Raw genomic sequence first — 100,375 nt, forward strand, 5'->3', positions numbered from 1 at the left:
AAAGAAATTGCAGGCAACGCCGAAAACACAGCCTCTCGCACTCAGCAAGCTTACCAATTATCCATGGATGGCCATAAAGCCATTGATGACAACATTGCTCAGGTAAGCGAGCTAGTGAAAAATCTTGATCGCACCGCCGATGAAGTCACCAGCCTCAAGCAAGTAAGTGACAACATTGGCAGCGTATTAGATGTGATTAAAGGCATTGCCGAGCAAACTAACTTACTGGCCTTAAATGCCGCCATTGAAGCAGCCCGTGCTGGTGAGTCTGGCAGAGGGTTTGCGGTAGTTGCCGACGAAGTACGTGCTCTCGCCAGTAAAACTCACGAATCGACCTCTGAAATTGAGTCGATTATTGGTGATTTACAAAGCCAGGCAGAAACCTCTTACCAAGCTACCCAAGCCGGTAAAGAAATGGTCAGTCAAACCATCTCATCTGCCGAAGGCACTGGCGAATCGTTAGTGCAAATTAACCAAGAGATGAACTCGGTTAATGACATGATCACCATGATAGCTAGCGCCAGTGAAGAGCAATCTAATGTTACCAGCGCCGTTACTGCTGATATGGAATCCTTGAGTCTTGGTGCGCAATCTCTTAGTGAAGACAGCAAACAACTACAACAAGCCACCGAAGATTTATTAGAAGTGGGCCATCAGATGGTGACTCAAGTAAACCGCTTTAAGTATTAAGTTATTAGGGCCTGTTGATCTTTGGTGTTGAAATTTTATTCAAGATAAGCGGGCTTTAATCGCGGCGAGCACTTTGAAACCTAGTGGGCTAAGTGAAAAGTGTTCAACGAAGAGTAAAGTTCGCTTATCCGAACCCTTCGGGGCAGCATTTCTTAGCCATTTATTCGGCGTTAGCGAGTGATTATTAAGCCCACTTAACTTCACACTCACTGCCTTGCCTAAATGGCTAATAAATTGCTGTAAAAACCATCAGCAAAGATCAACAGGCCCTAGCTACACAACTTAAAAGCTTAAGCCTTTGCTTAAGCTTTTTATTTTCTCGATTAACGGGCTTATTTAGCTGACTAGTGTTTGGCGAGAATAGAATCTAAATGGCTAGCAAAAGCTTTGCGATCGGCTTGGCTAAGCGCAGCAGGCCCGCCGGTATGCACGCCGCTAGAGCGCATCGTGTCCATAAAGTCACGCATGTTTAGTCGCGACTTAATGTTGCTTTTTGTATAGAGTTCACCTCGGGGACTTAAGGCTTGAGCCTGCTTGGTGATCACTTCATCGGCTAGAGGAATATCTGAGGTAATCACTAAGTCACCAGCAGCCACCCTCGCCACAATCTCATTATCAGCCACATCAAAACCGGCGCTAACTTGTAGACTACTAATCACCTTAGAAGGTGGTGTTTTTATATATTGATTAGCCACTAACGTAAGCGGTATTTGGGTTCGTTCGGCGGCCCGGAACAAAATCTCTTTAATCACCACTGGACAGGCGTCGGCATCAACCCAAATTTTCATGGCATTCTCTCTTAAAACAATAATGCCGCTACTATGCCCAAGTGGCTGCTAATTACAAGCTAAGGCGCATATCAATGTTATACACATCGGTTTGAAAACCGCCATATTCAACAAAGCCGCAACGTTGATAAAAATGTCGCGCGCGATGATTACTCTGCTGCGTTCCTCCCATCAATACTAAGCTACGAGCCCCTTGCCGCTTAAACTCAGTCATCAAGGATTGCATCGCCGCCATAGCAAGCCCAGCGTTTTGATAGTCATCGGCAATGCAGGGGGCAAGTATCACATCAAGTTCTGCTTGTAAGCTAACTCCCTGCACATAATAGCGCTGGTATTCAGGCTCTAAAATTTTCCGCTCGAAGATGAAATAGCCGACAATTGCGGCACCATCGGCAATCACCCAACGCTGTGCGCTGTCATCGGCAAGCGCTTCACACAAATGCTGAGCATACTCACTGCTTAAAGGATGAGGCCCAAAGCGGCTGCGACTGGCTTCACTTAATTCGACAAAAAACGCTCCTAGTGCCACTGCATCTTGATCATTAAGCAGCCTGAGCAAAAAGTCTTGACCATCTTTAGCTTTTATTGGGAACTGCGACATATCATCTCTTGCTATTAAATTGCGTTGAATAAGATTACTTTGGCGGCAAACTGTGCACAAAGTTGAGGCAATATTGTAACCACTGCTCACGTTGCTTAGGCTCAAGCAAACCCTTTGGCGAAACGTAGATCATTCCTTTCATTGGTTTTCCAGTAAAGGTCATTTCGGAAGCAAATTCTAAGCGTAAGCAGTCTTGATATTGATTTGGTCCAACTCGCGCCATTAGTTGCATATCAACAATGCCACAACACATATGGCCAGCCACCATGAAGCACAAGCCACCAAACATCTTACGTTCACTAAACTCAACTTGGCTGGCTAGCGCTTGGCGAATTTTTTCAGCCAATTCCAAATCGTAGGCCATTATTCACTCACCTCAAAAATAGAATCAATCACCAACGGCAAGTTGGCGCGCAGCGACGTAGCACCAAATACTGAGCGAGCATGTAAACCCTTATCACCAAATACTTCCACCATCAATTTAGAGCAGCCATCTAGCACTGCTGGGTGTTGCTCAAATTGCTCGGTGGCATTGATGAAACCCTGTAACTTCACAACTTGGCTTACTCTATCTAATGAACCTAGATGTTGCTGCACTGCCGCTAAAATATCTAAGCCAGCCAAACGGGCAAACTGCGCCCCTTGCTGGTGAGTAAACTCTCTGCCAATTTTACCCTTTGGCGGCTCCTGTAAACCGGCAACCGGCCCCTTGCCCGAGACATAAAGTAAATTGCCTGTTTGTACACAATTACTATAACTGGCGGCAGGGCCTGTTGGTTTAGGTAAACTAATTCCTAGCTCTAACAAACGCTCGGCTATACTCATTAAGTGACTCCCTAACAAAATATCGTTAATACCCTTTATTGCCTTCAGACTAGCACGATTTCAGCAGCCCGCTTTTGCTAGCTCAATATTGGCGCTTAACCCTAACTTACTGTAAGCTGCACGCCCGCCACTTAGCGGCCATACTTACTATCACAAGAGACCAACTATGAGCTTTGACTCCCTGGGTTTATCTAAACCTTTATTAGACGCCGTAGCAGCACAAGGTTACGACACGCCCTCTCCTATTCAAGCCAAAGCCATTCCTGTGATTTTAGAAGGCAAAGACATCATGGCCGCCGCGCAAACCGGCACCGGTAAAACAGCAGGTTTTACCTTGCCATTGCTAGAATTGCTAAGTAAAGGACCTAAAGTGCGCGCCAATCAAGTTCGCGCCCTTGTGCTCACCCCAACACGTGAGCTAGCTGCGCAGGTTGGCGAAAGCGTGAGTACTTACGGCAAGAACATGGACCTAAGTTCTACGGTAGTATTTGGTGGAGTGAAGATTAACCCACAAATGCAAAAGCTGCGTCGTGGCGCAGATGTGCTGGTAGCAACTCCTGGCCGTTTATTAGATCTTTACCAGCAAAACGCGTTTCGTTTTCAGCAGTTAGAAGTGATTATATTTGACGAAGCTGACCGCATGTTAGACATGGGTTTTATTCACGACATTAGAAAGATTTTGGCCTTGCTGCCAAAACAGCGCCAAACCTTAATGTTCTCGGCTACCTTCTCAGAAGAAATTAGAACACTGGCCAAAAGCTTAGTTAAAGACCCCGTTGAAGTATCGGTAACACCACCAAACGCAACTGCCAAAACCGTAAAACAGTGGATTGTACCGGTAGATAAAAGTAAAAAGTCTGGCCTACTTACTCAGCTGATTAAAGATAATGATTGGCAGCAAGTATTGGTATTTAGCCGTACCAAACATGGCGCCAACCGCTTAGCCAAACATTTAGAACAACGCAAAATCTCAGCAGCTGCGATTCACGGCAATAAAAGCCAAGGCGCACGTACCCGTGCACTGGCCGAATTTAAAAGTGGTGATGTACGAGTATTAGTTGCCACCGATATTGCCGCACGTGGCTTAGATATCGATCAGTTGCCGCAAGTGGTGAACTTTGATTTACCTAATGTGGCCGAAGATTACGTGCACCGCATTGGCCGTACTGGCCGAGCGGGCTCAACAGGTCAGGCAGTGTCTTTGGTATGTGCTGATGAAGTGGGAGATTTAATTGGCATCGAGCGACTCACTGGCCAGTTATTAGAACGTAAAGAAGTAGCCGGTTTTGAACCAAGCACCCAGTTACCAGTAACCCGCGATACTCGCCCCTTAAAAGCTAAAAAGCCGAAGAAGCCTAAAAGTCCACGTAGCGAACATAAAGATGGTCAGCGCTCTAGCGAAAATGCTCGTGGTAACAAACCGGTCGGAAAAAATCGCCGCCATACTGGGGGTGGCACCAATAAGACCAGTCGCCGCTTTGCTAAGCCTAATACAAACAACTCGGGCAACAGATAACAAAAAGCCGGTGACATCACCGGCTTTTTTCTAGGCTAAAAACTCTCTTCTAGCCGATTTACTGGTTTTAAACTTGCCGCCGTAGGCCGAAGTTTGGGTGCTTGAGCTTGCGTCCATCACCCCGCGTGCTTTCACGCAGAAATGGGTTGCCTCGATGCTAATAGCTACGTCTTCGGTTCCCAATAAACTTTGTAAGGCCACCAGCACTTGTTGAGTTAAGCGCTCTTGTACCTGCGGACGCTGCGCAAAGAAGCGCACAATGCGGTTAATTTTTGACAAACCAATAATGTGGTCTTTAGGAATGTAAGCAACTTTCGCCAAGCCATCGATGGTAACAAAATGGTGCTCACAGGTGCTGGTAAAGGCGATATCTGACACCTTCACCATCTCTTCCACGGCCATTTTATTTTCAATGATGCTGATTTTCGGGAAGCGCGAATAATCTAAACCCGAGAACACCTCATCAACAAACATTTTTGCAATGCGGTGTGGGGTTTCAGCCAAGCTATCATCACTTAAATCTAAACCCAAGGTAGCCACTACATCAGTCAAAGAGGCTTTTATCTTATTGTACTTCTGCTCATTGCTTAATTGATTGTCCACTAAGGGAGTTTCTATCCCTTTCTCAATCAACGCTTGGCGTACTTGAATTGCCTCTGGTGACAAGCAAGCGTCTTTTCTAAATTGTTTTTCAGCTAACGCTACTTTCATAATCACTTCCTTTAGATAGTTTCTTGGTTCACCCGCTACGGTTTAGTTAACAACACTATTAACCCTAGACCAGATGGCGACCACCGTCTAAGCCGATGGTGCGACCGGTTATATATTTGCTAGCCAGCAAGTAGTTAACCGCTGCTACTGCTTCACTCGCGCCCGGCTCAAGCGCCATTAATGACTTTGCCAAGGCCTTTGTCCGATACTCCGGAGGATCATCTTGGTTAAACATTAACAACGAGGGCGCAATACTATTCACTTTTACCGCTGGTGCAAGCTTAGCGGCAAAAGAATGGGTTAAATTAGCTAAACCCGCTTTACTGGCCGCATAAGCAATATGCTTGCTGCTGCCTTTATCTGCGACATAATCCGTCATATGAATAATGTCGCTAGCTTGTTGATCTTGATGATTTTTTAGCAGCTCTTCAAAGGCGATATTGAGCTGATAAGGCGCACTCACATGCACACTCCACATGGCTTGCATTAATTGGTGCTGATTATCTAGCGCGGTATTGTTTAACCACTGCGAAGCATTATGGATAACAGCACGTAAGGCAGAGTAGTTTTCTAGTACGTAAGCAATAAACTGGCAAATGCCTTGCTCGTCGCTAAAATCGGCAATGATGCAGTCTGCGCCTTTATCTCGTAAGGCTTGTACCGCAGGTTTGTCACTACGATAGGTCACAATCACTGAGTAACCTTGCTGCAGTAAATCTTCTGCAATCGCTAAGCCTAAGCGCTGGGTACCGCCAGTAATTAACACTGGTGCACTGGCTTTAGTTAGCTTACTCGGCATCACGCGAGCCCGATAAAGTCACCGAAACCGAATCTGCAAATCGTAAGGCATGCGGTTTATCTACGGTGATGCTGGCGTTAATTACCCGCGGTTCATCCATTGCTAGAGTAAGCAAGTCGGCACACAGTTTTTCCAGTAGGCGAAAGTGGCCTTGCTCAACGTGGGCGATCATCGCTTTGGTAATCACTTTGTAGTTAAGCGCTAAATCCTCACTATCCGCTTCGCAGGCTTTACTCGCTTGGTAACGAATTTCGGCGTTTATCACCACGTCTTGCTGTTTGCTAAGCTCTTCTTCGTTAAAACCAATATATGTTCGCAAGCGCAAATTGGTAATGGTAATTAAAGCCGGTTCGAGCCGGAAACTATTAGCCAGTGGCGCCAAGTTAGAAACATTTGTTTTAGACACGTTGCTCATAGAGCTCTCTCTTTATATTTAAATTGCTTACTACATACCTAGCCCAGTTTGCAGGGCTTTAACAGCTGAAACGTTTTTTTGCTGTCGTTTGTGTGAAGGCAAGCTAAGACTGTTTTTGAATCACCAAACTTACCGAGCCCACTTTAAATCCAAATTTTCGCATCACCGACTCATTCACAATGGTGGTTGAGTTAACCAAATACATTTTGTCTTCAACCACTACATCTAGCGGTTTGCCTTTATATTGCAAAGTGAGCACATAGTCCATAAACAAGGCATTGCCTGCCAGGTGCATCTTGGCGGGTTGGCTAACATCGTTAGCACTGGCTAGGTAGCTACCATCTTCCTGCTTAACCAAAGTCCAAATGCGTTGCTGCTTCTCGCCATCGTCAAAAACAAAATGCTCATCAAGAGTGCCTACCCCTTGCTCGTCCCAGCTAGCATCGATGGTTACGTTAAAATAACGAATCAATTCTCCCGAACGGTTTTTAACAATGCCATGCGCGCTAAGTTGGCCATCAAAAAAGTTTTCCAAAACCAACGCAGGTTGGTTGTCTGCATAACTGGAAACATCGGCACTAGAACAGCCCCACAAACCTGCCAGTAGGCTAAGTAATAAGAGGTATTTTCGATGTACGCTAGAGGCTAGTTGCATATCTATCTACGCCAGTTTTAACAATTACTCTTAAAACGGCTAGTGAGTGGGAATAGATCTACAGGCTTGAATTATTTGTTAATTCCAATCGCGGGGGGCACTTTCTAGGCATTTTACACAGGAGAGTTCTTTGCCAAGCATGCTAAAACGCCCCTGGTAATTAAGCACCCACGGTCGGTTTTGCCATGGCGGCTGGTGACGAACGTGTTGATAGTGGCCACAAGCTAACCGAGCGACCCAATGGCGCTCTTCGTCTAACTGAAAGCCAATTATTATTTGTAGCATTGCCATCCTTAGCGGCTAAACATTTCCCTTAACACCATGTGCGTACGCACCATCACCATTTTTTCCATTTGCTCTAGCTGCAAACGAATGTCTTCTAGTCGAGCCATTGAGGCCACTTCAACGTACAGCAACATATCTACGTCACCTGAAATGGCCTGACAGCGTTTAATTTCCGGAATGCCGCGCATAATCTCGGCATAAGCTTCACAATTGTGCTCTTTGTAGCGCAGCTCTAAATGCGCAGCAATCGGCGCTTGCTCGCTATGGGTGCCCAAGCTAGCGTGATAGCCACTGATCTGCCCACTGCTCTCTAAATTGGCGATGCGCTCGGCGGTGGCCGAACGCGAAAGGTTTACCTGTCGAGCAATTTGACTCACCGGAGTACGCGCATTGGCCACTAACATAGCGACAATTTTTTGATCAAACTTATCCAAGCACTTACTTCCCTTTAATCACCCTATTTAACATGACCAAGCTTTTTTACGGATTAAGCTAAACCGACTCTGGCGCGAACCACGCCAGCTCTTTGTGCAACTCTGTAACGCTGCCTACAACAATTAAAGATGGGCTTTCGGCTTGCTGCGCCAACTTTGGTAGTTCAGCTAAGCTGCCAGTTAATACGCGCTGCTGCGGCGTAGCACCACGCTCAATTATGGCGCAAGAGGTGGTATCGGCTAAGCCATTTTTAATCAGATTTTCCTGAATGGTTGGACACTGCTTAAGGCCCATATAAAACACCAAGGTGTGATTAGAATGCGCTAAGGAAGGCCAATCAATATCTTCACCATGTTGTTTTAGATGGCCGGTAATAAATTGCACACTTTGCGCATGGTCGCGATGGGTAAGTGGAATACCCGCATAGGCAGTACAGCCCACCGCGGCAGTAATGCCAGGCACCACTTCAAAAGCTAAGTTTTCGGCTGCTAATGATTGCAACTCTTCACCGCCTCGGCCAAAAATAAACGGGTCACCGCCCTTTAACCTAACCACGTGTTTGCCTAACTTGGCTTGGTCTACCAAAATTTGGTTAATTTCATCTTGCGGTACAAAGTGATGATCAAGTTTTTTGCCAACGTACACCATCTCTGCGGTAGGCGAAGCTAAATCGAGGATCTCTTGCGACACCAAACGGTCAAATACAATGACATCGGCTGTGCGGATGCGCTTCACCGCCTTTACGGTAAGCAAGTCTGGATCACCAGGCCCTGCACCAACCAGCGAAACAAAACCCAGCTCGTTAATAGCGGTAGATGAAGAGTGGGGCATTGTCTGTTTCCTTATTACTTGGTAGAGCGAATATTATATTTAGTGTAGCGGGCCTTAGGGCCAAAACCGTAGAGTATCAGTTCATAAGCTTCAAATACAAAAAAAACCCTAGCAACAGCAAGGGGTTATCATTTTGAGGTAAAACTACTGTGTATTGTGCTTAAGCAGCGTTACGTTGTGGCAAGGTTTTACCGTGAGTAACGTAAAGGCTTAGGCCAGTTACCAATAAGCCACCAACCAAGTTACCAAGAGTAACTGGAATTTGGTTCCATACTAACCAATCGGTGATAGTAAATTCAGCACCTAACATCATGCCTAATGGGAATAGGTACATGTTTACTACGGCGTGTTCAAATACCAAACCAAAGAAGATGAAGATTGGGAACCACATCGCCAATACTTTACCGCCAACGGTTTTAGAGGTCATTGCGCCAACTACACCTAAACACACCATCCAGTTACACAAGATGCCTTTAACAAACACCGTAATCCAACCGTTTAAGCCATGCTCGGCAAAGCCTAAAGTACGGGCTGTTGAAGCTTTAACAAAGGCTTGGCCTACTGCGCCAGGCTCAACACTAAAGTTCATGGTAAAGGTTAAAGCAACCAAAAACGCTACCGATACCGCACCAATAAGGTTACCTAAACCCACTAATAGCCAGTTACGAAGCACACCTTTGGCGGTGACACCTTCACGCTTTTCAAACAGCGACAATGGCGCTAATGCAAATACACCAGTTAGTAGGTCAAAACCCATAAGGTTCAAAATACAAAAACCAACTGGGAATACTAAAGCGCCCACAATAGGCATACCAGTTTGCACTGCTGCGGTAATTGCTACAGCTACTGCAATCGCTAAAATTGCGCCAGCCATAATGCCGCGCACAATGGTATCGCGAGTAGACATAAATACTTTGCTTTCACCGGCATCGATCATGGTTTGAACGAATTCAGCGGGTTTTACGTAAGACATAATGCTTCCTTAATTTTCTAAAATAAAATCTGTTATGCACTCACCGCAACACTGTCGGCTTTAATCTGCACCTTATAGCTCGCTACCGAGACCGTTGGGTTCTCTAGGCAGATGCCGGTTTCAAGATTAAAACGTTGCTTTTTAAGTGGGCTTGCTACCCAAAGCTGACCTTGATGCTCACAAATCAATCCGCGCGACAATACGTTCGAATTAGCAAAAGGGTCCATGTTATTAATGGCAAATACTTGCTCATTGTTACGTGGGCGAAAAAGGGCTATTTGCTGGCCATTTACTAGCGCGCAAATACCGGTACCTGGGATAATATCGTTTAACTTACAAACGGTTTCGAAACTCATGATTATGCCTCCAACTCAACGTGTAGAATGTCGCCTTTTGCCTGTGGGTGTTTCTCGGCAAAAGTAGCCGGGCGATGCTGTTCGCGCTCGCTAACAAACACTACGTTTTCATCACGTTGGTCGCTATTAATGAAATGAGCAAAACGTTTAAGTTGCGCTTCGTCGTTTAGAGTGTCGCTCCACTCACAGCTATAGCTCGCAACCAATTTAGCCACGTCGGCTTCTAGTTGTTGGTTAATGCCAAGCTTGTCGTTTACAACTACTTCACGCAGGTAATCAACACCGCCTTCTAGGTTCTCTAACCAAACCGAAGTACGTTGTAATTTGTCGGCGGTGCGAATGTAGAACATCATGAAACGATCTACGTATTTAATCAGGGTTTCTTGGTCTAAGTCTGCAGCCAGTAAATCACCGTGGCGCGGTTTCATACCACCGTTACCGCCTACGTACATATTCCAGCCCGCATCGGTGGCGATAATGCCTAAATCTTTACCTTGGGCTTCAGCACATTCGCGGGTACAACCCGATACACCAAACTTCATTTTATGAGGAGTACGAATGCCTTTGTAGCGGTTTTCTAGCATTACGCCCAAACCAACACTGTCTTGCACACCAAAACGACACCAAGTGCTACCTACACAGGTTTTAGCCATGCGTAAGGCTTTACCGTAGGCTTGGCCGGTTTCGTAACCAGCAGCAATTAACTTGCGCCAAATATTTGGAAGGTCATCTTTTTGCGCACCAAACAAACCAATGCGCTGGGCACCAGTCACCTTGGTATAAAGGGCATATTCTTCAGCCACTTCAGCCAATACGCCAAGTGCTTTAGGGGTAACTTCGCCACCGGCCATGCGTGGAATCACCGAATAGGTGCCGTCTTTTTGCATGTTGCCAAGGAAGTTATCATTGGTATCTTGCAGGCTTACTAACTCTGGCGCCAATACGTGGTCGCCCCAGCAAGAAGCTAAAATAGAGCCAACGGCGGGTTTACATACTTCACAGCCGTAACCTTTACCGTGTTTGTTTAATACCTGTTCAAAGCTTTTATGGCCTTCAATTCGAACTAGGTGGAACAGCTCTTGGCGTGAGTATTCAAAATGTTCACAAAGGTGGTTATTAACTTCTACGCCAGCTTTAGCCAACTCGGCATTTAGTACTTGGCCAATTAGCGGTAAACAACCACCACAGCCAGTACCTGCATTAGTAGAGGCTTTAATCTCGGCCATAGTCGTTTGGCCATCGGCCACTGCTGCAGCTATCTTACCTTTGGTAACATCGAAGCAAGAACAAATAACCGCTGAATCAGGTAAAGAGTCTGCGCCCATTGCAGGTTTTTCTGCACCCGCATGAGCAGGCAAGATAAGCGTGTCTGGATGCTCAGGTAAATCAATGTCGTTAAGTTTAAGCTGTAGTAAGTTGCCGTAATCAGCGGTATCGCCCACTAACACTGCACCTAATAGTTTTTTGCCGTCTTCTGAAACGATCAGGCGCTTATACACACCCTCTTCGTCGTTTTGGTAAACAAAACTCTTACAGTTTGGTGTGCGACCATTGGCATCACCAATGCTGCCTACCTTTACTCCCAGTAACTTAAGCTTGGCACTCATGTCTGCGCCTTCAAAAGCACTGTTGTTACCTAACAGGTGGTCTACCGCTACCTGCGCCATTTTGTAACCAGGCGCCACTAAACCAAAGAAACTCTCATTCCAAGAGGCACACTCACCAATGGCGTAGATGTTTTCGTCTGAAGTTAAACATTGATCGTTAATCGCAATACCGCCGCGAGGTGCAATGCTTAGCTCAGATTGACGTGCTAGCTTGTCTTGCGGACGAATACCGGTAGAGAACACAATGAAATCAACTTCTAGCTTGGTTTCATCGGCAAATTGCATGGTATTACGAGCATGCTCACCTTGCGCTTGGATTTCTAAGGTGTTTTTGCTGGTGTGCACTTGCACACCCATGCGCTCAATTTTGTTGCGCAGTAATAAACCACCTTGCTGGTCGAGCTGCTCGGCCATTAATACTGGAGCAAACTCAATAACATGGGTTTCTACGCCTAGCGCTTTTAAAGCACCCGCCGCTTCTAGACCTAATAGACCACCACCTACAACGGCACCGCTCTTACTCTTTTTAGCAGATGCTTCAATGGCTTTTAAATCTTCAATGGTACGGTAAACAAAGCAGTCTTTGTTTTCGCTACCTTTAATCGGTGGAACCCAAGGGTAAGAACCCGTAGCCATTACTAGTTTGTCGTAAGCAATCTCACGGCCAGTGCTTGAATACACCACTTTTTGCTCACGGTTGATATTGATAGCACGTTCGCCAAGCAATACCTCAATGCCGTGTTTTTCATAGAAGCCATGTTTAACAAGAGACAGCTCTTCAGCGGTGTGATGAGAAAAATATGAAGACAAGTGAACACGATCGTAGGCAACTCGAGGCTCTTCACAGAAAACTGTTACGTCGAATTGGCTTAAGTCAGCCTTCTCGACCAAATCTTCTAAATAACGGTGCCCCACCATACCGTTACCAACAACTACTAGCTTCAGCTTGCTCATAGATTTTCCAGCGACAAAATAAGATTAATGCGCGGATAATAAGATGTAACAAAAATAAAAGAATGATGTAGATCAATAACAACTTTAAACTACCCTAAAGAGGTATATTGAATATTTAACCATCAAAATCTGTAATATAATTACATTTGGGTAATAAAGTGACGCTAAAATTCACGTACTCCGGCAATCTTGATTTTGTAAAATCGCGGAAATAATTTTTACAAAGCTACTCAAAATAGGTAGTTGGTTTGAAAATTAAGCACCGTTATTTAGCCCTCGACTACACTTGAAAAATACAAAGGTTAATAAACTAAAAAGATAATGATAAGAAAGTTAAGTAAATGTTATTTAGGTATATTTTGTTTACTGGTGAGTTTGCTAAGCGCATTTTCGCACCCAGCATTTGCTGTTAAAAACATCAATTTAACCAGTGGTGAATGGCCACCTTATCTTTCAATAGACTTGGCAAAAGGCGGCATAGCCGCACAAATTGTTAGCGAAGCTTTTGCTCAAAAAGGTATCAAAACGTATTACGGTTACTACCCATGGAAACGCTCATATGAATATGCTCGACGTGGCTATGGCGCAGCAAGCTTTAAGTGGCACGGCAGCTTAGCCTGGATTAAAACCGAACAGCGCGAACGACATTTTTGGTTTAGCGACCCCATCGTAAGTGGTAATGAAGTTTTGTTTTCCTTGAAGTCGAAACCAGTGCATTGGCAAAAAATAGAAGACTTAGAAGGCATTACAATAGGCGGAACATTATTCGCCGCTTACCCCACCTTAGAAATAGCAGCGCGCAGCAAACTGATTACCTTAGATAAAGTGGGAGATTACCAAAGCCTATTTGAACGCTTGTTGTATCAACGCATCGATGCAATAGCGCTAACCAAAACCGTTGCCTTGCACTACATGACCAATCATTTGAGCGAAGCAGAGATCCAGCAAATTACCTATTCCGAAACTCTTGTAGAGCAACGCCACTTTCGGCTTATGCTCTCTAAAAAACATTCGGAAAATCAGCACTATTTGCAGCAATTTAACCAAGGTTTACAAAAGCTCAAAACAAGCGGCCGCTACGCAGAGCTTTTAGAGCAGCTAGAGTCTAAGTTGGGCTCACCGTTAAATTAACGGCAAACACCGACTATTTAGCGTTAGTTTCCGCTATTTTTACAGCTTTCAAGTGAGTTGATTGGCGCTATGCTTTAGCTTTGTTATTCATCCTGTGAGCATTCATGAGCCGCTTAAATCAACAACTTGGCATCAGCCAAGGTATCGCATTACTTGCCACCTCTTTACTTGGCACTGGCATCTTTGTTGTTCCTGCTATTGCCGCCAGCATTGCCGGACACAGTTCTTTATTAGCCTGGCTATTACTCATTAGCTTGGTATTGCCAATTGCCTTTACCTTTGCGGCTTTAGGCAAGCGCTATCCTCACGCCGGCGGGGCCGCTCACTTTGTTGCCAAAGCCTTAGGGCCTCGAGCCGAAAAACTCACGGCCTTTTTATTCATTTCGGTGCTACCGGTTGGCTTGCCCGCTGCGCTAATGATGGCAACCGGATTTTGGCAGGCGATGTTTTCTATCACGCCAAATACCGCCTTAATCATTCAACTTGGTACGCTGCTCAGCATGTGGCTATTAGGCATGGGAGGCGCAAAACTCTCAGGCAATATTCAAGGTTTAATTGCGATTGCGATTGTATTACTTGTAGCGGCACTGTGGTGGCATGGCGATGTGCAAGCAGGCGATTATCAGCTTCCTGAACAGATCGATATTCCTAGCATTGCCCCTGCATTAGCCGTGATGTTTTGGTGTTTTGTAGGCATTGAAGCCTTTGCCCATATGGGCGAGGAGTTTCGTCGGCCAGAACGAGATTTCCCCATTGCCTTATTATTGGGTGTGTTTTTGGCAGGCGCCGTGTACTGGGCGGCGTCGGTGGTGGTGCTTAAATACGGCAGCTATGGAGACCAACTTGCCAATACCCAATCACTGCCTCATTTAGTTGCCATTATCTTTGATCAAAAAGCCAAGTGGTTAGCCGCCATTGTGGGCTATTTAGCTTGTTACGCTAGCATCAATATTTATATACAGGGCTTTTCGCGCTTGCTCTGGAGCATGGCCGATGAAGGTCAGCGGCTAAAACCCTTAGCCCGTTTATCTAAAAATAAAATTCCACAACATGCGCTTAGCACCATTGTTTTAGTTTGTGCGCTTAGCTGTGTTGCAGCTTGGCTATTTGAGTTACCGCTGGACGAGTTAATCCGTTATGCCAATGGCAATTTCATCATGGTTTATCTGTTGAGTATGCTAGCTGGCGCCATTTTATTGCGTGGGTTTTTTAAGGTACTCGCCATAGTAGGCGTGCTGCTTTGTTGCTTGCTGTTAGTTGCCTTAGGTCAGCAGAGCATTTATGTATTGCTTCTGTGTGCGGCTTTCTTGCTGTTGCAAGTTGCTTTTAAACAGCTACAAACGCGAATCAAGGTGGACGCCAATAGCTGATGAACAACTACAGCCCTAGTAGCGCGTTTGCCTCTGGGCTAAACCAGCCACATAGATTGAATCTAACAGCCGTCTATTTTGCTTAATCGCTTGCGGCTTCAACTCAATTACCGTAGGCTAAAAATTCATCATCAAGGAAATGATATGACCGCATTTTTAACCACAAATCAGCTAAGTCGCTTACTCGCACCCAGTGCAAGTATTTGCTTGGTTAAACTGTGGCTGCTGCTTATTTCTAGCAGCGGTGAAATGTAGATATTTTTTCACTGGCTGCGAAGTGCAGCCAGACCTTATTTGCCCTTCGTAGCCTTATCCAACTCCTAAAACAAGGCTCGCAAGGACATGACTATCAGTAAAACTAGCAACATCTTCACTTCCATTCCGCGCTTTTCTCAAGCAGCTAAAGGGCTCTGTTTGGCCTTGGTTGCCACCGCTTTGTTTTCTCTTAAGGGAATTTGGATCAAGCTGGCGTACCAATTTGGTATCGACCCCGCCAGCCTAATGACGCTGCGCATGGCCTTTAGTTTACCGATTTACCTAATGTTAGCATTGTACTGGTGGAGGTTAGGCCGCTTAGAGCATCAAAAACTGAAAGGTAACATTGTGCCGGCTGCGCTGGTTGGCATAGCAGGGTATTACCTAGCTAGCTTTTTAGATTTAAGTGGCCTGCAATTCATCTCGGCACCGCTTGAGCGCGTGGTATTGTATGCCTACCCTGGATTTACCATTTTGCTCGCTTGGTTAGTTTACCGCCAAAAGCCGCAGTTAATCGTGGTGCTTGCCCTGCCCCTTAGCTGGTTAGGCGTGGGGTTAATGATGTGGAGTGAAGCCGGCCAACAACTTGATCCCCAGCAACTAATCTGGGGAACCAGCTTGGTTATCGCTAGCGCCTTTAGTTTTGCTTTTTACTTGGTTTTTAGCAAAAACATTGTGGCCAAGATCGGCAGCCAAGCCTTTACTCTTATTGCAATGATTGCCGCCAGCATTGCTATCTTCATCCACTTTAGCTTGCACGGGGACTTTACCGCACTGCTCAACTATCCCCGTCAGGTTTATTGGTATGCGGCTTATATGGCGCTGTTTTCTACGGTCATTCCCTCATTTTTATTTAGTGAGGCTATCCATCGTATCGGCGCTCAACGCACTGCGATTAGTGGCAGTGCAGGCCCGGTTTTTACCTTAATAATGGCCGCTTGGATACTTGGCGACAGTATTGGTGTACTGCAAATTGCTGGTATTGGCCTAGTTGTGGTGGCCGTGGCGCTATTAAACAAGAACTAAGCAAACAAGACATAGCCTAAGGCTATGTCTTGTTTTATTCTCAGCTTACACTGCTGCATCTGGCCATTACCTTAAATACAATGACAACGCTTAAATATTTAGCCGCTTACCCCGAGGCACTCACTAGCAAAATCGAAGATCTGCTTAAACAACAACGTTTAGCTGAATTTCTATTAAATAAGTATCCTACAACGCATGACATATATAATGATAAGGCCCTGCGCGACTATTGTTTGTCACTTAAAAACCAATATATGCGTAAATCGGCACCGCTGAGTAAGGTTGTTTTTGATAAGAAAATTCATGTGGTAAACCATGCTTTAGGTTTACATACGTATGTATCGAGAGTTCAAGGAAGTAAATTAAAGAGTAAAAATGAAATAAGAGTGAGTAGCTTGTTTCAAAACGTACCTGAGCCATTTTTAAACATGATCGTGGTACACGAACTCGCTCATCTAAAAGAAAAACAACATAACAAAGCTTTTTACCAACTGTGCCAGCATATGCTGCCTAATTACCATCAGCTTGAGTTTGATACGCGGGTTTACCTCACTCAACTAGAAGAAGTTGGGCCAATTTACTAGCCCAACTATTTGTTTTTAACCTAAGCCACTGCACCAGCGCCTTTAGGATTAGCGCCATAGTTGTTGTCTTCGTGGCTATCTGACGCCAAGAAAATCAACAGTATAATCGCACCAATCAGCGGAATAAGCGCAATAAGCTGCCACCAACCGCTGCGACCAGTATCATGTAAACGCCTAGCGGCGATACTAATACTTGGAATTAATAAACCTAGCGTTAGCACTAACGAAAGCAACGGCAAGCCAATAATGGCATCGATAATGTTCGCTGCTATGCCAAAAATGAAGTAGAACAAGATGAACATCCAGTACTCTTTTCTACGAGCTCGTCCTGAAAAATCTGCGTATTTTTTTAACGCCCCAATAAAGTATTCCATTATGTTCCTTTTATATCTTTTACTAAACCAATCCAAAACTGGTGCTCGTAGCACCAGTTGAAAATAAAGTTAAGCCATTGTTATAAAAGAAACTATGATATAAGTCACTTGATCATCAATAAGCTATTTTAAGTACTGCTCAACTCAGCTATTTACCAACCTGCTATCACCTTTGGTGCGATAGCTTTTTAAGGTTGACGCTAACCCTGCAGATGCTTCACTCAATTGTTCAACCGCTTGTACTGACGAAATATTAGCTTGTTTAATCACCTCAGACTGCATGCGCCGATTGCGAAATAACATTTAGGTCTTGGCCTATTTCACCCATTAAACGCTCACTAGTTTCGGCCTGTTACACAGTGTGTTCAGTTAAGCCCGTTAGCTGCTTAGTCCCCGGTTGTAGATCTTCAATCAAGCTTTGAATTTCCACCGTAGCGTCTTGGGTTCGCTGGGTACTTCATCGGCTACAACAGCAAAATCATCTAGCTTTTATATGCAACTTGCAAAGCACCGCACAATTGGCTAATAGCACCGTTGGAAAAATGGCGGGCACCAGCTTCAACAGCTTGTTTCGCCAAGTAATTACTACGAAATAAAACATCTTACAGTAATCTGTCCTAGGCTTAACAAATAGCAAAAATGCTCGCTGCAAAGCACTTGTATAATGCACCTAGCATACTGTAGAGTATTTACTCTAATATCATAAGGACTGTGTTAAAGTGATAAGACACTTTTGGGGTTTAAACGTAGCTAGCCTTGGCTGCATAGTTAGCCTATTGCTGCCAGTAAATGCTAATGCCATTAGCTTCGAGCAAGCATGGCAAGATGTGCTAGAGAAGAACCAAAGCCTCGCGGCCAACAAGGAAAACGTAGCCCGCAGCGAAGCGCTGCGCGACGCTGCAAAAGATCTCTACTTCCCCAAAGTAGATTTAACCGGTAATTACACCCGTTTAGAAAAACCCGTTTCGCTTGATTTAAAAGACTTAGAGCCTTTGGCATCACTCGATTTAAGTGGTTTGGACCCCGCGCTAGGACAGATTTTAGCGCCGCTTTTAAACTTACCAACGGTAACTAACTTCACTGAGCAAGACATTACCACCAGCTCCATTCGGGCAATTTGGCCGCTGTATACTGGTGGCCGTCGCGGCGCCGCCATCGATATCGCACGTGAGCAAAATATTGAAGCTGGAAAAGTACTCGCCATGCAGCAGCAGGCTAAATTTGAAGACCTCGCCAAAGTTTACTTTGGGGTGGTGCTGGCTGCACAAGTGGCAGAAACCTATAAAGAGGTGGAAGACGGGCTTAAAAAACATCAACGTAATGCGGTAAAACTAGAGCAGCAAGGACAAATCGCCTTTGTGGAACGACTGCAAGCGGATGCCTCTTACGACAAGGCCAAAGTTGATACCAGAAAAGCCCTGCGAAATTATGAAATTGCCCAGTTAGCCTTAAAAGAATTGCTGCATGCCCAACAGGCTATTCAACCCACTACTAGCTTATTCACTCAAGCAGACATCCCTGAGCTAGAAAACTATATGTCGCAAACCCTAAACAGTTATCCGGGTTTAGCGATATTGGACAGTAAATCAGAACAAGCTAAAAAGATGGTGACCATAGCCAAAGGCGGTTACATGCCAGAGGTATACATGTTTGGTAACTATGACATCTACAAAGGCGACAGCTTAGCCGCTAAATACGCGCCCGACTGGATGGTGGGGGTTGGTGTGTCGGTGCCAATTATTGATAACTCTGGTCGCTCCGGCAAAGTAAATGCCGCCAATAGCACCGTGCTGCAGATTTCTTATATTCGCGCCCAAGCAGAGCGCGACCTGGGCTTGCTGGTAGAAAAAACCTATCGAGAAGCCGAGTTAGCATTAGAAGAATACCAAGGGCTAGAATCCACCTTGGCGCTAGCAAAAGAAAACTTACGTATTCGACTAAAAGCCTTTAGCCAAGGTTTAGCGACATCTCTCGACGTTGTGGATGCCGAAATGTACCAAGCAAGCGTGAAAACTCAGCGTCAATCGGCCGCTTATAGCCATGTAATTGCATTGGCTAAACTCACTGCCTTAAGTGGTGAAATGGCCAATTTTTCTCAATATTATCGATTTAACTAAGGTCTATTATGCGCAAATTTTCCGCGGTGTTACCCATTGTGCCCTTGCTGGCGATTATTGCTTGGGTTGCTTATTCGTTTTGGCAGGCTTACCAGCCGCAGCCCTATACGCTGCAAGGCCAGATTGAAGCTCAGCAGTACAATATTTCATCCAAAGTAGCTGGGCGGATCGACCAAGTATTAGTGAGAAAAGGCGACCAAGTAGAGCCTGGGCAACTAATTTTTTCCATCACTAGTCCTGAATTAGATGCTAAATTAGAGCAAGCCAAAGCTGGCCAACAAGCAGCATCAGCCATGGCTGAGCAAGCTGAAAACGGCGCTAGAGCACAAGAAATAGCCGCGGCTAAAGACCAATGGCAAAAAGCCTTAGCAGCCGCTAACTTGGCAGAAAAAACCTACCAGCGGGTTGATAACCTGTACAAAGATGGCGTGGTTGCCGAGCAAAAACGCGACGAAGCTTACACCCAATGGCAAGCAGCGCGTTATACCGAAAATGCCGCCTCACAGATGTATCAATTAGCCAAAGAAGGTGCCCGTGACGAAACTAAGCGCGCAGCCTTAGAGCAAGCCCGCGCAGCAGCAGGTGTAGTAGCAGAGGTAGAAGCCTTCACCAGCGACACCTTAGTGACAAGCTGGCACTCTGGCGAGGTAAGCCAACTGCTGCTGCAAAGTGGCGAGTTAGCGCCTACTGGCTTCCCGGTGGTATCTATTATTGATATGCAAGATGCTTGGTTGGTATTGCACGTTCGTGAAGATCAACTTAGCCAATTTCAAAAAGGCCAACAGTTTAGCGCCATGCTACCGGCCCTGGATAATCAAAGTTATAAGTTTGAAGTAGCCCATGTGGCAGTAATGGGTGATTTTGCCACGTGGCGCGCCACCGATAGCCGTACAGGCTTTGATTTACGCACCTTTGAAGTAGAAGCCCGCCCCTTGCAGCAGATAGAGCAATTACGTGTAGGCATGAGCGCTATTGTTAAGCTTGAGCAACCTTAAGATGAATGCCACTAGCGAACCTCCGCTTAGTCTGAGACAACTGTATCAACTACAGTGGCTTTTGCTGCGTGACAATCGCTGGCTAATGGCCATGCTCACCTGGCTGCCATTGTTCGCTTTTTTAGCCGTTTGGTGGGTCTTTTCATCGGGTTTAACCCGTGAGCTACCGATTGCCGTAGTTGACCACGATCATAGCCAGTTATCGCGCAGCCTAATTAATCACTATGATGCTAGCCCAACACTAAAAGTACACAGTGTTTACGGTGAACCACAAGCCCGTTCTATGTTACGCACCGGGGAAGTATCGGCGTTAGTAATAATTCCAGCCGATATGGAAAAGCATACCAAGCTGGCACAAACACCTAGCGTTGCGGCTTATTACAACAGCCAGTTCATGGTAATAGGCAAACAAATCAACTCTGCTTTGCAACAAGCTCACGGTACTTTTAGTGCCAAAGTTGCTGTGGCAAAAGCGCTAAGCCACGGCAATACCCAAACTTTACAAGCATTGGGTAGTGCTGTGCCTATTCGCAATCAAATCAGCGCTTTATATAACGGTAATAGCAACTATGCCCAATTTATTGTATCGGCAGCATTACCTGCATTTTGGCAAATTTTGATTATGACGGTAATGATTTTGGCACTGGGCTCAGAGCTAAAAAACAATAGCTTTAAAAGCTGGTTAGCCAAGCAAGCTTGGCAAAAGCTAACCATAAAACTTAGCTTTTTTGGCGCTTTGTTGTGGCTGCAAGGCATATTACTGTGCACCTTAATGTTTCACGGCTTTGACTGGCCAATGCGAGGCTCTTGGAGTGTATTACTACTGGCCTTACTGTTGTGTGTGGTTGCCTCTCAAGCCATCGCCTTAATTTTAATGCTGCTGTTTGAAGATGTAGCACGGGCACTTAGTTTTGCAGGCGCTCTTACAGCACCTAGCTTTGCTTTTATGGGGGTAACGTTTCCGGTGAGCGACATGCCTTGGTTCGCTCAATTTTGGCGACAACTTATTCCGATAACCCATTATATTGAAGTGCAAATAGCTCAAGCCAACTACGGCGCTAGCGCTTTACAAGCATTGCCTAACTTATCGGCTTTATTACTATTCGGCATCGCCTTTATCAGCGCTGCGTGGCTGGTAAAAATACGCTTTAGTAATCCACACAACGTGGAGCTAAACACATGAACACAGGCTTGTTATTGCGTATAGAACTGCGCAGAATTCTTAGTAATCGGGCACTTATACTCACGGTATTTGGCGGTTTACTGCTGTACGCTTTTTTGTATCCTCAACCCTACTTAAACCAAACGCCATTACAACAACCGATTGCGGTAATTAATGCTGATGGCAGCCAACTAAGTCGCCAGTTAATTCGTATGGTAGACGCCAGCCCTTTGCTAAAAGTGACCAGCCAAGTTGCTAGCATTGAAGAAGCTCAACAACAGTTGGTGGAGCGTGAAGTAGGTGGATTATTGGTGATTCCCGAGCATTTCTATAGAGATGTATTAATGGGCCGCTCACCCACTTTATCTTATGCTGGGGATGCGTCTTACTTTTTGGTTTATGGAACCATAGTGCAAGGCTTAGCCAGTACCTCTGGCACCTTAGCGGCACAAGTCAAAGTAGCCAAGATGGTAGCCGATGGCATCCCGCTAGCACTTGCCAGCACCTTACATTCACCCATTCAGCTAAATGCCAATGCAGCCTTTAATGCCCACCAAGGCTATCTGGATTATGTCATTCCTGCAGTGTTTATTGTGATTTTGCACCAAACGCTACTAATCGCAGTTGGGCTACATGCTGCGCCAGCCCCTACCTCACAATCAACATTATTAAGGCGAGCCAGCCCCTGGCAATTAGTGCTGGTTCGCAGCTTACTATTTAGCGTGATCTATAGTTTGATGAGCAGTTTTTATTTTGGTGTGGTATTAAATTTTTACGGGGTACATCACTGGGCGAACATTGCCCATATCTGCCAGCTGCTATTGCCTTTTTTAATCGCCACTGCAGGCTTAGCCCAATGTATTGCGGTGATGCTACCTAAACGAGACTACGCCACCATAGTTGGTTTAATGACCTCGCTACCAACAGTATTTGTATGTGGCTTTATCTGGCCGCTTAGCTCTATTCCACCTGCAATTAACATTATTGCCGATCTGATACCTGCTAAACCAATGGTGTTAGCGATGTTAAAACTCAACCAAATGGGCGCCAGCTTTAGCGAGATTCAAGGCCATTTTGCTAATCTATGGATACTGGCGATTACCTTTAGTAGCTTAGCGCTAGCCTTACTCCATATGCAAAAAGCGAAAGCGACTCCTTCTCTCAACAAGGTCGAAAAGCTACTTTGATAAACTGACATTTATCCTAAAAACTAAACATTCGTTAAATCATTAGCTTAATTAGCAAAAGGAAAAGTAATTTTCATAAACTCGAAGCGCTCACATCTTAACTACACAATTACAACAACTTATCAATATTTGTCACAGTTCTAGTTGTTCAATCTGTAAACAAATTTGTGCAGTGTTAAGTTTTAGATGTAGAGCAATTTGCTCGCACCTTGCAACCTTGGTTTAGGCCGGTTGTGCGTGTGATTAGGCCGTTTGCCTGACACATCAGTGATTAACATTGGATGGTGGGAATACTATGGAACAGTTTTATTTTACTTATTACGTAAACTACTTTGCTCGAAAAGCTAACAAGCTTAAAAAGGTAAAAGTACACTCATAAGTTGCTCTCGGTAACATAGGCCTTCTCTGTAGTATCTGGAAAGAATTGATAAGACCTAAAAGCCAGCTTTGCTTGCAAAGCTGGCTTTTTTTTATTTTTAGCTGCTTAAGTTAGCTTCACAACAACGTGTAAGCCTGGCTGTTGGTTCTGCAGTTTAATCTCGCCTCCATGCAAACGAACAATCGCTCTCACTAGTGGCAAACCCAGACCGTAACCAGGGCTATTGCGGCTACTTTCTAAGCGATATAAACGCTGAAATACTTTGTCTAATTCAGCCTCTGGAATACCAGGGCCATTGTCGCTCACTGCAAAGCCATTAGCCTTAACGCTTAATTGAATTTGCGCTTTCTCACCGGCATATTTGCTGGCGTTTTCTAGTAAGTTATAAACCGCTCGGAACAACAGAGTGGCATCGCCTTTTAAATAACACGCTTGCTCCACATGTAACGAAACAGTTTGCTGGCGCTCTGCACATAAGGGATGAATCAGCTCCACGGCATCTTCAGCAATCTGCTCCAACTCTACTTCACTAAAGCTAGATTGTTGCTGGTGTTCTAAACGGGTAAGCTCCAGCATCGAGCTAAACGTCGCCAATATGCCATCCAGCTCGTGCAGCATACTTCCTAATTGTTCAGGACTTATTGCTTGCTGTTCGCTATCGAGTAACGCTTGCTCTAGCCGCAAACGCAAACGGCCCAAAGGGGTACGTAAATCATGCGCAATGGCATCGGTTACCCCGGCAATGGCATCAAAGGAATGCTCGACCTGCGCCAACATTTTATTGATGTGTGTGGCCATATGATCAAACTCATCGTTACGCGGACTCAACGCAACTCGAGCACTTAACTCACCCGCTTCCACTTGTTGAACAATACGATTAATACTGTTTACCCGTCGCAATACTTGCGCCGAGAAAAACCACCCCGTCACAATGCCTAGAACCAAGGCCAAACTTAGTGCAACAATACTTGCCTGAATAAAGTGTTCACGTAAATCAAACAGCGCTTCGTCGTCGCTGGCTACCATCAGCCGCCCACCTTCCAGAGTTTGCACGCAGCCAGAATAAAGACGAATTTTGTTGTAGTTGTAGACGGGGAAACGCTTTAATGCCGGGCACTGAGCCAAGCGTTTGGGAATAGCATCTAAGCGCCCATAGGTTGTTTGGCCATTGTCAAAGGCCAATACAAATTGGCGAGATTGCTCAGCCTGTAATAAAAACTGGCTGATAAAGTCTTGCGAGTTTAACTCTTTAGCTAACAAGCTTTGTTGTTGAATCAACTGGCCAAGCTGCTGGTCTTGACTCCGACTTAGCTGGCCAATGCTTAGCTGATACAGTACCCACAACAAAATCCCCACTACTAGCATCAGCAGTGCGGTATACATTCGAGTTAATCGCCAAACTGAGCTAGTGCGGGTTAACCGCCACATATAGCCAGTTTGACGTTTACTTTTCCACCATGCGGTAACCCACGCCACGCACGGTTTCAAGTAAGGGGCTATGGCCATCCAACTCTACCTTTTTTCTTAAACGTGCCACATGCACATCAATAACATTGGTTTGTGGATCAAAATCGTAACTCCACACCGCTTCAAACAATAAAGTGCGGGTAACAACCTGGCCAGCGTGCTCCATTAAATAGCGCAATAACTTAAACTCTTTTGGCTGTAACTGGATCTCTTGCTGACCTCGCCATACCCGCCTTGCTAATAGATCCATGCTCAAGTCAGCAACCTGTAGCTTATTTAAACTCGGCTCCGTTTGACCACGTTGACGCTGCAGCAAAATCTCGATGCGCACCAGTAACTCAGCTAAGGCAAAAGGCTTAACTAAGTAATCATCACCACCCTCTCGCAAGCCTTTGACTCGTTCATCTACGCTGTCTAAGGCACTAAGTATTAGCACGGGTAAGTGCTTATTAGCATTACGCAAAGTAGACAACACCGTTAAACCATCAAGTTTAGGCAGCATGCGATCTAAAACAATTAGCTGATAGTTCTGCTCTAAGGCCAGAAATAAACCCTCTTGCCCATCACTGGCTGCATCTACTTGATAGCCCTGCTCACTAAGCGCACGCTGCAAAAACTGCTGAGTAGTGAGATCATCTTCTACGATTAGTATTCGCACATTGCTTACCTTAAAAATGCCAAGAGGCAACACATTGGCTGCCTCTACTTTTGCGCTTAATGTTTTAAAACCGGAATGGTTTCACCACTTGCCACATCAACAATCACTCGCTGCTTGCCTTGCTCACCCAGTAGTTTGAATTTGTAAAAGGTAATGCCTTTTTCATTCTCTAATTCAAACTCAATAACCTGCGCTTGGTATTTGCTGTTCAGCATGGCCACAGTTTGTTGCAGGGACAGCTCAGATTCTGCTAGCTGCTCAAGCGCTATACGCTCGTCTTCATCTAATTTGCTTACACCCAATATGCTTAGCTTGCTGCTTTCGTTTTTAAGCATTTCGCCATCGGCCAAGCTTAGCTTGAGTTTATGCTTTTGCTCTTGAGCAAGGTTTACTACATCTACCTCATAAACAGCTTGGCCGCGGTAATCATCTAACTCTAGCTCGGTAATTTGTCCTGGATAAGTGTTGTGCACTTTTTCAATTGCTTGCTCTAAGCTAAAACCCGCTTTTTTGATTGCTAAAGCAGAAAGCGCATCATCATCGGCCATCACCGCTGTAGACGTTAATGCAACCGCAGCAGCAACACAGATTTTTTTCGATAATTTAATTGGAAGTTTCATTTGGCTAATCCTCGTTGTGTAATCGACATGAGCAGATTACTAAAACCGCCCTTACCGCAAGGTGGCCACAACATTACATTTTGTTCATCTTAATAAAAACAGAGACTAGCTGCGCAATAAGTACCTAGCCATTGCCCAAATGATAGCGTTTATAAGAACAAAATAAACGATTAATCAAATAGTTCGGTGCTTGTTCTACTGGAATTTTTAGTACTGCGCCAAAGGCTCGGTAGTAAATTTTCGTAAGACCTCGGCTAAATGTGCCGCTTTGTCTTGATGTTTGTTGTGCAGGAAATGATAAAGCGGTACTTGGTCGAGCGCAGGACTCACCACAGTGATTTGTTTATGCCAATACTTTTTAATGACGTATTCGCCAAGTGACAGAGGCAATACCACTACATCAACGCGCTCTCGGCCTAACATAGTGAGCGCTTGATGGGCGGTATTAAAAAACTGAGTACTGTTGTGCTTACGCATCTTTTCTTCTAGAAACAAATGCCCTCGCACCCCTGCAACTCTGTATTGCTGCAAGCTTTGCCAACCGCTCACTAGCGCCTTATCTTTTTTTACAAAGGCAGCAATGGTGATATGGCCTACTGGCACCGGGATCAAAATATGATTAGGTAAGTAACTGCTGGCATAGCGGGTTCTGGCCAATTCGGCATCAATGTCATGATTGTCTCTGGCGTGATGTAAGGAGCGTTTGGCTGGCATAGGCACGATATCCACCTGATAACCGAGTTCTGCATAGGCAGCGCTTACCGTATCGCGCACCTCTGGAAAAGCAGCGATAGTTTCAATCGTAGAGATACGTAAACTAGGCTCAGCACTCAAATAACCACAACAGAGTGTTAGCATGATCAAACAAACAGTTCGCATGCTATTTCCTTAATCTCAAAAGAAAGTAATAACTGATAATCTACTTTTTAGTGTAGTTGATTACTTCTCAAATCAAGTCACAACACTGACAAATTTGTTTATTTATTGACCTAGCTTAATTAAGGCTCATTCAACCGCTGCTTAAACAGTTTAATTAACGGTTGATTGGCATTGCTCTCGGTTGGCAAGCTGCCATAGCCGTAATATAGAGCGAAGGCATCTTCATGGTAACTATGAAAATTAAAATGGGTTTGGTACTGATCAACAACGTCTAACACGTCACTCACCCATTGCAAACCACCGCGTTGCAGTTCAAAGCAACCGCGAATACAACCAAATTCACCAAGATAAAGCGGTACTTGGTGCTGCTCGCCCCAACGCTCCATGGGCTCAATCATTTTCTCAATGAGTTGTTTGTCCCAAGCAACAATATCTTTAAGCCCATTTTGAAAATCTAAACGCAACTGCACACGGCTAGCAGCACCGCTTCCACGGGTTTTCACCCAACCAGAGATTTGATAAAAATGACCAACTTTAGGCACAACAAATTGTTGCGAGCTGCCATTATTGGCATCGCTAGTTGTCTCGCTAATCTGCAATATATCTTCACCACCCTGGCGAAGGTGCTGCGAACGACCACGCCGATTAGCCGACCACAAGTACCAATCTGCGTGTTGGCTTAGGTCAATTTTCACTTCACGCAGAAGCTCCTTACCATCTGGTGCATATTCATTAATCACCACCTGCTTGAACAAGCTATCACCAGCATTATTTGCCGATACGAGGGCTGGATAAATCAAATCAACTTTTGGGTCTTGGAGCTGTAGTTTCTTTCCTTCTACAAATTGCCAGTCGCTGTCAGCGCTGATTATTGGGTTATCAAACTGGGCGCCATACCAACTGGGAGAGCCAATCAATTTTAACCTATCGGGGTCGGGGTAAGAGGCCGGAACTTGGTATTGGCGTAACCATGAGGCTTGCTGGTGGCTAAATGCCATTGGTTCATAAAAGTGATATTGGTAGACAACGTTGGGGTCGGCTAACTTAAAGAAGTTTTGCTGCTCATCGATTTGCCATTGGTTTTTCACAGCCAACAAACGCTCTACAAAAATCATTTGTTGCTGGTTAACTTGTCGAATCGCTGTTACTAACTCGTTAGCAAGATCTTCCCACTGCTGTTTACTTCGAGTAGTGACGGGTTCGTTAAGTAAATCTAAGGCTGCTACATTGGGGTGGCCTTGATAACGCTTGGCAATGGCTTGCCATAGGCTAATTAATCGCAGCTGATTTTCACGCTTATCCCACAAGGCATCGCCCGCACCATTAGATTGAAAACCGCCTTGAGGAACATGAATATTGAGCACAAGATAAATGCCATGCTTTTCTGCCCATTGCACATTTTTATCTAACCAATCCCAACCCGACTGGTGGTATTTATAGGGCGCGCTGTCACTTTCAAAGGTTTGATAATTTAAGTAGAAACGAATGCTATTAAAGCCCATTTCTTTAAGGCGAATATAGTCTTGCTCGTTGTGATGTTGGCTTGGAATACGAGTATTAGCCCATACCTCGTTGCCAAAGGCTACGCCTTTTAAACGTACTTTTTCACCTTTACCATTTACAATAAAACGGCCATCAACTCGGAGACGGTGCGCGTCATCATAATCAGCGGACTGACCAAACACTGTGACCAAATCTAAATTTGGCTTTGGTGTTTCTGCGACAGAACTACAAGCTTGCAGAGTCATTAATATCGTCGCAACAAACACTGAAAAAACAACCCTCATCACCTTATCCTTAATAAGCTATTTAGCTACTCACTCATTATAAATAGCCTCAAAATATAAACTTATGCCCAGTTCAACTAATTGAAATTGATGAAAAACCATTAGAGACAGCGATATTTCGCCACTCAATCAACAACACAAAACTGATAATCCATCACTCCACAACAAGAAAAGTACAAAGCGCTATTAATCAGTTAAAGATAAGCAAATAAAAACAAATAGTTAGAAGATAATGAAAGAAAAGTCTCATAACAGCTTCACGCAAGAAACCATCAACCTTTAGTCAATGTTGCATCAAACTTTCATTTATATGAATAATAACTAAGACTTTGAAACACAAAACAAAAAGAGAAAATAAATGAAAGCTCTACTTTTAAAAGCCGTTTTACTCAGCGCTACAATTGTTCCTTTCGCTGAAGCATCTGAAGCAATTCAAGAAGGTGAAATTAGTAACATCCATTATCGAAATGAGTACCTGAACTTTAAAGTTCAGCACACCAATAGTAATGGCGAGATTGTTAACAGCTGTGAAATGTGTGGTCCAGATATTTCTGGGCACGCTAATGGCGGCTTTTGCTACATCGATAAAACTGACCAAAATCTTATAACTCTATTCCTAGCTTCTTACATGAATAACAAACAGGTATCTGCACGCGTGGAATCTTGGAGTAACTGTAAGGTGTATGACTTCCGCATCGACAAGTAACTACACCAGGTCACTATAAAAAAGCCGACAATTAAGTCGGCTTTTATCTATCTACAAGGAACTAGGCTTTATCAAGCGCTTGGCTAACGTCATTGATGATGTCACCGATGTTTTCAATGCCTACTGAGATACGGATTAAATCGGCACTTACACCTGCTTTTGCTAGCTCTTCATCATTTAACTGACGGTGAGTGGTGGATGCTGGGTGACAAGCAAGCGATTTAGCGTCGCCAATATTCACCAAACGTAAAATCATTTCTAGGGCATCAATAAAGCGGCCACCAGCTTCTTTTCCACCTTTAATGCCAAAGCTCAAAATACCAGAGGCTTTACCACCAACAATCTTTTCGCACAGCTCATTATAAGGGCTGGTAGGCAAAGCAGCGTAGTTTACCCACTCCACTTTAGGGTGTTGCTTAAGGTAAGCCGCTAAGTTTTCAGCATTTTCACAGTGGCGCTCCATTCGTAAACCCAGCGTTTCCAAACCTTGTAAAATTTGGAAAGCATTCATCGGTGAAATAGCCGCGCCAGTGTTACGTAGTGGTACAACGCGACAGCGGCCAATATAGGCCGCAGGGCCTAGCGCTTCGGTATACACCACGCCATGATAAGACGGATCTGGCTCATTTAAGATTTTAAAGCGCTCTTTATTCGCCACCCAGTCAAACTTGCCGGAATCAACAATAATGCCGCCAATAGAGGTGCCATGCCCGCCAATGTATTTAGTTAATGAGTGAATAACGATGTCGGCACCCAGTTCAATCGGCCGACATAAAAACGGCGTAGCAACGGTATTGTCGACCATTAAAGGTAGACCGTGTTTATGGGCAATTTCGGCTAACTTAACCAAGTCCACTACGTTGCCTGCAGGGTTACCAATAGACTCACAGAAAATAGCGCGAGTTTTTTCATCAATAGCCGCTTCAAACCCAGCGTAATCGTCTGCCGATACCATGCGCACATCAATGCCTTGTTTAGGAAAGCTGTGGGCAAACAAATTATAGGTGCCACCATACAGCTGGCTAGTGCTTACGATATTAGTGCCCACTTCACAGATACACTGAATCGCGTAGGTAATTGCTGCCATGCCAGAGGCCAAAGCAAGGCCAGCAATGCCTCCTTCCATAGCTGCAACCCGCTGCTCTAGCACGTCGGTCGTTGGGTTCATAATACGGGTATAGATATTACCCGGAACCTTTAAATCAAACAGATCGGCACCATGCTGAGTATCATCAAAAGTGTAAGACGTCGTTTGATAGATAGGCACCGCGGCCGCTTTAGTGGTAGCTTCCGATTGATAACCATGATGAAGTGCTAAAGACTCTAATTTCATTACTGTTCTCGCTGCTAAAGGAATAAAACAACCCTGTCTGCCGCTTCAAGTATTGCGGCAATTCCATTTATTGCTGGCCACCAGCAATAAACCGAGGATCAACGTAAAGTGTTAGTTGTAGCCTAAACTACGCTACAAAAGATAATAGAAGTATCGCGCTTTGTGATCCATCACTAGGGGCTGTTTATCTTTCGAGCTAATTTTTGTCAGCGACTTAGGTTATTCCCATGTTGTGCCAACGGTAGGTTTTCCAGCGCCAGTGATTAATCAGGCCACGGATAACTTCATCTAAAGCAAAACAGGCCCAAGCACCAATAATGCCAAGCTGCCAGGAGATAGAACAAAGGTAAATAATGGGCACCACGCCCCAAATAAAAGCAACCCCAACGGTGGCGGCAAACCTGCCATCGCCCACCGCTTTTAAGCCCATTCCAGCAACGATATTGATCGCCCGAAACGGCTCCATCACGATACAAATAATCAGCAACCATTTGGCATAAAATGCAACTTGTGGGTCGTCACTAAACAAGCTAATCAAAGGCTGGTAACACCACGCAAACAAGCTCATGTTGGCAAAAGCAAACAGCATGGCCAGCTTAATACAGCGATTGTATGTGGCGTCTACTTCATCTAGTTTTCTCGCTCCCATGTGGTGAGCCATGATGATTTGCCCAGCGGCTGCCAAAGACCAACTCACCGCCATAGAAATAAACAAAAAGCGCAGAACAAAAGTATAAGAAGATACGGCAAGCACACCTAAACTCGCCAATATTCCCGCCACTACGATTTGTTGCAAAGTGTAGTTAGCAGGCTCGGCTGCTGAGGGAATAGCAATTTTCATCAATGGTTTTATCACCGCTCGCATGCGCGGCAATATCGCCCACGTAAACTCAAAGCTTACTTGCGCTTTTATGTGCACAATCAGCATCACAACCACACAAGCAAAGGCATAAGACAACACGGTACCCAAAGCGATACCTTTTAAGCCCATGGGCTCAAGCCCAAACCAACCAAAGAAGAACGTCGCATTTAGAAATATATTCATCACATTGGTGAGCAGCGAGGCCAACATGTTCCAGTTGGTCATTGCTTTAGCCGCTAGAATTGAGCCATAGGCACAACGCAACCCAAAGAAGCCAAAGGTGAAGGCCATAATGGCTAAGTACTCTTCCGCGTAAGTTTGCATCTGCACAGGGAAGTTAAGCCAAAGTGCTATATTGTCGAAATTAAGGTAGGTAAACAGACTAAATGCCAGACCAGCCAGGCCCAGCAACACCACATTAGTCATAAATACCGGCACGACTTTATCAAGCTTATTCGCCCCGTAATATTGAGAGGCCGCAGCCGTGCCGCCAGTAGAGAGCATGGGCAGTACAAAAAAGCCAATCCATAGGTAAGGCATCAATAAACCCGCTGTCGCGGCGGCCTCTTCTCCCAACAGGCTAAGAAAGTAAATATCGGCCATTACAACAATGCCGCCGGTAAGCTGCTCAATTAAAATAGGCCACGCCAAACTAAACAATTTGAGTTTATTTACTGCGGCTTGCGGCATACTTCGGCTCCGGTGTTGGGCAACACTACATTGTAACCAGCTAAAGCACTTATAAGCTTACGATTTTCACTTTAATTGTTATTTTTCTTAAATTTGCAGTGAAGCCTCAATAAACCTTAAAAGCTGTGCATGCTATTTCATTAACTTCGCTAACAAGCGATCACAACTGGCTTTAAGTGCTTGCAACTCTTCCAGGGGTAAATCAGCTTGGCATAACATGGCTTGAGGGATTGCTTCGGCTGGCTCACGCAGTGCTACACCTTGCGGTGTAAGGCTAATAACTCTTACTCGCTCGTCTTGCTCCGACCTGGCTCTAAGCACTAAACCTTTAGCCTCTAAGCGCTTTAGTAGCGGGGTTAAGGTGCCTGAATCCAAGTGAACGCGCTCACCCAAGCTCTTCACACTTACGCTGTCGTGCTCCCACAACACCATCATTACAATGTACTGCAAATAAGTAAGATCCAGCTTATCCAACAGTGGACGATAAGCCCGTCCCATTGCGTTCGAAGCACTGTACAGGGAGAAGCACAATTGCTTATCTAAACTCAGGCTAGCTACATGGTTTTGCTGTTTACTCATCACTGCGCTCTAATGTTTCACTAAAAATAAATTGTGCACAATATACTTGCATTTCGTTTTTGCCTCAACTAAAGTTGTAAACAATTAAATTGCACACAACTTAAAATAAAAGGTAACGATGATGACAACGCTATACACAACTTCAGCAACTGCACTAGCTGGTCGCAATGGACAAGTAAGTACCGACGATAAAAAACTAGATTTAGCTTTAAGCTATCCAAAAGAGATGGGCGGAAGCGGCGAAGCCACTAATCCAGAACAGCTTTTCGCCGCAGGTTATGCAGCGTGTTTTTCTAACGCCATTTTACATGTGGCTCGAGAAGGTAAAGTGGCGATTAAATCTGCTCCTACAACCGCTACTGTAGGCATTGGCCCTAACGACAACGGCGGCTTTGCGCTAACCGTTTCACTTGCGGTAGAGCTTGAATTAGAACAGGCTGCAGCAGAAGAGTTGGTAAAAGTAGCCCACCAAGTTTGCCCGTATTCAAACGCGACTCGCGGCAATATTGATGTAAAACTGTCAGTAAATGACGCTGCCTTATAAGCCGCTGCTCAATAAAAAAACCAAGCCTAGGCTTGGTTTTTTCACTATTTGTCTTTATCTAACAAAGCCTGTCGCTGCCGCTGATATTCTTCATAACTCACGTCGGCTTCATCCATACAGCTTAAATAATCTTGATGATTAGTTTGCTTGTCACACTGTCGTTGCTGGTTGCCCTGCATGGCATGATAGGCCTGCTGCTGGCTGCAAGCACTGGTTATCAGTAAACTAAGAATGATTAGGGTACTTCGCATTGCTAAATTCTCCCTCACACTGCGCTTAAGCAACTATATTAGGCAACTTTCTCAACAAACTCTTTATGAGAATTGTCAGCAAGTCTATTCCTCAATGCTTAGCTGGTTGCTTAAGAATAGAACCCCTTATACATACTAATATTTTGCAGCCTTATCCCCAGCCGAACCAGCTGATTATGCGACACAACAGCAAAGCCTTGTTTGACAAAAAAGTCTTTGGCCACCAATGAGGCATCTACCCGCAGCCCAGCAAGCTTTTGTTCTCGAGCAATGCTTTCAACATGTTGATAAAGCGCTTGGCCCACTGCTTTTCCTTGCTGCTCTGGCGCAACATAAAAGCAATCAATATAGTCTGCTGCTAATTCAATAAATCCTAGCAACTGCTTATCAGCCAAGGCTAAAAAGCAGTGTTTGCTTTTCAAGCGCTGTTGCCAGCGAGAGTAGTCTATATCTAGCGGCGCCCACGCAGCTTTTTGTTCCTTAGAGTAAAGCTCATCGTCAATGGCGTGCACAGCTTGGGTGAACAAATCTGCCACTGCTTGACAGTATTCAGCGGTGTAAGCCGTGATAGTGACCATCATGGCAATAAACTCGACAAAGTTTGATTAATATCTAGCAACATCGGCTCGCCATTGGGACTAAGCAAATAAGCTAAAGCCGCTATATTGAGTAGCACCGTACAATAATAACCCAAGCGAAAAGACTGCTTTTGAGTTTTGTGCCGTAACGTTTGTTGGGCGAGCATCGCACCTGGCCAGCCACCAATAAGCGCAAACACATGCAGCTTGATCTCTTGAACCCGCCAGCGACCCGCTTGCGCTGCCGATTTATCTAGGGCGTATAAAGCAAAAGTAACCACACTCATAACAACATAGAACACTAACAAAGCCAGTGGCAGTTTTTGCAATAACACCAAACTAAGCAATAAAACAAAAAAAGCCAAAGCAGCCATGCCTGCTCGCTTGGCTAAGCCATTTGGCTTATTAGAAAATGCTGGCTTACTACCCACTAAACGCAGCTGCTTAGCGCAGGGACGACCTTGTTTATCCTTCGCTAAGGTGTAATTAAACCAATGGCCAACTAACTTTTCTGGGTCGAGCTTTTTGTCCACAAAGCTGCTTATGTGCACAAACAACTGCTTAGACTCGCCATTCAAGCTGAGAAAGCCAAAACCCTTAGCCCGATTCCACGAGGCCAATTTTGCTTTAGCCATTTTCACCTCGGCTTTTACTCGCCAAGTTTTGGGCAAAGCGCTCAATCTGTTTTGCCATTAGTGGATTGGTATTAGCGAGTCCTTTTGCAACGCCAAGCTGATTTTCGACACTATGATTTTGGCTCTGTTTAAACTGCGCTTGCCAGCTATCAATGCTTATTTCAAAACCAACAATGGCTTTATTTAGCTGTTCAATAAATTTATCGGGTGCATCACTCACTTGCCAAGGCTGACTTTGGGCTTGCTCGTTTTGCTCTGTTAGCCTTTGCAACAAACTTAGCTTCCAAGCAAGATCATCTTGTTTAGTCATGGTCCCATTAATATGCACAGCTTGGTAATTCCAGGTAGGCACCACTTTAGGATTACTTAGTTTTGAGGGGTAATAATTAGGAGAAACATAAGCATCTTCCCCTTGAAACACCACCAAAGCAGCTAGGGGCTTAAGTAAACGCTTTGCTAAAGGATTAATACGAGCAATATGCCCCTGCAAACACCAGTTATCATCAGCATTTTTAGCCAGTAGTAGAGGTACGTGATCGGCCACTAAACCCGCTTCACTTCCGGTACTAATACAGGCTAGAGGATATTCGCTAATCAGCGTAGATACTTGATGCCAATCGTGTTGCTTAAAATGCGTTGGTATGTGCACGTAGTGTTGCTCCCTGTTGTTCTGCTAAATACTCTCACGGAACGGGAGCGTTACACTAGCCTTAGTTGGGCAATTATGGTGCGTACATTTCGGGCTCTTTCGATAAGGTCATGGCATAACCTGCGCTAGCCAAGCCCTCTACATCGGTAGCTTTTACCTGCATTTCTCCGCTTATCCAAACTACTTCCCATGGTTCTATCATATCTATTCCCTTGGGATGACTAACGTGAATAATTTGATTAGGTGGTGGCGGTGGTAAATGCAAACACGCGCCAAAAAATGGCACTAAAAAGAACTCGGTGATTTTGTTGCCATCACTTTCTAATGGCACAATAAAACCGGGCATACGCATGTTTTGCCCATCTAGAGCATGAACTAAGCCACCAGTTTTAATTTGCGGGGCTCGTTCATCTAACTGCACCTCATGATTGATGGGTGCCTGTACAATTTGGCCACGTTCCAACTCAGGAATGAGTGTTTGCCATGGGTTCGCCGCAGCCAACACACTCGTGCTAAGCAAAATCAGTAAACTTAAATATATAATACGCAACATAAAAAGACCTTTAAGCCCGACTTGCGCCGGGCTTAGCATAGAGATTTAGTTAGCGTCTAAAGCGCCACGCATAACATTGTAAATAGCGGTATTGTCTACCGTACGACCCACAAAGGCGTGTGAATTTAGGCCCCAAGATGCAATAGGTACATCTACGTTAGTGTGGCTTCCCCACTTCCAACTTACCTCTGGTACAACACCGATACCGTTGGTTTTCTCAAGCACCAAACCACCGGTTTCGTGGTCTGCGGTTACAACTACCATGCTGTCGCTGCGTAAATCAGACCAATTAACCACTTCTTCCACTGTCTTATCAAAAGCAATGGTTTCGTGAATTAAGCGCTCTTCATCGTTGAGGTGGCCAGCAAAGTCGATTTGTGAACCTTCTACCATCAATACAAAGCCATTTGGATTTTTCGATAAGATTTCAATCGCTACTTGAGTCATTTCATTCAACTGTGGAATGTCTTGCTCTTCGTAACTTTTTTGATCTCCCAAAGGCAATATGTAAGGAATTTCATCTTCACCAAAAATACCGGCAAATAGAATTTCTGCATTTGGGTCGTTAGCAGGTAAAGCCGCTACCGCAGGAATCATATCGGTTTTGTTTTTCACGATAGTGTAGCCACCTAAGTCAGCTTGCTGGCTAATCACATCTACGCCATCAACTTGCTTGCTACCACATAAGGCTACGTTAGGTTTGACATCGCCAAACATGCTCTTTGAAAGCGTCACAAAATCATTTCGATTTGGACCATGTGAAACAAAGGCCGCAGGCGTTGCGTGAACACAGTGTGACGTTGCCACAATACCTACCGATTTACCCTGTTTTTGCGCATATTCCATGATAGTTTCTAAATCAGAGCCATCGCCCGGACGAGCTTGCGCAATGGTGCCAGATATGGCTTTACGACCAGTTGAGATTGCCGTGGCTGCCGCCGCTGAATCGGTGTAATAGTTCATGCCTAGCTCTGCCAAGTTCTCGTAACCCAAGGTATCGGCACTGGCAGTTTTAATATCGCCGCGATGCTTACCAGATTCCAGGAATAAGGCTTCACCCATGTAGGCGCGAGTGATATCAATTTGCCCATAACCCATACCGTCACCAATCATCAACACAATATTGTTGGCTGATTCAAGATCAATGACATCAATCTCTTGGCTAGAACTGGTTTGAGTAGCTAAACCTTGATTGGTGGTTAAGTTTACTTGGTAACGGCCTGTCGCATCTGCACTGGCCAGTTTGCGAATGTCGCTAATGGTTTGGCTATCATCGTCAGTTAGGGTAACGCTCATGTCACCTTCTGTGTCCCAATGGTAACTTTGCGCAAAGGTGCTGCCGTCTGCCGTTAAGCTGGTAGGCAAGTTAGCCACAGTTACGGTGTCGTGACCAACCACTGCACGTACTTTTGCCAAGGTAAGTGGCACAGCTTGCTGACCATCACCCAAAGTGGACAGTGAAAATACGTAGCTGCCCGCTTCTACCTGTGCCGACATTTTGCCGCCTGGGTAAGTTGTCAGTGACGATTCACCTTCGGTTAAGCTAATTGGCTGATTATCTAAAGAGCCATAAACCAATGGTGAATCGATGCCTTGGTGTAAGTTAAAGCTAATGGTACCGGCTTCTGCGAAGTTCATTTGTAGCTGATAGTTACCTGCACCAGCATAGCTGAATTGGCTGCTTTCGTCGGCGGTCCAATCGTTGAAGGTGCCAACTAGGTACATAGCTTGGCTTAAATTATCAACGTCACTGTCGGTGATGTTTTCAATCAACAATGTTGGATTGTCGATGGTGGCTGAAGCATCAAGGGTAAAACGAAATACCTGATCTTCATCGTCGGCAACGGTGATATCCATGTTCTGGTTACCAAAGTCGTCGTACTTACGTTGCAGTTCCATTGGGATATCAAATACCACTTCAGCATCGGCGTCTTCACCAATCGCTAAGTCGCGCTCGGCACTCCAGCTTGGATCAGAGATTTTGAAGGAGTACTCACCTGGCTGCATGCTAAATAAGGCAATGTATTCACCGTCGCCTTGGTAGTGCAATTGAGCTTCTGGGCGCGAAGACCAGCTATTCATAGAGCCCTTGATATACAAGCGACAATCTTTGTTGGCGTCGGCAGCAATTTCTTCATCGCTACATTTAAACGGCCCTAAATCAATACTGTCGGCGATGGGTGGATCCAAATACAGATATTCGGTATCACTATTACAACCGACTACAGCAGATGCGATAGACACCCCTGCAACTACTTTTAATACTTTCCCTAAACGCATTACATTTCCTCAATAAGTACTGATTAACTTGTGGATACATCGAAATAAATACCGCGGGAAAGCTAGCTGCGATTAATGACACTTATATTAAGCCTATGAATCAAAAGCGGTTTACCATCAAAGTAAATGAGCAATTAAGCTCACTTAAAGATAAAAAAGAGAAAGATTAAACTAGCGAGAAGATCAGAAAAGGCTTTCAAAATGAATCGAAAACATTTTCATAAAGTAGGAAATAAAAAATAAGAAATAATTGTGACAGACCAGGTTAATAGTAAAAACCAAGGGAGACGCTAAACAAGCTTCCCTTGGTTTAAACCCTTACACTTTAAAGTTAGCAATACTGGCTTGAATGAGGCTACTTAGTTGGCCTACTTTTTTGGCTTGCTCTGCGGTTTGTTCGGTACCTTCTAAACTCATTTGAGCTGCCGATTCAATATCTTGCATTTCACTAACCACTGTTTCAGAGGTTGATAATTGCGCATCACAAGCCGCACTTACATCATCAAGCAAACGTGTGATGTCGCTTACCAATTGATGGGTTTTCTCTACTGAGAGCTGCATTTCTGACATCAGTTCGAAACTGGTGTTAGCTTGCACTTTGCCTTGTTGCATTTGCCCCTCGGTTTTCTCAGCACCCTTCACTAAGTCACTCATCATCTGTTCGATTTGATCGGTTGAACCACGGGTTTGCTTAGCTAAGTTGCGCACCTCATCGGCAACTACCGCAAAGCCACGGCCATGCTCACCAGCGCGCGCAGACTCGATCGCAGCATTAAGCGCCAGCAAGTTAGTTTGTTCGGCAATGCCGTTAATCACTTCTAAGATTTTGCTGGCGTCTTTACTGTTTTGCGCTAATTCACGCATATCTACCGAGGCTGTATCTACTTGACTCACCAAGTGCTTAATTTCATTGGTAGCCGATTGAGTCAGGGTATTTCCTTGCATCGACGCTTCATCAATCGCAATTGCCGACTGATCGGCATTACGTACATGATTGGCCACTTCATTAAAACCTTGCGACAAGCTGCCAATATGCTGGCTTACTTCGGCAACAACTTGTTGCTGTTGACCTACTTGCCCCTTAGATTGCTGGGCCAACTGGTTTAGCTGATTGGCCGCTTCATTCAAGGTGGCAACATGCTGGTTAATGCTTGTAACCGTGCCTTGCAGCAACTCAATAAATTGATTAAATGCCGCCGCCAGCTGCGCTAGTTCATCTTTACCTTTAACTTTTAAACGCTGGGTTAAATCCCCATCTCCTTGAGCAATCGCCTGCATAGCTTGCACCATCGTAACCACCGGTTGGCGAATGAGTCGGGTAATCACCCATGCAAGCAACAATGAAATAAATACAATTGATACACCAAAAGCCAAGCTTGTGCGCGCAGTTTGGTGCAGCAGCTGGGCAATGGCTTGGCTAGATTCTCCCAAAATCTGCCATTGTGTTTGCTGGCTATCTCCTGCCCCTTTTACTACTTGCTCTGCGGCGGGGTTAAGCAAATCGTCCATCAGTAGTTGTTGTTCTTCCAGCAATTCAAAAATGCTGTTAGCAGCAACAGAGAGCTGGCCCACATACTGTTCTACTTCAATAATCCACGCTTTGTGGTGCTCTCTGTTTAAGCCCTTTCTCAAATCGATAAGATCATTTTCTGCGCCAAACAACTCCAAGTAAAACTGATCTTTACTGCGGCTATCACGGCGATTTAAGTGACTCATTAATCCTATAGACGCTGCTTGAATATGATTCGCTAAACTCACGGTTAAGGCTGGTAAACGCCCCGAGTTAAGAAGATCTAAGGTGGCATGAATATCTGATGTTTTAGCTAATGCTTGCGGTACTAACTGGCGCAGCACGGTGTTCTCGAGGCTACTCACCTCGGCTAACAGCGGCACCAGTTCATCAGCAAAATGCTGATCCAACAATTGGCTGTTGCTAGTTATTTGCTCGGCATTATTAAAGGCTGCCAAATATGGGCTCTTAGCCAAAGCTTGGGCTTGCTCTGCCAACTGCTGGTATTGCTGCAACAAACGCGGGTCTTCTGTTTGGCTATAGCGCGATTGCAGAACCAGACGCTGCAAGGCATTCACCGACAGCTCGCCAGCTAAGCGGGCGCTAGGCTCTACAGTATTGGAGAATTCTACCGCTTGTTGCTCTACGCCACTAAGCGAGTAATGGCTATTCCACAACATCAGTGCAAGCAGCAACACTATGCCCGCAGGGATAAGCGCAATTTTTTGGCTTAGGTTTAATTTGTCCATCATAAGGCTGCCGCTCCTACCATTACCAACAAGCCACTGCGTAAGCTTACAAAGGCAGCATAAGCCTGATTAGCATCGGAATAGGCGTTTACTTGCTTCGGCGGGCTGTCTTTTTCTATTTGTAGAATGGTTTTAGCGCGATGCAGCTCGGCCAGTATATTCACGCTGGTATCCACAAGTTGATAAGCACTAGACTCGCCGGCAGGCAAACGCCCCGGTTTGCTAGGTTCAATAGCCAGTTGGCGAAACAGCCTTTCGAGCAAATACCAAGATTGCAAGGCAACAATGTTTACATCTGTTAGCTCTCTGCCGCTAACACTTAGCTCACTGGAAAACTGCAAAGGTAGCTCTCGGGCTTGGCTAATAAGTAGCAGTTCTGCTTGGGTTTGATTGACGTTGTTGGCTAAGTCTTGCAGTGAATCTCGCTCGACCAAACCTTCAAATAGGTACTCGATGAGCACCAACTGTTGATACACATCGTTAACCGATTTCCCCAAAGGTCGCTCCACTTCTGCCCCTGCAGGTACACCCAACTTAGTCATCACTTGACTCAATTGTTGCTCTAATTCCTCTAGATAAGGCATTACACTGCGTGGGCGAATTACACTATAAGCCACTGGCTTCGGCTCGATTGGGTTTAAACCTTGCGAACTTAATAAGCTAGCAGCCAAAGCACTTAGCTGACGAGTTTTAAACACCAAATGCACAGCCAGCTTATCAGCAAATATCTGTGGTTCGCTCTGTAATTCACTTAAATCATTGGCTGAGCGAATGGCCTGCAATTGCCCGCTAATAAACTGCGTTTTTTGAAATAAGTGGTTGTTATTTACAATCGCCGCGAAGCTACTAGGGCTTATCAATAACAAACACACCCATACACTACGCCACGGTTTAACAATAAGTGATAAAATCATCAAAGTTTTTTCTCTTCCCTGAACTGCTATTCATAGCCAAATTGATTAAAGCTTACGATGAGTTTCAGATTTATCTTTCAAGCATAGAAAGCTTTTAAGAATAAAGCCAAGCAAGAGCCAAACCAACAAATGATGTTAGTTATAAAAAGATGACAATTGAATGACTTATATCAGCTTAGAGATTGAATAAGCGTTTTATGTTCTGCTGAGTGTGCAGCTGTAAATCGGCCACCGTTTGCTCGCGCAAGCCAGCGACTTTTTGATAGATGTGGGGTAAATAGCAAGGTTCGTTACGACGGCTTTTCGGCTTTGGGCGCAAATCGCGAGGTAACAAATAAGGGGCGTCGGTTTCTAACAACAAGCGATCGTTAGGAATCTCTGTCACACGCTGTTGCAGGTCTTCACCGCGGCGTTCATCACATACCCAGCCTGTGATACCAATATATAAGTCTAAATCTAAACACGCTTTAAGTGCGGCTTTATCACTGGTAAAACAGTGCAACACTGCACCGGGAAGCTTATCTCGCCAAGGTGTGAGGATATCGATAAAGCGTTGATGGGCATCGCGTTCATGCATTACCACCGGCATGTTCAACTCGGCAGCTAAAGCTAGCTGGGCCTCAAAAATGGCTTCTTGCTGCGGGCGCGGAGAAAAGTCACGGTTAAAATCTAAGCCACATTCCCCCACTGCCAGCACCTGTGGTTGTGCAAGCAAAGGTTTAAGCTGTTGTAATTGCTCAATAGTTACCGACTTTGCATCATGAGGGTGCACGCCTGCCGTGGCATAACACAGGCCAGGCCACTGCAAAGCCAACTCGCTAACCGCGAGGCTTTCATCCATATCGCTAGCCAACAACAACATGCCGTTTACCCCGGCCTGTTGGGCGCGAGCGATCACTTCATCACGGTCTTTATCAAACTGCGAGCTTGTAAGGTTTAGTGCAATATCGAACATGGGTACGTTAAGCTTGCGCTTCTTCGTCATCTTTACGCACATAAAAGCGCGCAAAGAACAATCCCACTTCAAACAGCAACCACATTGGCAACGCCAACAAGGTTTGTGAAATAACATCTGGTGGGGTTAGCAACATGCCGACCACAAAGGCCCCCACAATTACGTAAGGGCGCTTGCTGCGCAGCTTTTCAGGCGTGGTGGCGCCAGACCAACATAACAACATGGTAGCGATGGGAATTTCAAAGGCTAAACCAAAAGCAAAAAACAGCTTAAGGACAAAGTCCAAATAGTTGGAAATATCGGTGGCAATGGTTACGCCTTCGGGCGCGACCGCAGTGAAAAAAGCAAATGCCAGTGGAAATACCACATAAAAGGCAAACGCCACGCCTGCATAAAACAACAAGCCTGAGCCAAACACTAAGGGGATTAGCAGCTTGCGCTCGTGTTGATACAAACCCGGCGCAATAAAGCCCCAAGCTTGCGCTAACAAATAAGGCATGGCCAAAAATACCGAGGCCACCAAAGTTAGTTTTATCGGGGTAAAAAACGGCGCAGCAACATCGGTAGCAATCATGCTGGCATTTTTTGGCATTACGCTTAACAAAGGCTCGGCGAGCAAAGCGTAAATGTCGTTAGCAAAATACACTAGGCAGAGAAAAATCAGCAAACAAGCCAATACTCCACGTAACAAGCGATTGCGTAACTCAACTAAATGCTCAATTAAGGGCTGCGCAGGGGCGTCACTCATAGCTTATTTTTTATCTTCTTGGCTGGATTCAGGTGGCGGATCACTGGGCATGGTTACCGTGTCGGCCTCGTGTTGATTTTGCTCTGGTGAACTCTTTTGATAAGGGCGAGTCACCGATTCGGCGCGGGCTTTTAAGGTTTCGAAAGATTCACTTAAATCACCATTAAGCGACTCAAGACCTTGCTGCTCGGCTTTTTTAAGGTTTTGGTGAAGCTCGTCTAGCTCAAGCTCCTGCTTAAGCTCGGTAGTTACCGAAGAGACTGACTGCTTTACCTTACGCACCACCGCCAACACACTACGAATAGCGCCTGGCAAGCGTTCAGGGCCTAGTATCACTAAGCCCATCACCGAGATAAGGATTAACTCCCAAAACCCAATATCAAACATGCTTAGCCTTGCTGTTGGTCTTTGCTTTTAGCGGTTTCTTCAGCTTGCTCTTTGTTTTGAGCAAGTTGTTCTGGTGTAGATTTTTCAGCCGTTTTGCTTTCATCGTCGTTCATGGCATTTTTAAAACCTTTTACTGCAGAACCTAGGTCTCCACCCATGTTACGCAGTTTTTTGGTTCCAAATAGCAACACCACAATTACCGCTACGATCAACAGTTGCCAAATACTAATTCCACCCATCTGTTTTTCCTTTTCCTGTTCTGCTTAGCCACAATGGCTATATATCTATTTTAGTTGTCGCCAACTCATTAACCCAACAAACCCACTACTTATTGCCAAGGCTATCGATACGGTCGGTAAACTTGGGTAAAGCAAAGCTGCCGAAATCAAACTTGAAGCGGCTGCCAAGGCTAAAATTAAACTACGCTGGCGCTGCTTTTGTTGCTGCAAATACTGTGCGGTAAATTGCTGAAACTTAAGCTGCTGTTGCTTTGCCAATTGCAGGTTATCATAAACCAACTCTGGTAAATGCGGCAGCGTTTCCAACCAGTAAGGCGCCTTTTCTTTAAAGGCGGTAAATACTGCCTCTGGCCCCACTTGTTTACGCATCCAACGTTCTAAAAAGGGTTTAGCGGTTGCCCACAAATCCAATTCTGGATAAAGCTGACGCCCTAAACCTTCTATGTATAACAAGGTTTTTTGTAACAATACTAACTGCGGCTGAACTTCCATATTGAAGCGACGCGCAGTATTAAACAAATTCAATAGTACGTGACCAAAGGAAATCTCTGATAGCGGCTTGGCAAAAATAGGCTCACACACGGTGCGAATTGCAGCCTCAAACTCTTCCACTTTGGTATCTGCTGGTACCCAACCAGAATCTACATGTAACTGGGCCACCTTGTGATAATCGCGATTAAAAAAAGCCAGAAAGTTTTCGGCTAAATAGCGCTGATCTTCTTTGTTCAAGGTGCCCACAATGCCACAATCAATACCTATGTATTGGGGGTCTTCTGGGTGCTCGCGTGATACAAAAATATTCCCTGGATGCATATCCGCATGGAAAAAGCTGTCTCTGAATACCTGAGTAAAGAACACTTCCACACCACGCTCAGCCAATAGCTTCATATTGGTGTTTTGCGCTACTAACTCATCAATGTTGGCAACAGGGATACCGTAAATGCGTTCCATAACCAACAAGGTCTTGCGGCAATGATCACTGTACACCTCTGGAACATACAGCTCTTTTGCGTCAGTAAAATTACGGCGTAGCTGAATGGCGTTAGAAGCTTCGCGCGCTAGGTCTAATTCATCAACAATGGTTTTTCGGTATTCTTCCACCACTTCTTTTGGACGCAAGCGGCGACCATCAGCAAAAAATAGGGCAAAAAAGCCAGCAACCCGCTGCATTAAAGCAATGTCTGAGAGTATGGTTTGCTCGATGCCAGGGCGAATAACTTTAAGTACCACCTCTTGGCCATTTTCTTTTAAGGTGGCGGTATGTACTTGGGCAATAGAGGCTGATGCCAAGGGCTGCATATCAAAGTCATCAAACAGCTCGTCGATGGGACGTTCTAAAGCCAACTCAATTTGTTGTTTAGCTAGCTCGCCAGAAAACGGAGACACTTGGTCTTGCAGCAAAGCTAGCTCATCGGCGATATCAGGCGGTAGCAAGTCGCGACGGGTCGACATCATTTGGCCAAATTTTATGAATACTGGCCCTAACTCTTCCATCGCCATGCGAATACGGGCGCCAGCAGAGTCATTTTTATGCTGATTACGCCACCAAAACACCATACTGCGCAGTAAACGTAGCGGCCAAGGCCAAAAACGCTTAGGTAACAGTTGGTCGATACCATAACGACAAAGGGTGCGGTTTATTTGACGAAAGCGCGCAAACTCCTTGGGCGTCATTTACTTAAACCCTCAATGCGCAAGGCTAGTTTATCGAGATCCTTACTCATGGCTTGAACTTGCTGCTGCCAGCTTTGATATTCCAATTGTCCCACCAGCAAACCCCATTCTTCACTGGCTATTTCATTTATCTTTGCTGGAGTTTTATTCAATACACTTTTAAGCGCTTGCGCCACCGTGCGACTTTTAGACACCACTTGGTAAGCGGCCACATCGCCAATGCGCTGCGATAGTTTCTCTTCAAAATCTGGATCTAGCTGCAAAAACAAATCGGCAAACTGTTGAGCAAGTTTAATGTCACCTTCCAGTTGCAACTTATCTTGTTTAATTAAACTAGGGATTTTGTCGGCTTGTTTTAACTCAGCCAAGGTAAACAACGACATGCTTAAACTGCAATCGGGCTCTGCCTCATATTGATTAAGCACATCCAGCTGCTGTTCGCTAATCACGAAGTAAAAACACGGTAGCGGCGTTATTTTAATCGCCAGCACTTTACCCGCTAATTGGCCACGGCGCGCTTCACTAGATTCATCCAGCGCCAATACTTGGTTGCTGAGAGCTTCTACACCAGCACTAATTAAAGACGATAAGGGCATAGCGGCCTCTTAAAACTTATAACCACGATGCAGCGCAACTACACCACCGGTTAAATTGTAATATTCCGCACCTTCAAAACCCGCTTGCTGCATCATCTCTTTCAGCGTGTCTTGGTCGGGATGCATACGAATAGATTCCGCCAAGTATTGATAGCTCTCGGCATCATTGGCAATCAGCTGGCCCATTTTAGGTAATAAATGGAAAGAATAAGCATCATAGACTTTGCTCACCGCTTCAAGCTCTGGCTTCGAAAACTCTAGCACCAGCAAGCGTCCGCCAGGTTTTAACACGCGATACATAGAACGCAATGCAGCGTCTTTATCGGTAACGTTACGCAGGCCAAAGCTAATGGTGATTGCGTCAAAAGTATTATCAGGAAATGGCAGGGCTTCGGCATTAGCTTGTACATAGCGCACATTGCCTACGATACCTTTGTCACGCAATTTGCTGCGGCCCATTTTTAGCATCGAGTCATTAATATCGGCTAATACCACCTCGCCTTTACTGCCCACAATACGTGAGAACTTAGCGGTTAAATCGCCGGTTCCACCAGCCAAATCTAAGACTTTTTGACCAGGGCGAACGCCGCTACAATCAATAGTGAAACGCTTCCATAAACGGTGAATACCACCCGACATAAGGTCATTCATTACGTCGTATTTAGCTGCAACCGAATGAAATACATCAGCGACAAGGTTTACCTTTTCATCGCGATTAACGGTTTTATAGCCAAAATGGGTAGTGTCTTGCTCAGCGCTCATGTTTGCTTCCTACTTATGCGGTGTGTCGCTAGTGTACTGTAGCTGAGCTAATGCTCCAACACTTGCGCTAGATTCCCCCTCGTTTTTTGTAAAAAGCGTGGACTTCTAGCAACTACTCATTAGGAACAGTAACCAAAGCTCTAAATAAATGCATCACAGCGTGCACCTTCTGAAGACTGTGTCAAAAAGCTCACTAGCATCGTAATTGTGTCAAACCATAAAGACTTAATAATCAATTAACTGATTTTTCGCTCAATTTACTGGTATATTCACGCTTCAGAGAATTAAGGAATTATATATGACTCAAGGAACGAGTTTAGCTTTCTGTATGCTGTTTATTACTGCCGCAACAACCTTTCTATTTGGTTGTGGGGGAAGCAGCTCTGATGTAATAGAGCCTCCCAAGCCAAATAGTCACTTATCAGACATATCACAAGAAAACTTAAACATAGTAGAACGGGTTAGTAGCATTAGCCTATATCCTACTGAGCTGAGTAAAATAGCCGTTAGTGGATTAAACACCTTAGGCTTGAAAGATAGTTTCAACGGTAAATGCGATGACCCTCATGGATATTTCGATATAACTGCTAAACGAAAGATAGAAGAGGAATTTAACGCAAACGATACAGTGACTATATCATGGTCCGACTGTTATTTACCTCAACTAGATTTAAGTGATACAGAAGGCGAGATAAGTATTCATATCGAAAGTGTCAATTATCAGCAACAAATCACTGAGTTGTCAGCTGTGATTAAGTATTCCAATATAGTCGGAAATAAATATATAAAACTTGATGAAGGGTGGATACCCGAATCACAATCAATAAGTGGTGAGCACTCTATAAAATATGTTTTTGAAAATGAAACACAACAAGTACATAGTTTTCATACACCTAAACAAACGACCCAAATTACTCCAAACTTTATTATAAATGATGTTTCAATCCATCAGTCTCATGACCTCTATAACAACTTAACGTCAATTGACATTGGCGCGTTAGTCAAATGGACGGATAAAGATACTCAACTGACATATGGCATCACAACTGAAAGTACTCTGGAAGGTATTTTAGGGCTAGGCTTTCAAAGTGGAGAGTTAGCGATTAATGGAAACGCCGAGCAATTTCTCAAATTGACCCCGAGCCTTGAAGAAACTGACTCTACGGTGATTGCAAATACTGAGAAGCACTTCGAAGGCATAGATATAGATAGCACCTTTATCGAAACAAAAGAATCTATCTTTAGAGATCTTGGGATCATCCAGCCCGTTTTGCTCAACAACCTATTTGATTTGCAACCATACTACTCATCTGGCTTACTCACGGGATTGCTCACTAGCGATCTACCTAGATCAGATTACTTTGATAGAAGCGGCTCAAATTATCGTCATTTACCTCACTTTACTGATTTTTCTTTAGGCGATAGCTTCAGTGTTTACACTTTCAATAAATCGCTAAGCAGCGAGCCTGAAGATATAGTACTTACCTTAACCCATTCTGAACCTCTTGTTAATGCAGTTGACATTGCAACTGAGGTTTCTCGTTTGAACCATAAACTAACGATTACACCAATAGAAACTCAGCCTGGACAAGGTTTTATGCCTGGAGAGACTTATATTCTATATGCTGGTGAATATGAACCTATTGCCTTTGTAACTATGGCCGGAAGTTTTAAAACATCTGATGTAACAATAGAAGATATTGACGATTTATTTATCGAGCCTAAAGCAACTGTTTATTTGTCACCTAAAATCACCGGAAATTTTAATCAATCATACTGGAATGTGCTAACAGACCCAGAAAATGAGCTATCAGTTGCAAACCCTAATTTTATAAACACTTCAATATCCATAGATTCTAGTCCTCAAACTATTTTTCAACTGGGTCTTACTTTATATATAACGAATATAAACGGCTCTCTTTATGATCCTTTAGCCACTTATAAGCCTGACCCTAAGTTCAAATGGACTGCAATTTACGTAGCAATGCAAGTCGCAAATAGTGACAAAGACAAAACTTATCTACAGATAAGCGAATACAGCAATGTTAAGCCGCAAACCAATAAACAGCGGTTTATAGGTAGGATAGTAGACAGTATTGATTCCGATCGGTTAAATAGCTACGAGGAAAGGAATATCTACTTAGGTAGAGACTTTATAACTGGCGAACTATGGCTAACACTTTCAGGCGGCAGGAAAATATCGGAGGCAATCACAGAATATACGGATGTTAATATGCACCGAAGACATGTTAATTTTCTAGAAGATTGCTTGGTAGATCGAGTTGAAGTAGTAAATACACAGGGAGATATTTCGGGTACACGTAGCGACTTCACCATCCACTGTAATCAAGAAACTGGTTATATAAAAGGTTTTATTCACAATCAGTTTGAATAAAGCTGTTCATTACATGTTAATTGAGCAACGCCCAAACAGTATTAGAAGCGATAACCAAAACCCCAGGTTATCGCATCACGGTGCTGGCCTTTTGAATACATCAGCACCGTTTCAAATTGGCTGCCAATCTCCTTATGTACACCCACCACACCAGCCCATTTTTCCGACTTAATGCCAATATCGTAGTTAAAATCACTGCTGAGAGAGCCAGAGATACTAGAGCTTAAATCTTGGTATTCAGCGCCCAACAAAACCCGCGCGCGGTAATCAGGGAACTGATAACCCACCATGGGCTGCATCACCCAGGTAGTAGTATTGGTGCCTGCTTCTTCAGTAACCGAAATAGCGTATGTGACATTTAAGGAAGCAAAGTAGTTTTTATAACCCACCGCACTTACTGCGCCCAAACCAGCCATGGTGTTGTTCAGCTCTAGCGGAATCACCAACTTACCCTGTGGGATGAGTATCTCGCCAAGTTTGGTGGTATCAATCACTAAGTCTGCTTTTGCTTTAATTTTTCCCACAACGCCATACACATTTAAAAAAGGCAGCACAAACATATCGGCGCGCAGGGTGAAAGCATCGGTATCAATATTGCCGTTAGAACCTTCGGGAGCAAAAATCGCCTCAAAAGCACGGCTTCCATTTATGGTAAAACTGGTGAAATCGAGAAAGTTAGATTGCCTTCTATAGGTGAGCATTACCCCAAATGGCATCGGTAAGTCGTAACCACGTTTGCGTACCTCTTTGCCCCAAATAGGGAAAGTTCGATCAAGTTTCACTCTTACTGTTTCAAAACGTTCATCATTGATGTCTACAGCAAGCTCAGGCCGCAACACCACCTCTTCACCACTGGCTAAACGGTAAGAAATGAACTCCCCCTCTAGGGTTACTTTAAAAGGCTTAGAAAAGTGGGTGCCTGAAAAGCTCAAACTACGGCGCGACATGATGTATTGATTGGATTCATTTTTGAAAAATTCCACAGACTGCCGGTATTCATTAATGCGGCGAAAACTGTGGTCGAAGGCTTGGCGATTATTTAGTTCGATACGTTTTAATTGCCCTTGTTCAATGGTGGCAACTGCATCCAAGTGACGCATAAAAGCAATATCTTGCGGCAAACCGTAGGATTCATAGCGATAACCAAGCTTAGTATGCTGCTCTGTTTGCTCAATAAGCTTTACTGAATTTGTGTCGTAACGATTACCTAAGGTAATTAAACGATGCTGTAATTTCATCGCCTCATTAAGCAGTTGCCGATAGCGTTTTTCTGAACTGATTTCACTGCGGGTTTTATCGTATTTAAGGTATAAATCTATGCCGTATTCGCTGTTTGGTTCAAACACCACATAGACCACATCATGAATATGTTCGTCACCCTCACTCGCATCCACATTAAGTATCATAGTGTAAGCGAGCCCCTGCTCCATAGAGCTCACTACATTGTCAGGAAGATCATCCGGGATGCCATAATCGCTTAAATGAACCTTGTCGCTTGACCAAGCCGCAACGCTAAATAATAGCAAGCTAAGTAACATCCATCTATTCATCAAACCATCCATAGTTGTGATTCACGCAGAAAATACAATTTAGGGAAATTATAGTTATGTTATTGCACAGCATCAGGTTTACGCTCAAGGCCTTTACTATAAAGCTAACTCAAACACTGGGTGAACGGTAAAAGGCATGAGCAACTTCATGCTACAAGCTGACCCTATTTCAGACTTACTGACCCAAGATATAAATCAATAATCATTGATTAGAAAGCCAACTATTTAATCCAGGAATGCACTGTTAACAAAAGAATCCATAACCAGCTAAGCATTTAAAATAATTACAAATTTGAATCTAATCAAATATCCCAGCCCTTCTTTTTGATATCTTACTTTTTTATTTTAGGGATGAATTATGACTCACGGAAAGAGTTTGACCTACTTCGGTCTATTTTTGCTTACTACAAGTTCACTTTTTGGCTGTGGAGGCGGGGGTGGAAGCGGAGATACAAAACCAACAACACCTACCGATGGTCGCTCTAACATTACACTCGAAAACCTAAGTATTGTTGGTGCGGCTAATAACATTAACTTATACCCTGCCGCATTAAGCCAACTTACCCTTAGCGCTATAAATAGTTTAGGAACAAGAGATTCTTTCTCTGTGGCATGTGGTCCAGAGCTTTCTGACACTGCCACTATAACCATACAAAGACAGACACCGGGTGAGTTCAGTAGCAACGATACTATTAATATCTCGCTGTTGAATTGTTATACCAGCCTAATGGACTCTACTGCTTTAAGTGGCAATATATCACTCAGCATATCTCATATTAGTTACGGCCCTATGCTAAACGAGCTCAACGCAACACTTAGCTACCCAAATTTTTTAAACCAACTAGACAGTGATTCAGGTCTAATTACGGTACCCATGAGTGGCGAACACTCTTTGGAGTACACCTTTGCAAATGAGGTTCAGCAAATTGATAGCTTTCATACCACCTCACAATATACAAATCTTGGAGATTTTTTCTTACTAACAGATGCTGAGATAAATCAAACTCACGACCTTATCAACAATACCACTGCAATGGACATGCAAGGGAAGATTAAGTGGAGCGGTGATGGCTCTACTCTCTCTTACGAAGTATCTACACCAGAAACCTTAGAAGGCGTATTAGGTTGGGGCTTTAATAGCGGAAAATTAGTAATTAACGGCACCGGCGAGCAAATGGTGGAGTTTTCAGCAAATGTCGAATCTGTTGAGCCTACAGGTTTAATGCCCATATTTGATACCTATATATTAGGCACTGATATTGATGAAACCATCGAATTAAGTTCTAAAGACACTTTTGGCGGAGATGCCATCAAACAGCCTGTGTTACACAACAATATTTTTTCCTACTGGCACATAAATGAGGATTTCAATGGGATTCACACAGGCATGGTATATGCTGAAGCGGAGCTAGAGCCATACCAACACAATACACAAGGTCTTTTTAGCTTGCCACACTATAGTGACTTTCCTTCTGATGGCAGTTTCACAATTTATGCCAAGGACTTAAGCTTAAATGCAGTGCCAGCAGAAATGAGTTTTGCAATTTCAGAGGAATATTCTGGAGGGAATTTAGCAGTAGATGTCACCCGTGTAGGGTATCGATATACCATCACTCCGGCTACCCAACTAATACCTGGGGAAAACTACACCCTAACTTCTGATATAGATGGATTAGGTGGTGCCTCAATTGCAACTTTCACTGTAGCTGGCAGCTATGACCCTGCAGACCTATCTATAACTATGCCAGAAGACCGATTCGTTAATTCAGGTGAAACCTTTTTACTGTCTCCAACAATTACAGGATTTCACAACGGCTTATATTGGGAAGGAGGTTATTCTGGTGCCGATTGGTGGACAACCGACATACTGATATCTGATCAAAACAGTATAAACGCAGAAGTAACAGTAACGGGTGAGCAAGGAAAGCTGGCAAGCATTTCGACCTCTTTAATGCCCATAGAAGGTGATAACAAATATGGCCATGTTACGGTTCAGATTGCTGACAGTGATAAAGATAAAAGCTATCTACAAATAAGCGAATACTTCAATGTTGAAGCCCCTACCAATAAGCACCTTTTTATTGGTTACATTAGAGAATTTGAAGACAACCACACAAATATTGAACGGCGTTTTACTATTGAAGGTGCAAGTAATACTAAAACACTTTCAATAGTCATGTCTGGTGGTGCAGTTATTGACTCGGAGAATACCACCTACTCTTTTATGTCAATGGATTACACCGAAATGGATACTGTATGGGCTGATATTGAGTACGACTTTTTAAACGATTGCACCGTCGACCGAGTTGAACTTAAAGACTCAATCGGTTCAGTATCCGGTAAACGTAGCGACTTTACTATTCACTGTAATCAAGAGTCAGGTTATATAAAAGGCTTCATTCATAACTTTTATGAATAGTGATTTTGCTTACCAATAAACAAAAAAGCGCCCCGCAGGGCGCTTATTTTACGTCTCTATTTTCACAGTTTTCTGTCGTGTGCGCCAAGCTTTGTGGCTAGTTTGCTGCTTAAGCTCTTTAGCTTTAGTGGCTGGCTCAGCTTGCTTAACTTTGGCTCTAAATCGACCATCGGGATCGGCGCCAATATCTTTAGCAATATGGGCGTTTATACCCTCTACTCGCCAGCTTTGTTGGCGTTGTTGCTTAAGCCATTGCTGGACCTCTAAATGTGCTTGGTAGCGCAATAACAACTCTACAGTAAAGCTTAGTACGCGAATTTTAAGTGACATCATGTCTCGTTCTCCTTGATAGAGAGCGAAGTGACACAGTTAAGATAGGGTTAAATTTGGAATTCCTTCACTGCGACACTTCGCAGCTCGGGTAAAATTGGTAGGTAACTCAATCTTAAATTAGCTGCATAGCCTTACATTTCGCATCGCGGGTTTATTGTGACCAACGCGAACCGAGATAAAAGACAGAAGTCGGGCTGAGCGATATGCTGAACATAAACTATGTTTCATTGTTGCCTCGACCTATGCAGTAATTGATTGAAGACATAACATAGCGTGAGCTTGCTCAAATAACAAGCTGCTTAATAAACATTTTTCAAGTTTTTTGTCAGCGCTTTAAGCAGCAGAATATCTACTAAAAACAAACGATTATTTCAGATTAAAACACTAAAAATTTTGTTTTGAATTACAATTAGTCTAGTGATTTGCAGTTAGTTTGATTTACTAGTTTAATAAGAGAAATGAAGGCAATACGCGTTAATTAACATCCTTACCGCTGTAAGCAATTAATTCGAGGTTTGAATGCATCCAGCCAGTCATGGTTACTATCAACTGCACGCTCAAGAAGGATTCTTGCTGGCACAGCTTTATGATAGCTGGAACGTCACCACCACTAAGGAATATCGCAAAGACGTTCAACAGGAAATGAGCCAATTTGGCCCAAAACCTTGGGCGGCTATTTTTGATATTCGCCACTGGCAATTTCTTACCCCAGAAAGCCTACCAATTATGCAACAGCAAATAAGTTGGTGTTTGCAAAATCAACTCAGCCACTGCATTTACCTAGCTCCTAACTCAGGCATACTAGAGTACTTAAAGCAGCAAGCCCATGCCGAGGTGCCTAAGCACAATTGCAAATTTGTACAACTAAGCACTATTGAACATAGTTTGCAGCAGTTTAAAGACTGGCAGGTAGAAGTTCCCTCATCAGTAATATCTCAATTACACATTAGTTAACTAAGCCCTCATTAAACTAACTCTAAAAGATTGTTAACAATCCGGCTTTCCGCTCACCTTTTGTAAACAAAACCCTGCTTGAACAGGCTTTTTAAGGCCATTAAACTAAAGTATAAGCACAAATTGTCGACAATAATTTGATCGAAACGCAACATCCGATCTACACTGTGCAACATTCAAGCAACCTGAGTGTAACCCGCATATGTCTCAACTTAGCCCCAGCAAATCGCTCAGCGACAAACAGAATCTACTCTCGCAGAACTTAAGCGACACCTTAATTGAAGCCATAGTGAGCGGCCAAATAGCTCAAGGACAAAAAATCTCTGAGCCAGAATTGGCAAGGTATTACGGTGTTAGCAGAGGCCCATTGCGCGAAGCAATCCTTAAATTACAAGGAATGGGATTGGTTGAACGAGTTCCGCACGTTGGCGCTCGAGTGGTGCAACTAAACCAGCAGCAACTGTTAGATATTTACTCGGTGCGCGAAGCGCTAGAGGGTATGGCTTGTCGTTTAGCTGCAGAGCAATTGTCGACAATTCAACTTGAAGAGTTAAAAACCTTGCTTGAGCACCATCAAAGTTACCTGCAACAACACCAAGGTAAAGCCTATTTTGAACAACAAGGTGATTTCGATTTTCACTATCTGATCATTAAAGGCAGCGCGAACCAACGCTTAGTGAATCTGCTATGTGATGAGCTCTATCATTTACTGCGCATGTATCGCTATCAAGCTGCTAAACAAGTTTCGCGCCCAGAGCGCGCATTAAAGGAACACTGGGCGATTTGGCAAGCACTGGCCGATCGTGATGGTGAACTCGCCGAATTACTAATGCGTCGCCACATTGCTCGCGCACGCAAGGCCATAGAACAACAACACCAAAATACTCAGACCGACCAAAGCTTAGAAACCACCGCTTCGGCAAATCAAATTCAAGGAGTGAACTAATGAGCAGCTCAAAACTCTCGCCCGGCGCACGCTTTCGCCAAGCAGTAAGCCAACAAAACCCATTACAAATTGTTGGCACCATTAACCCTTACTGCGCCATGATGGCACAGCGCGAAGGCCACCAAGCTATTTACCTCTCAGGTGGCGGAATTGCCAATGCCTCATACGGTTTACCCGATCTTGGCATTACTACCATGAATGACGTACTAGAAGATGTTCGCCGAATTACCGCCGCCTGTGATTTACCTTTGCTGGTAGACATAGATGTAGGTTTTGGCGGCGCATTTAATATTGCTCGCACCGTAAAAGAAATGATCCGCTCCGATGCCGCCGCCGTGCACATGGAAGACCAAGTCGCGCAAAAACGTTGTGGCCACCGCCCCAATAAAGCCATTGTTTCTAGCCAAGAAATGGTAGACCGCATCAAGGCTGCAGTGGATGCCCGCGTAGATCCAGACTTTGTGGTAATGGCCCGCACCGACGCCCTGCAAATAGAAGGCATGGGAGGCGCTATTGAACGTGCTTGCCAATATGTTGAAGCTGGCGCCGACATGATTTTCCCCGAAGCCATGCTCACGCTTGAGCAATACCAACAATTTGCCGACGCAGTAAAAGTGCCGATTTTGGCCAATATTACTGAGTTTGGCCAAACCCCATTATTTAGTGGCGAAGAGCTAGCGAGTGTAGGTGTAGATATGGTGCTTTACCCACTATCGGCCTTTAGAGCAATGAACCAAGCCGCAGTAAATGTATATCGCAGCTTGCGTGAAAATGGCCACCAGCGTGATGTTGTTGACAGCATGCAAACCCGCGCTGAGCTCTATGACTACTTGGGCTACCACGACTACGAACAAAAACTAGACCAATTATTTAAGCAGGATTAATTAACCCCAACTACGTGAACGGACTTAGCTAGCCAAACCAAGATTTAGCAGCTAAGCCACTATTAACAAGCCAAAAATACGCGCACCAGACGTCACGCTTGTTAACCAAAGGAATGAAGGAGAACATCATGGTACAAAAAGCTTTAGGAGGCGCTGGCTTACGAGGCCAAAGCGCAGGCGAAACCAAATTATGTACAGTTGGCCAAAGTGGTTCTGGGCTTACCTATTGTGGTTACGATATTAGTGAGTTGGCCGAGCAAGCGACCTTTGAAGAAGTGGCTTATTTGTTATTTCATGGCGAGCTACCTAATCGCGACCAACTAGCTGCGTATCACGACACCTTGCACAATCTACGTGAATTGCCCGATGCGCTTAAAGCGACATTAGAGCTTATTCCCGCAGATGCTCACCCAATGGATGTTATGCGTACTGGGGTTTCTATGCTGGGTAACTTGGAAACCGAAGCCAGCTTTGCAGAGCAACAGCAACACGCTGACCGTTTATTAGCGACCTTGCCGGGCATTATCTGTTACTGGTATCGCTTTAGCCACGACGGCGTGCGTATCTCCACCCAAAGTTCGGCTAAGTCTATTGCTGGGCATTTCTTAGAATTATTGCATGGCCAACCTGCCGATCCGCTACACGAACAAGTAATGCAATGTTCACTGATTCTATACGCTGAGCATGAATTTAACGCCTCCACTTTTACTGGCCGAGTGATTGCCTCAACCCTTTCCGATATTCACTCTGCTGTTTCGGGTGCGATTGGTGCATTACGTGGGCCGTTACATGGTGGCGCCAACGAAGCCGCCATGGCGATGATTGAAAATTGGACCAGCGCAGAGCAAGCCGAAACTGAAATCATGGCCATGTTAGCCCGCAAAGACAAAATCATGGGTTTTGGTCATGCCATTTATCGCACCAGCGATCCACGCAACGCGCTGATTAAAGCCTGGTCGAAAAAGTTAAGCGAAGCCACTGGCGATCAGCACCTATACGCCGTATCCGAGCGAGTAGAAGCGGTAATGTGGCGCGAAAAAGAGCTGTTTTGTAACGCAGACTTTTTCCATGCCAGCGCTTACCACTTCATGAATATTCCCACACCACTATTTACGCCAATTTTTGTTTGCTCGCGGGTAAGTGGCTGGGCAGCACACATTATGGAACAGCGTGCTAATAACCGGATTATTCGCCCCAGCGCCGACTACACCGGTAGCGAGCCTCGCAGCTATGTACCGCTTGAGCAGCGCGACTAGTTTTTGCCAGTGAGTGGAGCCTGGTGCTCCACTGCCTTCCCTTTTTGCTGTGGAAACGCTTATGAATACCGAATACCGCAAACCTCTAGCCAATAGCCAACTCGACTATTTTGACACTCGCGCGGCAGTAGAAGCCATTCAAGCTGGTGCCTACGCTGGCCTGCCTTACACCTCGCGGGTGCTGGCCGAAAACCTGGTACGCCGCTGCCCCCCAGAGCAACTCAATGCTGCGCTTAGCCAAATCATTAAGCGCAAACGCGACTTAGATTTTCCTTGGTACCCTGCTCGCGTAGTCTGCCACGACATTCTTGGCCAAACCGCCTTGGTCGATTTAGCTGGCTTGCGAGATGCCATTGCCGATAAAGGCGGCGATCCCGCCAAGGTAAACCCTGTGGTGCCTACCCAGCTAATTGTTGACCACTCCTTAGCTGTAGAGCATGCCGGCTTTGAAGCTGATGCCTTTGAAAAAAACCGCGCCATTGAAGATCGCCGCAATGACGACCGCTTCCACTTTATCAACTGGTGTAAAACCGCCTTTGAAAATGTAGATGTTATTCCGCCAGGTAACGGCATCATGCACCAAATCAACCTCGAGAAAATGTCGCCGGTGATTCAAGCGCGTGATGGTGTGGCCTTTCCCGATACATTAGTGGGCACCGACAGCCATACTCCGCACGTAGATGCCTTAGGGGTAATTGCGATTGGTGTGGGCGGCTTAGAAGCCGAAAACGTAATGCTTGGGCGCGCCTCTTATATGCGTTTACCCGACATAATTGGCGTTGAACTAACTGGCCAGCGCCAAACTGGCATTACTGCTACCGACATTGTACTGGCCATTACCGAGTTCTTGCGTGAGCAAGGGGTAGTGTCTAGCTACTTAGAGTTTTATGGTGAGGGGGCTGCGCAGCTAAGCTTGGGCGACCGAGCCACGATCTCCAACATGACTCCAGAATTTGGCGCAACCGCAGCCATGTTTTACATCGACAACAATACTCTCGACTACCTTAAACTCACAGGGCGAGAGGCCGAGCAAGTAGCCTTAGTAGAAAACTACGCCAAAACCACTGGCCTGTGGGCCGATGATTTACAACAGGCCGAATACGAACGCGTGTTACACTTCGATCTATCCAGCGTTGGCCGCAATATCGCAGGGCCGTCTAATCCACATCGTCGGGTAGCCACCAGCGATTTAGCTAGCCAAGGCATTGCTTCACCAGTACCACAGCTTGACGGCATAATGCCCGACGGCGCCTGTATTATTGCTGCTATCACCAGCTGTACCAATACCTCTAACCCACGCAACGTTATTGCCGCAGGTTTATTAGCGCGTAAAGCCAATCAATTAGGTTTAAGCCGCAAACCTTGGGTAAAAACCTCCCTCGCACCTGGCTCAAAAGCAGTACAACTTTACCTAGAAGATGCCAATTTATTGACCGAACTAGAGCAACTGGGTTTTGGCATTGTAGGATTTGCCTGTACTACCTGTAACGGCATGAGCGGTGCGCTCGATCCAAAGATTCAGCAAGAAGTGATTGAACGAGACCTTTACGCCACCGCGGTGCTATCGGGCAATCGTAACTTCGACGGCCGTATTCACCCCTACGCAAAGCAAGCCTTTTTGGCATCGCCACCTTTGGTTGTGGCTTATGCCATTGCCGGCACTATTCGTTTTGATATTGAAAAAGACGCATTAGGCCACGACAGCCAAGGTAAGCCGATTACCCTAAAAGATATTTGGCCAAGTGACGAAGAAATAGATGCAGTGGTTAAACAAAGCGTTAAACCCGAGCAATTTCGCCAAGTGTACCAACCAATGTTCGACCTAAAAGTCGATTATGGCAGTGCCAGTTCTCCTCTCTATGAATGGCGGCCACAAAGCACCTATATTCGCCGCCCTCCCTACTGGGAAGGAGCCTTGGCTGGCGAGCGAAGCTTACAAGGCATGCGCCCGTTGGCGGTATTGGGGGATAACATCACCACCGACCATTTATCCCCGTCGAACGCGATTATGCTAGACAGCGCCGCTGGCGCTTATCTCGATAAGATGGGTTTACCGGAAGAAGATTTTAACTCCTACGCCACTCACCGCGGTGACCATTTAACTGCACAACGCGCCACCTTTGCCAACCCTAAGCTGTTCAACGAAATGGTGAAAGAAAGCGGCAAGGTTAAGCAAGGTTCTCTAGCGAGAGTAGAGCCCGAAGGCAAAGTAATGCGCATGTGGGAGGCCATAGAAACCTACATGCAGCGTAAGCAACCATTAATCATTGTGGCAGGTGCTGACTATGGCCAAGGCTCGTCTCGCGACTGGGCTGCCAAAGGGGTTCGCCTTGCAGGCGTTGAGGCAATTGTGGCCGAAGGCTTCGAGCGAATTCACCGTACCAATTTAGTGGGCATGGGTGTATTACCGCTGGAATTTACCAAGGGTAACAACCGCCATAGCTACCGCATAGATGGCAGCGAAACCTTCGATGTAATTGGTACACCTGCACCGGGCGAATTGCTTACTTTAGTGATTACTCGCACCAGCGGCGAACGCATCGACTTACCGGTAGTTTGTCGCTTAGACACCGCCGAAGAAGTCTCGGTTTATCAAGCCGGTGGAGTATTACAGCGCTTCGCTCAAGACTTTCTTGAAAATAGCCAATAGGAGGCAGCATGAGCCAAATTAAGCAACAACGCATTGCTGCCACCTATATGCGTGGCGGCACCAGTAAAGGGGTGTTTTTTAAGCTTGATGACTTACCCAAAGCTGCGCAGCAAGCGGGTGAGGCACGTGACAACTTGTTGTTACGAGTAATTGGCAGCCCAGACCCTTACGCCAAGCAAATTGATGGCATGGGCGGTGCTACGTCAAGCACCAGCAAAACGGTAATTCTAGCGAAAAGCCAGCAGCCTAATCACCATGTCGATTACCTGTTTGGCCAAGTTGCTATCGACAAGGCCTTTGTAGATTGGAGTGGCAACTGCGGCAACTTAACCGCTGCAGTGGGCGCTTTTGCAATAAACGCAGGCTTGGTAGATGCCGCTACTCTGCCACAGAATGGCCTTGCCAGCGTCCGCATTTGGCAAGCCAATATTCAAAAAACCATTGTTGCTCATGTACCTATGCTTAATGGCGAGGTGCAAGAGTGTGGTGATTTTGAATTAGATGGCGTGACCTTCCCAGCCGCCGAAGTGCAAATTGACTTCATTGACCCAGCCGATGGCGAAGGGGCCTTATTTCCTACTGGTAACTTATGCGAACAATTAGAGGTTCCGGGAGTTGGTAGCCTGCAAGCCACCATGATTAACGCCGGCATCCCTACGGTTTTTGTTGATGCCAAGCAGCTTGGTTACAGCGGCGTAGAGCTACAAGAAGATATAAATAATGATGAAAAAGCCTTAGCTATGTTTGAAAGCATTCGCGCCCATGGCGCACTCAAAATGGGCTTAATAGACTCACTGGAACAAGCCGCTCAACGCCAACATACACCCAAAGTCGCCTTCGTTGCCAAGTCGCAAAACTATCAGAGTTCCAGCGGCAAACAGATTAAAGCCGAAGACAATGATTTATGTGTACGCGCTTTATCTATGGGTAAGTTACACCACGCCATGATGGGTACCGCAGCAGTAGCCATTGGCACAGCGGCAGCTATTCCCGGTACTTTGGTAAATCAAGCTACTGGCGGCGGCGAACGCGAGGTAGTACGTTTTGGCCACCCCTCAGGCAGCCTTAAAGTTGGCGCACAAGCTCAACAAGTAAACCAGCAATGGCAAGTGACCAAAGTAAGCATGAGTCGCAGCGCCAGAATATTAATGGAAGGTTGGGTACGCGTGCCCAGCAACAGCTTTTAAGTTACCTATGGTAACTGAAGTAAAGCCTAATAAAAAATTCCCCTTGCCAAGTGGTAAACAGCTTAGGGACGAGGAGCATATTATGAGTTATCAGCAACAAGCAGACCACGCCAAACAGCAACCCGAACAGTTTTGGTTAGAGCAAGCCCAACAACTGGCTTGGTATAGCCCACCAGAACAGGCACTTAGCCAAGATGAACACGGCAATTATCGCTGGTTTAAAGGCGGCAGCATGAACACCGCGTATTTAGCACTGGATTACCATTGTGAAAATGGCCGAGCGGAACAAACCGCGCTTATTTATGACTCGCCAGTAGCCGAGCAAAAACAACAATTCACTTACGCACAATTGCGTGATGAAGTAGCCAGTACCGCTGGTATGTTAGCGGCCCAAGGCGTCACTAAAGGCGACCGAGTGGTGCTGTATATGCCAATGATCCCTCAAGCTGCCATCGCCATGCTAGCTTGTGCACGCCTTGGAGCGATTCACTCGGTAGTTTTTGGTGGCTTTGCTGCGCAAGAGTTGGCGGTTCGCATAGACGACGCCCAACCTAAAGTAATTCTTACCGCCAGCTGCGGGCTGGAAGGCGCCAAAGTCATTAACTACATGCCCATGGTAAGCCTAGCTTTAGAGCAAAGCCAACAGATGACTACCCCAGTATTAGTATGGCAACGCCCTCAGCAAACGGTTGAATTTAATCAGCAATATCTAGATTGGCAAGCACTGCAACAGCAAGCTGAGCCGGCTGATTGCGTGCCAGTAGACGCCACCGATCCGCTATACATTTTGTATACCTCTGGCACCACCGGCAAACCCAAAGGTGTAGTGCGCGACAACGGCGGCCACGCCGTTGCCATGAACTACTCGATGCAAGCGGTGTACAACGTAAAACCCGGTGATGTATTTTGGGCCGCCTCCGATGTAGGCTGGGTAGTGGGTCACTCATACATCGTTTACGCTCCGCTAATTTACGGCTGCACCACTATCTTGTACGAAGGCAAACCAGTGCGCACTCCCGATGCTGGTGCATTTTGGCGGGTTGCTAGCGAGCACAAAGTAAAAGTATTGTTTGCCGCCCCCACTGCCTTTCGCGCGATTAAAAAAGAAGATCCCGATGGCGTGTTGGTTAAAGATTACGACCTAAGCCAGCTGCAAGACATCTTCATGGCGGGCGAACGTTTAGACCCACCAACATTGGAATGGACCATCAACAAAACCGACAAACCAGTGACCGATCACTGGTGGCAAACCGAAACCGGCTGGGCCATTGCAGGTAACCCTCTTGGCTTAGAGCGTATGCCAGTAAAAGCCGGCAGCGCCACCAAAGCCCTACCCGGCTACCAAGTTACTATCTTAGATGAAATGGGCGACGAGTGTGGCCCAATGGCACAAGGCTTTATCGCCATAAAACTGCCGCTACCGCCCGGCTGTTTGCCTACTGTTTGGGGAGACCAAGCGAGGTTTGAATCGGCCTATTTAAAACAATTCCCCGGTTACTATGTCTCTGGGGATGGCGGATACATTGATGAAGATGATTACCTGTTTGTAATGGGCCGGATCGACGATGTAATTAACGTAGCTGGTCACCGCTTATCAACCGGTGAAATGGAAGAAGTAGTTGGCGCCCACCCCGCGGTAGCCGAGTGCGCGGTTATTGGCAGCCACGACGACCTAAAAGGCCAAGTGCCCTTTGGCTTAGTAGTGCTTAAAGACGGCGTGCAACAAAGTGAGCAAGAAGTATCCAAAGAACTGGTACAAAAAGTGCGTAATGAAATTGGCCCTTTAGCCTGCTTTAAACAAGCCATTATAGTGCAGCGTTTGCCTAAAACCCGCTCCGGAAAAATCCTCCGCCGAACGTTGCGTCAACTGGCCGACGGCGAAGAATACGCCATCCCGTCCACCATCGACGACCCAGCCAGCTTAGGCGAAATTGAAGAGCTGATGCGCCAAGGTAGAACGATGATTTAACATTGTTGACATACACAAGCCGTAAAATATTAAGCGACACCTAGTCGCTTAATTATCTTGTACTATCAAATATTTAATGATAGTAATGTCAGTTGATTTCTACCTACACAACAAGGACGATCATGAAGAAATTATTTGTAGCCTGCTGCTTGCCTTTTGCTCTTAGCTCATTACCTGTGAAAGCAGACATTACTTCCCTTGAGTTAAAAACGGGTTGGCCAAGTGAAATTTTATGTAGGGACGTAAATAATCAACGAGAATGGTTGTTTCAGCTTACACACCCTAGAAATAGCAGCGGTGGGGTTACTTATTCAGCTTTTTCAAATAAAAATGGTTTAGCCGCTCTATCTTGGTTGGCATTTAATTCTGACAGAACTTTTGCAGGACTTAGCAGTGGAGCAGGAACTTGGGATTGTGGTACCAATCAATGGTCGATAGAAGACCTTGAAACCAATGGCCGCGCTTTCTACCAATTTTATTACCAACCAAAAGTTGAAGTTAAATAAGTTCCAGCTTAGTGAAAATGCTACACAGCCGAAAGGCTGTTTTTTTATCCCTCATCACCGCCGAGTAGCGTAAGTCATCTAGCGATAAAGCTAAGGCCTGTTTGAGCGAAGCGAGTTGCCGCGGCGCGCTGGATGATGCGCAACGCAGGGTGAAGGTGATGCGGGGCGGGCTTTCTTTTGCTTACTGTTCTTTGCCCGTCAAAGAAAAGTAAGTCGCCGCAGGCGAAAGCAAAAAGCTAAATAATAAAAGCCAATTGAAAACAATGAAGCTACCAATCCAGTAGTTGTATATTGACGGCAAACTTATTTTCAGCCGGTGAGACTGTACAAACCCCAACTGTAGGTAAATATTTCTGAATAACTTTACGTATATATTTTTGCTCAGATTTCGGCATAAGTGCACCAATGAAGACTGTTTTTATAGCCTTTCTTGAAAAGCGCTTTACACCAGGTTTCCCGCAAAGAACCCTGTATTCATCTTCGTATTCCCAAACTGGGTGCTTCACTTGCATCTGACGCAAAGTATCCCCCGGGTTACGATATATGTAATCATTAGCTAAAATGGGTGGTATATCGGTGTAGTTGACAAAAGAGTGAGCAAACTTATCTTCCGAATTGAGAGCTTTCAGTGAGTCTAGTAACTCTCGAGTATTGAACTCTATACAAAAACCGCGCATACCGTCAGCATAATGCCCCCATAAATGTGGAACACTTATATTATTGTTAGCCCCGTCGAAGCTAGGTATATGAGCAGTGGCAGAGAATACTCCGTAACTCCTAAATTCTTCAAGACGAGCATTTGCTCCATCATTCGTGATCTTCACCCATTCCAAGGCTTTCATGGAAGCAGTTTGATTGTCATTTTCCCATAACTTTATAGCTCTAGCTTCAGCGGCCTTTACTGAAGCAACTGGAGTAACTTTAGCACTAGTAATAGCTGATTGAATAAAGAGTTTACGTAACTCACACTCACTATATACAGATCTCTGCGCAACCATAAACTCAAAAGGGTCGTTCAACTGAGTTATTGGTGAAAAAAATAGCTCACGCTTTCGGATAATATCCAGTGAAAAATCGTTATAAAACCTGAACTTTAGTATGTTGAATTTATCATCAGCGACTTCTTTGATAAGAGTGTTTTTTTGACTCAACTGAAACTCCAACAACTAACTTGAAACTAAAAAGCAGCCCTAAGGCTGCTTTGTCCACCTAACTTCCATCAAAGCAAGTTACTTCTCTGCGCGACTCATAAATTTCTTCTCGGCAGTGCTTACCTTAATCTTCTCGCCGCTGGCGATGTATTCAGGCACCTGTACCGACAAGCCGGTGCTTAAGATAGCAGGCTTGGTGCGGGCACTAGCTGAAGCACCTTTAATTGAAGGGTCAGTTTCTACGATAACCAACTCAACACTGGCAGGTAGTTCTACAGCTACTGGGGCTCCGTCTACGGTAACCACTTGCATACCCGCGGTATCTTCGGTGATGAAAGGAATCTCATCGGCGATGGTTTCGCTGTTTAGGTTGTAAGGGGTGTAATCCTCGTTATCCATAAACACATACTCGTCACCATCAATGTAAGAAAACATCACTTGATGGCGGCTCACATCAGCAAGGTTAATCATTTCGTCGGCTTTAAAGCTTTCGTCAGCTTTTGCGCCGGTGGCTACATCGTATAAGCGCATACGGTACAGGCTAGCACCAGCACGTCCGCTAGGGGTTAACTTAGCGATGTCTTTTACAAAATACACTTTGCCGTTATGTTCGATGGCGGCATTCTTTTTTATTTCACTGGCCTTTGGCATGGCTGAAGTCCTTAACTAAATCGTGCAACGAAAATATCATGTACAGATTTTTAGGCAACCGTTGACGGACCTAGAGCTAAGCAATTAGTAAGCTTTGTGTTATTAATCTCGCAAAAACTAAAATAATTACCGATAGTTAGCCAACAATTAAAAGTTTCACTTGCACCGCTTAACAGCTTTCTGTAAAAAGCTCGGTAATTACTCAGGGACGATAATAGCTAACAGGAAAGTTAGCCTTGTTGCTTATTTAGGAGTTTAAATGTTGTCCCCGCGTATTGCTGTTGTTGCGCTACTGTCTGCTTTATTGATGGCTTGTTCTGTTGAAGATGACCAACCCAGAAGCCAAATTGCTGTCACTTTTTACCCCCCTGCAACGTCTTTCCCTGGTGCTGCCGGCGACACTGAAACGATTACTCAAAAACGTCACTTTAGAGCTGATGGCGGGTCGCCCGCGCAAAGCATCACCATTAACCAACGTCGTGATGGTGAGCAGCCAAGAATTAACGGCGAAGACGCCAGCCAAAACGCTACTTTCTTAATTGATTTTTTAGGCAGCACGACCTTAGATGTTTACTCTGAGAGTGGTGAGTTTTTATATAACATAGATATCTTCGCAGATATGACCCAGCGCCACCTTTGCTTACCCAGTATCTACATGAGCAAATTTGAGCTAGTAGTGGACTCGCCCGTTAAAATTGCCGAAACCAAAAAAGAAGCCCACGAGTTCATTTTAGCCTGCCGAACAATTAATGAAGGCGTGGAAGAAAAAGCCGAATAAAACTGAATATGACGCTTCAAGCTTTTTGAAGCGTCTCTTAAGGAAGCCAGCCCACAGGATGTGAAAAACAATAAATAGGAAAGCACATGACCTGTCGATTACTAAGCGCACTGCTATTAACCTTGGGCTTAACGGCCTGTAATGATTCATCTGAAACCGATGATCTAAACCGCGTATTTCTAACATTTTACCCTTCACAACAATCTTTCCCTGATGATGTGGCAAACAACGATACGGTCAACTTTAAGCGCTTGTTAATAGCGAACGGCGTTGAACAGGTGAACGTTACATTAAATCAACGCCTTGATGGTGAAGAACCTTTAGATGACGCGAACAATCCAGCTTATCAATATGCAGTATTTCGTGTGAGTTATGGGGCAAGCAATACCTTCGACTTATACGATGAGGACCAAGACTTTCTTTATACGCATACCATTTTTGAAGAAGATAGCGATAAGCACTACTGCATAGCGATTGATGAACAAGAGCCACAGCTCATCGAGGCAGTTCTAGAGATGCGCTTCCCATCAGATAATGCAGAAGCCCACGAGTTTATTAGCCACTGTAGAACCTTAAATAACCAACAATAAGCGGCCTTCATAAGGTGTGGTTGCTATTTACTGTGACACTCACAAAGCTGATAACTTAAAGGCCAAGAAATTCTTTTGCTTGGCTTTTAAGTTGCTTATAGGTATTTGAGGCTTGCTCATTTAGGCTACAAATACTCAGCATGTCTTCGATAAAAAATGCTAATGCGCGTTGCTCTACGCGCATTAGTTTTGCTTGTACTGCTTGCGGTAAAAATTCGTAATGCGAAGCAGCACCAAAATCTCCCAGTACAATGTTGTAATTGTCATCCACCAGCACATTATGTGCGTACAAATCTCCGTGGCACATGTGGTGCTCAACCAAGTGTTGCAGTAGGCTTTGCATTTGCTCCACAATCTTAGCAATTGCCGCAATGCCAAGTTGCTGTTCCGGTAAAAAAGTATCCCGCGTACAAGTCGCTAAGCTAGGTGGCTGGCCTAAATTGCTAAAATGCTCTGGAATCAGCTTCATTACCACCGCAGAGCAATCGGGCTCACTAATTTGACCAATAAAATTAATCAAGGCTGGATGTTGGTCTACATGTAAGCAGGCGTCTAGCTCATCACTTGGATAACCGTCGCTGGTAAGTTCTCCCTTAAACACTTTAATCGCCACGCTGCTGGGTAGCGCTATACCGGGTTTAGGGTGGGCTAGAGAAATAACGCCCGAGGCACCTTGTCCCAGAACTTTATCAAACACAAAATCGTCAAGTGAATATTTTGCTAAACCAGATCCATGCTCAAAACCTTGGCAAAAAGGGTTTCCGGCAAACGCCAGCCACGCCAAGCGTGGAAGCGCTAATAATTGAGTGGGAAAACTAGCCAGTTGGTTGGCGGATACACGCAGTAGTTCTAATTTTTGGCAGTGCTGCATTGATTGTGGCAAGGCAGTAAGGCGGTTGCCCGCCAAGGCACACTTTTGCAGCTCGCTACACTCACCCAGTTGTTCGGGCAAGCTTTCAATTTGATTGTCGGTAAGAATTAGCCAACGCAACTTTGTCGGCAATGCCCCTGCAGATACGTGACGAATGCTATTTGATTTAAAACCTATCATATCTAGCTTAGCGCAGCGCCCCAGCACTTCTGGCAGTACTTCAAACTGATTATTTGAGGCAAACACTATTCGCAAGTTTTGCAATTGGCTAAGTGATTCAGGTAAGGCGCTCAATTGATTGTCACTTAAGTCCAGCACTTCGACTTGTGGGCAATACTCTGCAAACTCTTCTGGCAGTTGCTCTAGGTTATCTTTGATATTAATGCGAGTGTGTTGGCGTAGTTGGCCAGAACGAAGTTGCTCTAAAGTATGCATGCTAGGAAAACTAAATAATAAAAGTGCGACATAATAGCCTGTTGAAAAACCGATAGTGAACTATTTAACAATAGAAGCGCAATTACACCTCAAATAACTGCCCGTTCCCCCAACCCCACCAGCAACACATAAAACTGAATATTAATCGAAAATAGGTATATATGATTACTTTATAGCTTTTATGCAGTACAATTCGCGACCATCAATTGCACTGATAACACTATTCACAACAGGAAACTTGATGGACACAGCACAACCACTCTATAAAAATGTTGGCGTACAAGTAGTCATAGCAATGATTATTGGTACGGTAGTTGGCGCAGTAATGGGTGAGCAAGCTGCTATATTTGCCCCACTTGGCGCGATCTTCATCCATTTAATTAAAATGCTGGTTATTCCACTCATTGGCGTGTCGATTATTTCTGGCGCAGCCAACCTTGGTAACAGCCCTGCTGCAGGTAAAATTGGCATTTCTACCTTTGGCTTCTTTATGGCAACCTCTGCGGTTGCAGTGGCTCTCGCCTTAGTTATGGGTTCTCTATTCCAGCCTGGTACCGGTTTAGACTTAAGCCAAGCTAGCGATATGTTTTCTAACGAATACGCCGATAAAGGTGGCGTACCAGGTGTAATGGAAACCGTTATCGGCATGATCCCAGAAAACATTTTTGCCTCGTTAATGGATGCAAATATTCTGCAGATCATGGTGTTTTGTTTGTTCTTCGGTATCGCCTTATCTAAGCAACCTAGCGATAAAACAGCTCCTATCATGAGCGGCTTAGACACTGTTATTCGTGCCTTTATTTGGATGATCAACGTAGTAATGCTAATTGCGCCACTTGGTGTATTTGGTCTTATGGCTGAATCGGTGGGCACCTTTGGTTTTGCCATGCTAGGTTTAGTCGCTAAGCTGTTTGGCGTGTATGTAGCAGCTATTCTTATTTATGGTTTTGTCTTCTACCCACTCACCATTAAGCTGTTCTCTAACATGTCGGTGCGTGAGTTTATGAGTGCTATGAAAAAGCCTCAAGCAGTGGCGTTATCAACTTCATCATCTATGGCAACCCTGCCGGTTACCATGGAAGTAGTAGAAGAAGAACTAAAAGTATCTAAAGCGACAGCCTCTTTTGTACTGCCTTTAGGGGCAACCATTAACATGAGTGGTAATGCTATTTACTACGGTTTAGTGGCGGTATTTTTTGCGCAAATGTTCCAAGTAGACTTAGGCTTAGCGGCTTATGCGGCAATTATTTTTACCGCTACTTTGGGGGCAATTGGTCAAGCAGGTGTTCCAGGCCCATCGTTCTTGGTAGTCGCGGTATTGCTAGCGGCAGGCATTCCTATTGAAGGCCTACCACTATTGTTTGCATTGGACCGTATTTTCGACATGATCCGTACTTCGTTAAACATCACTGGCGATGCAGCTTGTGCCGTGATTGTTGATCGTTTTAACGAAAAGCACCTTTAAGCACGGAACGATTCGGGGCGCAGATGATGGCGCTCCAGTAACTTATAAAACTCGGTGCGATTACGCATCGCTAAGCGCGCTGCCTGACTCACGTTACCTTGAGTTAGGCGCAATAACCGCGCTAAATAACCTCGCTCAAACTCATCCCTAGCCTGAGAAAAACTCACCAACTCGGCCTTTTCTCGCAAGGCTTGTTGAACCAGCTGCGCCGGAATCAACGGCCCAGTAGATAAGGCATTGGTTTGCTCAACCACATTCATTAGCTGCCTAACATTGCCTGGCCAACGCGCCGATACCAAGCTAGACATGGCTTCTGGAGAATAGGTTTTTAGCGCACTGCCTTGGCGATCGGCAATTTGCTGGCTGAAATGATGCACCAATAAAGGAATATCCTCTCGGCGCTTGGCTAATGGCGGCAAGCCCAACTCAACCACATTAAGGCGATAATAAAGATCTTCCCTGAACTCTTGTTGCTGCACTGCTTGATATAGATCTTGGTGGGTGGCCGAAACAATTCGCACATCAACTGGAATGTTCTTGGTTGAACCCACCGGACGGACTTCCCGCTCCTGCAGAGCACGCAGTAATTTAACTTGCACACTTAAGGGCGTATCAGCGATTTCATCTAAAAATAAGGTTCCACCGTTAGCTGCTTGAAATAAACCGGGATGCGCATTGGCTGCACCACTAAACGCGCCTTTGGCGTGACCAAATAGCTCGGACTCAAACAAGCCTTCGGGAATAGCTGCACAGTTCACCGCAACAAATGGGCCTTGGTGACGCTGGCTAGCCTGATGAATCGCCTTAGCCAACAACTCTTTACCCGAGCCACTTTCACCCTGAATCATGATATTTACATCACTGGGTGCAACTTGTTGAATTTGCTTGATCAGCACATCCATTATTGGGCTACGACTAATAATGTCACTGCGCCAGCTAGCCTGAGGTTGTTGGCTTTCGCCTTCCGCAATATTTGGCTGAAGCTGTAAAGCATCAGCTACTTTTGCCAGCAACTCTTGGCTATCGAAAGGTTTAGTTAAATAGCCAAATACACCTTGTTGAGTGGCCGCAATAGCATCGGGAATATTACCGTGAGCGGTAAGTAGCATCACCGGCAAGCTGGGGTACAACTGCTTTATTGCATTAAACAAAGCAAGGCCGTCCATACCGTCCATGCGTACATCACTAATAACCAGCTGGGCCGGGTAGCTTTCCAACTCTGCCAAAGCTTCTTTGGCGCTGGCAACAGCGTGCACTTCATATCCGGCTGATTGTAATCGCAGGCTTATCAGACGTAGTAGGCTGGGGTCGTCATCGACAACCAGTAGCTTTCCGCCTTGATGATTAATTTCGTTCATTTAGTTGTTGCTCAATTCGCGTGAGTTCATCTAGCTGCATTTTTAATGCCCCAATTTGCTGCTGCAGTAAATCTTCTTGCTGCTGCTGGGTAGAAGCGAGATCTTCGTATTTATGTAACCAACGCAAGCTATCCGCAATTTGGTCGTTTAAGGCCACCAGCATGCCACGTTGGGCAAATACTTGCTCGCTAGCTAAAGCCTTATTAAACAGCGCATGAGCGCGGTGCGGATTCTTCACTGGTGACTTCTTATAGGCATATATTAGGCCAAGTTTAATACCATTATTACCCTGCTGCGGATCCAGTAATAACAGCTCTAACTCGTTGAATATTTGATCTTCACTGAGGCTTTCAAGATTTAAATAATAGGCCGCTGGGTCAAACTTACCCAACTCAAGTTGCTGAGCGTCGCTAACAGGCACCACTGGTTGATTGGGGCGTGTTAACTCACAACCGCTAAGCATTAGCGTTACCATACTAAGCAGCATTACGTACAATTTAACTTTCATCTAACTCGCTTCCCTGTAAACCTTCTACGACAAATCGACTGCCTTGTTCTAAGCGTTGATAACGCAAACTGGCGTGTTGCCGTTCAACTAACTCTTTGGCAATGGTTAAACCTAAACCGCTGCCTTTTAAACGCGGATCTTTAGCGGTTTTTCCTTGAACGAAGGGTTGGAAGATCCGTTGCTGTAGCTCATCTTCAATGCCTTCACCTTCGTCATCAATATATAAACTTACCCCGTTTACCGTGGCAAACGAGCCCAGTTTTATCACCCCAGCTTGTGGCGAGAACTTAATCGCGTTCGACAATAGGTTATCGACGATCACCCGGAGCTGCTCTTGGTTGGCCATCACACAGCTCTCTCCCAACTCTATCTTAGGGTTTAAGCCCCGGCTAGACAGGCTCAAGCGATGGCTTGCTAACACTTTTTCAATAAGTGGCTTTAAGTCCACTGGGTGATGCACTTGTTCACCTGGGGTATCCAACAGCAAATTAAAATCCAGCAAGGCTTCAATCAACTGCTGCAAGCGCAAACTGCTATCACGCAGTATTTCGGTAATTTCCTGCTGCTGAGCGTTAAGTGGCCCTGCACTGTTGTCATAGAGCAGTTCGTTACCTTCACGAATAGCCGCCAACGGAGTTTTTAGCTCATGCGAAATATGTCGAATAAAAGCAGTTTTTTGCTGCTCTAAACTCAATAGCCTTAAACGCATATCATCCAATGCATCGGCAATCGCCATCACTTCGGTAGCCCCACTTACCTTAATGGCTTGCTCAAACTCGCCCGACTTTAAACGGGCTATTTGTGGCCGTAACTGTTGCAAGGGCCGAGTAATAACCAATACCAGCAATACCGCTGCGGCCAAGGCAAAAGGCAGGCTTATCATGCTAAACAACAAACGTTGCTGAGCCTGTTGCGTGGTATGTTGCAAAGCCATAGCCAGTTCATTAATTAAACTTTGACTACGTTGGTCGAAGCGATGACTTAAGCTAGCAAAGCGCTTAAATTGTATATTTAGAGCCACTCTTTGTAAGGCTTGAGGGCTCTCCATTAGCTCACTTAAAGATTGCAGTTGCTGCTCTAATTCATAAACAATCTGCAATAGCTCTTTATCTTCAGTGCCAGTACGCAGCTCAAACAAACCCTTAGATACCCGTTGCCACTGGCGTTGATAAAGCTTTAAACGATTTTCATCGGCAAGTACTCTAAATTGCCGCGCACTGCGTTCTAAATCTAATAAAGACTCATCTAAACGTTTACTTGCCGACACCACTTGCGCCGACAAAAACGCGGTTTGCTGGCCTTGCATAGACACTTGTTGCAAATAATATGAGGCAAGCAATAAACTAAGTAATAAGGGCAATCCCAAGGTGGCTAAGGCCCAAAAGCTAAGCCGGCGAATAGAGGCCAGCACGCGAAAATTAATCAAACAACTATCCCTAGCGAGGAACAACAATCCAAACAGCGGACTATAATGCCAGAGATGCACAAAAATCCCACTGTCGCCAATCAGAGACAGTCATTACATATGATGAATAACCAAGCTAAGTCTCTGATTTAAGGTACAAGTGTAAACTTTTGTTGCTAGTAGGCTAGATTTAAACCGCAAATTTTCCCACCACTGTCGCCAATCAGCGACACTTTTTGTCACCCCTATAACTAAGGCTTTGATTTTTAAGTGCTAAATTTTTGGCTTAATTTGTGCTGTAGCTCACAGGGTTTAGGGTGAGCGGCTTCTTATTATCTCGCCAAATTATTTAGCTAAAGGAATCAAAATGGAACAGTTTGATCAACGTTGTTTAAGAATTGGCGATTGGATTTTCGAAATAAAAATGGTGCGCGCTATCCGAGTAAGTGAATATGGGCAACCCTATGATGCCTGCGCTAATATCAACTTTAACGGCACCCAAGCCTACATCGACAGCCAACTCACCCGCAGTGACAACGCCTTTAGCGGTAAGGACTTTGCCAGCTTCGTACAATTTTGCCAAGAAATGGGCATTACCGATGCTTGCTACGACCGCTATTCCCAAGGAAAGCGCCGCAGCCGCAACATAAACATTAGCGAAGATCAGCGCCAATCTCCCAAAGTGGTTAACTTTCCAACTAGCCCACGCTAAATCGCGCTGCAATCATCTTCGCAAATAGTGGTTGAAAAGCGCTCAATTTTCTTTGATAAGCGCTAGTGTTAAAGGCTTGCCAATGGTAATCTCAAAGATTGGCTAAACGCACTTGTTTAGCCAAACAGCAAACACAAAGATCATAAAATAAAGGATGTAAAACGGACCATGAAAGTAGGTTTGGTTGGTTGGCGCGGCATGGTGGGTTCCGTGTTAATGCAGCGTATGCGCGAAGAGAGCGATTTTGCCCACATAGCTCCGGTTTTTTTTAGTACTTCTCAAGTAGGTATTGCAGGTCCAGATGTTGGCACCGGCGAAACCATCTTGCAAGATGCCTTCGATATCGACAGCCTAAAAACCATGGACACCATTATCACCTGTCAGGGTGGTGATTACACCAAAGACGTTTACCCTAAACTACGCGAAAGTGGTTGGGACGGGTACTGGATTGATGCAGCATCAGCACTTCGTATGGAAGATGATGCAGTTATTGTATTAGACCCAGTAAACCGTGACGTGATTGACCAAGCCTTAAGCAAGGGTGTAAAAACTTATGTAGGCGGTAACTGTACCGTTTCATTGTTATTAATGGCCATTGGCGGATTGTTCGAAAAAGACCTTATCGAATGGGTTAGCCCAATGACCTACCAAGCTGCTTCTGGCGCTGGTGCGCGTAACATGCGTGAATTAATCAGCCAAATGGGCGAGATTCGTGACGATGTAGCCACAGAGTTAGCCGATCCAGCATCTGCCATTCTTGATATCGACCGCAAAGTGGCCGATAAAATGCGTAGTGACGATTTCCCTACCGATCAATTTGGCGTACCGTTAGCTGGCAGCTTAATCCCTTGGATTGACGTGCCACTAGCCAGTGGTCAAAGTAAAGAAGAATGGAAAGCGCAAGTTGAAGCGAACAAAATTCTTGGCACCAGCGATCAACAAACCCCTATCGACGGGATATGTGTGCGCATTGGCGCTATGCGTTGTCACAGCCAAGCGCTTACCATTAAGCTGAAAAAAGACATTCCAGTTGCCGAGATTGAAGAAATTTTAGCCGCTCACAATGATTGGGTAAAAGTAATTCCAAACGATCGCGAATTATCAGCTCAAGAACTTACTCCAACCAAAGTAACTGGCACACTTAGTGTTCCGGTTGGTCGTATTCGTAAGCTCACCATGGGCCCCGAATACATTTCGGCCTTCACAGTGGGTGACCAATTGCTATGGGGCGCAGCAGAACCGCTACGCCGTATGTTGCGCATCTTAATTGGCAAGTAAGCAAGTTTAAAATCGATAAAGCCCAGTTAATCAACTGGGCTTTTTTTTGCTTTTCATTAGCTCAGCAAGTTACAAATTGGGATTTTAAACTGGGCCATTTTCTCCCTTGAACAACACAAACAACAATTAAGCAGCAAATTGTTTTCATAGCTGAGCAAAATTTACTAAGCTATTGATAAGAAAAATATCCTTTATTTACTAATTCGTTGAAATTGTAGGAATCGCGATGAAAAAAACTCTCATTGTTGCCAGCGCCATTGCCTTACTGGGAGCTTGTTCAAGCTCTGCTCCTGAACAAAACCAAGGTGTGATGATTACCGAGAAATCAACCGATGTGGTTGATTGTAATATTCTAGGGGTATTTAACGTAGACCCGCAAAGTTTAGACAGCGATAGCGGCAAACAAGAGTTAAGCCAGCGGGTTATTAGCCTTAAAGGTAATGCAGTGCAACTGATTCCTTTAACTACAGCCGAGCCTGAGTTAGTTAGCGCACATGTTTACCAGTGTCCCGAGGCTTCATAGTAAGTTTGATAACCTCGAATGAAGGAGCTTACTCGGCTCCTGTTGGTTCATTATTGATTAACAAAAGCCGTATTGTTTACAACGCCAAATAAGCAGGCTGCGAATGGCGTTAAGCAACGAGTATCGATGGAGCTCATATGAGCGATAAAATTTTAAAGAAAGCGACCCTAAATTTAAAAAAAGCTGTGCCTTTGATGATGAAGCATCAAATTCCTGCCACTCCTAGCAACTATGCCTTATGGTATTTGTACGTTGATGATCAAAACCCTGAGCTAAATGCAGCCATTGACGAAATCATTAGCGAATACGACACCGTTCCCACTACTAGCAGCCAAATCCTTTATCAAAATCATATTGCTAGCCAAGAAGAATTAGATGTGAAAAGCATGCGCCATAGCCTAGAAGCCATGGCCACCGAGCTGTCACAAACCATGACCGATACTGGCTCAGATACCAACGCCTTCCAATCCAGCATAGATAAGAACTTCGCCAAATTAAATCGCATTGAAGAAGACGGCATTCCACTAGAACAAGTGCTTGGCTTAGTCCGTAACCTGATTGACGATGCCGCCAGCATTCGACAAAGCACCGACTTTTTCAACTCTCAATTAGGCAAAGCCCAAGCTGAAATCGAGAACCTAAAGAATCAACTTAAAGAAACCGAGAAAGAAGCTCTCTACGATGCGCTTACTGGCGCGTTGAATAGACGCGCCTTTGACGCAGATTTTAAAGACTTGTTCGATTCAAGCCCGGAAGGTTTGTGCATTATTCTGGCCGATATCGATCACTTTAAAGCCTTTAACGACAATTACGGCCACGTTCTCGGTGACCAAGTACTAAAAATTGTGGCTAAGCGGATTAACGAAGCATGTCGCGATGGCGCAAAAGCCTATCGAATTGGCGGTGAAGAGTTTGCCATTATCTGCCCTAAATCTAACCTACGCTCAGCGCGCCATTTAGCTGAGTCGGTTCGCCGAGCCATTGAGAAGCTCAGTCTTAAAGATCGTCGCTCCAACCAACGTATCGACAACATCACAAGCTCCTTTGGTGTGGCCGAATACAACGTGGTGAGTAAGTCTCGGGCGATTGTTGATGCAGCAGATACCCAGCTTTACGAAGCCAAAAGGCTAGGTCGCAATCGAGTAATGCCTATCGTTAGCTAAATGTGACCGGCATGCTTCTTTGCCAAAAGAAGCATGCCGGTAAGCCGCAAAAATACAATTTATTAACAATTCTCCTAGCTAAATCACAGCAATCTCAGTTTCACTTGTTACATTGAAAGGTATTAACACCAAAACTATTGTTCTAAATGAAAAAACGCATTGCGATTATATTGCCAACCTTGTCTCAAACCATCGATCAGCAGGTGATTCGAGGCATTCAAACGAGTCTTGATCCGCAATTATATAGCTGCCTATTCATGCCTGTTGGCTACCTCCCTGATGAGCAAGATTTTCAAGACAAAGATCTATGGCTTATAAAACAATTAAGCAAACTAGATATAGACGGGGTGGTCTTATACGGCGGCGGTGTAGGCTACAAGACCTCAGATAAGGTAATGCGCAAAGTAGTTGAAGCGATTGGTGAGCTACCCATCGTGAATGTTGGATCGGTGATAGAAGGCATTCCATCGGTACTGGTCGATAACTACAGCGGCATGTATCAACTCACCCAGCATATGCTAGAGATTGGCTGCAAAGACATTCTGTATATCGACGGCCCAGAAAACAATTTTGACTCCCAGCAACGTTATAAAGCCTTTAGAGATGTACTCGCAGAACATGGTTTAAGTCACGCTCCTGAACAACACCTGCATGGCGATATGACACCGGTTGGTGCAGGCAAACTCTGCCATCAATGGCTAGCCAAGCAGCAGCGTCTGCCCGATGCCATTATGTGTGTTAATGACCTAAGCGCCAAAGGTGTAATCGAAGAACTCGATAAGCAACAGGTGGCTATTCCAGAGCAAGTAAAAGTAAGTGGCTTTGATGATTTTGAATATGCCGATGCCATTCGCCCTAGCCTCACCACCGCAATTTATCCCGCTCAGCGCACTGGTTCTCTTGCGGCGCAATTAGTGGTCGAAAGCATTAATGGAGCAACTCTCGACGCCCAATATCAATTAGAAACCATGTCGATACTCCGAGCGAGCACCGGAGCTCCAGCAAAAGATGTAGAGCTACGCAGCAACGACGAGCAAAACCGTTTGCTTATCCAACAGCGCGACAGCAATGCCCAGCGTCTAGCAGTAACTCGCTTGCTGCACCAACGACAAACCTTAGATGCAATTTTAACCCAAGCGCAACCCACCCTAGACGAGCTAGGTATACCTGAGCTGTATATCTATCAGCAAGGCTTTAGTGAACAAGGAAAAAGCCACACTTATTTGGCTCACCGCTTACAACCTGGCAGCCTAGCCTTAGCAGAATCGGTAACGCCCTTGCCAGCCGCCTTTGAGGAAGTCATTGGCGACAAAGCGCATCAAGGCTTATGGGTGATAAGCGAACTTAAAAGTGGTAACCAGCACTTTGGCTACATGGTAGCGCTTACTGAAGGTGTGCATGCTGAATTCATCGAATTTATGGCACCACAAATCGCCGATATTATTGACCACCAGCGGCTACTCGAAGAAACCAAACAATACCAAGCTCAAGTTGAGTTAAGTGAAAAAATGGCCGCCTTAGGCGGCTTGGTCAGTGGCGTTGCTCATGAAATAAATACCCCTTTGGGCAACAGTTTACTAGCAGCAAGCCACCTTAAAGAACAAATAGCGCTGTTGGCTTCTCAAATGAAAAACCAGCAGCTTACCAAAGCCAATTTTGAAAAGTTTGTTGATGATGCCTCCAATACCAGCGACATTATCATTAGCAGTGCGCAACGCGCTGCAGAACTTATCACCAGCTTTAAGCAAGTTGCAGTAGACCAAAGCTACGAAGAGCAGCGCAGTATTAACCTTGCCGACTACATCAACAAAGTTCTCCGTAGCTTACAACATCAACTTAAGGGCACTAAGGTTAGCCTCGATACTCAGCTAGAGCCAAACCTGCATGTATTTACCTATCCGGGAGCGATCGCCCAAGTAATTACCAATTTGTTTGGCAATGCGCTTATTCACGGTCTCGACCATGGAAAAGCCGAAGGCAAAATCAGTATTACCCTAGAAAAAGCTGGCCAAGGCGCGCAACTCATCGTAGCCGATACAGGAAAAGGTGCCAGCCAAGAAACCGTAAGCCACATTTTCGAGCCCTTCTATACTACAGCCCGAGGCCAAGGGGGCTGCGGCTTAGGTATGCATATCGTGTATAACCTCATCACCCAAAAACTGCAGTGGCAGCTACACGTTGATACTCAACCAGAAAAAGGCTTTCGCTTTATTATCTCGATTCCACAGCAGGCGCTAAACCAAACTGAAGCGGCCAACTAAGTAACAAATAATACTGGCGTAAACTGGGAGGTAAACCGCTTAGTTTTTTACTAATATCACTTCGCTCATAAGGTGGGTATTGCCACTCTCGCTCTAACACAGTGTCTTGGTTCATCTTGAAAGCCCATGCTCAATTCTCCTTCCCAGTGTGGCTGTTATTGCGAACCTGCAGGTGACATTTCAATGAACAATCAGCGGCAATTTGTTAGCCCATGCATTTACTAAATTTGTTAGAATCAGACAACAGCAATTCCGCTTAAATTAATTTTTCCTGAACAATGACTCTTAGCCAAAAAAAACGCGCTCAAATAATCAATGCAGCTATCGCTGAATTTAAGGCTAGTGGCTATGCCGCCACCAGCATGGATCGCGTTGCTCAAACGGCTCAAGTAAGTAAACGCACTGTTTATAACCACTTTCCCAGTAAACAGGCTTTGTTTATTGGCATTGTTAGCATGATGCTAGATTTGATTTCTGCAGCCACTAAAATGGACTATTCCAGTCAACTGAGTTTGGCAGAACAACTGCAGCAACTGGCGCAAAAAGAATTAAGGTTATTTGCCGATCCCGAGTTTATCGACCTTGCTCGATTAGTGATTGCCGAAGCGATTCATATGCCAGAGCAAATGGTTGCAACCATGCAACATATGGCTACCTTAGAAAACAGCATCAATTATTGGTTTGAATGTGCCATTAAAGATGGACGCATCCAAAGTGAAAACCCTAGCTTGGTAAGTAGTCAGTTTTTGTCCATGTTAAAAGGCCGCTGTTTTTGGCCACAAATTATCAACCGCATGCCAATGCCAAGCGCTGACGAACAAGCAGAACTTGTAGAAAGCTGCATTGCCATGTTCTTAAGTTATTACCAGCCTAAGCCATAAAAGCTACGGGTTTTTATCGATGTCGCCAAGGTGGGCACAGCATGTTTAAAGTTATTGGTTTAATCGCCCTTTTAATGATTGGCACCCTGGTCGGCTTGGTGATGTTTCCACCGCCAAGTAGTGAGTTTCAAGATAGTCCTTTAGCAGAGCACAGCGTAAAACCGCAGTTAGTCGCGCAACTAAACGGCATACCAAATGCGGCCAGCCTTTTGTGGCTGCCAAAACAACAGCACTGGTTAATTGGCACTCTGGCACCACAAACCGTGTTAGTCACTGGTTCTGCAAAACTGGCTTACCTTAACCCGCCGCTCACCGAAGCCAGACTAGAAGAGTTACCCGCCAGTGGCGATATCGCCGATTTAGTCTTGTTAGATGATCATCTAGTGGGTATTTCCAGCGATGCACGCTTATTGTATTTTGAGCTAGCCGAGCAAAGCTGGAAGTTTGTAGATAAGCGCAAATGGTTACGTGACGGCTTACATCATAAAACAGCAGGTTTGATCTGGGATCCACAAGCTCAACTTCTTTATACCTGCGAACGCGAAGGCCTAAAACGCTGTTATCGCGGCAACCGCGACGGTCAACAACAACAAAGCTTTGAGCTGAGCCGCACAGGCCAGCAAGATCAGCTCTCTCAATATCAATTAGGCAGCATGACTTTGCATCAAGGTAGTTGGTTTGTGCTCAGCTCTCGATACAGTAGCCTATTGGAAATTGAGCCACAATCTGGGGAAGTGCTGCAGGTAATAGCATTGGAACAAGCCGATACCGCGCAAGCCATTGCTAGCGACGGCGAGCAACTTTGGTTACTTTCGGTCATACGCCAGCAACCTGAGGCGGCTAAGCTAGCAACAATTCCTTTGCCTTAAGCCCATTATAGGAGCACGCATGTTAAACGTTGGTATTATTGGATTTGGTTTATCTGGTCGAGTATTTCACGGCCCATTGATTAGCGCCCATCAGCAGCTGAACGTATTTGCCATAGCAAGCTCTCGCAAGCAAGAGATTGCCGACGCTTACCCCAAGGCATTATGTTTGGACAGCGATACACTGATCAATCACCCCAACATCGATATTGTCGTTATCGCCAGCCCCAACTCGCTGCATGCAGAGCAAGCCGAACAAGCCATGCTAGCCGGCAAACATGTAATCGTTGAAAAACCCTTGGCCATAACCAGCGAACAATGTCTGCAACTGCAACAAATCGCAGACCAAACCGGTAAGTGTTTAAGCGTGTTTCATAATCGCCGCTGGGACAGTGATTTTTTAACCATCTCTCAGCTGCTTGCTAGCCAAAGCCTTGGTCGTATTCATAGTTATTCCGCCCATTTTCACCGCTATCGCCCAGTAGTGAAACAACGCTGGAAGGAGCTCGACCCTCAAGGCGGCGGAGTGCTCTACGATTTGGGCGCTCACCTTATCGACCAAGTACTTAGCTTATTTGGTAAACCAGACAAACTATGGGCTCATCTGGATACTCAGCGTGACGGGGCGGTAACACCTGACAGCTTTGACCTACAGCTGATTTATCCCGACAAAAAAATACAGCTTAGCTGTAATTCCTTAATGGTTGAGCCAGGCCCACGCTTTCAGGTACATGGTAGCAAAGGCTCCTACGCTAAATGGGGCATGGATCCTCAAGAGCAGCAACTTGCAGCTGGCTTGTCGGCCAATGCAGCGATATTTGGCCAAGACAATAATCGCAGCGAAATTCACTTAGCAGGCCAAGCCTTGTTGCATAAGTCATTAATTAAAGGTAATTATTTGGCATTTTATGATAACTTTGTAAATGCAGTGACTAAGGGTGAACCGCTTGCCGTAAGTGCTCAGCAAGCCAGCGAAGTAATTGCCTTAATCGAACTAGCTACTCTTAGCCACCAGCAACAAACGATATGTTCGCTTAATTAGGCGAATAGCTTTTATCAACGACCCACTTTGCTTAGCCAAGGCTTGGGTGAGTGAGGTGGCAAAGTGATTACACTGTTAGCCTGTTTACTGGTGTTAAGCGGTGCATTTGTGCAATACACCATAGGTTTTGGCCTAGCGGTAATTGCTGCGCCATTATTGTTCCAGCTCTCCCCTGTTTATGTACCAGGCCCCATGGTTGTGGTTGCACTGGTAGTGGCAAGCTTAAGTGCCATTGAATACCGACACAGCATTGCATTTGGCGGCTTAAAAGCAGCGATAATCGGCCGTATCCCTGGCTCTGTTGCAGGCGGACTTTTATTGCTGTGGGCCGACCTAGCAAGTTTGTCTTTTTGGTTAGGTTTGTCGGTAATTATCGCCGTAACCATTAGCTTGTTTCCTATTCGTATCGCTCCCACACCTAGGCGCATGGCAATAGCCGGATTCATCTCTGGTTTTATGGGAACGAGCAGCTCAATTGGCGGCCCACCAATGGCCTTGCTATTACAACATCAGCAAGCCAGCTATTTACGAGCAAATCTGTCGGCTTTTTTTGTTGCTAGCTGCTTTATGTCGTTAATAGTGCAAACGTCGGTAGGATTTATGTCGCTAACGCATTTATATGCGACTCTGCCTTTAATTCCTGCTGCGTTGTTAGGGGCTTTTCTGGGGCGACGCTACGGCAAACGCTTTCCACAGCAATGGATTCGTACATTCTCGTTAAGTTTATGTGCCATTTCTGGTGGTAGCGCCATGCTAAGTTATTTTTTAATGTCTCAATAAAACGCTGCTTATTTCAACAGAATTTGATCTATCAACTTAATTTGTAATACAAAACCACATATACTACTGATTATCCTAAATTGATTGCTATAACTAGAGACTGTTGTGCCGAGCCAATCCTACCTTAAAAAGAATATCGCCTTAGCTTGGCCGCTCGCATTAAACGGCCTATTAATGCAATCAATGTTGATGGTAGACACCTTGTTGGTGTCCCCGCTGGGCGAGATCCCTCTAGCTGCTATGGGTATAGCGGCGACCCTGGTAGCCTTTATCATGGGTATTCAAATGGCCTTGGCCAACGGCTCACAATTAGTGCTTAGTCGAGCAATCGGCTCGGGCAATAAGCAAGCAATAGCCAAAGGTTTTTGGTCTGGTTTAGCAATCAATGTAACTGTAGCGATAATCTTTTGGTTAGTGTTGCACCTTGGTGACCAAGCCATTGTTGGCGCGCTCGCCGATGACATTGCGCTACAGCAACAAATTATGAGCTACTTAGCCATTTCTAAATACTTGGTGCTATTTACCGCCGTTACCCAAGTGATGATCGCCCTGCTCAACAGCCAAGGAAAAAGTAAAATCCCGCTGCAAGGCTACCTCATCGAAATGCCAATCAACGCCTTGCTATCTTATTTACTCATTCATGGCTGGGGTGAGTTTTCGGGCATGGGTGTAGAGGGCGCAGCCTTGGGTAGCTTAATAGCGATCGTTATCCGCATGAGCTATTTGAGTTTGTGTTTAAAAGCCGATCAAAGCCTACAGCTAAGTTTAAATCAGTCGATGCCAGCTTTGTTTAATAGCATTCGGCTACATAGTAAAGAAATCTTCCCGGTAGCGGTGAACGTTACCATCCTGCAAATTGGCATTAGTGTTTATCAGCTGCTGTACTCCCAGCTCAACATTAACGCTTACGTGGCCATTACTTTGGTGATGCCTTGGCTTAGGGCCGGCACCCAGTTTATTGCCGCTTGGGCACACTCTTCTGCGATTAGTATTAGCCAAGCCATTGGTTCAAGAAAGCTCGATGACTTAAGCGCAAATGTGAACAAAAGTATTGATGTTTCTGTAGCAATATCGGTGATTTGTGCGCTGTTATTTGCCGGGCTTAGTTTTATGCTGCCAAATATCTACCCCGATTTAGATGCGGAAACCTATCAAGCGCTTAGTCTCATCGCACCTTTGTATATCTTTTTGCCGATAGTGCGGGGTTACAATACAGTACATGGACATGCCTTACGCGCTTTAGGTAAAACCACTAGCGTGTTTAAGATCAACTTTATCGGGCAATGGCTAATCTCTATTCCATTGTGCGCACTGCTGATTCTTTATTTTGAGGTATCAATCTTTTGGGCCTTTGCTATTCAGCCCTTTGAAGAAATAGTAAAAGCCCTACCTTTTAGGCAGCTAGCACGTAAATCTTTGAAAGAGTTTGATAGTAATAAAGCAGAAACGCTGATGTACGATTAGCAGCGCTTAGCCTACCCCTCATACAAATCATCACCCACTCGGTAAACGGGTAACTCAAATTTGTATTGGCTGCCAGCCATAATCAGTTGGCCTTGATAGCGGCTGTCGCCAGTGGAAGAAAATTCAAATTGGTAGTAACGACACCAACGCCAGTAGCCTGCCATTTTCTGCGGTTTTTCTTGCTTAAAATTTACTTCAAGTAGCTGTAGTTCTAGCGTCTTACATTTTTGTTTGATTAAGTGTTGAGCACGCTCAGCGTCTTTTCGGCGACGCCAAAAGAACATCACAATAAAGGTGAGCAGAAATATAGCTAACAGATCCATGGCGCCAACTTAGATAAAGACTTTGCTTAAGATATTGGGACGGTATTGTGAATAACAAGTAAAGCTATACAACGACTATTCACCAGAGATGGTTGCGATAATTTGCCGATTACCACCTTGATTACGATGCTCACCAAGGTAAATGCCCTGCCATATTCCCAATGCCAACTCGCCTCGGTTTATCGGCAGGGTTAATTCGGCCCCTAGCATGCTACTTTTAATATGAGCAGGCATGTCGTCGGCACCTTCGTAGGTGTGCTCAAAATAGGGGGCATTTTCCGGCACCATTTTATTTAGATGAGCGTCTAAATCGGCTCGAACACTGGGATCTGCATTTTCATTCAAGCTTAAGCTGGCACTGGTGTGCTGCAATAAAAGGTGGCACAAGCCCACTTTAAAATCTTGCAGCTCAGGTAACTGCAAAATCAATTCTTCGGTAATTAGATGAAAGCCGCGCGGTCGCGCCTTTAACCTTACCAAACGTTGTAACCACATGAAGCTAGGCCTTTTTTAATCTTTGTTTAAGACTAGCAGTGGCTAGCTTGGTTTGTAAACGCTTTGCTTAAGCTTGTAAGCGTTTTGCCAGCAATTCGGCATTTCTTAAAGCCATAGCATAAATACTAAGTTGCGGATTAGCACCTAAACTTGTAGGAAACACCGAGCCATCAATAACGCTTAAGCCATCCAGCCAGCGATAAATACCCTCTTCATCTACTAAGGATGTTTGTTCATCGCCTCCCATGGCACAACCTCCCATCACATGCGCCGACGCTAAGCGCGTAGCCAAGGCCTGCATTGGCAATTGCTCAATCATAGCCTTGGCCTGCGGCCATGAACTCACTAGCCTGCTTTGTTCATGCAAGGGAAATACTTGTTTAGCGCCTGCAGCAAACTGCAACTCAGCCATGCTCAATAACGCCCGACGCGCTCCGCGCCACACAAAATTACTGATTGGGTAATCCAACACAGGGCTTCCATCATCGCGAAGCTGCACTTGCCCGCCAATACTTTGCTCATTAAAGCCGTCGCGCAGCAAGGCAATGGTGACTTGAAGGTGGTTAATCTGCTGCATCATGTCACTATGAAACTGACCAAAGCCGCTAATTTTAGTGGCCAACAGAATGGGGTGTACTGGAGGTACTTCCAGTTTGTAGCCACACTCTCCTTCACTGCCTTCTCGCCATACAAAGTGATCGGAATACACCGATTGCGGCGCACCTTGGTGGCTATTAACGGCTTGCTCAAACACCGCCCCACTCATCACACTTGGGTGCAAAAAGGTTCGTTTACCCACTAGCTGATAAGGATCTGGAACCTTGGAGCGTAACAGCACAGCAGGGCTACCAATAGCACCTGCCGACAACACTACCTGGCGCGCTTTAATCTTAATACCCGCGCCATGTAGGCGCTGCGAAGTATTTAAAGCCTGCAATTGCACACCGGTGATAGCACCTTTATCGAAATGCAAAGTTTGCACTCGAAACCGACTTAACAAGGTAGCGCCAGCACTGAGCGCAGCTGGAATTGTTGTTACTAACATCGACTGCTTAGCGTTGGTTGGACAACCCATTCCGCAGTAACCTAAGTCCCAACACTGTTTTACATTGCGAGGTATCGCTTGATAAGACCACGCTAAAGCCTCGCAGCCTTTCGCCAATAAAGCATTGTTTTGATTTGTTTGCAGCCAAGGGCTAATGCCCAACATTTGTTCTGCCTTAACAAAGTAAGGCGCAAGGCTTTGCGAATTTACCTGCTTAAAACCCCAGCGCTGTTGCCAATGCTGCAAAGTGGGCTCTGGAGTACGCAAAGAGGTGGTCCAATTCACCGTGGTTGAGCCGCCCACACAACGCCCTTGGAAAATGCTTATGGCTTTATCTTTGGTTTTTCGTGCAGCCGATTCTTGGTATAAGTCGGGGTAAGCGCTGCGCTCTTGCATCTTAAAGTCTTGACTGCTTTTGAGTGGCCCCTCATCCACGATCATCACTTTAAGCCCTGCCTGGCTAAGCACTTGCGCACTGATCCCGCCACCGGCACCACTGCCAATAATTAGTACGTCACAATCTAGCTCTTGCTCACCTTGTTGGCTGGCCCCATCAATATGTTGCCAGCCCGATGCTAGGCCCTCAGCAATAATATCTTTAATCATTCACTAAGCCCCTAGCTTGTACTGGCAGGTGATAATCTAATTCTGGCCACGCTGTTGGATCACCGTACCAAGCGGCAGTAATCAGTTCATGTAAGCCTTGATAGGCTTGTCGTAACAGTTGTAGATAGTGCTGCTGCCATTGCTGTAACAACAATAAGCGCTGCGCTATCGATAACTCACTAAGTTGGGCCGCACCGGCACTTAGCAATAACCAACCTCCACGAGAGGCTAATATCTCTAGTAGTTGATTTAACTCAGCTTGGGTATGGGGTTCTAGAATGCTGAACGCTTGATCGATATTGGCCAGCACATGTTGCTTTCGCGCTACATCATCGCTAGCCACAGCACCTTCTAAGAAGGCAGGAATTAAGTACCAAAACACCTGTTGGTATTGCGGCTTTAAAGTGAGCTTAGGCATAGGTTTAAAATCTATGGAAGCAGGGCTCACCAGCCATGCTCCTCCGCTAGCTAGCGCAGCAGTAGCAATACTGTATTTTAACAATGAACGGCGACTGAGTTTCACTTGGCTCCCTGCCCTAAGACTTAAATTAAGATACCACTGGTAACTTATATAGACCTCACCACCTCTAAACACAAGTTTCCATGAGTAACTTATTTAAAGTTTGGATCAAAGCTCGCAAAACTTAGGTTTCTTTACCGGCAAACTTGGCGGTATTATCACTTAATAATAGAACGCTACAGTAAACCTGCTCTCTCCCATAAGAGATTTGCCAAGAGCTAAGCAATTGCTAAATAGCTTTTAGCGCAATTAGTGACTAAGGTTTACCTATCAAGAGCTTAATGAATACCATTGTGAATACAGCTATTAAAAAACGTGCCATCAGCCCTGAACAAAAGCAATTACGCCGCCAGCAGATACTCAGCACCGCTAAACTAGCCTTAGGCGAACATGGCTACGAACAGGTAGTACTTAGCCAACTTGCCGAACAACTCGAGCTATCAAAGCCGGCTTTGTATCGTTACTTTGCCAACAAAGAAAGCTTGTTTATGGCACTTTATTTAGAAGAGGCTAAGCAGCTATTACTAGGGCTAGAGCGTTTGTCTCAGCAAAATCTAAAACCTAGAGTATTAGCCGAGACCATTGCCGCTCAACCTACCTTTTGTTACCTCTCGGCCATTTTGCATACGGTATTAGAAAAACAAGAGAACATTGAACAAGCCATCAGCTTTAAACGAGAGCTCAAAACCATGGCCGAACAACTAGCCAAGTTGTTTTTGCATTGGTCGCCTCAGCTAAGCCAACAACAAGCTCTCACTAAAGTGATGTTTCTTTATCAAGCTGTTATTGGTTGTTGGCATACCAGCCACCCTTCGTCGACCATGCAGCAAGTGATGCAAAACGATGAGTTTGAAATTTTGCGTTTAGACTTTGTCGACAGCTTAAGTTTACTGTTAGTTAAACTTCTAGCGGACTAGCCGCCGTTTCTATCAGCCAATCTGCCACCGCGCGTAAGCCTTGGTCGCGGCTGCGAGCTTGTTTATAACAAAGGTAGAAGTCGTAACCGGTATATACCGAAGACACCGGTAGATCGACTAAGCTACCCTCGCGAATGTCTTTTTCCACCATAAAATCGCTCACTAGCGCAATGCCTTGACCAGTTGCTGCGGCTTCTAAGGCGAGTACTTGGTGGCTAAAACTATGGAAGCCTTGATTGCTTGGCAGCGATATCCCCAGACCCTTAGACCACACAGCCCAATCCCCGCCTGGTTGCTGAGCATCTTCATCTAAGTCACAAGACAACAAGGGAAATTGTGGGAGTTCTTGCCGCCAGTTATTTTGGTCGATTTCTTGATAAAAGCTCGGCGAACATACCGCCACCAACCGTTCTTTGTGCAATAAGTGGCTTACATAACCAGGAGCTGAATCGGCAAAACAAATGAACAAATCGCCGGTAGCGCTAGACAAGACCGGCTCCTCGGTAATCATTTGCAAGCGTAAATCAATTTCTGGGTTACGCGCCCTAAAGCTTGGAAGCAAGGGTATCAAACGTTTTAAGGCAAATGAGCTGTAAGCAGTAAGCCTAAGTTGCGCAACCCCCTCACCTTTTACTTGCCGCGTAATGTGGCTTAGTTCATTTAGAATACGCTCTACTTCGCTAAAGTAGCTGCGCCCAGCCTCACTAAGTTGTAGTTGGCGGCCAACTTTAATCAGCAAAGGCTCGGCTAAATACTCTTCAAGCAAACGCAAACGGTGGCTTATCGCACTCTGGCTAATGCCTAATTCTTCGCCTGCTTTGGCAACACTTTGATTTCGCGCTACAGCCTCAAAGGCAATTAAGGCATTAAGTGGAGGTAGAGTTCGCATACAAATACATTAATTTTATTCATGTATTCTTAATTATTATCATTTTTTTAATGTTTAACAAGCTTCTACACTGCTGCTTCACCTATTAGCCATTAATTAACGGGAGGCAGCTATGCGTAACAATTCAACCTTTATTGCCATCCTCATTTTAGTGGTAGCTAATCAGATCGCGGTGCTGTCTGACGCACTGATGAAAGTAGCTGGAGAGCAAGCCTCAGTATTTGAAATACTGCTATATCGCCAACTCAGCACGCTATTATTGTTATTACCTTTGTTTTTGCTCACCAAACAAAAGCTGCCAGCAAAGCCCTTAGTGCATGTAGTTCGTGGGCATTTGTGGTTAGCGGGCTCTGGCTGCATGGTGGTAGCCTTAATAGCGCTGCCGCTAGCCACCGCCAATGCCTTATTTTACGCCGCACCCATTATGATGTTGCCACTAGGTATGTGGTTACACAAAAGCCCAGTAAATCGAACTCAAGTGGCTGCCGCATTCATTGGCTTTATCGGCGTGCTGGTAATTATTCGCCCCACCGAATTTAACTGGGGAGCTATCGCAGCTTTAGGCACAGCGCTTACACTTGCCTTAAGCAACCTAACGGTAAAGTACATTCCCAAACAAGAATCGGTAGTCACCAGCTTATTTTGGACCAACCTAATGGTTGTCCCGGCCACGCTAACTCTGGCTTGGCCACACTTGCACGGCTTTAATTGGTCACTGCTTTACCTTGCGGGTGGAAGTAGCTTATTCATTTTGTTTTTGCACGCCGGTTCCGTCATTGCCTATAAGTCAGCTAATGCCAACAGCATTGCTAGCGCCGAATACACCGGATTGATTGGTGCAGCTATCTTTGGCTGGTTATTTTTTAGTGAAATGCCCGACTGGTTAACCTGGCTTGGCGCGGCTCTAATTGTGGTTCCCTTGGTATTGCAAAGCCCCTTACCAAAGCAGCTCGCCCTATGGAAAAAACAGTTAAGCCAAAAGCGCTTAAAGCGTTCTGCTTCAGACACTGGCCTATAAGCTTAGGCCAGTAAACTTGTGGCCTAAGCAGCTTTAAATCTCGAAGAAAAGCTTTTACTGTCAACTTAGCTAAACAGCACCATAGAATTAACCGCTAAGGCGCCTTAGGTAAATCAGTACAATCCATCAATAAATCAGCATAATGCACTGCATTAACTAGCTGTATTGAGATTATGCAATGCTTACTATCGTCGCCGTTGATTTAAGCTCGCCTTGTTAGCCTACAAAAACACCTTAACCACCTTACTGTTGCTGGTACTTAGCTTGCCGAGCGCAGCTAGCCAAGCGGAGCCTCTGCGTTTGGCCGCTGATCGCTGGTGCCCTTTTAATTGCCAAGCAAACAGTCGCTCACCGGGTTACATCATCGAGATTGCACAGCAGGTTTTTGCGCCCGATTATCAAGTAAGCCTGGTTGAAATGCCCTGGTCACGCGCGCTGCGTCATACTCAAAAAGGTGTTTATCAAGCGGTGGTAGGCGCACTCGCCGGCGAAGCCGAAGGTTTTATTTACCCTAAGCTGGCCATTGGTAAAGCGCAGCAAGTGCTAGTTATGCGTAGCGATAGCAATTGGCAGTATCAAGGCGTTCCTTCACTGGAAGACCTGACGATAGCGGTGATTGCTGATTATGACTACAACGATGAACTTGATGCCTACATTAGTGCTCATCAACATCGACGTAACTTAGTGGTTGTTCGCAGTGAACAGGCGCTAGAGCGTATGCATAAGCTGCTGATGGAACGCAAAATTGATGGCTACGTCGAAGATAAAAGTGTAGTGAATTATTACACCCACCAACGGGGAGATAATAACGACATTCGCTTCGCCACAAGCTTTAGTACCGAGCCAGTGTACATTGCCTTTTCTCCGGCTAATCCACAAAGCCCGGCTTTAGCTCATCGCTTAAGCGAAGGCATACAAGGTTTAAGAAACAGTGGAGAGTTAGCCAAAATTTTACATCGCTATGGACTTAGCGACTGGCAATAACATTGATGTGTAGAGCTTAAGTTAACTCTTAGTAACTTAGGCTTTGGAGTGAAGTTCTGGCAACACACTTTGCCAATCTATTTCTCCCTGCACTAAGCGTTCTTTAGCGGCTTTTGGTAATTGTTTAATGGCATGCTCTAAGCGCATGGCCTGCTGCTTAGAGGCCAAACACTGTTGATACACCAACTGTAGTGGGCCTTTTCCTCGTAGGGCTTTGGCACCTTTTACACCACCTTGTTGATGCTCAGCAAAACGGCGCGCTACATCGGTAGTCACGCCGGTATACAAATGCTGTTGTTTGGTTCTAATAATATATAAAAACCACTCACTAGCAGCTTGTTTAACTACTAGTGAGTCATCACCAGACATTACGCTTCTATGCCCACAATCAACCACGGTGAGTTAGCTTGATCGAGTTTGCGCTCTAGGTGCCATACTTCGGCAACATCGCTTTCTTGGCCGCTAATCTCATCACGTGTTTTACCGGTAAATTTAACGCTTACTTCGGCATTTAACATTGAGTGATCAGCACGAACCAATTCAGCGTCAATAAACACAACACTACTATTAATTTCTTCAGAACCGTATGAGCGACGCTCTTCAGCTAGGGCGTTGTAAAGTTCAATGCTCAAGTATTCTTGCATCACCTCTAGCTTGTTGTCATTCCAAGCGCGCTGCAGAGTATCAAAGTGACCACGAGCGCCTTCTAAAAAGGCATTCGCGTCAAAACCTGCTGGCGGATTAAATGGCACGTCGTCTTCGCCTTCGCTAGCAAGTTGACTAGCACTAGCAAAGCCACCTTGTTGCCACTGTTGCTCTGCCTGAGGGCCTTGATAAGCCTGCGCGGGTTGGTGATTCATTGCCGCTGCCTTTTGTTGGTTGAGGCCACGTAAGAAACGCACCGCCACAAAGGCAATTAAAGCAAATAACAATATATCCATCATCTGTAGGCCTTCAAAGGCCCCGCCGCCAAGCAAAGCAGCAAACAAACCGCCGGCTAATAAGCCGCCTAACAATCCACCCATCATCCCTGAGCGACGGCCAGTATTTGCGGCAGTACCATTGTTTTGGTTCTGCTGCTGATTGGCCTGTTGATTAGTTTGGCTTGGTTGTTTTTTAAAGGTAGGTTGGCTTTTGCCCCAAGACTTACCTCCACCAAAGCGTTTGGCCTCTGCGTCGGGGGTAATAATCAATACCGCCATCACCAACGCCATAACACTCATCAATTTTTTTAACATGCGCTCCGCCTTCTAAGGAGTAATTCAGCGATAAGCAGTGTAACCAGCTTGCAGCGAGGTTCAAGTGAAAACTATCTCAAGGACTAAGCAAGCTGAAGCACTACGACTTTAGTATTGATGTAAAATTTTTGTTACAGCTAGATTCAGCTTGTTCAACAGCCACTAATATATATTAAATTCAATAACTTAAACCCCTTTACAAACACTCAAAACAATTAGGGTTATTGCTTTGATTATTTTTTCGCCTAAGCTGGGGGAGTCGGCTAAAAAACAATAATTCCGCCGACATAGACACTTACAAAAGACCAAAACAAAAAGGACTTAGCCATGATACTTCTCGTTGGCGGTGAAAAGGGGGGCAGTGGAAAAAGCTGTCTGGCCCAAAACTTGGCGGTGTATTTGAAACAACGCTTTAATACCGAAATTCTCTTGGTTGATTGCGATCCACAACGTACTAGCTCCGATTGGGTGCAAGCACGTAACGAGCAAGAAGACCTTCCAACTATTAACTGCGTGCAACTGTACGGCAACATTCGCAACGACTTACTTAGCCTACAAAATCGCTTCGACTTTGTGGTAGTAGATTGCGGAGGGCAAGATAGCAAAGCCCTACGCTCGAGTATGGCAGTTGCCACCCACGCTATAATTCCACTACGCCCAAAGCGGCGTGACATAAAAACCCTGCCCCATTTAGAAGAGTTAGTTAACACCTGTAAAGCGGTAAACTTTCATTTAAAAGAAGCAGTTGTACTCACCCAATGCCCATCGTTGCCAAGCCAATACAAGCGTATTGAAGAGGCTAAAGAGGTATGCAGAACCTACGGTTTAAATGTACTAGACGCCATCACCTTTAATCGCAATATCTATGACGATAGCGAAGAGCGTGGCTACACAGTGTTGGAGCTTGAGCCGGAAGGAAAAGCAGCCCAAGAAATCCGCAATATTGCTGAAGAATTTATAGTATGTGAGCAAGGAGCGGCAGATCATGGCATTGCACGATCTCAAGAAAAAGCCTCGGGCTTCTAAACCGAAACAGTTTTGCGATGTAGATAGCTTTATTGCGCAAGCCGAGCTGTATGCTCGTGGCTGCGAAAATGTGGTGCACTTGCCGATACAAGCTAGGCGCAATGCATCTAAGCAGCCAGCAAAAAATGCCACGTTTAGCTTAAACCAAGCGGTAATTGCCGAGTTAGATCAAATAAAGCAAAAAACCGGTTTGTCTAAGTCTTACTTGGTACGAGCATTAACTCATCACTTAGCAGGCTTAGAAGAACCCAAACAACAGGCTATATTAAAGCCCAAATAGCCTTAAGTTACTTTAAGTAGCTTAATCACCCAGCCAAAGGTGCTGGGTGAGAGGCACTTTGTTATTGCGAAAGATAATCCCTTCATCCTCAAGACGCTGACGCTGACATTGATATTGCGGAGAGCCTTCTGGGAAGGAAATCATGCCTTTAGCATTAATCACTCTATGCCATGGTAAATTGGAATCTTCGGGTAAGGTTTTTAAGCAACGCCCTACTGCACGCGCCATTCGAGGATAACCAGCCATTTCGGCAACCCCGCCATAAGTGGCCACCTTCCCTTCTGGAATATGCCCAATCACCAACCAAAACTTAGCGAGGTAGTCTTGTTGATCCATGCTGTTTAGCTTTGCATCCAAACTTCACTAGCCCAATCCCAGATGGTATCCCACTCTGGTACTAGATCTTCTTGGCCTTGCCAGTAGCCAATTTCACCTTCTTGGCTAATGAAGTAGAAGTTGTCACCATTTTGGCAAATAGGAATAAACTCACGCGGTAAACCTAAGCTCCATGCGGTAGCCGCTACCTCTGGCAAATAAGTATGTAAGTAAGGGTCGCTAATGGTTACAGGCTCTAAGCTACCACAGATAACATTACTCACGGTAAGTTGGAAAGCACGCAGGTCACTAGGCATGGGAATTAAGATAAGTTCTTCAACTTCAACTAATTGCGCTTCTGTTGGTAGCTCACTAGGATAGGCGCCAGACTGATCGGCAGCTCTAATTTCATCGATTAATTCTTGCATGCTTGTCTCTCCGCGGCATTGGCATACAATGCCTGTTGCTAAAACTGGTGCACAGCTTACCTAGAAGACTCTCAATCAGCAAAGGAATATCCATGCCACTTCACGCTATAACTGTAGAACCCGAGCAAGCTGCTCGCCATTGTATTATCTGGCTACATGGCTTAGGCGCAGGACCAGAAGATTTTGTACCTTTAGCTAAGCAACTAAAGCTGCCCGATGAAGCAGCAGTGCGCTTTATCTTTCCAGCAGCGCCCGAGCGTGCCGTCACCGTAAACGCTGGCTACTTTATGCCCGCTTGGTACGACATACTGGCATTTTCACCGCAGCGTAAAATTAATCAACAGCACTTAGAACAAGTAAGCCAAGAAATTAGCCAGCTAATTGAGCAACAACTTGCTCAAGGCATCCCCAGTAAAAACATTATTTTGGCCGGTTTCTCTCAAGGCGGTGCGGTGGCATATCACTGTGCGTTAAACCTAGAGCATGCCTTAGGAGGTGTGTTGTGTATGTCTACTTACTTAGTTAATGAAAGCCTGCCTAAACAGCACTTCCAAGCTAATACGCCGATCCTCATCCAGCATGGCCGACAAGATGATGTGGTTGCCCCAAGCTTAGGTGAGCAAGCCTATCAGCAACTATCAGCTTTAGGCTACCAAGTGGAATTTAGCCTATTTGATATGGCGCACAGTGTGTCGCCGAGCCAAATAAAGGCGATTAAAGCGTGGATAGGTGCCCGTTTAAACTAAGTGATGGGCTTGCTTTAAGCACTCTAGGAAACAAGCCAATATCCGTGAGGGTTTGGGTGATATACGATTTACCGCTAAAAACGGACAGTCATAACTAAACACCTCGCCACCAATGGCTCTAATCAGCCCTTGTTCTACAAAACTACGTGCATAATGGTCGGGCAAATAAGCCAAATAACTGCCCGACAACAATAAAGTTGCGACTGCTTCTTGGTCATAAGCGGTGGCGTGTCGCTTAAAGCCTTTTTGCTGAGAAGTATCCATATTAGGTGAGTTGTGGCCAAGGCCAGCATACTTTTGGCTAACAATCTCTTGCTCGCTAATCGTAATATCACTGCGTTTAAACAAGGGGTGGTGATAGCCACAATACAGAGACATTTTTTCATCAAATAGCCACTGATAAGCTAAACTGGCAGATTGACGCGGCCCCGGCACCACACCAACATGATAACGCCCTTCTATCACTCCACTTTCGATCACCGATAAGGTTTCTACGTATAAATCTAAACTAACCTTGGGGGCTCGTTGGTCGAATAGCTGTAATGCTTGGGAGATTTTAGCTTCTTGGTTGGTGACGGTTTTATCGAACAAGGCAATGGCTAGGTTACCGGTCATCTCTTTGTGTAAGCCTTGAACGTCTGCGCGAAACTCATCTAAGGCGCCCATCAAACGCAAGCTAGATTGATAGATATGTTGCCCTTCAGCACTTAACACAAACCCAGCTCGCCCCCGCTGGCATAAGGTTACCCCAAGGCGGACCTCCAAATCCTTAACATGTCGGCTAATGGTCGAGCGACCAATATTGAGTTCGACTTCGGCTGCCGAAATGCCTCCACATTCCACCACTACCCTAAAAACTTTTAGCAGGCGTAAATCAATATCACTAAGTTGACCCAAAATTTTCTGCATTATGTTTCATCCTTATGAAACTTTAGATTCAAAGATACATATTTATGTAACTTAAAACCAGCATTAGGCTAAACCTAGCGTAAAGCTTTGCTAGGAGAAGCAAATGGCCACATTGCAAGATATGGGAATTACTCAAAATCAACTTGATAGCCACTGGATGGCTTATTCAGGTAATCGCCAGTTCAAACAAGATCCACGAATGATTTGCCAAGCTAAAGGCAAATATTACTTCGACGCCGACGGCCGAAAAATATTTGATGGTTTGTCAGGCCTGTGGACTTGCGGCTTGGGACATGGCCGCCAAGAAATAGTAGATGCCATTGCCCAACAAGCCAGCCAGCTTGATTACTCACCGGCTTTTCAGTTTGGTCACCCAAAATCATTTCAGCTGGCAGAGCGAATTACCGAGTTTATGCCAGAGGGCTTAAACCGAGTATTTTTCACTGGTTCAGGCTCTGAGTCTGCCGATACCTCACTAAAAATCGCTCGCGCTTATTGGCGCAAAAAAGGCCTTGCCAGTAAAACCAAGTTGATTGGCCGCGGCAAAGGCTATCATGGGGTAAACTTTGGCGGCATATCAGTGGGCGGCATAGGCCCAAATCGCGCCATATTTGGTGCCGGTGTAGATAGCGCCCACATGCGCCATACGGTATTGCCAGAAAATGCCTTTACTAAAGGCCAACCAAACCAAGGCGCTGAACTCGCCAATGACTTAATCGATTTAATCGCCATGCATGATGCTTCCAATATAGCGGCAGTGATTGTTGAACCTATGGCCGGCAGTGCTGGGGTAATTCCACCACCGGTTGGCTACTTAAAACGTTTGCGTGAGATTTGCGACCAACACCAAATCTTACTGATTTTCGATGAAGTGATTTGTGCTTTTGGCCGCTTAGGTTACAAAACCGGAGCAGAGGCCTGCGGCGTTACACCAGACATCATTAACATGGCCAAGCAGCTCACCAATGGGGTCATTCCTATGGGAGCTGTGGCCTGCAAGCAAGAAATTTACGACACCTTTATGGACGAAGGTGGTCCAAACTATATGTTAGAGCTGCCCCACGGCTATACCTACTCAGCTCACCCTATTGCTTGTGCCGCAGCACTTGCCTCTTTGGACTTATTAGAAAAAGAACATATGTTCGAGCAAGTAAGGGAAATGAGCCCAATACTTGAACATGCTGCGCATCAGCTGGGACAGTTGGATTTAGTAAGCGATGTAAGAAACATGGGCTTAGCAGCAGGCTTAAGCCTTGTTCATGCACCCGGTGAGCCGGCACTTAATCCGTTTTTGGTGGCCCAACAAATGTGGCAAAAAGGATACTACGTGCGCTATGGCGCCGACACTATACAAATAGCGCCTCCGTTTAACGTAAGCGCAGCAGAAATCGACAGCCTATTTAATGCCTTAGGCGACTCCATTAATCAACTATCAGGCCAAGCCTAAGCCTATAAGGAAAGCTTTATGTCTATCATCGGTCATTTAATTAACGGCGAAAGCCACAACGAGTACACGCACTCACAAGATGTATATAACCCTTCAACTGGTCAAGTCGCTAGCCAAGTTGCCTTGGCTGACAAAACCACGGTTGAGCAAGCCATTAGCGCTGCTCAGCAAGCTTTTCCCGCTTGGCGAGATACGCCAGTGGCAAAACGTGCCCAAATTATGTTTCGCTACAAAACCTTGCTGGAAGAGAATGCCGAGCGCATTTGTGAACTGGTAGGCCAACAGCACGGAAAAATCGTCCATGACGCTATGGGCGAGCTTACCCGTGGTATTGAAAATGTTGAATACGCCTGTGCTGCACCGGAGGTAACTAAAGGTGAACATTCGCGTAACGTTGGCCCAGGCATAGACTCATGGAGTGAATTCCAAGCCTTGGGAGTAGTAGCTGGGATTACCCCATTCAATTTCCCTGTGATGGTGCCCATGTGGATGTTCCCCATGGCACTTATGTGCGGCAATAGCTTTGTATTAAAACCCTCTGAGCGAGATCCGTCGGCGACAATGCTAATTGCCGAACTACTTCATCAAGCAGGATTACCGGCAGGTGTTTTCAATGTAGTGAATGGCGATAAAGAAGCCGTAGACACCCTACTCACCGACCCACGAGTTGCAGCTGTGAGCTTTGTGGGTTCTACCCCAATTGCTGAGTACATTTACAGCACCGCTACCGCCAATGGTAAGCGCTGCCAGGCCTTAGGTGGGGCAAAAAATCACGCCATCATCATGCCTGATGCCGATTTAGATAACGCAGTAAACTCTCTACTTGGTGCAGCTTTTGGCTCCTCGGGTGAACGTTGTATGGCCTTATCGGTTGCGGTTGCCGTAGGTGACGAAATTGCCGACAAGCTGGTAGATGGTTTAACTCAGCAAATGCAGAACCTAAAGGTTGGTGCCTACTCAGATAAAGAAAATGACTTTGGACCACTAATTAGTGCCGAACAGCGAGACAAAGTTGAAATGTACATTAGTAGTGCTGAAGAAGATGGTGCCACCGTTGTTGTAGATGGTCGAAATACTCAAGTAGCGGGCTACCCTGATGGCTTCTACGTTGGAGGAACCCTAATCGACCATGTCACCGAAACAATGAAAGCCTACCAAGAAGAGATTTTTGGACCGGTGTTGTGTGTGGTTCGAGTGGATAGCATGGAACAAGGTATGCAACTGATTAACAAGCACCAATTTGGTAATGGTACTTGCCTATATACCCGTGATGGAGAGGCAGCACGTTACTTCTCAGACAACATTCAAGTTGGAATGGTAGGTATCAACATTCCTCTGCCTGTGCCGGTTTCTTATCATAGCTTTGGTGGTTGGAAGCGTTCTTTGTTTGGTGATTTACACGCCTACGGCCCAGATGCTGTGCGTTTTTATACTAAACGTAAAACCATTACCCAGCGTTGGCCATCAGCGTCGGTACGTGAAGGGGTAAATTTCTCATTCCCTAGCTAAATGGGTTATTTGTCTTAGTAGCCCAGCTTAAGGCTGGGCTAAGCAGGTAGGCAGCTGCTTATAAGATTTGTTTTAACAAACGGTCAGCGCGCACTCTGTTTATTCGTTTTAGCAAGCGCTTCACTGGCAAGGGGTAATTAGCCAGGCTGTCTAAATCTGCGACACAATGCACTAACTTTGTGTGGGCCAGTATATTATTCAGCTCGACTTGCTTTTGCTCACTCAACAATCCTTTCGGATCATCAATTAATAAGCCATTCTCTAAGTCCAAGTTCCAAGCGCGTGGATTCAAGTTATTACCAGTTAATAAGCTATAGCGCTCATCAACCCACAAACCTTTTACGTGAAAGCTATTATCTTGATGCGACCACAAATGAATACTTAACAAACCACTGTTTATATATTTTAGCTGTCGTTTAACAAACTTAGACAAATTCAGCTCGTACAAATAAGGTAGCGCATGGATAACCTTAAAGTTCTCATCTGGTTTGCTGTAAAAGTCACTTGCAGTTTTATCTCCAACAATCAGCTTTACTTTCACACCATTTTTTAAGGCTTTGCTAATTTCCCTAGACAAACTACCCGGAGGATTAAAATAAGGCGTGCACAAGGTTATTTGATGGCTGGCTTTAATGATCAGCTGGCGAATAGTTTTATTGAGTAAATTTTGGCGACGCCCCAAACCTAATAAAGGGGTGATGCCAACTTCTGTTTCATCACATTGCTGGGGATAATAACTGTATTGCTCACGTTGCAATGACAAGCGTAAACGACGAATAGCAGGCTTTAGCGAACGAGTAGTCACCGGCACATTGGTAGATAAACTAGACACCGCTTCGCTATTCACTAGGTACTGCTCTACATAGTCAACCATCGCATTAGCCAGGCGAGCATTATCAATCAAGTGGTAGCGATCAAAGCGGTAGCGCTGTTGCTGCGCCAAATAGATATTGTTAATACTGGCACCGCTATACACTACCGTATCATCAATAATGCTGCCTTTTAAATGCAGTACACCAAACAATTCGCGATTACTCACAGGTACACCGTAGAAGGTAATAAGGCCCGGATAACGTTGTTCATACTCGCGGTACATCGCAGCATTACCCTCGGCTTGTTCGTCGCCAATCAAACCACGTTGAGCACGATGCCAATCAACTAAGACAACAACTTCTAGCTCTGGGTTATGCTGTTTAGCAGAATACAGGCCTTCCATAATGCTGCGGCCAGCTTGATCATCTTCAAGGTAAAGCGCAACGATATAAATCCGAGTCTTAGCCTCAGCTATTTGCTCTAGCAGAGCAAGGCGATACTCTTCTGCACTCAGCAAGGTTTTAAACTGCAGTGGATCTTGCGCAATTTTGGGAAGAGACTGTAACGATGCGTTACGAGAAAAACGTGGAGTCATTAATATAGATTCTTGATTACTAGCACTATGCTTGGCTAATTGTAACAAAGGATCAGCTTGGTCACTAAGAAAGCTATCAACAAAGCGTAAAATTGCTGTTAGCTCCACACAACTATGGCGCGCAAAGAAAAAGGGCTTCCCATTGGGAAGCCCTTTACTATTTGGAGCCTAGCAGTGACCTACTTTCACATGGGGAAGCCCCACACTATCATCGGCGCAGTTGCGTTTCACTTCTGAGTTCGGCATGGGGTCAGGTGGGTCCACAACGCTATTGCCACTAGGCAAAAACTTTTACATTGTTCACTCAAGCTAGTTGGCAAGGCCAAAATTTCCTTAGCTAGAGTAAAAAGCCCTCGTCGTTAGACGAGGGCTTAGTATGAGAGCCTGGCGGTGACCTACTTTCACATGGGGAAGC

101 protein-coding genes and 1 rRNA gene (1 of these 102 only partly in view) are annotated in these 100,375 nt (G+C 45.2%); 43 read left to right on the forward strand and 59 right to left on the reverse strand.

Going from position 1 to position 100,375, the window contains the following annotated elements; translation table 11 throughout:
• A protein-coding gene (locus ACYFDN_RS15995; protein WP_483511898.1) for a methyl-accepting chemotaxis protein crosses the window boundary here: on the forward strand, positions 1-690 show its final stretch. The gene continues 789 nt to the left of window position 1, outside the view; 690 of the gene's 1,479 nt are visible here — the last part of the coding sequence; its start codon lies off the left edge, out of view; its stop codon occupies positions 688-690.
• A 344-nt stretch (positions 691-1,034) separates the two neighbouring features.
• Here ACYFDN_RS15995 and ACYFDN_RS16000 read toward each other — a convergent pair whose 3' ends face one another.
• From ACYFDN_RS16000 to ACYFDN_RS16015, 4 genes are read right to left on the reverse strand one after another with little or no spacing between them, the layout of a single operon-like run.
• Positions 1,035-1,478 (reverse strand): YaiI/YqxD family protein, encoded by a 444-nt coding sequence (locus tag ACYFDN_RS16000; protein WP_483511899.1) that lies wholly within the window; start codon positions 1,476-1,478, stop codon positions 1,035-1,037.
• Between the two features lie 52 nt (positions 1,479-1,530).
• Positions 1,531-2,079, reverse strand: coding sequence for an N-acetyltransferase family protein (locus tag ACYFDN_RS16005; protein ID WP_483511901.1), 549 nt, complete (start codon positions 2,077-2,079; stop codon positions 1,531-1,533).
• A gap of 34 nt (positions 2,080-2,113) precedes the next feature.
• A complete protein-coding gene (locus ACYFDN_RS16010; RefSeq protein ID WP_483511903.1) occupies positions 2,114-2,443 on the reverse strand; it encodes a TfoX/Sxy family protein in 330 nt (109 codons plus the stop codon).
• Positions 2,443-2,904, reverse strand: coding sequence for a RidA family protein (locus ACYFDN_RS16015; protein ID WP_016399981.1), 462 nt, complete (start codon positions 2,902-2,904; stop codon positions 2,443-2,445). Before ACYFDN_RS16015 ends, ACYFDN_RS16010 begins: the two co-directional genes overlap by 1 nt.
• Before the next feature lie 166 nt (positions 2,905-3,070).
• Here ACYFDN_RS16015 and ACYFDN_RS16020 point away from each other — a divergent pair, with 166 nt between their 5' ends.
• Positions 3,071-4,420 carry a DEAD/DEAH box helicase gene (locus tag ACYFDN_RS16020; protein WP_406610051.1) on the forward strand — a complete coding sequence of 450 codons (1,350 nt, stop codon included), beginning with the start codon at positions 3,071-3,073 and terminating at the stop codon, positions 4,418-4,420.
• A gap of 30 nt (positions 4,421-4,450) precedes the next feature.
• Here ACYFDN_RS16020 and folE read toward each other — a convergent pair whose 3' ends face one another.
• The 10 genes from folE to nirB form a co-directional block, all read right to left on the reverse strand.
• Positions 4,451-5,131 carry a GTP cyclohydrolase I FolE gene (gene folE / locus ACYFDN_RS16025; RefSeq protein WP_016399983.1) on the reverse strand — a complete coding sequence of 227 codons (681 nt, stop codon included), beginning with the start codon at positions 5,129-5,131 and terminating at the stop codon, positions 4,451-4,453.
• Positions 5,132-5,195: 64 nt separating this feature from the next.
• Complete coding sequence (folM, locus tag ACYFDN_RS16030) at positions 5,196-5,930, reverse strand: dihydromonapterin reductase (protein ID WP_483511904.1); 735 nt, start codon at positions 5,928-5,930, stop codon at positions 5,196-5,198.
• A complete protein-coding gene (gene folX, locus ACYFDN_RS16035; RefSeq protein WP_227981481.1) occupies positions 5,920-6,345 on the reverse strand; it encodes a dihydroneopterin triphosphate 2'-epimerase in 426 nt (141 codons plus the stop codon). Before folX ends, folM begins: the two co-directional genes overlap by 11 nt.
• 103 nt (positions 6,346-6,448) lie before the next feature.
• Positions 6,449-7,000 carry a DUF3833 domain-containing protein gene (locus ACYFDN_RS16040; RefSeq protein ID WP_483511905.1) on the reverse strand — a complete coding sequence of 184 codons (552 nt, stop codon included), beginning with the start codon at positions 6,998-7,000 and terminating at the stop codon, positions 6,449-6,451.
• A 78-nt stretch (positions 7,001-7,078) separates the two neighbouring features.
• The gene (locus ACYFDN_RS16045; RefSeq protein ID WP_040306610.1) at positions 7,079-7,285 is read right to left on the reverse strand and encodes a DUF3565 domain-containing protein; all 207 of its coding nucleotides are present in this window, start codon (positions 7,283-7,285) and stop codon (positions 7,079-7,081) included.
• An 8-nt stretch (positions 7,286-7,293) separates the two neighbouring features.
• The gene (locus ACYFDN_RS16050) at positions 7,294-7,719 is read right to left on the reverse strand and encodes an Lrp/AsnC family transcriptional regulator (protein ID WP_016399988.1); all 426 of its coding nucleotides are present in this window, start codon (positions 7,717-7,719) and stop codon (positions 7,294-7,296) included.
• 58 nt (positions 7,720-7,777) lie between these two features.
• Positions 7,778-8,551 (reverse strand): uroporphyrinogen-III C-methyltransferase, encoded by a 774-nt coding sequence (cobA, locus tag ACYFDN_RS16055; protein WP_483511906.1) that lies wholly within the window; start codon positions 8,549-8,551, stop codon positions 7,778-7,780.
• A 160-nt stretch (positions 8,552-8,711) separates the two neighbouring features.
• Positions 8,712-9,524 (reverse strand): formate/nitrite transporter family protein, encoded by an 813-nt coding sequence (locus ACYFDN_RS16060; RefSeq protein ID WP_483511908.1) that lies wholly within the window; start codon positions 9,522-9,524, stop codon positions 8,712-8,714.
• 32 nt (positions 9,525-9,556) lie between these two features.
• The gene (nirD, locus tag ACYFDN_RS16065; RefSeq protein ID WP_483511983.1) at positions 9,557-9,883 is read right to left on the reverse strand and encodes a nitrite reductase small subunit NirD; all 327 of its coding nucleotides are present in this window, start codon (positions 9,881-9,883) and stop codon (positions 9,557-9,559) included.
• Entirely contained in the window at positions 9,883-12,441 is a 2,559-nt protein-coding gene (gene nirB / locus ACYFDN_RS16070) for a nitrite reductase large subunit NirB (RefSeq protein ID WP_016399992.1), read from the reverse strand. Before nirB ends, nirD begins: the two co-directional genes overlap by 1 nt.
• 369 nt (positions 12,442-12,810) lie before the next feature.
• On the opposite strand from nirB, the gene ACYFDN_RS16075 reads away from it, so the two are divergent.
• The 4 genes from ACYFDN_RS16075 to ACYFDN_RS16090 all read left to right on the forward strand — a co-directional run bounded on the left by ACYFDN_RS16075 (position 12,811) and on the right by ACYFDN_RS16090 (position 16,807).
• Positions 12,811-13,572 carry a substrate-binding periplasmic protein gene (locus tag ACYFDN_RS16075; protein WP_483511909.1) on the forward strand — a complete coding sequence of 254 codons (762 nt, stop codon included), beginning with the start codon at positions 12,811-12,813 and terminating at the stop codon, positions 13,570-13,572.
• 104 nt (positions 13,573-13,676) lie between these two features.
• The gene (yjeH, locus tag ACYFDN_RS16080; protein ID WP_483511911.1) at positions 13,677-14,942 is read left to right on the forward strand and encodes an L-methionine/branched-chain amino acid transporter; all 1,266 of its coding nucleotides are present in this window, start codon (positions 13,677-13,679) and stop codon (positions 14,940-14,942) included.
• 342 nt (positions 14,943-15,284) lie between these two features.
• On the forward strand, positions 15,285-16,223 hold the full coding sequence (locus tag ACYFDN_RS16085) for a DMT family transporter (RefSeq protein ID WP_483511913.1): 939 nt from the start codon (positions 15,285-15,287) through the stop codon (positions 16,221-16,223).
• An 80-nt stretch (positions 16,224-16,303) separates the two neighbouring features.
• Positions 16,304-16,807 (forward strand): M48 family metallopeptidase, encoded by a 504-nt coding sequence (locus ACYFDN_RS16090; RefSeq protein WP_152783901.1) that lies wholly within the window; start codon positions 16,304-16,306, stop codon positions 16,805-16,807.
• A gap of 20 nt (positions 16,808-16,827) precedes the next feature.
• Here ACYFDN_RS16090 and ACYFDN_RS16095 read toward each other — a convergent pair whose 3' ends face one another.
• The gene (locus ACYFDN_RS16095; RefSeq protein WP_338623072.1) at positions 16,828-17,181 is read right to left on the reverse strand and encodes a DUF805 domain-containing protein; all 354 of its coding nucleotides are present in this window, start codon (positions 17,179-17,181) and stop codon (positions 16,828-16,830) included.
• A gap of 144 nt (positions 17,182-17,325) precedes the next feature.
• Positions 17,326-17,484 carry a hypothetical protein gene (locus ACYFDN_RS16100; RefSeq protein ID WP_483511915.1) on the reverse strand — a complete coding sequence of 53 codons (159 nt, stop codon included), beginning with the start codon at positions 17,482-17,484 and terminating at the stop codon, positions 17,326-17,328.
• 416 nt (positions 17,485-17,900) lie between these two features.
• Here ACYFDN_RS16100 and ACYFDN_RS16105 point away from each other — a divergent pair, with 416 nt between their 5' ends.
• The 4 genes from ACYFDN_RS16105 to ACYFDN_RS16120 are packed head-to-tail and all read left to right on the forward strand — an operon-like array spanning position 17,901 to position 22,642.
• Complete coding sequence (locus ACYFDN_RS16105; RefSeq protein ID WP_483511916.1) at positions 17,901-19,298, forward strand: TolC family protein; 1,398 nt, start codon at positions 17,901-17,903, stop codon at positions 19,296-19,298.
• A gap of 8 nt (positions 19,299-19,306) precedes the next feature.
• A complete protein-coding gene (locus ACYFDN_RS16110; RefSeq protein ID WP_472589697.1) occupies positions 19,307-20,293 on the forward strand; it encodes an HlyD family secretion protein in 987 nt (328 codons plus the stop codon).
• A gap of 1 nt (position 20,294) precedes the next feature.
• Positions 20,295-21,476 carry an ABC transporter permease gene (locus ACYFDN_RS16115; protein WP_483511917.1) on the forward strand — a complete coding sequence of 394 codons (1,182 nt, stop codon included), beginning with the start codon at positions 20,295-20,297 and terminating at the stop codon, positions 21,474-21,476.
• Positions 21,473-22,642 (forward strand): ABC transporter permease, encoded by a 1,170-nt coding sequence (locus tag ACYFDN_RS16120; protein ID WP_483511918.1) that lies wholly within the window; start codon positions 21,473-21,475, stop codon positions 22,640-22,642. Before ACYFDN_RS16115 ends, ACYFDN_RS16120 begins: the two co-directional genes overlap by 4 nt.
• A 484-nt stretch (positions 22,643-23,126) precedes the next feature.
• Here the strand turns inward: ACYFDN_RS16120 and ACYFDN_RS16125 are convergent, their stop codons facing one another.
• From ACYFDN_RS16125 to ACYFDN_RS16145, 5 genes are all read right to left on the reverse strand, one after another.
• Positions 23,127-24,527, reverse strand: a complete 1,401-nt coding sequence (locus tag ACYFDN_RS16125; protein WP_483511919.1) for a sensor histidine kinase — start codon at positions 24,525-24,527, stop codon at positions 23,127-23,129.
• Positions 24,466-25,146 (reverse strand): response regulator transcription factor, encoded by a 681-nt coding sequence (locus ACYFDN_RS16130; protein ID WP_483511921.1) that lies wholly within the window; start codon positions 25,144-25,146, stop codon positions 24,466-24,468. The genes ACYFDN_RS16125 and ACYFDN_RS16130 overlap by 62 nt, the downstream gene beginning before the upstream one ends.
• Before the next feature lie 56 nt (positions 25,147-25,202).
• Positions 25,203-25,766 carry a PepSY domain-containing protein gene (locus ACYFDN_RS16135; RefSeq protein ID WP_152783910.1) on the reverse strand — a complete coding sequence of 188 codons (564 nt, stop codon included), beginning with the start codon at positions 25,764-25,766 and terminating at the stop codon, positions 25,203-25,205.
• Positions 25,767-25,973: 207 nt separating this feature from the next.
• Positions 25,974-26,645 (reverse strand): substrate-binding periplasmic protein, encoded by a 672-nt coding sequence (locus ACYFDN_RS16140; RefSeq protein ID WP_483511922.1) that lies wholly within the window; start codon positions 26,643-26,645, stop codon positions 25,974-25,976.
• A 119-nt stretch (positions 26,646-26,764) separates the two neighbouring features.
• Positions 26,765-28,432, reverse strand: a complete 1,668-nt coding sequence (locus ACYFDN_RS16145; protein ID WP_483511924.1) for a glycoside hydrolase family 5 protein — start codon at positions 28,430-28,432, stop codon at positions 26,765-26,767.
• 358 nt (positions 28,433-28,790) lie between these two features.
• On the opposite strand from ACYFDN_RS16145, the gene ACYFDN_RS16150 reads away from it, so the two are divergent.
• The gene (locus ACYFDN_RS16150) at positions 28,791-29,138 is read left to right on the forward strand and encodes a hypothetical protein (RefSeq protein ID WP_338623054.1); all 348 of its coding nucleotides are present in this window, start codon (positions 28,791-28,793) and stop codon (positions 29,136-29,138) included.
• Between the two features lie 61 nt (positions 29,139-29,199).
• On the opposite strand, the gene ACYFDN_RS16155 is transcribed toward ACYFDN_RS16150, so the two are convergent.
• The 3 genes from ACYFDN_RS16155 to ohrR all read right to left on the reverse strand — a co-directional run bounded on the left by ACYFDN_RS16155 (position 29,200) and on the right by ohrR (position 32,602).
• Complete coding sequence (locus ACYFDN_RS16155) at positions 29,200-30,471, reverse strand: O-acetylhomoserine aminocarboxypropyltransferase/cysteine synthase family protein (RefSeq protein WP_483511925.1); 1,272 nt, start codon at positions 30,469-30,471, stop codon at positions 29,200-29,202.
• A gap of 214 nt (positions 30,472-30,685) precedes the next feature.
• Positions 30,686-32,023 carry an MATE family efflux transporter gene (locus ACYFDN_RS16160; protein ID WP_152783921.1) on the reverse strand — a complete coding sequence of 446 codons (1,338 nt, stop codon included), beginning with the start codon at positions 32,021-32,023 and terminating at the stop codon, positions 30,686-30,688.
• 132 nt (positions 32,024-32,155) lie between these two features.
• Entirely contained in the window at positions 32,156-32,602 is a 447-nt protein-coding gene (gene ohrR / locus ACYFDN_RS16165; protein WP_483511927.1) for a transcriptional regulator OhrR, read from the reverse strand.
• Between the two features lie 121 nt (positions 32,603-32,723).
• Here ohrR and ohr point away from each other — a divergent pair, with 121 nt between their 5' ends.
• Complete coding sequence (ohr, locus tag ACYFDN_RS16170) at positions 32,724-33,146, forward strand: organic hydroperoxide reductase Ohr (RefSeq protein WP_483511929.1); 423 nt, start codon at positions 32,724-32,726, stop codon at positions 33,144-33,146.
• 44 nt (positions 33,147-33,190) lie between these two features.
• On the opposite strand, the gene ACYFDN_RS16175 is transcribed toward ohr, so the two are convergent.
• The 15 genes from ACYFDN_RS16175 to ubiE all read right to left on the reverse strand — a co-directional run bounded on the left by ACYFDN_RS16175 (position 33,191) and on the right by ubiE (position 46,626).
• A complete protein-coding gene (locus ACYFDN_RS16175) occupies positions 33,191-33,397 on the reverse strand; it encodes a hypothetical protein (RefSeq protein WP_338623046.1) in 207 nt (68 codons plus the stop codon).
• Positions 33,398-33,507: 110 nt separating this feature from the next.
• Positions 33,508-33,978 (reverse strand): GNAT family N-acetyltransferase, encoded by a 471-nt coding sequence (locus tag ACYFDN_RS16180; protein WP_483511930.1) that lies wholly within the window; start codon positions 33,976-33,978, stop codon positions 33,508-33,510.
• Complete coding sequence (locus ACYFDN_RS16185; RefSeq protein ID WP_483511931.1) at positions 33,975-34,610, reverse strand: DUF1294 domain-containing protein; 636 nt, start codon at positions 34,608-34,610, stop codon at positions 33,975-33,977. The genes ACYFDN_RS16180 and ACYFDN_RS16185 overlap by 4 nt, the downstream gene beginning before the upstream one ends.
• The gene (locus ACYFDN_RS16190) at positions 34,603-35,259 is read right to left on the reverse strand and encodes an FMN-binding negative transcriptional regulator (protein ID WP_483511932.1); all 657 of its coding nucleotides are present in this window, start codon (positions 35,257-35,259) and stop codon (positions 34,603-34,605) included. Before ACYFDN_RS16190 ends, ACYFDN_RS16185 begins: the two co-directional genes overlap by 8 nt.
• A 73-nt stretch (positions 35,260-35,332) precedes the next feature.
• The gene (locus ACYFDN_RS16195) at positions 35,333-35,812 is read right to left on the reverse strand and encodes a DUF3299 domain-containing protein (protein ID WP_483511933.1); all 480 of its coding nucleotides are present in this window, start codon (positions 35,810-35,812) and stop codon (positions 35,333-35,335) included.
• Positions 35,813-35,857: 45 nt separating this feature from the next.
• Complete coding sequence (locus tag ACYFDN_RS16200; protein ID WP_483511934.1) at positions 35,858-38,092, reverse strand: alkaline phosphatase; 2,235 nt, start codon at positions 38,090-38,092, stop codon at positions 35,858-35,860.
• A gap of 318 nt (positions 38,093-38,410) precedes the next feature.
• Positions 38,411-40,354, reverse strand: a complete 1,944-nt coding sequence (locus tag ACYFDN_RS16205) for a methyl-accepting chemotaxis protein (RefSeq protein WP_483511936.1) — start codon at positions 40,352-40,354, stop codon at positions 38,411-38,413.
• Positions 40,351-41,265 (reverse strand): hypothetical protein, encoded by a 915-nt coding sequence (locus ACYFDN_RS16210; RefSeq protein WP_483511938.1) that lies wholly within the window; start codon positions 41,263-41,265, stop codon positions 40,351-40,353. The genes ACYFDN_RS16205 and ACYFDN_RS16210 overlap by 4 nt, the downstream gene beginning before the upstream one ends.
• 175 nt (positions 41,266-41,440) lie before the next feature.
• Positions 41,441-42,250 carry a TatD family hydrolase gene (locus ACYFDN_RS16215; protein ID WP_483511939.1) on the reverse strand — a complete coding sequence of 270 codons (810 nt, stop codon included), beginning with the start codon at positions 42,248-42,250 and terminating at the stop codon, positions 41,441-41,443.
• The gene (tatC, locus tag ACYFDN_RS16220) at positions 42,228-42,968 is read right to left on the reverse strand and encodes a twin-arginine translocase subunit TatC (protein WP_483511940.1); all 741 of its coding nucleotides are present in this window, start codon (positions 42,966-42,968) and stop codon (positions 42,228-42,230) included. Before tatC ends, ACYFDN_RS16215 begins: the two co-directional genes overlap by 23 nt.
• A gap of 3 nt (positions 42,969-42,971) precedes the next feature.
• Positions 42,972-43,355 (reverse strand): Sec-independent protein translocase protein TatB, encoded by a 384-nt coding sequence (tatB, locus tag ACYFDN_RS16225; RefSeq protein WP_152783942.1) that lies wholly within the window; start codon positions 43,353-43,355, stop codon positions 42,972-42,974.
• Between the two features lie 2 nt (positions 43,356-43,357).
• On the reverse strand, positions 43,358-43,594 hold the full coding sequence (gene tatA, locus ACYFDN_RS16230) for a Sec-independent protein translocase subunit TatA (RefSeq protein ID WP_016400025.1): 237 nt from the start codon (positions 43,592-43,594) through the stop codon (positions 43,358-43,360).
• 45 nt (positions 43,595-43,639) lie between these two features.
• A complete protein-coding gene (gene ubiB / locus ACYFDN_RS16235; protein ID WP_483511941.1) occupies positions 43,640-45,268 on the reverse strand; it encodes a ubiquinone biosynthesis regulatory protein kinase UbiB in 1,629 nt (542 codons plus the stop codon).
• On the reverse strand, positions 45,265-45,864 hold the full coding sequence (locus ACYFDN_RS16240) for a ubiquinone biosynthesis accessory factor UbiJ (RefSeq protein ID WP_016400027.1): 600 nt from the start codon (positions 45,862-45,864) through the stop codon (positions 45,265-45,267). The genes ubiB and ACYFDN_RS16240 overlap by 4 nt, the downstream gene beginning before the upstream one ends.
• Before the next feature lie 9 nt (positions 45,865-45,873).
• Complete coding sequence (gene ubiE, locus ACYFDN_RS16245) at positions 45,874-46,626, reverse strand: bifunctional demethylmenaquinone methyltransferase/2-methoxy-6-polyprenyl-1,4-benzoquinol methylase UbiE (protein WP_016400028.1); 753 nt, start codon at positions 46,624-46,626, stop codon at positions 45,874-45,876.
• A gap of 298 nt (positions 46,627-46,924) precedes the next feature.
• Here ubiE and ACYFDN_RS16250 point away from each other — a divergent pair, with 298 nt between their 5' ends.
• Positions 46,925-49,021 (forward strand): hypothetical protein, encoded by a 2,097-nt coding sequence (locus ACYFDN_RS16250; RefSeq protein WP_483511942.1) that lies wholly within the window; start codon positions 46,925-46,927, stop codon positions 49,019-49,021.
• A gap of 41 nt (positions 49,022-49,062) precedes the next feature.
• Here ACYFDN_RS16250 and ACYFDN_RS16255 read toward each other — a convergent pair whose 3' ends face one another.
• Complete coding sequence (locus ACYFDN_RS16255) at positions 49,063-50,571, reverse strand: hypothetical protein (protein ID WP_483511943.1); 1,509 nt, start codon at positions 50,569-50,571, stop codon at positions 49,063-49,065.
• Between the two features lie 358 nt (positions 50,572-50,929).
• On the opposite strand from ACYFDN_RS16255, the gene ACYFDN_RS16260 reads away from it, so the two are divergent.
• On the forward strand, positions 50,930-52,990 hold the full coding sequence (locus tag ACYFDN_RS16260) for a hypothetical protein (protein WP_483511944.1): 2,061 nt from the start codon (positions 50,930-50,932) through the stop codon (positions 52,988-52,990).
• A gap of 48 nt (positions 52,991-53,038) precedes the next feature.
• Here ACYFDN_RS16260 and ACYFDN_RS16265 read toward each other — a convergent pair whose 3' ends face one another.
• Positions 53,039-53,323: a hypothetical protein gene (locus ACYFDN_RS16265; RefSeq protein WP_016400030.1), complete on the reverse strand. Its 285-nt coding sequence runs from the start codon at positions 53,321-53,323 to the stop codon at positions 53,039-53,041.
• 519 nt (positions 53,324-53,842) lie between these two features.
• On the opposite strand from ACYFDN_RS16265, the gene ACYFDN_RS16270 reads away from it, so the two are divergent.
• The 8 genes from ACYFDN_RS16270 (at position 53,843) to ACYFDN_RS16305 (ending at position 63,675) form a co-directional block, all read left to right on the forward strand.
• A complete protein-coding gene (locus ACYFDN_RS16270; protein WP_483511945.1) occupies positions 53,843-54,277 on the forward strand; it encodes a hypothetical protein in 435 nt (144 codons plus the stop codon).
• A 202-nt stretch (positions 54,278-54,479) separates the two neighbouring features.
• Positions 54,480-55,223: a GntR family transcriptional regulator gene (locus tag ACYFDN_RS16275; protein ID WP_483511946.1), complete on the forward strand. Its 744-nt coding sequence runs from the start codon at positions 54,480-54,482 to the stop codon at positions 55,221-55,223.
• Positions 55,223-56,107, forward strand: coding sequence for a methylisocitrate lyase (prpB, locus tag ACYFDN_RS16280; protein ID WP_483511948.1), 885 nt, complete (start codon positions 55,223-55,225; stop codon positions 56,105-56,107). The genes ACYFDN_RS16275 and prpB overlap by 1 nt, the downstream gene beginning before the upstream one ends.
• 128 nt (positions 56,108-56,235) lie before the next feature.
• Positions 56,236-57,363: a bifunctional 2-methylcitrate synthase/citrate synthase gene (gene prpC / locus ACYFDN_RS16285; RefSeq protein WP_483511950.1), complete on the forward strand. Its 1,128-nt coding sequence runs from the start codon at positions 56,236-56,238 to the stop codon at positions 57,361-57,363.
• Between the two features lie 61 nt (positions 57,364-57,424).
• Positions 57,425-60,013: a Fe/S-dependent 2-methylisocitrate dehydratase AcnD gene (acnD, locus tag ACYFDN_RS16290; RefSeq protein ID WP_483511952.1), complete on the forward strand. Its 2,589-nt coding sequence runs from the start codon at positions 57,425-57,427 to the stop codon at positions 60,011-60,013.
• Between the two features lie 8 nt (positions 60,014-60,021).
• Positions 60,022-61,200 carry a 2-methylaconitate cis-trans isomerase PrpF gene (gene prpF, locus ACYFDN_RS16295; RefSeq protein WP_483511953.1) on the forward strand — a complete coding sequence of 393 codons (1,179 nt, stop codon included), beginning with the start codon at positions 60,022-60,024 and terminating at the stop codon, positions 61,198-61,200.
• A 7-nt stretch (positions 61,201-61,207) separates the two neighbouring features.
• Complete coding sequence (locus ACYFDN_RS16300) at positions 61,208-63,169, forward strand: propionyl-CoA synthetase (RefSeq protein ID WP_483511954.1); 1,962 nt, start codon at positions 61,208-61,210, stop codon at positions 63,167-63,169.
• 122 nt (positions 63,170-63,291) lie between these two features.
• Positions 63,292-63,675 (forward strand): hypothetical protein, encoded by a 384-nt coding sequence (locus ACYFDN_RS16305; RefSeq protein WP_483511955.1) that lies wholly within the window; start codon positions 63,292-63,294, stop codon positions 63,673-63,675.
• 269 nt (positions 63,676-63,944) lie between these two features.
• On the opposite strand, the gene ACYFDN_RS16310 is transcribed toward ACYFDN_RS16305, so the two are convergent.
• The gene (locus ACYFDN_RS16310) at positions 63,945-64,826 is read right to left on the reverse strand and encodes a DUF2971 domain-containing protein (protein ID WP_483511956.1); all 882 of its coding nucleotides are present in this window, start codon (positions 64,824-64,826) and stop codon (positions 63,945-63,947) included.
• A 78-nt stretch (positions 64,827-64,904) separates the two neighbouring features.
• On the reverse strand, positions 64,905-65,477 hold the full coding sequence (efpL, locus tag ACYFDN_RS16315) for an elongation factor P-like protein EfpL (protein ID WP_016404048.1): 573 nt from the start codon (positions 65,475-65,477) through the stop codon (positions 64,905-64,907).
• A 259-nt stretch (positions 65,478-65,736) separates the two neighbouring features.
• On the opposite strand from efpL, the gene ACYFDN_RS16320 reads away from it, so the two are divergent.
• Positions 65,737-66,255 carry a hypothetical protein gene (locus ACYFDN_RS16320; protein ID WP_483511957.1) on the forward strand — a complete coding sequence of 173 codons (519 nt, stop codon included), beginning with the start codon at positions 65,737-65,739 and terminating at the stop codon, positions 66,253-66,255.
• Positions 66,256-66,341: 86 nt separating this feature from the next.
• Positions 66,342-66,845, forward strand: coding sequence for a hypothetical protein (locus ACYFDN_RS16325; RefSeq protein WP_483511959.1), 504 nt, complete (start codon positions 66,342-66,344; stop codon positions 66,843-66,845).
• A gap of 55 nt (positions 66,846-66,900) precedes the next feature.
• Here ACYFDN_RS16325 and ACYFDN_RS16330 read toward each other — a convergent pair whose 3' ends face one another.
• Positions 66,901-68,151, reverse strand: a complete 1,251-nt coding sequence (locus tag ACYFDN_RS16330; protein WP_483511960.1) for a leucine-rich repeat-containing protein kinase family protein — start codon at positions 68,149-68,151, stop codon at positions 66,901-66,903.
• A gap of 241 nt (positions 68,152-68,392) precedes the next feature.
• On the opposite strand from ACYFDN_RS16330, the gene ACYFDN_RS16335 reads away from it, so the two are divergent.
• Positions 68,393-69,616: a dicarboxylate/amino acid:cation symporter gene (locus ACYFDN_RS16335; protein ID WP_483511961.1), complete on the forward strand. Its 1,224-nt coding sequence runs from the start codon at positions 68,393-68,395 to the stop codon at positions 69,614-69,616.
• On the opposite strand, the gene ACYFDN_RS16340 is transcribed toward ACYFDN_RS16335, so the two are convergent.
• The 3 genes from ACYFDN_RS16340 to ACYFDN_RS16350 are packed head-to-tail and all read right to left on the reverse strand — an operon-like array spanning position 69,613 to position 72,908.
• The gene (locus ACYFDN_RS16340) at positions 69,613-70,974 is read right to left on the reverse strand and encodes a sigma 54-interacting transcriptional regulator (RefSeq protein WP_152783974.1); all 1,362 of its coding nucleotides are present in this window, start codon (positions 70,972-70,974) and stop codon (positions 69,613-69,615) included. The two genes, ACYFDN_RS16335 and ACYFDN_RS16340, sit on opposite strands and share 4 nt — an antisense overlap.
• Positions 70,961-71,482: a hypothetical protein gene (locus ACYFDN_RS16345; RefSeq protein ID WP_016403827.1), complete on the reverse strand. Its 522-nt coding sequence runs from the start codon at positions 71,480-71,482 to the stop codon at positions 70,961-70,963. Before ACYFDN_RS16345 ends, ACYFDN_RS16340 begins: the two co-directional genes overlap by 14 nt.
• Entirely contained in the window at positions 71,472-72,908 is a 1,437-nt protein-coding gene (locus ACYFDN_RS16350) for a HAMP domain-containing sensor histidine kinase (protein WP_152783976.1), read from the reverse strand. Before ACYFDN_RS16350 ends, ACYFDN_RS16345 begins: the two co-directional genes overlap by 11 nt.
• Positions 72,909-73,254: 346 nt before the next feature.
• Here ACYFDN_RS16350 and ACYFDN_RS16355 point away from each other — a divergent pair, with 346 nt between their 5' ends.
• The 10 genes from ACYFDN_RS16355 (at position 73,255) to ACYFDN_RS16400 (ending at position 83,857) form a co-directional block, all read left to right on the forward strand.
• Entirely contained in the window at positions 73,255-73,599 is a 345-nt protein-coding gene (locus tag ACYFDN_RS16355) for a hypothetical protein (RefSeq protein WP_016403829.1), read from the forward strand.
• A 168-nt stretch (positions 73,600-73,767) separates the two neighbouring features.
• Positions 73,768-74,877, forward strand: a complete 1,110-nt coding sequence (asd, locus tag ACYFDN_RS16360; protein WP_152783978.1) for an aspartate-semialdehyde dehydrogenase — start codon at positions 73,768-73,770, stop codon at positions 74,875-74,877.
• Positions 74,878-75,103: 226 nt separating this feature from the next.
• Positions 75,104-75,400, forward strand: coding sequence for a putative periplasmic lipoprotein (locus ACYFDN_RS16365; protein ID WP_221075481.1), 297 nt, complete (start codon positions 75,104-75,106; stop codon positions 75,398-75,400).
• Positions 75,401-75,537: 137 nt separating this feature from the next.
• The gene (locus tag ACYFDN_RS16370; protein ID WP_016403832.1) at positions 75,538-76,563 is read left to right on the forward strand and encodes a GGDEF domain-containing protein; all 1,026 of its coding nucleotides are present in this window, start codon (positions 75,538-75,540) and stop codon (positions 76,561-76,563) included.
• A 146-nt stretch (positions 76,564-76,709) separates the two neighbouring features.
• On the forward strand, positions 76,710-78,824 hold the full coding sequence (locus tag ACYFDN_RS16375; RefSeq protein ID WP_483511963.1) for a substrate-binding domain-containing protein: 2,115 nt from the start codon (positions 76,710-76,712) through the stop codon (positions 78,822-78,824).
• Between the two features lie 278 nt (positions 78,825-79,102).
• On the forward strand, positions 79,103-79,705 hold the full coding sequence (locus ACYFDN_RS16380) for a TetR/AcrR family transcriptional regulator (RefSeq protein WP_152783986.1): 603 nt from the start codon (positions 79,103-79,105) through the stop codon (positions 79,703-79,705).
• A 41-nt stretch (positions 79,706-79,746) separates the two neighbouring features.
• The gene (locus ACYFDN_RS16385; RefSeq protein ID WP_483511964.1) at positions 79,747-80,574 is read left to right on the forward strand and encodes a hypothetical protein; all 828 of its coding nucleotides are present in this window, start codon (positions 79,747-79,749) and stop codon (positions 80,572-80,574) included.
• Between the two features lie 19 nt (positions 80,575-80,593).
• Positions 80,594-81,613 (forward strand): Gfo/Idh/MocA family oxidoreductase, encoded by a 1,020-nt coding sequence (locus ACYFDN_RS16390; RefSeq protein WP_483511965.1) that lies wholly within the window; start codon positions 80,594-80,596, stop codon positions 81,611-81,613.
• 63 nt (positions 81,614-81,676) lie between these two features.
• Positions 81,677-82,393, forward strand: coding sequence for a sulfite exporter TauE/SafE family protein (locus ACYFDN_RS16395; protein ID WP_483511966.1), 717 nt, complete (start codon positions 81,677-81,679; stop codon positions 82,391-82,393).
• Between the two features lie 105 nt (positions 82,394-82,498).
• Positions 82,499-83,857, forward strand: a complete 1,359-nt coding sequence (locus ACYFDN_RS16400) for an MATE family efflux transporter (protein WP_483511967.1) — start codon at positions 82,499-82,501, stop codon at positions 83,855-83,857.
• A gap of 11 nt (positions 83,858-83,868) precedes the next feature.
• Here ACYFDN_RS16400 and ACYFDN_RS16405 read toward each other — a convergent pair whose 3' ends face one another.
• The 4 genes from ACYFDN_RS16405 to ACYFDN_RS16420 form a co-directional block, all read right to left on the reverse strand.
• Positions 83,869-84,180, reverse strand: a complete 312-nt coding sequence (locus ACYFDN_RS16405; RefSeq protein WP_152783992.1) for a DUF3301 domain-containing protein — start codon at positions 84,178-84,180, stop codon at positions 83,869-83,871.
• 75 nt (positions 84,181-84,255) lie between these two features.
• Positions 84,256-84,675: a secondary thiamine-phosphate synthase enzyme YjbQ gene (locus ACYFDN_RS16410; RefSeq protein WP_016403840.1), complete on the reverse strand. Its 420-nt coding sequence runs from the start codon at positions 84,673-84,675 to the stop codon at positions 84,256-84,258.
• 67 nt (positions 84,676-84,742) lie between these two features.
• The gene (locus tag ACYFDN_RS16415; protein WP_483511969.1) at positions 84,743-86,326 is read right to left on the reverse strand and encodes a GMC family oxidoreductase N-terminal domain-containing protein; all 1,584 of its coding nucleotides are present in this window, start codon (positions 86,324-86,326) and stop codon (positions 84,743-84,745) included.
• Complete coding sequence (locus ACYFDN_RS16420) at positions 86,319-86,849, reverse strand: hypothetical protein (protein ID WP_483511970.1); 531 nt, start codon at positions 86,847-86,849, stop codon at positions 86,319-86,321. Before ACYFDN_RS16420 ends, ACYFDN_RS16415 begins: the two co-directional genes overlap by 8 nt.
• Before the next feature lie 278 nt (positions 86,850-87,127).
• On the opposite strand from ACYFDN_RS16420, the gene ACYFDN_RS16425 reads away from it, so the two are divergent.
• Positions 87,128-87,763, forward strand: a complete 636-nt coding sequence (locus ACYFDN_RS16425) for a TetR/AcrR family transcriptional regulator (RefSeq protein ID WP_152783998.1) — start codon at positions 87,128-87,130, stop codon at positions 87,761-87,763.
• On the opposite strand, the gene ACYFDN_RS16430 is transcribed toward ACYFDN_RS16425, so the two are convergent.
• Positions 87,744-88,652, reverse strand: a complete 909-nt coding sequence (locus ACYFDN_RS16430) for a LysR substrate-binding domain-containing protein (protein ID WP_338622968.1) — start codon at positions 88,650-88,652, stop codon at positions 87,744-87,746. The two genes, ACYFDN_RS16425 and ACYFDN_RS16430, sit on opposite strands and share 20 nt — an antisense overlap.
• A 112-nt stretch (positions 88,653-88,764) precedes the next feature.
• Here ACYFDN_RS16430 and ACYFDN_RS16435 point away from each other — a divergent pair, with 112 nt between their 5' ends.
• Together ACYFDN_RS16435 and ACYFDN_RS16440 are read left to right on the forward strand one after the other, a co-directional pair.
• Positions 88,765-89,670, forward strand: coding sequence for a DMT family transporter (locus ACYFDN_RS16435; RefSeq protein WP_406609996.1), 906 nt, complete (start codon positions 88,765-88,767; stop codon positions 89,668-89,670).
• A 213-nt stretch (positions 89,671-89,883) separates the two neighbouring features.
• Positions 89,884-90,654 carry a substrate-binding periplasmic protein gene (locus tag ACYFDN_RS16440; protein WP_483511971.1) on the forward strand — a complete coding sequence of 257 codons (771 nt, stop codon included), beginning with the start codon at positions 89,884-89,886 and terminating at the stop codon, positions 90,652-90,654.
• Positions 90,655-90,690: 36 nt separating this feature from the next.
• Here the strand turns inward: ACYFDN_RS16440 and ACYFDN_RS16445 are convergent, their stop codons facing one another.
• Together ACYFDN_RS16445 and ACYFDN_RS16450 are read right to left on the reverse strand one after the other, a co-directional pair.
• A complete protein-coding gene (locus tag ACYFDN_RS16445) occupies positions 90,691-91,023 on the reverse strand; it encodes a GIY-YIG nuclease family protein (RefSeq protein WP_483511973.1) in 333 nt (110 codons plus the stop codon).
• A complete protein-coding gene (locus tag ACYFDN_RS16450; RefSeq protein ID WP_483511974.1) occupies positions 91,023-91,892 on the reverse strand; it encodes a Tim44 domain-containing protein in 870 nt (289 codons plus the stop codon). The genes ACYFDN_RS16445 and ACYFDN_RS16450 overlap by 1 nt, the downstream gene beginning before the upstream one ends.
• Positions 91,893-92,219: 327 nt before the next feature.
• Here ACYFDN_RS16450 and ACYFDN_RS16455 point away from each other — a divergent pair, with 327 nt between their 5' ends.
• Together ACYFDN_RS16455 and ACYFDN_RS16460 are read left to right on the forward strand one after the other, a co-directional pair.
• Positions 92,220-92,918, forward strand: a complete 699-nt coding sequence (locus ACYFDN_RS16455) for an AAA family ATPase (protein ID WP_483511976.1) — start codon at positions 92,220-92,222, stop codon at positions 92,916-92,918.
• The gene (locus ACYFDN_RS16460) at positions 92,878-93,198 is read left to right on the forward strand and encodes a ribbon-helix-helix domain-containing protein (RefSeq protein WP_152784009.1); all 321 of its coding nucleotides are present in this window, start codon (positions 92,878-92,880) and stop codon (positions 93,196-93,198) included. The genes ACYFDN_RS16455 and ACYFDN_RS16460 overlap by 41 nt, the downstream gene beginning before the upstream one ends.
• A 21-nt stretch (positions 93,199-93,219) precedes the next feature.
• Here the strand turns inward: ACYFDN_RS16460 and ACYFDN_RS16465 are convergent, their stop codons facing one another.
• The gene (locus tag ACYFDN_RS16465; protein WP_016403852.1) at positions 93,220-93,534 is read right to left on the reverse strand and encodes an MGMT family protein; all 315 of its coding nucleotides are present in this window, start codon (positions 93,532-93,534) and stop codon (positions 93,220-93,222) included.
• 5 nt (positions 93,535-93,539) lie between these two features.
• Positions 93,540-93,941, reverse strand: coding sequence for an SMI1/KNR4 family protein (locus ACYFDN_RS16470; RefSeq protein WP_016403853.1), 402 nt, complete (start codon positions 93,939-93,941; stop codon positions 93,540-93,542).
• A gap of 92 nt (positions 93,942-94,033) precedes the next feature.
• Here ACYFDN_RS16470 and ACYFDN_RS16475 point away from each other — a divergent pair, with 92 nt between their 5' ends.
• The gene (locus ACYFDN_RS16475; RefSeq protein WP_406609991.1) at positions 94,034-94,687 is read left to right on the forward strand and encodes an alpha/beta hydrolase; all 654 of its coding nucleotides are present in this window, start codon (positions 94,034-94,036) and stop codon (positions 94,685-94,687) included.
• Here ACYFDN_RS16475 and ACYFDN_RS16480 read toward each other — a convergent pair.
• Positions 94,679-95,596 carry a LysR family transcriptional regulator gene (locus ACYFDN_RS16480; RefSeq protein WP_483511977.1) on the reverse strand — a complete coding sequence of 306 codons (918 nt, stop codon included), beginning with the start codon at positions 95,594-95,596 and terminating at the stop codon, positions 94,679-94,681. The genes ACYFDN_RS16475 and ACYFDN_RS16480 overlap by 9 nt on opposite strands.
• Before the next feature lie 103 nt (positions 95,597-95,699).
• Between ACYFDN_RS16480 and aptA the strand changes: the two genes are divergently transcribed.
• Together aptA and ACYFDN_RS16490 are read left to right on the forward strand one after the other, a co-directional pair.
• Complete coding sequence (gene aptA, locus ACYFDN_RS16485; RefSeq protein WP_483511978.1) at positions 95,700-97,043, forward strand: omega-aminotransferase AptA; 1,344 nt, start codon at positions 95,700-95,702, stop codon at positions 97,041-97,043.
• An 18-nt stretch (positions 97,044-97,061) separates the two neighbouring features.
• A complete protein-coding gene (locus ACYFDN_RS16490) occupies positions 97,062-98,552 on the forward strand; it encodes a CoA-acylating methylmalonate-semialdehyde dehydrogenase (protein ID WP_483511979.1) in 1,491 nt (496 codons plus the stop codon).
• Between the two features lie 58 nt (positions 98,553-98,610).
• Here the strand turns inward: ACYFDN_RS16490 and pssA are convergent, their stop codons facing one another.
• Together pssA and rrf are read right to left on the reverse strand one after the other, a co-directional pair.
• Positions 98,611-99,960, reverse strand: a complete 1,350-nt coding sequence (gene pssA, locus ACYFDN_RS16495) for a CDP-diacylglycerol--serine O-phosphatidyltransferase (RefSeq protein WP_483511981.1) — start codon at positions 99,958-99,960, stop codon at positions 98,611-98,613.
• A 166-nt stretch (positions 99,961-100,126) separates the two neighbouring features.
• A 5S ribosomal RNA gene (gene rrf / locus ACYFDN_RS16500) occupies positions 100,127-100,242 on the reverse strand.
• Between the last annotated feature and the right edge of the window lie 133 nt (positions 100,243-100,375).

The organism is Agarivorans sp. D1326, from assembly GCF_056958115.1.

Coding starts and splice junctions, on each gene's coding strand:
- ACYFDN_RS16000 (WP_483511899.1), bottom strand. CDS start 1,478: ATGAAAATTTGGGTTGATGCCGACGCCTGTCCAGTGGTGATTAAAGAG.
- ACYFDN_RS16005 (WP_483511901.1), bottom strand. CDS start 2,079: ATGTCGCAGTTCCCAATAAAAGCTAAAGATGGTCAAGACTTTTTGCTC.
- ACYFDN_RS16010 (WP_483511903.1), bottom strand. CDS start 2,443: ATGGCCTACGATTTGGAATTGGCTGAAAAAATTCGCCAAGCGCTAGCC.
- ACYFDN_RS16015 (WP_016399981.1), bottom strand. CDS start 2,904: ATGAGTATAGCCGAGCGTTTGTTAGAGCTAGGAATTAGTTTACCTAAA.
- ACYFDN_RS16020 (WP_406610051.1), top strand. CDS start 3,071: ATGAGCTTTGACTCCCTGGGTTTATCTAAACCTTTATTAGACGCCGTA.
- folE (WP_016399983.1), bottom strand. CDS start 5,131: ATGAAAGTAGCGTTAGCTGAAAAACAATTTAGAAAAGACGCTTGCTTG.
- folM (WP_483511904.1), bottom strand. CDS start 5,930: ATGCCGAGTAAGCTAACTAAAGCCAGTGCACCAGTGTTAATTACTGGC.
- folX (WP_227981481.1), bottom strand. CDS start 6,345: ATGAGCAACGTGTCTAAAACAAATGTTTCTAACTTGGCGCCACTGGCT.
- ACYFDN_RS16040 (WP_483511905.1), bottom strand. CDS start 7,000: ATGCAACTAGCCTCTAGCGTACATCGAAAATACCTCTTATTACTTAGC.
- ACYFDN_RS16045 (WP_040306610.1), bottom strand. CDS start 7,285: ATGCTACAAATAATAATTGGCTTTCAGTTAGACGAAGAGCGCCATTGG.
- cobA (WP_483511906.1), bottom strand. CDS start 8,551: ATGCCCCACTCTTCATCTACCGCTATTAACGAGCTGGGTTTTGTTTCG.
- ACYFDN_RS16060 (WP_483511908.1), bottom strand. CDS start 9,524: ATGTCTTACGTAAAACCCGCTGAATTCGTTCAAACCATGATCGATGCC.
- nirB (WP_016399992.1), bottom strand. CDS start 12,441: ATGAGCAAGCTGAAGCTAGTAGTTGTTGGTAACGGTATGGTGGGGCAC.
- yjeH (WP_483511911.1), top strand. CDS start 13,677: ATGAGCCGCTTAAATCAACAACTTGGCATCAGCCAAGGTATCGCATTA.
- ACYFDN_RS16085 (WP_483511913.1), top strand. CDS start 15,285: ATGACTATCAGTAAAACTAGCAACATCTTCACTTCCATTCCGCGCTTT.
- ACYFDN_RS16090 (WP_152783901.1), top strand. CDS start 16,304: ATGACAACGCTTAAATATTTAGCCGCTTACCCCGAGGCACTCACTAGC.
- ACYFDN_RS16095 (WP_338623072.1), bottom strand. CDS start 17,181: ATGGAATACTTTATTGGGGCGTTAAAAAAATACGCAGATTTTTCAGGA.
- ACYFDN_RS16100 (WP_483511915.1), bottom strand. CDS start 17,484: ATGTTATTTCGCAATCGGCGCATGCAGTCTGAGGTGATTAAACAAGCT.
- ACYFDN_RS16110 (WP_472589697.1), top strand. CDS start 19,307: ATGCGCAAATTTTCCGCGGTGTTACCCATTGTGCCCTTGCTGGCGATT.
- ACYFDN_RS16115 (WP_483511917.1), top strand. CDS start 20,295: ATGAATGCCACTAGCGAACCTCCGCTTAGTCTGAGACAACTGTATCAA.
- ACYFDN_RS16120 (WP_483511918.1), top strand. CDS start 21,473: ATGAACACAGGCTTGTTATTGCGTATAGAACTGCGCAGAATTCTTAGT.
- ACYFDN_RS16125 (WP_483511919.1), bottom strand. CDS start 24,527: ATGGCCATAGCCCCTTACTTGAAACCGTGCGTGGCGTGGGTTACCGCA.
- ACYFDN_RS16135 (WP_152783910.1), bottom strand. CDS start 25,766: ATGAAACTTCCAATTAAATTATCGAAAAAAATCTGTGTTGCTGCTGCG.
- ACYFDN_RS16140 (WP_483511922.1), bottom strand. CDS start 26,645: ATGCGAACTGTTTGTTTGATCATGCTAACACTCTGTTGTGGTTATTTG.
- ACYFDN_RS16145 (WP_483511924.1), bottom strand. CDS start 28,432: ATGAGGGTTGTTTTTTCAGTGTTTGTTGCGACGATATTAATGACTCTG.
- ACYFDN_RS16150 (WP_338623054.1), top strand. CDS start 28,791: ATGAAAGCTCTACTTTTAAAAGCCGTTTTACTCAGCGCTACAATTGTT.
- ACYFDN_RS16155 (WP_483511925.1), bottom strand. CDS start 30,471: ATGAAATTAGAGTCTTTAGCACTTCATCATGGTTATCAATCGGAAGCT.
- ACYFDN_RS16160 (WP_152783921.1), bottom strand. CDS start 32,023: ATGCCGCAAGCCGCAGTAAATAAACTCAAATTGTTTAGTTTGGCGTGG.
- ohrR (WP_483511927.1), bottom strand. CDS start 32,602: ATGAGTAAACAGCAAAACCATGTAGCTAGCCTGAGTTTAGATAAGCAA.
- ohr (WP_483511929.1), top strand. CDS start 32,724: ATGACAACGCTATACACAACTTCAGCAACTGCACTAGCTGGTCGCAAT.
- ACYFDN_RS16175 (WP_338623046.1), bottom strand. CDS start 33,397: ATGCGAAGTACCCTAATCATTCTTAGTTTACTGATAACCAGTGCTTGC.
- ACYFDN_RS16180 (WP_483511930.1), bottom strand. CDS start 33,978: ATGATGGTCACTATCACGGCTTACACCGCTGAATACTGTCAAGCAGTG.
- ACYFDN_RS16185 (WP_483511931.1), bottom strand. CDS start 34,610: ATGGCTAAAGCAAAATTGGCCTCGTGGAATCGGGCTAAGGGTTTTGGC.
- ACYFDN_RS16195 (WP_483511933.1), bottom strand. CDS start 35,812: ATGTTGCGTATTATATATTTAAGTTTACTGATTTTGCTTAGCACGAGT.
- ACYFDN_RS16200 (WP_483511934.1), bottom strand. CDS start 38,092: ATGCGTTTAGGGAAAGTATTAAAAGTAGTTGCAGGGGTGTCTATCGCA.
- ACYFDN_RS16205 (WP_483511936.1), bottom strand. CDS start 40,354: ATGATGGACAAATTAAACCTAAGCCAAAAAATTGCGCTTATCCCTGCG.
- ACYFDN_RS16210 (WP_483511938.1), bottom strand. CDS start 41,265: ATGATTTTATCACTTATTGTTAAACCGTGGCGTAGTGTATGGGTGTGT.
- ACYFDN_RS16215 (WP_483511939.1), bottom strand. CDS start 42,250: ATGACGAAGAAGCGCAAGCTTAACGTACCCATGTTCGATATTGCACTA.
- tatC (WP_483511940.1), bottom strand. CDS start 42,968: ATGAGTGACGCCCCTGCGCAGCCCTTAATTGAGCATTTAGTTGAGTTA.
- tatB (WP_152783942.1), bottom strand. CDS start 43,355: ATGTTTGATATTGGGTTTTGGGAGTTAATCCTTATCTCGGTGATGGGC.
- tatA (WP_016400025.1), bottom strand. CDS start 43,594: ATGGGTGGAATTAGTATTTGGCAACTGTTGATCGTAGCGGTAATTGTG.
- ubiB (WP_483511941.1), bottom strand. CDS start 45,268: ATGACGCCCAAGGAGTTTGCGCGCTTTCGTCAAATAAACCGCACCCTT.
- ACYFDN_RS16240 (WP_016400027.1), bottom strand. CDS start 45,864: ATGCCCTTATCGTCTTTAATTAGTGCTGGTGTAGAAGCTCTCAGCAAC.
- ubiE (WP_016400028.1), bottom strand. CDS start 46,626: ATGAGCGCTGAGCAAGACACTACCCATTTTGGCTATAAAACCGTTAAT.
- ACYFDN_RS16250 (WP_483511942.1), top strand. CDS start 46,925: ATGACTCAAGGAACGAGTTTAGCTTTCTGTATGCTGTTTATTACTGCC.
- ACYFDN_RS16255 (WP_483511943.1), bottom strand. CDS start 50,571: ATGAATAGATGGATGTTACTTAGCTTGCTATTATTTAGCGTTGCGGCT.
- ACYFDN_RS16260 (WP_483511944.1), top strand. CDS start 50,930: ATGACTCACGGAAAGAGTTTGACCTACTTCGGTCTATTTTTGCTTACT.
- ACYFDN_RS16265 (WP_016400030.1), bottom strand. CDS start 53,323: ATGATGTCACTTAAAATTCGCGTACTAAGCTTTACTGTAGAGTTGTTA.
- ACYFDN_RS16270 (WP_483511945.1), top strand. CDS start 53,843: ATGCATCCAGCCAGTCATGGTTACTATCAACTGCACGCTCAAGAAGGA.
- ACYFDN_RS16275 (WP_483511946.1), top strand. CDS start 54,480: ATGTCTCAACTTAGCCCCAGCAAATCGCTCAGCGACAAACAGAATCTA.
- prpB (WP_483511948.1), top strand. CDS start 55,223: ATGAGCAGCTCAAAACTCTCGCCCGGCGCACGCTTTCGCCAAGCAGTA.
- prpC (WP_483511950.1), top strand. CDS start 56,236: ATGGTACAAAAAGCTTTAGGAGGCGCTGGCTTACGAGGCCAAAGCGCA.
- acnD (WP_483511952.1), top strand. CDS start 57,425: ATGAATACCGAATACCGCAAACCTCTAGCCAATAGCCAACTCGACTAT.
- prpF (WP_483511953.1), top strand. CDS start 60,022: ATGAGCCAAATTAAGCAACAACGCATTGCTGCCACCTATATGCGTGGC.
- ACYFDN_RS16300 (WP_483511954.1), top strand. CDS start 61,208: ATGGTAACTGAAGTAAAGCCTAATAAAAAATTCCCCTTGCCAAGTGGT.
- ACYFDN_RS16305 (WP_483511955.1), top strand. CDS start 63,292: ATGAAGAAATTATTTGTAGCCTGCTGCTTGCCTTTTGCTCTTAGCTCA.
- efpL (WP_016404048.1), bottom strand. CDS start 65,477: ATGCCAAAGGCCAGTGAAATAAAAAAGAATGCCGCCATCGAACATAAC.
- ACYFDN_RS16320 (WP_483511957.1), top strand. CDS start 65,737: ATGTTGTCCCCGCGTATTGCTGTTGTTGCGCTACTGTCTGCTTTATTG.
- ACYFDN_RS16325 (WP_483511959.1), top strand. CDS start 66,342: ATGACCTGTCGATTACTAAGCGCACTGCTATTAACCTTGGGCTTAACG.
- ACYFDN_RS16330 (WP_483511960.1), bottom strand. CDS start 68,151: ATGCATACTTTAGAGCAACTTCGTTCTGGCCAACTACGCCAACACACT.
- ACYFDN_RS16335 (WP_483511961.1), top strand. CDS start 68,393: ATGGACACAGCACAACCACTCTATAAAAATGTTGGCGTACAAGTAGTC.
- ACYFDN_RS16340 (WP_152783974.1), bottom strand. CDS start 70,974: ATGAACGAAATTAATCATCAAGGCGGAAAGCTACTGGTTGTCGATGAC.
- ACYFDN_RS16345 (WP_016403827.1), bottom strand. CDS start 71,482: ATGAAAGTTAAATTGTACGTAATGCTGCTTAGTATGGTAACGCTAATG.
- ACYFDN_RS16355 (WP_016403829.1), top strand. CDS start 73,255: ATGGAACAGTTTGATCAACGTTGTTTAAGAATTGGCGATTGGATTTTC.
- asd (WP_152783978.1), top strand. CDS start 73,768: ATGAAAGTAGGTTTGGTTGGTTGGCGCGGCATGGTGGGTTCCGTGTTA.
- ACYFDN_RS16365 (WP_221075481.1), top strand. CDS start 75,104: ATGAAAAAAACTCTCATTGTTGCCAGCGCCATTGCCTTACTGGGAGCT.
- ACYFDN_RS16370 (WP_016403832.1), top strand. CDS start 75,538: ATGAGCGATAAAATTTTAAAGAAAGCGACCCTAAATTTAAAAAAAGCT.
- ACYFDN_RS16375 (WP_483511963.1), top strand. CDS start 76,710: ATGAAAAAACGCATTGCGATTATATTGCCAACCTTGTCTCAAACCATC.
- ACYFDN_RS16380 (WP_152783986.1), top strand. CDS start 79,103: ATGACTCTTAGCCAAAAAAAACGCGCTCAAATAATCAATGCAGCTATC.
- ACYFDN_RS16385 (WP_483511964.1), top strand. CDS start 79,747: ATGTTTAAAGTTATTGGTTTAATCGCCCTTTTAATGATTGGCACCCTG.
- ACYFDN_RS16390 (WP_483511965.1), top strand. CDS start 80,594: ATGTTAAACGTTGGTATTATTGGATTTGGTTTATCTGGTCGAGTATTT.
- ACYFDN_RS16405 (WP_152783992.1), bottom strand. CDS start 84,180: ATGGATCTGTTAGCTATATTTCTGCTCACCTTTATTGTGATGTTCTTT.
- ACYFDN_RS16410 (WP_016403840.1), bottom strand. CDS start 84,675: ATGTGGTTACAACGTTTGGTAAGGTTAAAGGCGCGACCGCGCGGCTTT.
- ACYFDN_RS16415 (WP_483511969.1), bottom strand. CDS start 86,326: ATGATTAAAGATATTATTGCTGAGGGCCTAGCATCGGGCTGGCAACAT.
- ACYFDN_RS16425 (WP_152783998.1), top strand. CDS start 87,128: ATGAATACCATTGTGAATACAGCTATTAAAAAACGTGCCATCAGCCCT.
- ACYFDN_RS16430 (WP_338622968.1), bottom strand. CDS start 88,652: ATGCGAACTCTACCTCCACTTAATGCCTTAATTGCCTTTGAGGCTGTA.
- ACYFDN_RS16435 (WP_406609996.1), top strand. CDS start 88,765: ATGCGTAACAATTCAACCTTTATTGCCATCCTCATTTTAGTGGTAGCT.
- ACYFDN_RS16445 (WP_483511973.1), bottom strand. CDS start 91,023: ATGTCTGGTGATGACTCACTAGTAGTTAAACAAGCTGCTAGTGAGTGG.
- ACYFDN_RS16450 (WP_483511974.1), bottom strand. CDS start 91,892: ATGTTAAAAAAATTGATGAGTGTTATGGCGTTGGTGATGGCGGTATTG.
- ACYFDN_RS16455 (WP_483511976.1), top strand. CDS start 92,220: ATGATACTTCTCGTTGGCGGTGAAAAGGGGGGCAGTGGAAAAAGCTGT.
- ACYFDN_RS16460 (WP_152784009.1), top strand. CDS start 92,878: ATGGCATTGCACGATCTCAAGAAAAAGCCTCGGGCTTCTAAACCGAAA.
- ACYFDN_RS16465 (WP_016403852.1), bottom strand. CDS start 93,534: ATGGATCAACAAGACTACCTCGCTAAGTTTTGGTTGGTGATTGGGCAT.
- ACYFDN_RS16470 (WP_016403853.1), bottom strand. CDS start 93,941: ATGCAAGAATTAATCGATGAAATTAGAGCTGCCGATCAGTCTGGCGCC.
- ACYFDN_RS16475 (WP_406609991.1), top strand. CDS start 94,034: ATGCCACTTCACGCTATAACTGTAGAACCCGAGCAAGCTGCTCGCCAT.
- ACYFDN_RS16480 (WP_483511977.1), bottom strand. CDS start 95,596: ATGCAGAAAATTTTGGGTCAACTTAGTGATATTGATTTACGCCTGCTA.
- aptA (WP_483511978.1), top strand. CDS start 95,700: ATGGCCACATTGCAAGATATGGGAATTACTCAAAATCAACTTGATAGC.
- ACYFDN_RS16490 (WP_483511979.1), top strand. CDS start 97,062: ATGTCTATCATCGGTCATTTAATTAACGGCGAAAGCCACAACGAGTAC.
- pssA (WP_483511981.1), bottom strand. CDS start 99,960: ATGACTCCACGTTTTTCTCGTAACGCATCGTTACAGTCTCTTCCCAAA.